A 115,343-nucleotide genomic window follows, 5' to 3' on the forward strand; every position below is an offset into this window, starting at 1 on the left:
GCAGTTGGATGATCTTCTGTTTCTGTTGAATCATCCGTAGATTTATCTTTTTTACATGCAGTTAAACTGATACTGCTTACGAGGATTGCTATTATAAAAAATGGTTTCATATCTAATTGAAAAAATAATTAAGTGAAATACTGAATGCGGTTTTTTGGTGGGAGTTTCCATCTCCTAAATTTTGGGCAATTGGAATGTGATAATTCCCCTGGATCACCCACGAATTGAATTGAACCGATGCTCCGATAATCCCTGTCAGGACGCGACCTTGAGTTGGAGAACTGGAAATCGCCTTTCGGTTCAGATAATCGACACCACTCCAGGAATACTGCGTTCCGGCATAGATTCCCCAAGTCCTGAATTTGTACTGTCCGAAAAGACTCGCACTGAATAGGGATCCTGGAATGTATTTGTACTTGTTTTCCCCGCGAAGAATGTATTGAGATGTCTGTAAAAGACTCCATCTCTTCTTTTGGAAAAAGAACGAATTCTGAAACACGGCATCAAACGTTCCGGTTCCGGGATAGAGATACAAGTCGACATCGTTCGGGTGAGTGAACTTTCCAACGGGACTTTTTACTCCGGCACCTACAATCCAACGAAACAGACGTGTTTGCAGACTGTCTTGTTTGTTAAACAGGAAAAAGTTAACCATCAAAGTCGGGTCGCCCAATCCATTTTTTTGTGACGTAGTATCGTCTGCAACGTGCTTGTTGAAACCGATTGGAAGGGAAAGCTGTAATTGCCATCTTTTCGAAAGACGCAATTGCCCCAACACATCCAATCGTTGAAAATAATCGGTACTGTGTTCGATGCCATTCCCAAATACTTTCGGGTGCTCACTTTTATACAGTCGGTATTGATAATTCAGCCCAATACTTGTTCGGTTGCCTTGTGCCAATGTTCCCAGGCCATGTGTGGAATTAAAAGCTCCACACCCGCATACATCGCAGGATAGCGCGGTATGGGATAGCACCAGACACACGAAAAAGAGGATTTCTTTTTTCATGATTCTGTATTAATAATTTCTAAATGTGTTACGTACCAAAATGAAATCCACTATTTTTTAGCACGCAGATCTGCAGATTTACGCAGAGCATGGTGAATTACAATACATGTCATTTCTATGGGTACTATGGATTATTGAAACCATTCTCGAAGAATGACTGTTTTACACTTCTTGAGATAGAATGGAACAATTAAGCGATTCATGAATAATATTCAAAAAATCTGCGTGATCTGCGCTATCTGCGTGAAATATTAAAAAGTGCTTTCTGAATCAGAATGAGATTCAATAAAGAGATTATCCGACAGCGGGTGGGTGGAAAGTGGAACTCGAAAATGAAGCAAGTTCTCTGTTTTGATAAAAGAAAAGTTCTGATTTTTCAACAGAACTAACTGAATGCTTTTCGAAAGCAGTAATTACCTGAGAATCCGAATTCCAGACATTTTCCTTCAACTTCAAAGGCATTTTTGGAACAGGTTGATTTTTCTTCTCTTCCTGCTCCAATTTTTTCAACTGTTTGGCCAAATAACATTTACCGTCACAATGAAGCATCGGTTTTTTCTTATTGACACAATATTTTGCTGCGAGTTCGACCTGATTCCTGTAAAACCAAACGTTCCATGAGAATGCCGCAATATCTTTCCAAAGCAAAGCTATTACGAAAACAATACTCAATATGCTCGCAGTCCGTTTCAAATGTTTATTAGTAAATGGAAGGGAATGCTGTCGGGTCTGCTTCGTTCATGATCGCATAAGCTGACTCAACAATATCATCAATACTTGGTTTGGAGAAATAATCCCCATCTGTTCCATAAGCAGGTCTGTGATCTTTTGCACTCAATGTGACAGGAGCAGAATCCAAATGAACATATCCGCCTTGTTTCACCAAGATCTGATCCAATAAGAATGCGGTAGCGCCTGAACTTACGTCTTCATCCACTATCATCAAACGGTTTGTTTTTTTCAATGATTCAGCCACCATTCCGTTAATATCGAATGGAAGCAATGTTTGTGCATCAATCAATTCAACTGAGATTCCCATTTCCGCCAAAGATTTCGCAGCCACTTCACACAAATTGAAAGTGGATCCGTAAGAAACAAGTGTCAGGTCCGTTCCTTCAGCTACGATCTCAGGAATTCCCAATGGAGTAGTGAAGCTTCCGATATTTGTCGGCAAAGCTTCTTTGATACGGTATCCGTTTAATGGTTCGATCACCAAAGCCGGCTCATCAGCTTGCATCAAGGTATTATAGAAACCGGCAGCCTTTGTCATATTTCTCGGAACGCAGACGTGAACTCCACGGATGGAATTGATAATCATTCCCATGGGTGATCCACTGTGCCAAATCCCTTCCAAACGATGTCCTCGAGTGGAAACGATCAACGGTGCTTTTTGTCCGCCTTTTGTTCTGTATTGCACAGTTGCCAAGTCATCCGACATGATCTGGATTCCATAAAGCAAATAATCCAGGTATTGAATTTCTGCAATCGGACGCAAACCACGCATCGCCATTCCAATTCCTTGTCCAATGATGGTGCATTCACGAATTCCGACATCTGAAACACGCAGGGTTCCGAATTGTTCCTGAAGTCCTTCCAGGGATTGGTTCACTCCTCCGATTTTTCCGGCATCTTCACCAAAGATCAATGCTTCCGGATAGTTTTCAAAGATTGCTTTGAAATTGTCTCGCAAGATGATTCTGCCATCTTCCATGTGTCCGCTTCCATCATAAGTTGGAGCAACGGCTGTCACCTTCAATGCACTATTTTCGGATTCTGAATGCAAATAACTGCTGTAACGGTCCGCATTATTTTCTGTTTCCTGTTTCAACCAGGCAATCAGAGCTGTTCTGGAAGCTGTATTTTCGTCACGAACCAAACGCAACACTTTTCGAACGGTGTTGAATACGTCCTTGCGGATCGGGTTCATTGTTTTTTGAAGTGCTTCGATTTCCCGTTTGATGAAGATACCATTCGTACTTTCATTTGCCAGATTTTCCAAAACGGCTACTGCACGATCCAAATCTTGTTTCAAATCTTGGGTGAACAGGCTCCAAGCCTCTTTCTTTTGCTCGTTTACAAAGTCTTTTGATTCTTTTGTGATTTGAGCCAATTCTTCTTCTGTAGCCAACTTTTGACCGTCTGCATCAAAGTTCAGGATCCATTCCTTGAATTTGTTGATACAATCAAAGTCATGTTCCCATTGCAAACGTGCAGCATCTTTGTAACGCTCATGCGATCCTGAAGTGGAATGTCCTTGCGGTTGATTCACTTCTTTTACGTGAACCAATACCGGAATATGCTTTGTTCGAGCTAATTCAACTGCTTTTTCGTAGGTTTCGCATAAGTGAGCATAATCCCAACCCTTTGTTTCGAAAATCTCATAACCCGGAGAATCAGCAGTGCGCTGCATTCCGCTTAAAGCTTGAGAAATACTTCCTTTAGTTGTCTGGTGTTCACGCGGAACGGAAATTCCATATCCGTCATCCCAAACAGACATCACCATAGGAACTTGTAAAACTCCTGCAGCATTGATGGTTTCCCAAAAAGGTCCTTCGGAAGTGGATGCATCACCGATTGTTCCGAATGCTACTTCATTTCCTCCGTTTGAGAATTTTTTGAATGCTTCCAGATCTTTCAATGTCGGATGCTCACGATATACTTTTGAAGCTTGTGCCAATCCTAACAAACGAGGCATTTGCCCGGCAGTAGGAGAGATGTCAGCTGATGAGTTTTTTTGTTGTGTCAGGTTTTTCCAGTTTCCATTCTCGTCCAAATTTCGTGTAGAGAAATGTCCACCCATTTGGCGACCGGCAGATTGTGGTTCGATTACTTCATCTGTATGACCAAATAAACCGGAGAAATATTCGCGAACGTTTAATTGGTCTATGGCCATCATTAGGGTTTGGTCGCGGTAATATCCCGATCTGAAATCACCGTCTCTGAATTGTTTTGCCAATGCAATTTGTGCCAATTCTTTTCCGTCTCCGAAAATACCAAACTTAGCTTTTCCAGTAAGAACTTCTTTTCGTCCTAAAAGTGAGGTTTCTCTTGAAATACTAGCCAAACGAAAGTCTTTCAATACCTCCGATTTGAATGTATTAAAGTCAACCGCGATCAATTCTTCTTGGGGTGTTTGTGATGCCATAGCTTTCCTTTAAAGTTGCACAAATATAATCAATCTTCGCCAAGTATAGAAGGGTTTGAAGAGGAAAACAAGCTTTTGTTTTACGGCATAGTTAAAGTACGCAAAGGAAGAATCAGGTTCAAAATTTACAACTTTGGCTCATTTGTGGTTCGATTTTTCAAAATTGCTTCAGATGTGATATCAAGATACTTGGAAATGAGATTTAATTCACATGGATGTTTTGTAAGCTCTTGCAAATAGATCAGAATTTGATCCGGTTGATATGAATCATTGGGAAGGAATTCATTAAACCTCAGAAGAAAGAAATCACAATAGAAACTCATTCGCGAGACCAAAAAACGCGAGAATTTACGAATTCGAGAATTCGCTAAATTACGAACAGATTTGTGTTTAATATGCTTGTTTTCAGTTTTTTAGTGTTTTTTAATTTGAAATTTTCGATAGAGCTACTTTACTCTAACTGATAACCAATCGAAAAGCAAAAGCGGTATCCAGTTTTACCTGAATACCACTTACTTTACTTATGTTGGGTTGGTATTGATTCAATTTCTTGAGCTATTCTTTCTCGTAAGCCCGAAAAGGTTCATTGGTGTACATCACCCCTTCATATTCTTGTCCGTCTACTAAGACTTCCTGATTATTGATGAAGAGTTTTTTTCCTCTTGGAACCTCAATGACCACTTCAACTTCCTGGTTGCGCAAACCATCTTTTGCAGGGAAACTGTAGTAAGGACTGATGAGTATTTTATTGTTTTCCACTTTAAGCTGATGTCTGACATGTACCGCTCTTTTTTGTGCGCTTGGCAAGTCGATACCGTGAGCTCTGAATTTTTGAGAGATGTGGAATAAAGTATCTCTGGATTCCTTGTACTGAATGTTTACTCCATGCTCCATGATTTGCCCGTTTCGGATGGAGATGAAATCAATCCCTCCGCTGCTTTCTATTTTAGCGTTGTTAATGATCAAGGGAAGCTCTTCCAGTTTTAGTTCTTCCGCTTCAACGGCGATACTTTGTATAGGAGATCTGGCATATACTTCATAATCTCTGGCGGAATTGATCGATCCGATGATTCCCAATACAATTCCAATGAAAATGATTGATGGAAGCAAGATAAAATTCCATTTGAAATACTTGTTCACTTTACCCAAAAGTAATCGTGCGCCAATGGCGATTGAAAGTAAAGGTCCTGCAAATCCTACTAAGAGAATTCCCATCCAAATCAATGAAAATGATTTATTCACCGGGGAAACGAGTTGAAGAAATTCATACAATGAGGCGAATTCCTGATCCCCCGTCATTGGTACCACATCAATTATTCCGCTTACGATCAATGAGAATATGATCAGCCAAATCAATGCTCCGGCTATGAAACCGACTCCAATGATCTTTCCGATGAACCGGAGAACATTTGTTGCCTGATTGGTCAGATGCTGATTGTTGGTTTTGAATTTGTTTGCAGCATTGATAGTGTCGTCTTTTAGACGGTTTGCTGTTTTTTCAAATTCTTCCTTTAGCGTGTCGATATTGACAGGTTTTCCTTTCATTTGTAAGCGCTCGGAAGGAGTTTTGGCACTGGGAACGATGATCCAAAGGATGATATATACCGGAACTCCGAATCCCATGAACCCAAAGATCACAAAAATGATACGGATGATTACCGGGTCAATGCTCAGGTAAGATGCCAATCCGGAAGCAAGACCACCTAGCATGGCGTTATCCATGTCACGGTACATACGTTTCTGACCGTTTGAATCCTGGGTATTTGTTTGGGTTTGTTTCGGTTGTTCCGCTTCTTCCGTGATTTCTTCCGGTTCACCCAAAGAAGAAATTGCTTTTTGAACGTCTGCAATGGTAACAACCTGACGTGTTTCTCCTAGATATTGAGTCAATAACTCTGCAAAGCGCATCTCGATATCTTCTACAATTTCAGTAATTCCCGATTCGTTTGCCAATGAAGTTTCTAATTTCTTCAGATAAGCTTGTAAGCGGTCGTAAGCATCTTCCTCGATGACAAACAGTTGACGACCTAAATGTATTGAAAGTGTTTTTTTCATGATCAGTTCTTTTTAGCAGTTAATGTTTCTACGGCGTGTTGAAGCTCGTTCCATGTGATTTGCAAAGCTTCTAATGTGTTTTTTCCTCCTTCCGTAATGGAGTAATATTTTCTGGGCGGACCAGAAGTGGATTCTTCCCAGCGATAGGTGAGGAGTTCGATATTCTTCAAGCGGGTTAAAAGTGGGTAAAGGGTTCCTTCAACCACGATTAGTTTTGCTTGTTTCAGTTGGTCCAGAATTTCGGAAGGATAAGCTTCCCTGCTATTCAGGATGCTGAGAATACAGAACTCAAGGATTCCTTTTCGCATTTGGGCCTGAGTATTTTCTACATTCATAACAAGTACTATTTATGACACAAATATATGTATAATTTAGTACTATGCAATACAAAGTACTATTTAAATTGAAAATAATTTCAATTTCTTGAATTAAATTATTGATTATGAGTGTTTTGTAAAATAAAATAAATTATTCTTTTTTTATTTCTTTAACAGTTGCTTGCTTTAAAATGAACTAATATTGCCTGGATGATTAAATACCTGTTTTGTTTTGGGTGGATTTTTGCGTTTGAGGTGAATGCACAAAATGCGGTATCTGTCCGTTTAGAGGATGTTGTTTGTCAATTGAAATCATACAGATCGCTAAAACATATATCCGATTCATTGGAAGATCGTATCCGGGTTTATGACGATTCTATAACTGATCTTATGCCACGTTGTACAATAAGTTGGGATAAAGAAAGATGTGATACCTGGAATTCTGAGTATTTGCGTATGACTAAAGAGCAGGAAAGATTAGTGGATAGTTATTTTCTAACTGGTGATTCCATGAATAATGAAGTGAGGAAAGAATTGAGAATTGTTTCAGGGTCATATTGTTTGCTTCATAAGATCGATTTGTTCTTTACCAGTGCTGAACCTCCGCTATTCGGAATACTGCCAAAGGATGTTTCGGAAGAGTTTGCAACCTATATCCTTTCATTGGAATAGTGTTATTGTTTAATGATTACGTTAGGGAGCGAACTTGAAAGAATTGTTCCGTTTCTTAATATACATCTAAAGTAAAAGTTGTATGTTCCCGGGTTGATTTGAAAATTTGGAATTAAGTAAGAAACTTTACGCAATGGTTCTTCAAAAGTGTCGAAACTGGAGTTGTAAATCAAACTACCATTTTCTTCAAGTAAATCAGGTTCAGAAACACTAAGGGAATAGATTTGTTGGTAGAATAGGGTGTTTAATGAGTTTCCGGGGTTTCTTCCTGCAACTATTTGGTCCGACCAAATTTTAATTGAATCTACCGGGTTCGAATTTATAACAGTTGTTTCAACAGGATCGTAGCCGACATCCGTTCTTTGGATGTCCCAATTTACTTCGAATAAAAAATGACTGGAAGAAATACTGTCTGTTGATACCATTGGTACTGCATATTCATTTTCGGTACTTGCAGCTTTGAATGATACGTTCTTTACACTAATCACTAAATCATCATTCTCCTGACAAGAACAAAAGGCAAGCAGAATGATGATCGAATAAATAATTCTCATAGGGATAAATGTAAAAAAAAATCCCGTCTCAGTTAAACCAAGACGGGATCCGTTATTTTAAAAGATGGGGATTACTCTCCGCCTTCCATTTTTTCTTTCAATGCAGCCAAAGCATCCAAGTCACCCAAAGTTGATTTCTCATTACTTGAGTTGTTTGCTTTAACAGCTTGAGATGTAGAAGAACCAGCTCCGCTTGTTGCACCTTTTTTACCAGCTGCAGGTTTTGCAGTAGTTTTCTCATCTGTTCCGTCTTCAAATGTACGAGTGTGAGAAACAACAATTTTCTTAGACTCTTTGTTGAATTCGATCACTTTGAAATCAAGTGTCTCTTCAACTTTTGCATTTGTTCCGTCTTCTTTACGTAAGTGTTTAGAAGGACAAATTCCTTCAACACCGTAAGGAAGTGCTACGATACCAGCTTTATCTTTTGTTTCGATAATCGTACCTTGGTGAACTGAACCTTCTCCGAAGATAGTTTCAAACACATCCCATGGATTTTCTTCCAATTGTTTGTGTCCTAAAGAAATACGACGGTTTTCACGATCGATTTCCAATACAACTACTTCCATTTCGTCACCTACCTTACAGAATTCAGATGGGTGCTTGATTTTCTTTTGCCAAGAAAGATCAGAAATGTGGATCAATCCGTCAACACCTTCTTCCAATTCTACGAATACACCGAAGTTAGTGAAGTTGCGAACTTTTGCATGGTGCTTAGTTCCAACAGCATATTTAGCTTCGATTGCAGACCATGGATCCGGCATCAATTGTTTAATACCTAGAGACATTTTACGCTCCTCACGATCCAAAGTCAAGATAACAGCCTCAACTGTATCACCAACTTGCATGAAGTCTTGAGCAGAACGTAAATGTTGAGACCAGCTCATTTCAGAAACGTGGATCAATCCTTCAACTCCTGCAGCGATTTCAACGAATGCACCGTAATCAGCTAAAACAACAACTTTACCGGAAACTTTATCACCAACTGCTAAGTTAGCATCTAAAGCATCCCATGGATGTGGTTGCAATTGTTTTAAACCTAAAGCGATACGTTTTTTATCGTCATCAAAGTCTAAGATTACTACGTTCAGTTTTTGGTCTAATTCAACGATTTCCTCCGGGTGGTTAACACGTCCCCAAGATAGATCTGTAATGTGAATTAATCCGTCTACTCCACCTAAGTCGATGAACACACCATAAGAAGTAATGTTTTTCACAGTACCTTCCAATACTTGTCCTTTCTCCAAGCCAGAGATGATTTGTTTCTTTTGTTCTTCCAATTCCGCTTCGATCAACGCTTTGTGAGAAACAACTACGTTTCTGAACTCCTGGTTAATCTTAACAACTTTGAATTCCATGTTTTTACCAACGTATACATCGTAATCACGGATAGGCTTAACATCGATTTGAGAACCTGGCAAGAATGCTTCAATTCCAAATACGTCTACGATCAAACCACCTTTCGTACGACATTTTACGAAACCAGTGATAACTTCACCTGTACGTAATACATCATTTACACGAATCCAAGCTTTGTGCATACGAGCTGTACGGTGAGAAATAACCAATTGGCCACTTTTGTCTTCCTGACACTCAACGAATACATCTACTACATCACCCGCTTTTAATTCAGCATTGTAACGAAATTCTGAAGCAGGAACAACCCCTTCAGATTTGTAACCAACATTAATGATTACTTCTTTTTTAGAGACTGCGATAACAGTTCCTTCAATAACTTCTTTCTCGTTAATTGAAGTTAGGGTTTTCTCATAAACGTCAGATAGTTCTGAACGTTGTGCTAAAGTGTACCCGTCTAACGCTAATGCGTCCCAATCAAAATCCGCAGATCCCTGCGCGTTAATTTGTTTTGCCATCTGGCTTTTTCTACTTGTATTTCAGGCTGTTTCGTATTTCCTGAAAGAAATGAATAATAAACTGCAAACGAAACTTCACAGTGTTTTCCAACGAAAACGGGTGCAAAGATACAACTATTACTTTTATTTACAAAGAGTTGCAGGAAGTATTTATAGAATTAAAATCAATCTTTTCTCTTAGATAAAAAGGGATTAATCGACTGGATATTAAATTGTTGGAATCCTAATGCTTGTATTTACCTTATTTTAGTGTGGTATGATGGAATTGGTTGCGCTAATGAAACACTTATTAAAGTACAAAATGAATAAGGGAAGTATTAAATGAAATTCCATATTTTAATTGTATTTCATTTCATTTTCGGTTTTTGAGTCCCATGGATTATTAACAAATTCATTAAATATTTAAAATATCGACCTCTCAAAATTAATGTTGAATTCCCAATTGTTAATTAATTAACTTTTAGCAATATTACATGTGAATATAAGTGTGAAATAAAATATTGAAATGTTAAAATTAACATGTAAGTATAATTTTATTAATTGATATATCACACAATTTAGATTAAGTAATTGATAATTAATGATTTATAATTTATTAACCTTTGTCAACTACTTTATAGATTGAATAATTATACCCAATTTTGCAAAAAATAATTGGAATCTTAATTGTTAATATTCGACTGCAGTGATAAAATGAAAGATGAAAGCCGGTAAATGTTCATGGCATAATTCTTACTAAATCATTGTAGCGTCAATAAAGTAACTAATACACACTGTGATGAAAACGAAAATTCTGCCAGCAAACCCGGATATGGGATGTATCCGGTATGCACTCTCTATCGTTCTCTTTTTGTCTGCATGTTTTGCATTTGGACAACCTGGAAAGACTGGAGCAGCAACAATTACTGCTCTCAATACTGTCGTAAATTGTTACAGCCCTGTTACCAATAACGTAACTGCGGGATCCAATTCTGTTATTATAGATAATTCCGGAGGAAATAACTGTAACTGGGAATGTGGTGATATGGTCATGATTTACCAAGCTCAAGGTGCGACTATTAATACTGGAAATGCAGATACTTATGGAGCTATTACTGCTTATAACAGCTCAGGTTTTTACGAATTCAACTATGTAACGTCTGCTGCAGGTAATACGGTAAATCTTCAAAATCCTTTAGTAAATAGCTATGCGACAGCAGGAAGAGTACAATTGGTGAAAGTGCCTTCGTATACGACTTTAACAGTGAATGCCGGTGCTTCCATTGTTCCTCTTATTTGGCAAGATGCAGGAGGCTTCAGAAAAGGCGGAATTGTAGCCATTCATAGTGTTGGTACTGTTACAGTAAATGGAATGATTCAGGCAACTTCTGCCGGATTCAGACCGGGTGCTACAGAACAGAATACGAGTGCTGCCGGAGGTGGTATTATGACTGCTTATGTCTCTGCCAACTCGAATGATGGAGCTGAAAAAGGCGAGAGTATTGCAGGTTTCGGAGCTGAATATCCTACAGGAGCATATAATCGCGGGGCACCAGCTAATGGCGGTGGTGGTGGAAATGGCCACAATGCCGGTGGTGGTGGTGGTGCAAATGGATCGAATGGAACTGCATGGAATGGTCAGGGTATCATGTGTACGGCTTGTCCGGGTACAAGTGCATGGTTGTTGGATCCATATGTAATCGCAAACGGAAATGTATTGACAACTTCATCCGGTGGCGGACGAGGTGGATATTCTTATGGCTCAAGCAATCAAAATGCATTGGTCGTTGCACCTAGTGACGCAAGCTGGGGAGGTGATCAACGTGATCCTAACGGCGGATATGGTGGAAGACCTTTGACAATAGCACCGCAAACTCGAATTTTCTTTGGTGGGGGTGGTGGAGCCGGTGACTCTAACAACGGTTCGAATGCTCCGGGAGGAAGCGGTGGTGGAATTGTTTATATCATTGCTCCGAATGTGACAGGGTCAGGAAGCATTCGTGCTGAAGGTGGAGCTGCTGTCAATCAAATAGCAAATAGTAATGGTTCTGCAAACGATGCTCCTGCCGGTGGTGGTGGTGGTGGAACTGTCATTATTAAAGGTGCGGTTGCTAATTCTCTGTTGTTGAATGCTGTTGGTGGAAAAGGAGGGGATCAAGGTCCTCTTGGATCTGAAAGTGAAGGTCCTGGCGGCGGCGGCGGCGGCGGTTATATTGCCATTACTTCCGGAGCACCGACTCAAAATATTGCTGGTGGAGTAAGTGGTACAACACTATCCACTTCATTGACTGAATTTGTTGAAAATGGTGCTACAAATGGTGGGACCGGTCAGACAGGGACAATACCAAATACATTTATAAACTACACGTTAACAGACATTACAGCAAACGTAAATACTCCTGTTTGTGTAGGTTCGGCATTAAATTTCACGACTGTTGTTTCAACACCGGGAGGAACTTATGCCTGGACTGGTCCGAATGGGTTTACTTCAACTGCTGCGAATCCTACAATTGCGGGTGCAGTTGTAGCTCATACAGGAACTTATCAGGTGATCTATACAACTCCGGGAGGATGTAAGGATACTGTTTTAATTGCCGCGGTGGTTAATCCAAATCCGGTAATCACTTTGGCAGGAACCAATTTATCCTGTGCAGCTCCTTGTAACGGAACGGTTACATTGAATTTCACCACGAATACTACAGCGCCTTATTCTTATGCATGGAGTAACGGAGCAACCACACCAAACCTTTCCGGATTGTGTGCTGGAAATTACTCTGTAACTGTAACGGATGCTAACACATGTATTGCAACAGCAAATACGACACTCACCGCTCCAACTCCTTTGGCAGCTGTGATCGTGAAAGCAAATGCTACATGTAACAACGTTTGTAACGGTACAATAACAGTCAATGCTTCAGGTGGTACGCCAATTTATCAGTATAGTTTAAACGGAGCGGCGAATCAGCCTTCCAATAATTACACAGCTTTGTGTGATGGTGCTTATTCGGTTTTAGTGACAGATGCTAATAGCTGTACGATTACCGTAAATACGACCATTACTGAACCGACACCACTTAACTTATCATTGGTTTCCACTGTTCCTGCAACATGTGGTACGAACAACGGAACATTAACGGTAAGTGCTTCAGGAGGTACAACTGCTTATACTTACACGGTAGGGGCAGTGAGTAATGCATCCGGTACATTTACAGGTTTGGCTCCGGGAGTTTACAATGTGATCGTAACCGATGCGAACGGTTGTACAAACAATCTATCTGTTACTATCAATTCAACAGTTAGTCCGACAGCTTCTATTTTAAGTCAGCAACCGGTCAGTTGTTTTGGCGGATTTAATGGGTCTGCGATTATTGGAATTACGGGAGGTACTTCTCCTTATACGTATTCATTATCACCCGGACCAACTAACCAAGCATCCAATTTGTTCAGTAATTTGTCTGCAGGATCCTATACTGCAACAGTAACGGATGCAAATGGTTGTATTGCAACGGTACCGGTTATAATTGTCCAACCTACTCAGCTTACTTACACAACTGTAATTACGAATGCATCTTGTAACGGTGTTTGCGACGGTCAAATTCAAATAACTCCTGCAGGAGGAACTGCACCGTATAGTTTTTCCCATGATAATGGACTGACGTTCACATTGGCGAATCCAATCACAAATCTATGTGCCGGTAACGTTGACGTGGTAGTAAAGGACTTCAAAGGATGTTTGACGAATTCAACGGTTGCAATTACGCAACCGACACCACTATCAGCTACATTTGTTGCTGTGAATCCGATTTGTAACGGTTCATGTGATGGTACGATCACAGTGACGCCTTCAGGTGGTACTCCTTCTTATTCTTATAGCCTCAATGGCGGTGCCACGCAAACATCGAATGTGATTTTGAATGTTTGTGCAGGAATTCAAGATGTGGAAATTGCAGATGCTAACGGCTGTGAATTTGAGATCAATCCGTCATTAGTGGATCCACCTGCAATTCAAATCGATACGATTTCAATGACGGAATCCAATTGTGGATTCAACAATGGGGAGTTGGTTGTGACTGCAACAGGTCCGAACCCTGGTTTTAACTATTCATTAAACGGAGGTCCATTGCAACCAAATGGCAATTTCCCGAATTTATTTGCGGGTGCTTACGATGTGGTTGCCGTAGATGATATCGGATGTCAGGAACATGTCTTTTTTGGTGTGAATGATGTGGAGATGGATGGTATTTTGATTACACAATCAGACCCATTGTGTTTCGGTTCGTCTGATGGGACAGTTGAAGTGACAAATGTGAATGGAGCATTGCCGATTACCTTTGAATTGGATAACTCAGGTATGACTCAATCAAGTGGGTTTTTCTCCGGATTGAATGAGGGAAGTCACATTGTGACGATATACGATGGTGGTTTCTGTGTCTTCACAATCCCATTAAACCTGAATCAACCGGATCCTATTACATTTGACCCGATTGTAACCAATGTTGCCTGTAATGGAGGTTCAACCGGAGAGATTGAATTTACAAACACTGCCGGTGGTACTGTTCCGTATATGTTCAGTATTGATGCCGGGAATAATTTCGTACCTGGAACTACGTTTACCAATTTACCGGTTGGAATCTATGATTTGATGGTCGTGGATGACCATGGTTGTATGGAGGTTGGTACTGCTGAAATTATTCAAACACTTCCAATTGAGATTTCCAATAATAAAATAGACTTGACTTGTTTCCAAAATAGTACCGGATTTATTCAGTTAGGTGCAACAGGAGGAAACGGAGGATTCCAGTATTCTATCGACAACGGAGCAACTTTTGTAGCTTCCAGCTCATTCGTTAGTTTGACAGCTCAGACTTACAATGTAGTAGTAATGGATCAGGAAGGCTGTCTTCAGGATACAACTATCACATTGATAGAGCCTGCACAATTGGTTGCAGGAGGAGTTGCAACGGATGTACTTTGTAACAATGCTTGTGATGGTACGATTGCAGCGAATGGAAACGGTGGAACACCAAATTATATGTTCAGTGTTGACGGTGGTATTACCTTCAACGTGAATGGAATGTTAACCGGTTTGTGTGCCGGAACGTATGACCTGATTGTAACAGATTTTAATAACTGCTCGGATACTACCAATTCAATCATCGGTTCACCTGCCGGAGTTGCCTTAACAGTTACGCTTACTCCATCCACTTGTGGAAATGCAAATGGACAGATTGATATGAGTTTGGCCGGAGGAACGATGCCTTACAGTTACAGTATCGATAACGGAACGACTTTCACACTGACTAATGTGTTTACAGGATTACTTGCTGATGATTATCCATTGGAAGCGGAAGATGCAAACGGATGTAGTGTTGATTCCATTGTGACTATTCTGGACATGGCTTCACCGGTAATCTCGGGAGTGTACATTACAGAGCCGTCCTGTCATAGCATTTGTGACGCAAGTGCGCATGTTACCGGAACAGGTGGAACAGGAGCTTTGACTTTTGAAATCAATGGGGTGACTCAATCGGACAGTATCTTTAACGGACTTTGTGCGGGAACATATAATGCAATTATTTCGGATGTGAATTCATGTACAGATACACTAAGTTTTACTATAGATCAACCAGATACATTAACTTTCACTTCAATCGGAACGAATCTGACTTGTTTCCAAAATAGCTCAGGTTCCATAGATGTTACGGTTCTTGGAGGTACAGCTCCGTACCAATATTCCTACGATAATGGAGGTACGTTCGGATCTGCAAATACTGCTCAAGTGTTAACGGCAGGGAATTACAATTTAGTTGTCCGTGATACGAATAACTGTATTGCTACCGGTACTCAGGCATTGACTCAACCGGGATTGTTAACAGCAACTTTGAATTTGACGAATCCAACTTGTTTTTCATCCTGTAACGGTTCTGTCGTTGCAAATGCTACCGGTGGAACACTCAATTACACCTACCATTGGAATGGTGTTGCAGGAGCTTCTGCTACAAACTCCAATCTATGTGATGGGACTTATACATTAGAAATTACGGATGCGAATAACTGTTCTTTCGATACAACTTATGTGATTACTGATCCGGCAGAGTTTGTGATTGATTCGGTTGGTCATACGAATGTGTCCTGTAATACATTCTGTGATGGTGATGCGACAATTTATGCACCGGGAGCTGTTTCTTACAGTTTTGACAATGGGGCTACATTCGGTCCTTCGAATACACAGGGAGCTTTGTGTGCACAAGCTTATCTAATACAAGCAACAAATGCTGCAGGTTGTGTAGCAGTTAGTTCTGTTCAGATCGATCAACCGCTTCCGGTTCAGTTATTCTCTACTGTGGATAGCTTGATGTGTACCGGAGATACGATTCCGCTTTATGCAGTTGCATTCGGAGGAACAGCACCGTACACGTACACCTGGAGCAATGGATTTGTCGGACAAATTCAGGATGTGATTCAATTGACACCCGGAACATATACGGTTTCTGTTGCAGATCAAAACGGTTGTACAACGGCAGCACCAAATGCGGTTAACCTGACCATGTTGCCAATTCTGGCATTCAATCTGACTGGTGATTCATCGATCTGTAGTGGAAACAATATCGTGCTGCAAGTGAATGTAACGAGTGGAGCGCCAACTTATTCTTATCAGTGGAGTACTTCTCCAAACGATACCTTGAATCAGGTGAGTGTGACACCAACAGCTCCAACGCTTTACAATGTCAGTGTTTCCGATATTTGTGTTACGGTTGATACGAATGTTTTGGTTGATTTCTACTTTGTTCCAACAGCTCAGTTTGTTACTGATGCCCAAAGTGGATGTAGTCCTTTGAATATTAACTTCTCCAATGACCTGGCAATCACAAATCTTCAGAATTGTACCTGGACTTTCTCTGATGGTCAGACATTCAATGGTTGTGGAAGTTTGAATGTGACATTTACAACACCCGGTTGTTATGACGTGGCATTTACAGCAAATACGACAGATGGTTGTCCGGTAACAGGAAACTTCTCTTCGGCTGTATGTGTTTACGATAATCCGGTCGCAAACTATACTTACTCTCCTCAATTGCCGAGCGAGTTGGACAATACGGTTCAATTTACAAACCTGTCTTATGGTGGAAGTACTTTTGATTGGACTTTCGGGACAACTTATGGAACTTCTACAAGTGAGGATCCATCACACACCTTCCATGGAGTTCGTGCGGATGAAACAGTGAATGTCTGTTTGATCGTCACTTCCGAATTCGGATGTTCGGATACGATTTGCAGACCGATCAAATTCTATGGAGACTTCCTGGTTTGGGTTCCGAATACCTTTACACCTGATGGTGATGAGTTCAATAATGAATTCAAACCGGTCTTCTCAAAAGATCGCCTGATTGAAAATTACAACCTGATGATCTACAATCGTTGGGGAGAGGTGATCTTCGAATCCCATGATCCGGAATTCGGATGGGATGGAACATACCATGGTGAATTCGTGAAGGATGGAACATATACTTGGACAATCGATGTGAAAGACGGGTTGAAAAACAAGAGTGAGAAATACATCGGACACGTGAATAAATTGCAATAAATTCAAAATTCAAAATTCAAAAATAGTTTAGTCTGAAGCCGCCTGTTTTCAAATATGAAGCAGGCGGTTTTTTGTTGGATGTATCCCTATAGCTATCGGGATCACACCCATTATCAAATGCAGTGCATTTTCTTCTGCCACGAATGCACAAATTTCAGCTCGGCTACCGCACTCGCTTTGGAGTATTGTAAAAGCATTATTCGCAGTTGTTACTGGCTAAGAGGCGACTCAAATATTTGCATTTGTGGTAAAATATTATACGATTGTATTTTAAAAAATGGTTTGGGTGCGAATAATACATATACCCCATAGCTATCGGGATGTGGAATTACGTTCGGTAAAAAATGATTCGAGTTATTTTTTTACTTTGGATAGAAAAGCCTTGTATTTCTCTGCTGCATGTTTCCCGGAAATGATAGCGCTATTCTGAGTTTCCAATCCTTCCGACCAGCCTCCGGATAAATAAAGCGATGGGAATTGATCTACCTCCCGGTGAAGAATTCCCAATTGTGTGACGAAGTCCGTTGTAATCAATGGATGCCAGAAACTGGTTACGTGGAGGAGTTTTCCTGATCTTTTCAATTGTTCGATTGCATCAGTGCTTGCCCAGCTTTTATAAATTCCATTCAGACGATCTGAAATCATAGAGAGATTCATTGTACTTGACACCAATTCATTGGAATCGGTTGTGATGATGTTCAGGAAAGAAGGCTTTTCAGTGTTTACAAAGCTGGAATCGCTATGTAAGGCGATTTTCACTTCGAAATAAGTGATATGCTTCAGGCTTTTACTCACTTCTGCCAAATTTGGTTCCGATTTGATGATTTTCGCTGTCTGGTCTGCATGGGTCGCGAAGATGACAAAGTCCACCAATTCGGTTTGTTCGACACCATTACTTGAATAGGTCACCAACCACTTTTCTTTTGACTGAACAACTCGAATTACAGGAGCACTGCATTTAATCGTGATTTGAGTCGGATCCATCTTTTCACCAATGCGTTGAATCAATGTTGCCATTCCGTCGGTCATTACCTTGAACTGATTGGAAGCTTTGGGTTTTCTGAAAGCGAAGAGCTTTACGATATCCACCGCAGAAGTTTTCTTGATTTCGGAAACCGTTGTTCCAAGCGATGCTGCCAGGAAAGGGTAGATGATCTCCTTTTTATAGGACTCTTCAAATTTTAATTGGTTTACCCAGGTTTCAACGGTAATTCCCCGCCACTTTTCGGGATGTTTATACATTTCGTAAGCTTCCTTGTTGAATCGTTTCAATTTCAGGAGTTTTCCCAATTTTTCTCCACGCAGTTTCATTCCCAGGGGCGAAACCAGAACGGGTTTTGGTTCTTTTTTCCGCTGGATCAACAGACTTGCATCCACAGTTTCACTTTCATACGGATTCGGACCAAGTGTCTTTTCCCAAAAAGCAATGTAATCATTCCAAGGTCCTTCTATGAAATATTGTGGTCCGATGTCAACCTTCACCAATTTCCCCTCTTTGTTTTTCACCACAACGGTCTGCGCATTTCCACCCAAACCGGCTTCTTTTTCAAATAGGATGATCTGTGCTTTGGGATCAAATTCCGAAATGAATTGCGCTCCGGAAACACCAGCCATTCCACCACCGATTATGGCAACTTTATTTTGGGAAAAGGAATGAATGGATTGAAAAACGAGTAGGAGAGTAAGCAGCAGTTTCAAAATTGAAGACATGTTAGCGATTTTATTAAGAGTGGCTAAGATAGATTATAATTACGAATGCCGAATGCCGAATGCCGAATGCCGAATGCCGAATGCCGAATTGGCGATTTGTGAATAATTGGATATTCTTTCTTGACTTAATTAATGAAATATTCTTAAAAGAAAAAAATCAGGGCTAAATTATTCGCTCATTGCGAATAGGCGGGTAAAAGTCCAATAGAAATTTAAGCGGATATTTGGACGAAATTCATTGAGGGTCTTTTGTGGAGAATAGACAAGATTCAGATTATCATCTGTTTTCCAGTAGGATTGTTTCTCGAAGCGGCGACAGGCTCCCAGATTGATATCCATTCCGAAATTATGGGTGAAATTTATATTTATTCCCAATGAAATCCCAACATCTTCAAAATTACCGTTTAAATGATAACGTTCGTTTTCTTTAAGTGGGTACTTATCTTCTGTGCGAATGGAATGTGCTCCAATTTTTGAATAAACATTGAAGTATAAACTGCTGTTATTCCATTTTTTGAATTGAATGAAGTGGTATTTGAATTCAATGGCAAGGTAATTTCTTCGATCTCGTTGGGCATACTCGTCATAATCACTTACATCACCATTTTTAGAAACCTCTCGTTCAGATTTGTTGCTGTAATGAACAGCATCTAAAACAACTGAAAAGCATTTGTGGAATCTGTATTCTGCTCCAAGAGAAATACCGCTATACCAATTATCTTCAATGACTACCATGGTCATGGCTTTACCTCGCAAATAGAATTTGGCGGGGGAATTATCTTGCGAATTTACGTTTGTGGTTACGAGTATAAGACCTAATAAAACGATATTCGATTTTTTTAGTAGCTTATTGATCCAATTGATTCGCTGTGGTAGTCCCATGCCGATCAGACCTTATTTATTTCCAGGATTGACTTCTTTCTGATCTTTGATCTTCCCAACTTTACATTTGAAACTGAAGGCTTTCATGTTTTGTTTCGCCTCTTTTTGCTCATAAACACTTCCTTCTTTCATGTTGGTGGTGTTAAAACGCCAGCTGGCAATCGGATCGTGAAATGCATCATCGGTATCCGTTAAGAAGATGGTCACTTCGTCATTTTCGGATACCAGGAATCGGAAGATACGCGGTTTTTCCGGAAAAGAAATGCTGTAATTATTTCCTTTGTGAATGTTTCCCACTTCCAGATCTCCCATTTTAATGGAGAAATCCAAATCGGGAGCATCGGTTCCGAATAATTCATGGTCCCAGGCCTGGCCGTTGTTGTCGAATGGTTTTACGATCAACGAATCCAACGAACACTCGAAAATTTTGGTGATTGGTTTCTCGAAGGTAAAAACTGCAGAACGGGTATTTTGTTTGTAAGTGGCATTGAATCCATCTTTTCCGGTTAAATCAGCAGAAATTGTCAGGCTTTGTTTTCCTTCCTTTAATTTCAATGCTGCATAAGGGATGAATAAGGGAGTGACTTCAGATCCGGATTGTGGATTACATCTCATTTTCAATTCCACGAAATCACTCTTTCCAAATGCAGCCTGGTAACCGAAAGCTTGTTTCACCTGAACACTATCCTGTAAAATGGCTAATGTGTAAGAGAATCGAGCCGTGCCTAATGCTTTTTCAAGCAAACTATCGCTGTCGTATTTTTTTCGGAGTACACCATAATCACAGGTTACCGAAATGCGAAGACCTTTTACTCCGTTTTCAACAAAGTCAGTTTGAACCTGTATGTCCCGGATAATATTGTCCTTATTCTGTGCGAATAGATTGCCAGAAAGAAATATTAGAAAGAATATAAGAAGATTAATGTGTTTCATGTTCAGCTTTTTATCAGTCGGATTCAAAGTTAGTAAAAGCCCAAACTTGAGCTAAGTGCAAAGCGATAAGAAATCATAAAATTCGAAATAGAAGATGAACTTACTGTACCACCAATAATTTATGAAAGACTTGTTTGTCCTGCTTGTACCCGGTAATCCAATACGTCCCTTTCTTCCAGGATGAAGTATTGAAGTCTGTTTTTGCTCCGGGATTCAGATGCTGATCTACGAATTTTCCCATGACGTCACTCACTACGATTCGATCTGAAGTGATAGCTGTTTCAACGCTTACAAAATGAGTCGCCGGATTCGGATAAAGCATCACATCTGCATTTTTATCCAATTCGTTCAATGCCAAATTCTGTCCTTTCAAACCAATCGCGTATTCTCCTTTTTGAACATTGGTAGCATTCAGGGTTCCGGTTTTATCCGTCACATTTCCAAGGTTCTTCGTGTAAGTAGGGTATTCGGTCCAATCTACCGAACGGTTCGGACGGTAAAGCAAGATGAGGCTGTCTTCGGTTCCTGTGATTAACAAATGATCGAGGTAAGCGTTTCCACCTGTAAGCTGACCGCTGTAACGAAACGTTGCATTGGTGTTGAATCCGGAATTCCAGATCCCGTCAATGCGCCAGTAGCGCTGTGGAGAGATCACATTCGCCAATTCCCAATGGATGATCGGATCCGGAGCCGCCCAATTGTGTTCAACAAGAACAAAAGCGGAATCGGTGATGCTTTGGATTTGCAAGGTCATATTGGAATGCAGCAGGCTTTTCGTTCCTGTTGTGGTAAATGTGGAATAGGTCGCAGTGACTGCATGTGAGATCAATTCGTCCTTGTTCAGATAACCTAATGAAGGAGGAAAAGGGACCGTTACGGTTACTGTATTATTCATTCCGGAAGAATGGATGGTTGTTTCAAAGGTGTTCCAGCTATCGTCACGTAGAGTCAAGGTTACCGGAATCTGATTGCTGTAATTGGTTCTTCCTACCAATTTTTGCTTCAAGTGAACGGTTACGTCATACAGTATTCCGTTTTGAACGACTGACAAAGAATCGATGGAAACATGTGGCCAACCTCCCTGGAAAATCCAATCCGCAAAGAAATTGTTCAGGTTGAATCCGGTAATAGCACTCAAATCGTCCCGGTATTCAATCGCATCGATATCCGAAAACTTGTTCTGCTCCAATAATTCAGACAAGCCATGAAAGAAAAGGGAATCTCCCAAATAACCTCTGAGTGTGTGAATGACATCGGCACCTTTCAGATACGTCGTATTACCATAAGTATGTTCTTGTGGAACTCCTGAAAGCGGCCAATAGCCACCGTCATCCATGTGACAAGTCTGCAATAAGCCCTTATGTTCATTTCTTACTGCGGATTCATAAGCAGCTCTATTGCTTAGATTCTCCTTAAAGACATATTCGCAATATGCGGCGCTTCCTTCATTGATCCACATGTCTTCTGCGGTTCTGCAGGTTACCAGGTTTCCCCACCAATGATGGGATAATTCGTGCGCCATGATGGATTGGTAAGACAGGCTTCCATCAGCAATCACTTGAGGATATGCAATGTTCATGGCATGTTCCATCGCACCGGCTGTCATCGGAACCAGGACATAGCCCACGCGATCCCAGTGGTAAGGTCCGAATTTATCTTCGAAAATATCAAATGCATTTTCCAGGTTCGCAAAGGAGTTTTTCATTGGTGTTGTATCCGACGCATGTGCAGCCAATTTAACCGGAACAGGATTGTTTTGATAATTAGTGAACGTATCACTGACAAAAACATAATTTGAAACTGCTACTGAAATCAGGTAGGAGGGAATGGTCTGGTATACCTTCCAATGATGTGTTTCCGATAAATCAGGATTAATGACGGTCGATTGAAAAACTCCACCGCAAGCAGCATCATGAGCCGGAAGTGTTGTCACGAACAGATCGTAAGTGGATCTTGTAATGAAATTATCAAAGCACGGAAACCAGGTTTTTCCATAATTGTGCGGAATGTCGTCCAGTGAAACGCCTACGTTGTAAGCATAAGCTGAATTGAAGTAAAATCCGCCGAAAGTCGGGTCCTGAACCGTTGTTCCATGATAGAACACTTCAATCGATGTGGAATCGCCGATATTGAAAGTTCCGCCCAGATTGACTTTGAAACCAAGTGGTGCGGCAGTGAATGAAAGTAAATTTCCATTCATATCGTGAACGCTGTCAACTGTAGGTCCCATCAAATCCAGTTTGATTTCAGAGATATTATTCACCAGAGGTTCTATGGAAATCTCCGTGTGTCCTTTCAAAATAAAGGTGCTGAAATCGCGTAAATCCAGGTGCACATTGTAATGTTCAATGGAAATACTGTCGCTTCGGGTATCGTATGGAAAAGAAGTTTGCGCGATTGCGGTGTTGAATAAACCTGCTATAAGGATCAATAAACGGAAGGAAAATCTTGCAGTAGAATGATTCATAGTTATCGAAATAGAATATAAAGATAGGAAATTACGAATTTACGCAATTGTATCCCACTAGCTATCAGATTTAAATTTTACACTTGTGAGAATGAGGATTCGGCAAATACGAATTGATTGTTTCCCATTGAACACTGAAGTTGGATCACTCATTCCAAAAAAAACATTAAAATCGGAGCATTTCTTCCTTAAAACGAGTGTTAAATCCTTAACCTTTTCGTACTCTATCCATGCTCTATCCATGCTCTATCCATGCTCTATCCATACAGTATCCGTACACTATTCCGCATGTAAGTGAAACCGAGGGTTTTATGAAATACAAAATTTTACGTTTGTGGGAAATAAAAATAAGGAATTACGGGTTTCGTTCCGATGATATCGGGATACAAATTCCACATTAAAGTTTTCATTCTCGATCTTTAATGCAGAGGAAGATAACACCTATCCAGAATTGTTATTGAAAAGAAAGCATGTACCGATTTAAAAAAAGGTGTTATTTTAGTGCCTCAAACTTAAACTGATTAACTATGAAAGTAAATGTTGAAAGACCATATACTTTAGCCGAATTAAAACCGCAATTGGAAGCTGAATTTCCTGAGTACCAGGTTAAATTCCGTGGACCGAAGATGTTGGTTATCTCTCAAGGAAAGATTGGAGGAGCGATTATTTTTGGTGAAAAACCGAAATTTGCCCGCATTCAGGAATCATTCCCGACCATGGGTGGACAAATGTTATTTGCTTTGTCATTAATCCTTTTAGGAGTGATGATTCCATTGATTGTTTTCATGACTTCCATGAAGCCAAAACAGGTGAAAGTACGTGATGCTGTTGCAAACTTCATCCGCAAGGAATACGGTACAGGAGCAATCCCAACTAAAAAAGATGAATTAGCTACAGCAGATTTGTTGGATGCTTAAGATCTGATGATCCTAATGAATAGGGAAGGATTCGCACTAGCGGATCCTTTTTTATTTTCGGAAAGACCCTAAAATAGCTTCATCTGCCCGCTGGTATCCGGGATGGCGAACAAATCGGTTCGAAGTCGTGGAAATGGAGCTGCAGGAAGAAAACGTTTTCTTGCCAGCTGCACTTGCCGTTGGATATTCAAGGCATAAATACCTTCTCCTTTCATACGTGTTCCGGGACGACTGTCATTTAGTTTTCCTCCGTGCAAATCCCGGATTTGGTTCAATACCTTTTCGGCACGATCGGGATAATTCTTCGTTACCCAATCCGTAAAAATTTCTCCGTTCGGTCCGTTGAGTCGCACAATTTGATGGTACATGCTCAAAGCGCCCCGTTTTGAGACCGCTTCAGCGATGGAAAAGATCTCATCGTCATTCAAAGCCGGGATAATGGGAGCCATCAGCACATTTACCGGGATTCCATGTTGGGAAAGCAGTTCAATGGCGGCCAATTTCTTGTGGCTGGTCACAGTTCGCGGTTCCAGTTTTCGGCGCAATTCTTCTTTTAGACTTGTTAAACTGATATTCACGGCTACCAGATCCAATTTTGCCAGTTCTTCCAGAATATCGATATCCCGCGTAATCAGTGCGTTTTTAGTGATGATCCCAACCGGATGCCGGTACTTCAGCATGATTTCCAGCAATCGGCGGGTGATTTGATATTCCTTTTCACAGGGTTGATAACAATCTGTATTTCCTGAAATGGAAATGGTCTGGACCTTCCAGGACTTTTTGTTCAGTGCTTCTTCCAGTAATTCAGGGGCATTCTTCTTGACCAGGATGACCCGTTCAAAATCCGTTCCCGCACTGTAGCCCCAATATTCATGTGTCGGTCGGGCATAACAATAGGTACAGCCATGTTCACATCCCTGGTATGGATTCAGGGAATAGTACATTCCGACATCCGAGCTGGTTAACTTGTTTACGATCGTTTTGGGATGGACATCGATGAATTTGGTTTTCAATTCGGGTTCTTCCGAAGGGTCGATATCGTCAAAATCATCTCCTTTTTCCTGCAAAAAGAAGCGATTATGCGGATTGATTTGGGCTCCGCGACCGTTTTTATAGGATGAATTATCAGACATGAAAGACGCTTCTAAATACGTCTGACAAAGATAATGATTACTTTTTAATAATTAAAGGATTAATTTATAATCAAACAGATTATTTGATTTGATTCCCTTTGGTATCGATATAGAATTCCTGGCCATTTAATTTCACTTTTGCCTTGCCATCAGAAAAACTTTCTGCGGTATCAAATTTACACGGGATGAATTCCTTCCCGTTCACATCAATAAATCCGAATTTTCCATCTCGGACCACCTTCCCCAAGTCATCACTCAGATAACTAACCTGAGTATATCCAAACTCGTTGACCGATTTGCCGGAGCTATTTACGAAGTGCCAAATTTCGTTCTCTGAGAAGCCAATCAATTCCTCTGAAAGAACAGCTACATTCTCGTATTTGGGTGGAAGGATTTCTTTAAGAGTCGGATTCAACAAACCGAATTTTGTTCCCATACTTGTCTGAATGTAATCGAAGCGGATCCATTTTAAGGATGAATATTTTGGTGGAACAAGCTCTTTGAACGTACTGTCCATGATTCCATAAAGACTGTTTCCCCAAACTTTATCGGCTGGATCATAACTAGCTATTTCTGCCAATCGGGTGAAAATATCAAACTCAATGTGGTATTTGTATTTAGGGACCACCACCACATTTCCCGACTGATCAACCAATCCCCATTTTTCTTCCAGTTCAATACCGGCAGTACCTTGTGAAAAATTTCGAACATGGTCGTATGTTGGCGGAACAATTTCTTTACCAGTCGGATCAATGAATCCGTACTTTTCCTTTAGTTCTATCATCGCATAGCCATTGACAAATTCAGCCATATAATCATATTTGGGCTTTACGAGCACATTGCCGGAATCATCACTGAGTCCGTATTTCCCGTTTTTGTAAAGGATTTTCTGTGACCAGATGGAAGAAGTGAAAAGGAGAGAAGTTAGAATTAGCAGTAGTATTCTCATGGGAATTGTTCAAGTAAAAATTAGCTTTATCAAAGCCGAAGTTAGTTTTTCTTTTGGTTGGATAACAGAATGGGCTTCTAAATTTCGGAGGAGGTTAGTGTTGGGAGTTTTGAAGGGGAGTTATACCAGAATTTGTGGGTTTGGACAGAGAAGAATATAGGACTAAAAAGGTAAGTCAAACTTCTAATAAATAATGGCAGCACTAATGTTTGCTAAATATCAAAAGCTTACACTTTTTCTTATTTTTGCTAGTAAGTCAAACATTTATCGGATCACTTACATGAGGAGTTTTGTTTTTTCTTTCTTGTTTCTTTCAGTGCTTTTGTCTCCGCTGGGTATTTTGGCAAAGCAAGAGCCAGCAGATTCATTGCGTTCGCTGATTGAGACTGTAAACGGGAAGCGAAAAGGAGAACTGAACCTGGAACTTGCTAACCTGCTTTTAGCAGAAAACCCGGATTCGAGTATTTATTATGGAAGTAAAGCACGCGAAATAGGGAGGGAAATAAATAATCCGGTATTGATTATTCGTTCGTATTCGGTCACCGGAGAAGCATATCAAAAACAAAACAAGCTGAAAGAAGCAATAGCTTCTTATCTGAAAGGACTGGAACTAGCTGAGAAATACAAAGAGAAATCGCTTGCTGGAACGATTTACAACGGAATAGGCATTTGTTATTTCTACCTGAATGATGTGAAGAAGGCGGAACGATACATGAAACGTGCGGCTAAGGCCAAGAAAGAGGCAAACGATTATCAGTATTATGCGCTGATTGCCATGAATCTGGCAGGATTACAGATCATGAACCAGTCGTTTGATAAATCGGTGCTTACGCTCAAGGAAGCAGAGAAAACGCTTTTGAAGAAGAAACAAGACCAATACCTTGCAGCGGTCTACAATTCCCTGGGAGCCGCATATCAAAGTGTTCAGCCAGATTCCTGTGTTTACTATTATGAACTTAGCCTGAACTATTCGACCAAACATAAAGACCTGCTGACGAAAATGAATGCCTACCAGAATTTGGGGGATTACTATTTCGGGCGAAAGGAATATTCCAAAGCAATTGATTGCATGAAGCAGGCAATCGCAACGAATGAAAAACGTCCGGAAGATTCCTATAAACCCGCATTGTACCAACGAATTAGCGCTTTGTATGATTCGATTGGAGATTTAAAGCATGCTTACAGCTATAAGAAATTGGAGACTGAAGCCCATCAGCGTGTTTTTTCAGTGGAGAAGCAAAAACAGATCGAAGAACTGGAAATTAAATACCAAAGTGAGAAGAAAGAGAAGGAAATCCAGCAAAATAAGCAGGAAATAGAGCGAAAAAACAATCAGCAGAATAGCGTTATTTTCCTTGCTGTTTCCTTGTTCCTTGTTGCTGGGTTTGTTACCTACCTAATCTTTCAGAGAAAACGAATCGAACGTCAATTTGAACAGGAAAAACTCAGACTGTTTGAAAACATTTTCCATGAAATAAGAACTCCACTTACACTGATTGATGGGCCTATCCAGATCCTGAAACAAGGTTCGGATGGCTCACAGCAGGAACAATTGGCATTGATGGAGCGGAATTCAAAGAAGTTGATTCATTTGGTCAATGAATTGTTGGACGCTTCAAAACTAGGGAAGGGAAGCTACCAACTTCATTATTCCAATGGAAGGATTGATGATTTTATCGCTAATTGCATTCTAGGTTTTTTGGGTGAGTCTGAAAGTAAAAATATTCGGATCATTCACTCGAAAAACGGTTCTGAAAAATATTATTCCTTTCCTTCCAATGCCTTGGAAAAAGTGCTCTCCAATCTGATTGGAAATGGATTGAAATATTGTCCTCCGAAATCTGAAATTCAGGTCTCGTCTCAAATAATCTCAACTACTTTGGTGATTCGGGTACAAGATAATGGTTCCGGAATTCCCAAAAAGGAGCAGAAAAAAGTGTTTCGCCGTTTTTTTAGAGGAAAACATGCAGATGCAAGTGGTACTGGAATTGGCTTGTCCCTTGTGAAAGAATTAGTAGACCTAGCTGGTGGAACGATTGATCTTCAAAGTAATTCCACAGGAACCACATTCTCGGTATCTCTTCCGATTCAAGAAGTAAATGAGGTAACCGATTTAATCCCTCAGAACGAGGGCAGTCCGATCCTTTTATTGGCTGAAGATGATCCGGATACTGCAGCTTTCACTATTTCTATTCTCAAGGAACACTTTCAAGTCATTCACGTTCAAAATGGTCAGAAAGCGATTGATTTTATACAAGAGAATTTACCTGATATGGTTCTTTCCGACATTATGATGCCCGAGAAAGATGGGATTGAATTGCTGCAGGAAATCAGATCGAACGAATTAACGAACCACCTGCCTGTTGTATTATTTTCTGCGAAAGCATCTCTGGAGAGTCGTCTGGAAGGATTGCTGCACGGAGCGGATGCCTATATTTCCAAACCATTTTCGCCTGAGGAATTGAAATTGACGATTCAGAATTTGTTTACCACTGTTCAACGAAATAAAGATGCTTACAAAGATTCCATTCATTCAGAAAAAACAGTTGAAGAACGGATCAAAAGCCCACATGCGTATGTCAACAAAGTAATTGACCACATCATTAATCATATCGATCATCCCGATTATTCCGTTAATGAACTTTCGAATGACATGGCTGTGAGTAGAAGTCAATTGCATCGGAAATTAGTTGCGTTAACAGGATTTTCTACAAGTAACTTTATCAGTATGATTCGACTTGAAAAAGCAAAGGATTTACTATTAAATAACGAAGGGAATATTACAGAAATTGCCTACAAATGTGGTTTCAATAGTCAGTCTTATTTCACCAAATCCTTTACTGAATATTTTGGGAAAACGCCAAGCCAGTTCATTAAAAAACACTGATTTATACGTCGATGCAACAATAGTACACAATCTGGCAACATGACTACATGTTCATTGGGGAGTGAGCAATTAAATTTGCAGAAATAATCAATTATTAAAATCAATAAAAACGTTATGGCAAAGTACCTGTTATTCTTTTTTGTTTCTTTTTGGCACCTTGTTTCTTATGCGAATGATGAGTGCGTAAATGCTGTTACTTTAACACCCAGTGCTGCATGCAACTATACTACCGGATCTTTTAGTGGTATGACCATTAGCAGTACAGCCCCTTCTTGCGGCGCATCTTCTATTCAGGATGTTTGGTACACATTTACCGCAACGGATTCCACGATGAGGATTTCACTTTCTTCCCAATCTGGCTTAAATCACGGTTTTCAGATTATTCAGGGAAGCTGCAATGGAACGGTGTTGCAGTGCGTTAATGCCAATACGACAGGTATCAGTGAATCTTATTTTAACAACGATTTCATTCCGGGACAAGTCTATTACGTCCGTGTTTTCAATGCTTCAGGAGCACTGAGTACTTTAACCTTCGGAATTTGTGTTCAAACATATCCCGTTCCAGCAAACGATGTGTGTTCGAATGCAGTTATCCTAACACCAAGTAGCACCTGCAATTATACAGCGGGCACATTTAGCGGAGCCATGATGAATGGGGGAGCTCCGGCTTGCGGGGCGAGTTCTCAGCAAGATTTGTGGTATCGTTTCACAGCAACGGATTCCACGATGCGGATTTTTCTTTCCTCAGAATCTGGCTTAAATCACGGTTTCCAGATTATTCAGGGAAGCTGTAACGGAACGGTGTTGCAGTGCGTTAATTCCAATGCCACTGGTATCAGTGAATCTTATTTTAACAACGATTTCATTCCGGGACAAGTCTATTACGTCCGTGTTTTCAATGCTTCAGGAGCACTGAGTACTTTAACCTTCGGAATTTGTGTTCAAACGTATCCCGTTCCAGCAAACGATGTGTGTTCGAATGCAGTTATCCTAACACCAAGTAGCACCTGCAATTATACAGCGGGCACATTTAGCGGAGCAATGATGAATGGGGGAGCTCCGGCTTGCGGGGCGAGTTCTCAACAAGATTTGTGGTATCGTTTCACAGCAACGGATTCCACGATGCGGATTTTTCTTTCCTCAGAATCTGGTTTAAATCACGGTTTCCAGATCATTCAGGGAAGCTGCAATGGAACGGTGTTGCAGTGCGTTAATTCCAATGCCACTGGTATCAGTGAATCTTATTTCAACAACGATTTCATTCCGGGACAAGTTTATTACGTACGTGTTTTCAATGCATCAGGAGCACTGAGTACGCTTAGTTTCGGAATTTGTGTTCAAACATATCCCGTTCCCGTAAATAATGTTTGCGCGGATGCGATTGAATTAACGCCAGCAAGTTCTTGCAGTTATACAACAGGCACATTCAGCGGAGCTATGATGAATGGAGGAACGCTATCTTGTGCTCCGAATGCTTCTCAGGATGTTTGGTATAAATTCACAGCTACTTCTAGTAATATGGGAATTCAATTAAGTTCTGTTAGCGGGTTGAATCATGGTTTTCAGGTGTTTGAAGGAAGTTGCAACGGAACGGAAGTCACTTGTATGAATAACTTTACTTCCAGTATAGGGGAATCAGCAAGTTTCACCACATTGACAGTTGGGAATACTTATTTTATTCGGGTGGTCAATACGGCTTCAGGTCTGAACACGAGTAATTTCGGAATTTGTTTAACAGGACCACCTCCAGCATCTTGTACTCCAGCGATTGCTATTAATACTTCAACGACCACGATTTGTCAAGGAGAAAGTGTGGTATTCAATGCAACACCAACTCATGGAGGCACTTCACCTTCTTTTCAGTGGAAAGTGAATGGGAGTAATGTCGGAACAAACAGTTCATCTTACACAACTACGACCTTGACAAACGGAAGCGTTGTTTCTTGTGTAATGGTCAGTAATGCATCTTGTGCTTCGCCAACAAGCGCCACAAGTAATTCGATTACAATGAATGTAACAGCTTCTGTAACTCCTACATTTACACCTGTTTCTGCCATTTGTTCCGGAGAGTCTTTTACACTTCCAGCGGTATCTAACAATGGTTTTAGTGGAACTTGGAGTCCGGCAATCAACAATACTGCCACTACCACCTATACGTTTATGCCAACTGGTGGACAATGTGTCTCAAATGCTACGATGACTGTTTCTGTGAATAATCCGGCAACACCTTCATTCACGCAGATTGCAGCCATTTGTTCGGGAGGATCTTTCACTTTGCCAGCAACTTCTAACAATGGAATCAATGGTTCGTGGAGTCCGGCAATTGACAATACACAAACAACTACTTATACTTTTACTCCGAATGCAGGACAATGTGCTTCTACAACCACGATGATGGTAACGGTAAACAGCACTTCCACCAATCCAACATTTACTCAAGTCCCAACAATTTGTTCAGGAGAATCATTCACTCTCCCAACGACTTCCAACAATGGAATTGTAGGTTCTTGGAGCCCTGCGCTTAACAATACTACTACGACGACTTACACTTTTACACCAAATGCCGGGCAGTGTGCCACTACCACAACGATGACTGTTACTGTGAATAGCACTTCGGTAACTCCGACATTTACCCCAGTTTCGGCCATTTGTTCGGGAGACTCATTTACACTGCCAACAACGTCGAATAATGGGTTCAACGGTTTGTGGAGTCCTGCCATTAACACTACTGCAACGACGACTTACACTTTTACCCCAAATGCAGGGCAATGTGCTTCCACGACAACGATGACAGTAACGGTGAATAACAGCATAACACCAAGCTTTACTCCAATTGTGGCAATTTGTTCAGGAGAGTCATTAACACTTCCAACAATGTCGAATAATGGAATCAGCGGAACTTGGAGCCCGGCTGTTAATAACACCGCAACAACAACGTATACATTTACACCAAGTTCCGGGCAATGTGTTGAAACGGTAACGATGACGGTTGTTGTCAATTCGGTGAATACTGCAACAACCATTCAGGGAATTATGATCACGGCATCTGCAACCGGGGCAACGTATCAATGGATTAATTGCGCGAATAATCAGCCAATAAACGGAGCAACGAATGCGTCATTTACTCCAACCGCAAACGGTTCTTACGCAGTCATCGTTACACAAAACGGGTGTTCTGATACTTCGAGCTGTGTTGCAATAACAACTGTTGGTATGGAAGCATTGGTTCAAAACGGTTGGAATATCTATCCAAATCCGGCAAGCGATCACTTGTTTGTAGAATCGAATGAAGCGACGGAAATAGTGATTAAAGATATCACCGGAAAAACCATGCAAGTTGAAAGTTTGAAATCGGGAAATAACCTGATTCACTTGACTTCATTGAGCCGAGGAGTTTACTTTATCCAATCCGCATCCGGAGCAACTGTGAAATTTGTGAAGGAATAAGGAATAATTTCTAATACGAAAAGCCTCTGGTCGAAAGATTGGGGGCTTTTTTGTGAATGAATCCGCTGTCCTCCAGGATTAAAAGGGAGAATGAGAGCAGTCCTATAAGGTAAAGGAATTGAGGTTCAATGAATAGTTTTTGTTACGTTACCTCTTCAATACCACACAAAAAAGCTGAAATGCAATAATCTTCAGAGGGTTTTCCTAAACCAACAAGACCACAACCGCAATGGTCATGGTCTCATGAAGAAAAAGCAAGAAAACCAATAACTTACTTAGGGGATCATTCGAAGTTCTTTGCCTGCAATGGCTTCCCAGGAATAAAACTGAAAGGTTTTGTTATCAGACATGGCCACAAATAATCCTTTTGGAAACTGTTTTCCAAAGGGAAGTGCACACACTTCGGATCCGTCACTTTCATTGGTAGAAACGCGAACGGTTTTCAAAAGCGGGTGATAGTGTGGTTTACCTGATGCGCCTTCACGCGGGAAGATATGAAAGGTGTTGTTTTGCTGATCTGAAACCAAAATGTAGCCTTCTTTATCGTTCAGGTTGTAGATCGAAATGCCCTCGTGATCTTCCTTGAAACCGGTTGTTGCAAACAAAGCCAGTTCCTTGTTTCCTTTTGAAGGATCGGCGTAGTATTTGCGAACACCTACCGTTTCATCGGAATAATAGACATAGCCTAATTGATCGTCAACGGCAATGGATTCGATTTCATTTTTACCCGAATACTTTCCGAATTTGCGAACCAAGGTAAAACTCAATTTCCCATTTTTCTCTTCCAGTAAGTATTGCCAAAGGTAGGAGCCGGTCGTTGGTCCGTTTTTGCGCCCCACGATCACGTAAATTTGTCCTTTTTTGTTTTTGTAGCACGAAATTCCCATCAAATCGCGGAATTCTTCTCCGGTTTCACCTTCAAATGCCGGAAAACCGCCATTGTCGATGGGCTGCATGTCGGGTAATGAGAATACACGCACGTTGTGAGTCAATCGCTCGGAAACGACCGCGATATCGATTTTCTTCCCGCCCAATTTCAAGCCGTATTCCACGTCGATGTTGTTGGGACGTTTTAAGCCGCGAACGGTGCGTTTTTGATCAATTTTCCCATTCAAATCATAGACATAAACGGCTCCGTCTTCATTTTTGTCTGTTCCCAGAATCAATGATTTGGAAGGATCGTTTGGATTGACCCAAATGGCAGGATCATCTGTGTCGTGAATGCTTGTATCGGTTACAACAAGCGGTTTCAATGGAATGGTATCATGAACCGGAAAGACCATTTTAGCCGTCTCTGTTTTTTTATCCTCGCCAGATGATGAACAAGCCGCCAATAGGGAAGTTAGTAGTGAAGTAGTTGTAAAAAGGAGGTGTTTCTTTGTTCTGTTAAAGATCATCTTGTAAGTGTTAACGTTAATTCATTTGTTTCTGAGTTGCCATCGCTTCCTGTAAGTGTCAATGTAAGCGTGTTTCCGATTCGTTCAAATGAACCTTCGTATTCCACTTCGGTGATAAAACCGTTGTCTTCTTCACGCTCCACAATAAAGTGCGCCGTTCCGCTCATTGCGTCGTCGGTTAATTCTTCCCATTCACCTTCCAGTTCAATTTCCAATTGGACCACTTCGGGAGTTCCACAGTCGTCAATGGTTTCTGTTTCTACCAAGGTAATCAGTAACTTGAATTCATCGAAGGCAAATTCGACCTCAATTTTGTCAATTTCAGCGGTCGTTAAACCGTTTAAATCGCTGTTGGCCATCGTGAACAAGTCGAGGATGTTACTCAATTCGGAAGCATTCGTGTGATCAGCTTCCCAGCCACCGAATACTTTTTCATCGTCGTACAAACGAAAAGTGGTTTCAAGATCTGTATTGATCACCAGGTTCTCTGTTGTGGTGCCAATGCCTATAAGCGCAAAGGTAAATCCGCGATCATTGGTATTTTCAATCGCATCGTCCATCATCGTTGGATCGAGTTCCAATTCTAGTTCAATGCTATTTACTTCAGCTGGAAAAAGCACAGAGCCTTTCCCTGTAGTTGGGTCAAAAGTAAACTGTAGATCAACGCCCAGATCTTCTGAAGTGGTGCAATCATCAACTTCGTAGAAGGCTGTTCCACCCAGAATGTAATCACTCCAATTGGCAAATCCTTCGGCATCTTTGAGTTCGAATTGAACTGTTACTGCACTTCCCAATACTTGAGGCTTTCCGGAAAGTTCGATGCCTTCCGGGTCAATGCCGTCTGTCAATTTAATTTCGAAGGATGCTTTATCGGTATCTTCGAGATCACCCGCATCTTCTTCATCTACGACTAATTGTTTTGGGAAATCAGCGGCATCTCTCACTGCTGTGTGTTCAAATTTCTGTTTGGAGCAAGCTGCAATCAATGCTACAGCTAATGCTATGAAAGAGATTTTAAATGGAATTATCAATTTTTGTTTCATAGTTCTTTGTATTTGATTTATTTCCAACCCGTTCTGGCGGATTAGTTATCGATCAGTCGGGGCTGATCCTCTTATCGAAGGTCAAATTTGAGTCCGGCACGCATCCAGAATCCGTAAAATTCGCGCTGAACGATTGTTTCTTTAGTACCCATGTAGGATTCAAACGGTTGGTTGGTAAGGTTCATGAACTCTGCGAATACACGGTATTTCTTTTTGATGGTGTAGCCAAGAGAGCAATCAAACTGCATGCGTTTTTGTACATACAAATCGTAATCTGCCGTAGAACCGACTTCGCTCAGGTATGAACCGTTGAAGTTTAATGCCGCGCGGACAAAGAATCCTTTTCGTTCGTACATCAAAGCTGCATTTCCCAAATGAGTTGTTTGACCCGGAAGGTTGATGTTTTCAAAACTTCCAGCTGCTGCATCCTCACTTCTGTTTTGAATCGAAGCCTGAGACGTTGTAAAGGTGTAATTCCCATAAACGCTGAAACCTTTCAGTTTTTTAGGTAAGAAATCGAGTGATTTTTGGAAAGCAAGTTCCACCCCGAACAGGTTTGCTGTATTTCCATTTTGCGCTTGTGTGATATCTACCAAAACAGAAGGATCATTTAGATAGGGCTGATTAAAATCGGTACGATTGTAGATAAATCCGTCCAATTGCTTGAAGAAAACACCTGCTGAAACAATTCCGACATCACCGAAGTATTTTTCGTACATCAGATCAGCGTTGATTGCTGAAACGGGCAACAAGTTTGCATTTCCGATAGAAACTTCTCCGTCTTCCAGATTCGCTTCTTGTGAAGGAATAATTTCATCAAAGTTCGGACGAGCATACGACCAGGTAAGTGCTCCGCGCAAGTTCGTGGTGCGATTCACCGCGTAACGTGCCTGCAATTGTGGAAGTACATAACCATAGTTTGTACTGCCTTTTACCGGAAGAATTGCGCGTAAATCGCCATTCGGAGCAATCACTACATCCGATGAATTGTAAGAAACAGCGGAGTATTCGTAACGCACACCACCAATCAAAGTGAGACGCTTGATCGTTTGACGGGTCATTAGGTAACCGGCATATACATTTTCTTTTGCTTCGTAAGATTCCAGTGCTTCATCAATCGCTTTGTCTTCGATTTGTAATTCGAATTGTGCTGGATTATTGTTGAAATAATCAACGAAAGTGGGCATGTTTACAGCTCTTGCCAATTCAAAACGACCTCCAAAGTAATTGTCATCCAGTAAACCACCTTCAAATGCATTCAAGGTAGGAACATTGCCCATTCCTTCGTAGATATTTTGTTCAATGTCGAACGATTTTTGCTTCAGTCGCACTTTTCCTCCGAATTTCAATTCTCCTTTACTGGTTCCAATGAAATAAGGTACCGTGATATTGATTTTTCCGGTGATGTTTTGGTCTTTGGCAAAAGTGTTTCCTGCTTCAAACTGATCGAATTGATACAAACTATTATCGAGATAGGTAGTAGAACTCAGAGCCGGAAAGTCTGTACCTCTGAAGTCCACAGATGAAGGAACAGCAGCAGCAAAATTCACCGCATAATCATAAGGAGTGTTTTGAAAGGAATAGGAGTAGGCAGCTTCGTAATCGACCCGCATTTTGGGGAATAGGTGTTTTCCTCCCAGATTGAACGAAGAAATGACTTGTTCTTCAAAACGATCTTTCAATTCGCGTTCCACCTCACCGTCTTCCGGGGCAAAAGCATACAATCTGCGCCATTCGCGATCCGTAAAACGATTATACATTCCTCTGAAATAGATTTCGTTGTTTCTATTGAAGCGGTAATCGAGAGTTGCACTGGCTGATGAACGCGTACGTGTAAGTTGGTAATCGCGTAATTCCAGCACATCATCTTCCGGTTCCTTTGTTCCGTTCAAATCGCGTTCCCAATTGTCCGACCCAAGGTCGTTGTGGTAATGTGTTAGGTTGAGCATCAATCCGAATTGTTCGCGTTTTCCGAAGCGTTTTCCCAGTTGCAAACTTCCCTGAATATTCGGTTTGTTCATCAAAGCATTGTAACCACCCGCAACGGAGGCACTGATTCGCCACAAACTATCGAGTGCTTTTCGGGTAATCAAATTAACCGATCCACCAATGGCATCACCGTCCATATCGGGCAATAAACTTTTGCTGATTTCCATAGAGGCTAGCTGATCTGCAGGGATTGCATCCAATGCAACATAACGCACACCGGCTTCCGGAGATGAAATTTGCTCCCCGTTGATACTCACATTGGTGAATTTCGGTGCCAATCCACGTACCAATACATAACGTCCTTCTCCCTGGTCACGTTCGATATTTACTCCAGGCACGCGTTGCAGGGCTTCTGCCACGTTCGGATCCGGAAAACGACCAATTTGCTCAGCAGATACTACATTCTTGATATTATCTGCTGATTTTTGTTGGTTAAGCGCCGTACTTTTCCCACCTACAATCACTTCATTGAGTTCATTGATTACTTTGAGGCGGATATTTTGCTCAATGGTTGCGCCATCCTGCAAGTTTTGCAGTAAAATAGTATCAGCTTGAAAGCCGGTGTATGAAAAAATCAGATGATAGGTTCCCGGTGATACAGTCACCTGATACCTCCCATCTAGTTCGGCAGCGACTCCGTTGCCTGTTTCCAAAACAGAGATCAATGTCCCGGATAATGGTTGCCTTGTTTCCTGATCGGTTACTTTTCCAACGATTAGCACCCGCTGGGAAAATCCGATAACCGGAAAGAGCAACATCATCAAAACAGCATAAAATTGTGTGTGTTTCATAAGTTGTTTTTTTTTCTGCAAAGGTTGGCTTATCCAATTGGCTTACTGATTGATTGGACAGTTACAAAAGAGCAACATGGTTTTTACTACCGTAAACAAGGCGTAAACATGAATCAAAATAGTGTTGTAACTTTTTGAAAATGAGTGTTTTAGTTTTTAATTTTTGGCTATTATCATTTTCTTAAGTGCAGGTTATCAATCTGTTGTCGCACTGTTAGAGCAATTCAATGAAGGAACCCAAGCTATCTGCTTCATCTAACTTCAGGCGTTTTTTCAGGCGATAACGGGCAATGCGTAAACTATCTACTGTAATGCCTAAAATGATGGCGATTTCTTTTGATTCCAGTTTGAGTTTAATGAGTGCACAAAGGCGTTGTTCTGTTCGAGAGATATCCGGAAGGTGCATTTTCAGTTTGTCATAAAAACTGGAATGAACTTGAGCGAAAAAGTGTTCAAAATTCGACCAGTCACGATCGCGGTGAAAGCTGAAATCAATTTGTCGGGATACTTCACGGAGTTGCTTGTTTTTCTCTGCACCTTCTGCTTTGATAGCCTTGAGGAGTGCTTGTTGCAATGCTTCAAGCAATCCGTTTTTTTCAATCAATTGAAGCGTATGACTGGAAAGTGATTGACTGCGCAGTTGCAGTTCCTGTTGTAGTTCGCGTTCGAGCAGGTATTGATTTTGTAAGTCGCTCGAAAGTTTGCTTTCACGAAGCCAGGCATTGTCCAATTCTACCTGCATCAATTTCTGTTTGGTTTCCAGAACTACTTCCTGTGCCTTTTGGTTCTTGCGTTCGTTTTTCAGGCGTACACGCTGTCTCCAAATGATGACGAATAGTAAAATGCAGATGATCAATGCTGTTTGGAGGTAAATCCATGCAGTAAGTTTCGCGTTGCGTTTGTTTTTGTCGAGTAGTTCTATTTTGCGGTCTTTTTGTTCCAATTCATAAAACGTACTTAACAAAGCGACTTGTTGAGCACCTTCGTCGGTATAAAGCATTTCTGTGATTTGGTAGGCTGAATCGAGGTATATTTTTGCTTTGCGAAACTCCTTTTCTTGATCATACAATTTCGACAAGTCGCGCAAAGCACTTCGTTCTTCATACTGGTTGTCGGATTTACGCGCTTCGTTCAAAGCTTGATGTGTAAATTGGATCGCTTGCTTGAAATCGCCCATTTTGCGGTAACAATCCCCAATATTATTGATGATGGTAATCTGTGCTTTGTTTCCCTTTTGGGAGTGATTTAGCGCATTAGCCAGGCGATAGTACTCCAAAGCTTTCGGATATACTTCCTTATCTTCATAAACACTTCCGATATTCTCGTAAATCTCAGCTAAAATGAGTGAGTCGTTGCTTTTTCGGCAATAGACTAGTGCGCGATTGTGTAATTGAAGAGCTAGTTCGGGTTTTTTCTCTTTTTCGCGCAGATGTCCAATGCGTGTGAGTGTAATCGCAATTCCTTTTGAATCGTTCAATTTCTGGTAAATAGCCATTGCTATTTGCTGTTCCTGCATGGCTTTTCCAGGCTGACGGGCAAAATAATAGGTTGTTCCCAAAGAAGAATGAACTTCTGCTATTGCTTTTTTATTTCCCAAACGACTATACCATTTTAGTGCTTCCTGCTGATATCGAATGCTTTGAGAAAACGCTCCGCTGATGTAAAACAATCGACCGAGTAAAAAATGACTATTTGCCATTCCTTCTATATTTCCACTTACGGAATAATGATGGATGGCCATTTTGGTCAAACTAAGTGATTTGCCGGGATGAGCATATTGTAGTGCTTCGGCTTTTGCTAGCAGCGAATCGGCATCAGAGTTGCTTATTGCCTGAACTTGCAGCACAGGAAACCAGCTAATAATTACTAAAAAGAGGTGTTTCACCACGCGAAATTAGCGATGAGTTATTAACGGAATGTTAGCATAAAATAACCAAAAACGTTAGTGGAATGAGAATGAGAATGAGAGTGAGAGTGAGAGTGCTTGCTGAAACCACCGATTTATTCTCAGCTATTCAACAGATCAGCAGCAATCTTTTCTCTCCGGGTTTTTCGGTTGGTGCCCGGTGAACACAAGATGGATGGAGTTGTTTGTCGATATTAATTCCTGAACTTATCTCTTAAAATAACCGCTGAATTTTTTAACGGTAACTTTTATCTATTCAAGGGTTTAAACCGGGTATTCTGCCCGATCGTAGAATCGAATAGTACGTCCTATCTTTATTGGTAGAACAACTGTTAGTATGAAAACGACAAAAACCTCGCTGCCTGGATTGGGATTTCTTTTAGGAATCTTATTTTCCTGTGCGGTTTCTACGGTTTCTGCACAAGTTTGTTCTGCCATTTGCAATTCTGGTTTTGATGGGATCCAATTATTGACTCCCAATACGATGGGTTTGTTCACTCAGAACAATGTTCCTTGCTGGAAAACAACGGCTACTGATTCAATTATTGAAATTTGGGGGACCGGGTTCAATGGCGTTAATTCTTATTCCGGAAACCAATTTGTAGAGTTGAACGGGACAATGCTATCAACCCTTTACCAGGATTTTATTGCTGCTCCGGGAAGTACGGCTACTATTTCCTTCGCGCACCGCGGCAGGGCAGGTACAGATGTGATGAGTCTTTCCATCGGACCGGTAGGAGGACCTTATACATTAGTAGGTACATTTTCTGCAGGAAATACAGCTTGGGTTTATCATTCGGTCAGCTATACCTTCCCAAATAATGCGAATACCAACTATTCGCTGCGTTTTAATTCTGTTTCTGCTGCCGGAGGTGATCCCGCTATTGGGAATTTCCTGGATGCTGTAACGGTAACACTTGCTCAACCTACAGTTTCAATTGATGTGACGGATGCAAGTTGTACAATGGGTGGTTCACTGACAGCACATGTCTCCGGTGGTGCTCCTTCTTATAGTTATAACTGGCAACCAAGTTTGGGTAATTCTCCTACACACACGAATGTGGCTGCAGGTACATACGATTTGATCGTGACAGATGCACATGGATGCACAGGAAGTGCAACAGCAACTATTTCAGGTGGATCCTCCTTTACAACTATCTCCGCATCGATTTGTGGAAATGAACCCTATTATTTCAATGGCACTCCATATACTCAAAGTGGGACGTATCAATTCGAGTATACGACAACAGGAGGTTGTGATTCAACCATTGTATTGGAATTGGAAGCACATCCGATTTACCGGGATTCGTTTTTTGTAAGTCCTTGTTCAGACGAACCGGTTACCTACAACGGGCAGGTTTATCCACCAATAGTTGGTGTGTATGATTTTACTTTCCAAAGTATTTACGGTTGTGACTCACTGGTACGAATGTATATCGGTCCGGCTCTTCAGGTTTATGCGGAAGAGGATACCATTTGTGCAGGCGACTCTGTTCAATTGCACATTTGGGGAGGAGATACCTATCAATGGTCTCCTGCAAATCTATTTGATGATCCTACCAGCGGGAATCCAATTGCCAGCGTCACGGAAACGACCGAATTGACGGTTTATATCACCACCATCAGTGACGATGGTTTAGAGATCTGTGGAGCGGCTATCGAACACATTACCATTACGGTCCTTGGTCATGAAACGGTTTATGCTTTGGGAGACACCTTGATTTGTATAGGGAATACGGTTCCGCTTTCAGGCATCGGAGCTGAAACGTATACCTGGAGTCCGGCGGCCTCGCTTGATGATTCACAAATTAGTCATCCATTGGCTTCACCCGGAGGAACAACCTGGTATCAAATGGAAGCGACTACTTCTAAGGGATGTGTCATCCGGGACAGTGTCCTGGTTCAGGTAGTCACCGATCTTCCAATTCCTTTCATGCCGGATTCAGTGAGCACATGCAGAGGTTCATCCATTGGTCTGTCTGTTTCCGGAGCAGATTCCTATGTCTGGTCACCTGCAGCAGGAATTTCACCTCTCAACGGAGCAACTGTGACACTCAATCCTTTGAACGACCTGACTTATTACTGTGATTTTTCAAATGTATGCGGGACGGTGCGGGACAGCGTCTATCTGGAAGTGAATATAGCTGATATTCAAGCGGGATCCGATACGGTTGTCTGTCCGAAAGAGATGGTAATACTGCATGCTTTCGGAGGTGTTTCCTATGAATGGTTTCCTTCCGTAGCAACTCTTTCAGGAAATCAGGTCATAGTGTATCCTGATCAAAATACGCTGTACTTTGCAGTGGGAACCGATTCCAACGGTTGTACGGATACAGCATGGACTGATGTACAGGTTTATCCTCAGCCATTCGTTCAGGTAACAGATGAACATGCAGTTTTAGGGGAAGATGTGCAGCTGAATGCCCATGCCGGAAATTCCACCGGGATTTTTACCTGGTATCCTGCAGAATATCTCAATTGTAACGTGTGTCAGGATCCGATTGCACATCCGGATAGGAATATGAGTTATGAAGTGACATTTATCGATTCCAATGGGTGTAAAGCGACAGATAAGATGACCATTTTTTATGATCCCCAAGTTTACGTGCCGAATGCTTTCATTCCGGATGGAAACAATCTGAACGACCAATTCAAGGCAGTTTGCAGCAACGTGGATGAATTTGAACTATTCATTTATGACCGTTGGGGAGAAGAAGTATTCAGAACTAATACAGTAGAGCAGGGGTGGGATGGAACCCATCAGTCAAAAGCTTGTGCGGAAGGTATCTACAACTGGACCATCCGATATGTCGGATCGGACAATACTATCAAAGTCCTGGTTGGACATGTGAATTTATTGCGGTAGGGTTTCAAAAAAACTCAGTCCCTTTTTAAAACCAACGATTTATTCTCAGCTATTCAACAGATCAGCAGCAATCTTTTTTCTCCGGGTTTTTCGGTTGGTGCGCGGTGAACACAAGGAGGGACCTGACTTTCAGGATGGTCAACTGCCAAACGCCATAAGTTGCCAAGCCCCAGGTTTATCAGACGTGCATCCGGTTCGGCTTGATAGTGCAGATCAAAGAAGTATTCAGTTAAGAATGATTCAAAACCGTCATCCGGTCCAGCATATAATTTTTTGAGTTCATCCCGGATTTCAGGAATCAAGACTTTCTGTGTAGCTTGTGAATTAGGCACTATTTCACTCGGTTCGCCAGAGTAAGTGCATAAATAGGTATCGGTTGGAATGGGGGAGCGGTCCACATGAAAGGAATAGACATCGGTTGGGAAAAACGAATCATCTCTGTCATAGGACTTGATCACGTTCAGGATCGGTGATGCGCCATGCGCTTCCAGTAACTTCAGGTCATTCAACAGGATTTCACGTGCAAGTTGCCCTTGTTCAGTAAGCTGAAGATTCAGAAGGTCTTCGGGTTCAATAACCGTTATATTTCCATCCGGTTCTATCTTTTCGACAATCTCAGAAAAATCTCCTGTCAGTGTACGATTCCAGCAAATAGCATTCATCATTCCTTGAAATGGAGTGGAAACCAGATCCTGAAAATTCGTAACCTGGTGGATTTGCTTTTCAGCGGAAGATATGTCTGTCATAAAGTGGATTAATGTTGTTCTGACGGGTACAAAAATTCAAACGAGTTCATAACCGCTTGATGCATCATGGTGGCGTGATTTTCTAGCGGTAAATAATCGAAAAATACCTTCACCTGTTTGCTCTTTGTTTGCTTCAGTTTATCTGCCAATAAATTCGCATCCACTTCCATTACCCTTGGAATTTTGGTTGGTGTCAATCCTTCTTTTCCAACAGCGATATAAATAGCTGTTTGCTGCGTAAAACTTTCTGCAAGGACTGTTGCGTTTAGGTCGAGCAAGGAGCCATTGTCCCACCACAAACTCGGACTGATAATGATGTATTTGTTGAAAAGTTCAGGTTTCTTCATCAGTATTTCCGTTGCAAGCAATCCGCCCAACGATTGTCCGATAATGGTTTTATTGGTATTGGTATGGTACTTCTTTTCAATGAATGGTTGTAATTCTTTCTCAATGAAGGAGATGAATTTATCGGAATGCCCGGCAGTTGGAGTTGGTATGGTTGCTTTGACGTCACTCGGGAATGTGAAATCCCTTCTCCTGTCGACATTTGCAATACCCACCACAATGGACTTCGGCAGCTGATTGATCCATTCGAAACTGAAGAACTGGACAAGCCCCACGATGTGAATAAAGTCTTCGTCTGCCGAACCATCGAGCAGGTAAATGACCGGATACTTTATGGAATCAGTTGGATTATAACCTTCCGGCAGATAAATGTTCACGATTCTTTTTTCAGCAAGTTCCTTTGATTGAATTTCTTCAATTACACCCAATACAAAGGGTTTTGTGGTTGTTTCCTTGACTTGATCCTTCTGTGCAAGCGTTATGACAGTGGAAAAAGCGAAGATCAGGAGTATCGCGCTCTTTTTCATTTCCGTTTGTTTCTTAGTTGATACAAATATCAGCTTTTCTTCTCTTGCAAGAGCAGCAATAAAAATGAAATCCATTAAAACGTCCAATTTCCGACAGACGAACCATCGGGCTGGAATAATCATTGCATGGAATCAGACCTTAGAACGAGTATTGAAGGCAGAAACAAAAAAGCGGACAGAAATGGAATCGGTTTGCGAAATCGAATGAAATCAAAGCGGTCTTCTAAATCATGAATAAAATTGCTGCAATAACTGCATTGTGTCAAAAACAAATATATTCCCACCTTCTGCAGATATAAAACAAAAAGGTTCTAATATATATTCCAGTGTTTTTTCTCAATCCAGACTTCATTAATCCTTTATTTTTGTACGAAAAGGAAGCGTGAATAATTTAAATCATTAATAACAAGTGATATGAAAAAAGTAATTGCAGTGATAATGGTATTTGGAAGTGTAGTATGCGCCAAAGCACAAACCATCGAATCGGGAAGCCATAGCACCGTTGGGTATATTAAAAGTGACGGAACTATTGAAAATAGTAGCCATTCTACGATGGGTTACATCAAAAGTGATGGTACAATAGAGAATAAAAGCCACAGTACGATCGGATACATTAAAAGTGATGGCACGATCGAAAATAGAAGTCATTCTACCGTGGGTTATGTGAAAAAAGACGGAACTGTTGAGAACAGCAGTCATTCGACTTTGGGGTATATCAAAGACAACGGCACCGTTGAAAATTCGAGCCACAGCACCATGGGATATGCCAGAGGGATTAAAAAAGAATGGGCTGCAGTAGCGTATTTTTTCTTTAAGTTTTAAGGACATTCAGATAATCTCTAAAAGCTAAAAAGAATGATAACAATCGGGTATTTAATAGGCGCTCCGATCGCAATCATATTACTGATAGTATTTTTAACGCTTTACATGAAATCAAAGCGGTTAAAAGAATTGATAATCAATGATGTGTCGAGATTAAAACAAGGTAAGGTGCAAAAAGTATTTTCTCTGAATTTTCCTCTCACGAAAGAGAAAAAACAGAACGTTTTAATTTACTTAAATTCCATCAGTGCAAAAACACTGGAAGGAACAAATAAGGAAATCATTTCATATGTTAATGCGAATAGTAAAGCATTACTGGGTGGGATTTTTAATCTTGAAGCAACTAAATTTCCAATTCGAATAATCGTATTTTTAAAAGAGAACCGAACAGAAATTCAGATGGATGATAATTATGGATTTCAAAAGTTCAAAGGAAATGCAAAAGATGTGTTTGAGCAAAAAAATAAAGAAGCATTTGAACACCATTTTTCAATCATTTCCCAATTAATCAATGACTAAACAGTTTATTGATAGTGATAAAAGCGCTGTTGTTACGGGAATAAAAAGGGGAAACAATTCCGAATTAAGACTCGTTTTTGTTCCCCATTCGCACTAAACCTGCCAACCGATTCAATTCCCGAAGACGCTGTTTGTTCAACTCCTTCGATTCTTGTTTCTTGCTTTTCTTTTGTCCCATTAATTTGGAATGGAGCTTTTTGTTCTCCGTGTTTTTCTGTTTCGCCACCCTGCAAAGTTAAAAGACATTTGGGAATAGAAGATCGAATCAATAGCACAATTGCTTTTGGTTGTTTATTCTCTGCTAAGAGTCACCATGCCATGAACCGTTTGAGGTGGTTGTGAGTGAAATTGATACGTTATCAAATAAAAATAAACGCCTTCAGAACAGTCAGTGCCGTTGTATTTGCCATCCCATTTGTCATTTTGACCGGAGGCTGTGTAGACCAGACCGCCCCATCGATTACAAATGAAATAGTTGAATTGGTCAAACATACAATTGGCTTTCAGAGAAAAATGATCGTTTATACCATCCGCGTTGGGTGTAAATATGTTGGGGATTTCTAATTCACACGCAAGGGGGTCCGGATTTTCACAATTGACTACCGTTATGGTGTCAAACAAGGTGTCAGTTCCGCAGGTAAGATTCACAATAGCTGTAACGAGGTAACTACCTGCCGCTGAAAAAGTATGATTGGAATTGATGGCATTTGAAGTGTTATCAGCGCCGCTACCCGGATCTCCGAAATTCCATTGAACAGTGGCGATGGTCGAATCAGATACAACAGTAAAAGAAATGTCTGTCTGAACGCACGAATCGCCTGAAGCACTGATCTCGCTCGTGCAGTTCGTACTGCAGTCGATGATTTCTATGTGTAAACTATCCACACACGTTATTTCCTGACTAGACAGAAGTCCGGGAGCGTAAGTCAGGGAAGTGACCACTCCAAGACTACCCTGACTATTCACGGTAGACAGTAATGCACCGGTATTTGGATCCAGCTCGTAAAGATTCGCGGAAGCATCACATCCCCATAATTTATTGGTCGTATAATCGTATGCCAATCCACGCAATCCACTCGTACAATTTCCAATCAAAGTGGCGTTTCCGGTTGTGGTATTGATGTCGTATAATTGTCCGTTAAACGAAACTCCGTACAATTTAGACGTGTTTGGATCGTAAGCCAGCCCGTTTATGCCGTTGCCTGCGATATAAAAAAGTATACTGTTATCGCCTAGCAGGTTCAAAGGGCCAATGTAGGTTCCCATCGGTGCGCCCGAGCTGAAATCGAAAACAAACAGGCCTTGTTGCTGGGAAGTGCCATAAGAAGTGCCGATGATGTAAAACAATTGATGGGTATTGTCGAAATCGCCTGCCCAATAATAATAGCCTAAATTACTGATCAATAACGTTACGGCATTTGTCATAACATCGATTTGATAGAGGTTGGCGGGCTCTACAATATTCGAGATTCCGAATAATAAATTGGTGCTGGATTGATAGCCAATTGCTGTCAAGTCGTTTCCTGAATTACTTTGAATGCCCTGAATGGCACCGTTGATCGGACTGATGTAGAAAATGGAATCTTCGTTGCCGTGATCGTAGGCCAGCAAAGAAGCATCTAGAGAGATGGGATTAGAATGATAGGTGAGGTGAAACTGCAAATTGACTTCACCGGCTGCTATTTCAGCTGCTGTGGGATAATAAAGCGGATTGGGAACAATGCTATTGGGTACATAGGTACCGTTTCCTCCCGTCCAATAGTTTAAAACAATGGAATCGACTCCTGGAGCGGCACCTTGCAATTGAATGGCAGTTCCTGCACAAATGGTTTGATCAACTCCGGCAGTAATGGAGGAATCACAGTCTGCTTGTGCGAATGCAGATCCTGCAAATGGTAAGATAGTCAAGAAGTGAAAAAGTGACTTGGTAATTTTATTTTTCATAGTGTGTTTCGGAAAATAGTTCTTATTAACTGTTTTTTCATCCTGTTGACGATCTATTTGTAAAAAGGTTGGCTACAAAAAATAAAAGATTTTGTTTACCCGACCCACAAAAGGTTCGGCGGCTTATTCGGATGGAAATGATTGCCAAGTGCTAGTGTGAGAATGGAGGGGTAAAAAGCAAAAAAGCATCCAACTTGCGCTGAATGCTTTTTTCTTTGGGGGGAAGGGCGGAATCGAACCGCTCTAAATTTCCGGAAACTGAATGAAATTGGTGCTTGCGAGAGATTTGGATTTATCCTCCTCCTCCAAAGGAGGAAGCTTAATTCGATCTTCGAACCGGGATTCCACTCCCGATAGCTATCGAGACAATTCTCACGCTCAATACTCAAAAAGAAGAGTCAGCCATGGCTGATGAAGACTGAGGCTCTGTCTAAAAAACAAAAAGTCGGGGTGAAAAATTTTTCACCCCGACTTTTTCTTTTTGTGGAGAATATCGGACTCGAACCGATCACCTCAACACTGCCAGCGTTGCGCTCTAGCCAGATGAGCTAATCCCCCAAAATAATGGTATGCTTAATTCCTTATTTCCTTCAAATATAATCAAACATTGGAGAATCAGTTATAATCAACGCCAGAACCCCGTATTCAAGGATCAATACATCAATGACATTTGAAGTAACTGAAAGGTTCCCGACAGCTGCTACAGGTGTACAATGCCTGACAGGGTGTTGCTCCGAACTGACTTACGACTTTGGTCTCTTTACTACCGCAATGAGGACAAACAACTGGTGCATTTTGCGCAACCGGTGGGGAAATCCCTGTTTTCAGTAATTTGGTTTTGGTTTCTTCCGAGAGCCAATCGGTGGACCATACGGGATAAAGTTGCATTTCAATCGCCACATCAGGATAACCACTTGCAGTCAGTTGTTCGCGAATCAAATCCACGAACAACTGTTTAGCCGGACAACCGGTATAAGTTGGTGTAATAATGACTTTCAACTGCCCATTCACTTCTTCAACCCTGCGCACAACACCCAGTTCCACGAGATTGATTGTAGGAATTTCGGGATCAGGAACCTGCCGCAACAATTCCAAAATGTGCTCTGTTGTCGAAGAACTTACCATGTGGCATCCGGATAAGCGCGTGGCAAAAATTGCATTTCGCTGAGTAAGTGACCTAAATATTCTGTGTGGAATCCTTCCCGGCTGTCAAGTAAATGCGTCGACTTCAACTCAGGTTCTTGAATGCCTGCAGTGCGCAATGTCTCGCTGACCTCCGTTTTCCACTCCAGGATCAGTCCTTCGGTATCCGGAATGTATTTCAAATCGACCGCATCGAAAGCAAACAATTCGGGAACAAAACGAAACAACCTGTCAATGGCAAACTGCAAACGATGATTGCTTTCTTCAGTGCCAATCCCCAAGCGAAGCATCCAGTCTTTCGATCGTTCAAGGCTGTAGCGAATTTCCTTCAAAACTTTTTCAGAAAGTCCGGCAAGTTTGCTGTTTTCACTTTGAAATAAGCGGGTAAATACGCTTTTCACATATACGTCATGCAGGTATTGTCGTGCAATAACCCAGGCAAAATCGGTATTCGGCTGTTCCACCAGCTTGTAACAGAAAAATTCCCTTTCATTTCTGCGGTAAGCGTAATCATCGGCGGTTAGTTCTTTTCCTTCTGTTTCCGCCAGGAGTTTGTAGAGTTCTTCTGCACGACCGAGTAGATCCAAAGCTGAATTCGACAGGGCAATGTCTTCTTCCAGAAAAGGTCCACGACTGCACATTTCACAGAGACGTTGTGCAAGGACTAATTCCGAATCTGCCAAGCGAACAAGTAGCCGGGCAAAATCTGTATTGATTGAAATGACCATCATTTTTTTCTGATTAGATGTTTTTTACTTCCGGTGGAATCTGATAGAATGTCGGATGCCGGTATATTTTGTCTTCTTGCGGATCGAAATAAGCGTCAGCATCTTCCATTGGCACAGACACAATACTTGACGACGGAACTACCCACAATTCACGACCTTCCCCTCGTCGGCAGTAGGCATCGCGTGCATTCTGTACGGCCATTTTTTTATCATATCCGTGTACGCTTCCGGCATGCTTAAATGCAACTCCCGGTTTTTTCTGGATAAATACTTCCCAGATGTTATCTCCAGTTTCCATAATTTGAATTGAGTTAAATTGAACTATTTACAGTTTCTGTTTTTTGGGCATAAGCTACAGCTGCTTCTCGGACCCATTTATTTTCCTGATGGACAAGTCGGTGATGATCAAGTCGGTCGGTATTACACGGACCATAACCGTTGATCACATCGTGGAATTCATTCCAATCCAGCGGACTGTGTTCGTAACTACCCGTTGTTTCGTTCAGGCGGCAATTTGGATCGGGAACAGTGAGTCCCAGAAATTCAACCTGTGGTACTGTTTTATCAATGAATTTCTGGCGCAAGTAGTCGTTGGATTCTCGTTTGATCTTCCATTTCATCGCATTTCCGGTATGAGCGGAATCCGTGTCATGCGGTCCAAACATCATGAGGGCAGGGAACCAAAAACGATTCACGGCATCCTGCGCCATTTCACGTTGTTCTTTTGTTCCACGCGCCATGTGTATCATGATTTCGTATCCTTGCCGTTGATGGAAACTTTCTTCCATACAAATTCGCACCATTCCGCGTGAATAAGGTCCGTAAGAAGTTCTCTGCAAGGATACCTGATTTACGATTGCAGCTCCGTCGACCAGCCAGCCAATAGCACCAATGTCGGCCCAATTAAGCGTAGGGTAATTAAATACACTGGAATAGCGTGCCTTTCCTTCGTGAAGTTGTGTAATCAATTCTTCACGTGATACATTGAGCGTTTCGGCAACACTGTAGAGGTACAAACCATGTCCACCTTCATCCTGAATTTTCGCAAGCAAGACTTGTTTGGAACGCAGGGAAGGTGCTCTTAACAGCCAGTTCCCTTCGGGTTGCATACCAATCACTTCGGAGTGGGCATGCTGTGAAACCTGACGTATCAGATGTTTTCGGTATTCATCAGGCATCCAATCGTGCGGTTCTATTTTCAGGTCTCGTTCTATCAATGCGTTAAATGCCGCTTCGTGTTTTTCCATAGTGCATAGTATTGGAACCGGTTCAGCCAGGTCGACTTTACCGATTCAAATTGAATGCATCAAGAGTAGTATCTTCTCCCGGAGAAAAAAATGATAGTTGTCAAATAAAAAACTGATTTAGGTCAAATATTGAATGGGGAAGGCTGCAACTTGGTGTGAGTTTGAGGGGAGAGGGGGAAAAGAAAAAAGCATCCAACTTGCGCTGAATGCTTTTGCTTCTTTTGGAGAAGAGCGAACGGAAATGGAACCACTAACAGTTAAAGGATTTGCTATATGGGGATTTTTAACACAAACATTAAAGTCCTGATCGCCAACCCCTAATTGGTTGTTCGCTTTTTTATCTAAGTGCGTCTAACTTTGTCTTCCAACTATCCCTTATTGTGATAAATTGATTTTGATATGATTGTAGTAAATTTACATAAGACCTAATTCCGTCCGTTGGATTTCCCTTTAAAGCATTTGTTAGGTCATCAAAATCTTCAACTAATTTTGTGAACGCATTTCTTTTTTCTGAAAATACCGGCTCATTATTGATTATTTCAGTAATTATTTCCATTGCAAGTTGATTAACTGCTAAAGCCTCCTCAACCCACATCCCTGTCAAACTAACATCATTATTTAGAAAGAAATCACCTGTTAAAATTCCGTCCATACATGGTGGAAATGGATAGGGTACACCTTGACAGAAATACTTAAATTTATCTGTAGTAGCATAATTATACCACTGTGGATCTAAATGAATGTAATAAGATGTTGGGGTTTTCTGGAGTTCAAGCCATTGTTGTTGCGTAAGCAATAGATCATTTAATGAGGGGTCTATTACCATTGGTATTGCTTGTCCATTTTCCTCTACAAAAACTAAAATGGCAACATGATAACGCCAACTAACAGTCGGGCTTAAACCTGCGTTACTATTTACAGTTGGCTTTTGATGTTTGTTGAATAGCGAAATCATTGAAGGATCAAAATTCCAAATTTTGTAATGCTTAACGTTTTTACCTTTTAAAAGAAGAGAAACGGCATGTACCCTTTTTTCGCACCCTGCATACGAATACCGCCATTCTATACCAAGATCATTTTTGACATAATTAAATGCATTTTCTGCTTGTTCTATAGAAAGTAAATCATTATCACTATATTGAGTGAAAGTTGGTAAACTTCCAAATCCTTGATTGAAGGATATTTTGAATTGTGTTATTTCTTTCATTTTGATCAGTTTTTCAGCTTAAACGTTTTTGTTGTTAGACTCTTTTTCTGCTTCTTCAAGTAATTTAGCAAAGTATAATCTTGTCCATAAGTACGCAAACAGAAACCCACAAATTACAAAGAATGTCAGTATAGACTCTGCAGCTACTTCTCCTGAAGACTTAGTTATACCGTTTAGTGGTTCTCCCGCATACTCTCCAAATTCTCGTAAATATCTGGGAATGGATGTAAGTTGTGTAAGACCTACACCTACAATTATTTTAGTAAGCCAATCGCTAACTTCAACTAAATTGTCATTTCCAATGTATTTATTGGGAGCACTTGATAATTCTTGGTTATTAATTACCCTTTTTGGAATACCAAAAACAAAACCAATCAACCCCCCAAATGTCAAAGCAGAGCCAGCAATTAAAATTCCAGTACTAAAACTGGCGATGACATAATTCAAATTTCCCTTTTTAAAGGAAATATTATTTGAATACTGCAAAACGTTATCCTTGTAATAATTATCAAAGGTCCAAAACTGCCTTAATGAGTAAACAAGGACAGAAGTTAACCCAATAATAAGCAAAACAACTACAAATTTGAATGCTTGATTATTTCTAATTGTGCTTTTGTTTTCAGACGTATTACTTGTTTCCATTTTGTCAGATTTTAAAGATTTTTGTAACCAATAAGCCATTCATCTGCCTTATCTTTTTCGTTCTTTCCTGGTGTTCGTTGCTCAGCAGCATGTCCCGGTATAACCATGGCAGGGTCATTAAAAACAGCCGAATAAACTGCTCTAACAGAACTTTGATCAACTTCGGGTGCTCTACCTGCGTTTAGCAATGAAATCGCTTCAATTAATTTCATTCCTTTTGCGATTCTCCAAAGAGCATATCTTATACCTGGGGTTTCATTTAGCAACTTTTCTCCATTTATATTAACGGAAGCACTAACTAATACGGGTGATAATTCGGCTCTTTTTGTTTCTACATAGCTTAGTATAGCACCTTCCCATACTTTGAGTTCACCAAATTTTTCTACATCAAGTGTTACTGGAACAGCCAAACTTACAGGGACATTTGGACCAAGAGGCATTCCAACTCTTAGGATTTGTATTTGGATGTTTAATCCATCCGTTTGTGCTTTTGCAGCGAGTGTACCTAAACCCACATTTAGATCTGCTTTAAAACCTGTAATTTTTATACCAACCCTAAAACCAACGGCAAAAGTCCATGAATTTATTTCAGGAATTGTTCCATCTATTTCTTTCAAAAACCAATAGTCCTGAAGAAGAACTTTTACATCTGTACTGCCGCTTGTCGTGCCATAACCAAATCCAATGTCAACAGATGATTCAACTGAAACAAATTTCGTTTCAACTTTTAAGACTTGTCCTATTTCACTTGGGTTTGGGGCGTTAGGTATAATAATGTTGTTAAGCCCTGTTAATGCTTTGATGTAAGCTCTTGCTTCACCTACATTGTCGTGGGGAAAAATGATTCTTGCCATAATTATGTTGTGTTTGTTTGTTTACTCTTTTATGTATTCGCATGATCGCCAAAAAATGACTATTCAGTTGATAACTATTAACTCCTTGCAACCAATAATTACAATCGGTTTTCACACTAAAATTTAACTTATAAAGAATAGAGTTTCAGCGAATAGTCTCTCATCACGTTAGCATTTCAATGACAATAAAAAACATTGATTTTCAATTAAGTAAATCTTCTGAAACAAATTTACAAACGAAACTTTCAGAAATAAAGGGTGTTTTCACGGTATTTGAACCGGGACTTTTCCCATTGGAACCTTCAGTTGAAAAATGTTTGGATATCGACACGTTCGAGCAAACCGGAATCGAACCGCTTTAGGCTTCAGGAAACTGAATGAAATCCGAACTTGCGGAAGATCTGAGATTGCTACCCACCTTAATCCTCCCTTCCGCCGCGGCGGAGAGGAGACAGAATTGAAGCTTCGAACCGGGATTCCGCACTCTTCCCTCACTTTACGCTCTCGCGCTACAAAAAAGAAAAAGTCCGGAAAGTGTGAGAGCGAGTATTGAGAGACAAAAAGAAAAAAGTGAACTACTACCGTAATCTGCTTTCTGTCGAATTTCTAATTACTTATTTCCTGCAAACCATCCAGGATTTTTTGGAATTCATACAAGAATGGTTTTTGGAAACCATGACCCCAATAGGCGAAATGATTGGTTTTTTTGGTAGTAAATTTCTTCGGAAATGGTTCCCAATTGGGCGGGGGTGATTTTTGAATCGGCATCAATTCTCTTAATTCGAAACAGGAGTCGTTCTTATCATCATAAAGAAAAAAGTGCAACATCACTTGTTTTAGTTTTATCTGACCTTTTCGGGTATCATGCCATTGCCAGTAACATTCGTATCTCAAAGGCAGGGATATTTCGTGTCGGTCTTTTGCTCCTTCTATTGAAACGACAATCCGGTTCATTTTCTTTTGAAGGGTTAATTGCGCTTTGTTTTTGGAGAGCTTCCATATTCCCAATGGCAATAGTAGTGCAGCCGCAATACAAATAACAAGTATGGTTGGAGCTGGCTTAGGATATTCACCGATTCCAATAATTATCAGTGCCAGAGTAAGTCCGGTAAGACCAAGACCGATGAAAATATGATTCAGCCAATTGTAATTGTGCAAAGGAGAGATAAAACGTTGGAGATAAACGGACCCTTTTAAAGATTCTTGTGCAAACGCCGCATCAGAAATGACTCTGCCAAATTCGGAGAGCTGGAATTTAGCCATCTGTTCTTCTCTGGACAAGGCTTCTTCCACTCTTTGTTCGGCTGCTATTTCGGCTGCGTCCACCATTAGTTTTCGTTCCGTAAGAACCAACACCATTGCTTCGATTGCTTCCGGAGTGTATTTGGAACGGTCTTTATAAACGGCCAATAGCGCTTCATCCGAATAAGCATTCATGACCTTGTAGAATTGATTTTCCATGATGTCTGTTAGTTCTCTTTGTTCATTTGCAGTTATGAGCGATAAGATCCGCTACATTTTCACTTCCTAATTCAAGAGCTTCATCGTATTTTTCCTGTTTGGATTCAATCAACGCTTTATTGTAATAAGCAGCATAATAAGTTGAATCAAGTTCAATACTTTTAGTGATCTCAGAAAGAGTTCCTTTCAAATCGTTTTTTTTGATTTTTTTTAATGAACCGTTTAACAACCCAACTGCCAGGTCATGAGTACTTTGACTAAATGAATTGAGAGTTATTGAGGTTATTAACAGGATCAGTACAGATTTTATCATCACAAAGAAAATTAGGTTTTGAATGAATATAGACAGGGTCGAATTTTACAAATTTATAGCTAATTAAAAGCAGCGTTCATTGATTAAGCAATGCCCGCGAATTTAGGAATAAAACTTTGTTGTTTTATTTTGCGCTAAAAATTCCAACCCAATTTGTCAGCAAGAAAAGTGGATATTGTTGGATAAAGAAGAGAATCAAAAAAGAAACCTGCTGTTTAATAGATTGTTTTCAAAGCAAACGATAGGTATCTATAAAAACCTGAAGAACATTCCTCCAAAACAAAATGGAATTGAACAGCTATGAATTTGGGGGAAACTGAATGAAATTGGTCCTTGCGGAAGATTTGAGATTGCCATCCTCCTCGATCCTCCCTTCCGCCGCGGCGGAGAGGAGACTTAAATCGTGCTTCGAACCGGGACTCCCGATAGCTATCGGATAGCTACAACCCAGTGTGAGTGTGGTTCCGATAGCTATCGGAAGTGAGGGGAGAGGGACAAAAAGAAAAAGCATCACTCTCGTAATGCTTTTTCTTTTTGTGGAGGTAACTAAACAGAAATCGAACCAGAAAACGATTTGATATTTCTATAAATAATTGATTATTATAATTAAAGATCTATCATTAACGGTCAAGTATAAGCGTAGTGCGGGATTTCGATGCGATTCACTTTCCGCTCGCACCAAACTTAATTGAAAGCCAGAATACTCAATTTAGTGAATCAACCCGCATTACGCTTATACAATGTTACCTGCTTTTATTTTTTTTCTGGGTTTTCATCAGGCTATAATTGCAAGCTCTATTTTCTTTAGATTCAATTCTATGCTCGGAAAGTAATTGAACAATAATTTCTCTTGTTTCATTTTCGTTAAGACCAAATTTTTCTCCAAGGTCAATTTCATTTAGCTGACCATCATTTTCAATTAAAGCGTTGTAATACCTATCTTTATTTTCCATAACTCAATTGTTTTTTTACAGCTATCATCATATGTGGACTAAATGGTAAAAGATAACTGTCGTTTTCTGTGACTTGTATAAGTTCTAATAATGCTTTCTGTTTTTTGTCATTCAGCATATTGGCAAAGTAATCTTTGTCCAACCAAGCCATACCTTCAACTGCGTAAGTATTAAGATGGGTTAACTCTTGATTTAAAAACTCTTCTTTCAGCTGTTCAGGTTTATGATAATACGCCTCAGCTAAAAGCCAAGGAAAATCATCTGGTGGATTATGAATTCCCGTTGTTAATTCCTCCTTGCACATTTCAAAAAATGGTCTTTTGTGAATTAGACCATTTAGAAGACCTACCAAAGTTGATGCAGTATAGTTAATTGCAAAACCCAAAATAATTCCGTTATTTTTTAGGACTCTTTTTGCTTCGCAAATGGTTAAATCTCTGTCTTCTTTTTTTTGAAGATGGTAAAGAGGTCCGTGTAAAATTATAAGGTCTGCAAAATTATTAGGGAATTCCAATTTTCGTGATTCGCCCAAGTGAACAGAAAACTTATTTTTCAATTTATTAGTCCTGTTTTGAGCCAATTTAATATGTTTGACAACTGGTTCTATCAAATGAACCTGATGCCCTTTTTTGGCAAGCCATTCAGAATATTTTCCCGTTCCACCACCAATATCAATTATTGTTGAAGATGAAGAAGGAATATATTTTTCTATGAGCGATTTAATTCTTTCAAATTCAAATACTCCCATTCCTTTATCAAGTCTGGTTTCTTCTGACGCTTTATTGTAAAACACTTCGATGTTTCTGCTTATTAACTGTTTACTATTCATTTTTAATCACTGAATTATCATCACGATCTGAAATGCAGAGCACTTTTCACCGTGATAAAGCAATCAATTTACAATCAATTTACAATCAATTGCTATTGTTTAAAATTTGATGAAATAACTGGATATGATTATCTGTGCATTAAAAAATCGGATGATTTCTATGCGTTAATTACTCGTTTTGTCGAGTTTATCCTTTTGAGAAGGACACAGATAATATGTTATTTTAGTAAAACAGACTGCAAAGATAGAAATTCTTGATTAATTCTATTCGGGAACGTAGTTCATTCTATAACATTTTATAATGTCGGATGAAAGCCCCAATGATCATAGTGAATAATGTATAATTATTCCAATACTACCAAAAAACTGAAATACAACACCTTTCGAGCAAACCGGAATCGAACCGCTATGAATTGGATGAAACTGAGTGAAATTGGTCCTTGCGGAAGATTTGGGTTTCGCCATCCTCCTCGGTCCTTCCCGAAAAGGTCGGGACAGGCTCTTCAAAGGAGGAAGTTTTGATCATTCTTCGAACCACGATCCAACACTCTTCTCTCACTCTGCAAAAAGGAAAAAGCCCGGAAAGAGTGAGTACAGAGTGACAAAAAGAAAAAAGCGAACTACTACCGTAATTCGCTTTTTTCTTTTTGTGGAGTCGGAGGGGTTCGAACCCTCGTCCAAACAATGGTTCCGAATGTCTTCTACATGCTTATTTTTTGATTGGTTTTCGAGTCGAATTCGGACAAAAACACCCAAGATCCAACCTTAGCTTCTGAGATCTCACACCTTGCGCGAAGCTCGCTCAGTGCCAGATTTTCTAAAATGATTCCCCTTGGCCTGCTGATCGAAAATCAGAATCGTGCAGAGGAGAAACTTGTCCGTGTACTAAACTTCCACTGGATTAAGCCTTATTTACCTAGTAAATTAAGCAGCAAGTGCGTATGACGTATTGTCAATTATGGTTCACAGCAAGATATTTAAGAGCTTCACTGCAACGCTCTGCATGCTTCCCACCGAAATCTCGATCGCTGTCAAATCCAATGTCGACCCCAGTTGTAACTTTACAAAGGTACTAAAAAAACGAACCTTTGTCACATAAACTATCCACCAAGAGTGGATTTTAAGTTTTTTTGTTTGATTTTTCTCTAAATGGCTGTTCTTCCCTTAAAACAAGTAGTTGAATCGTTTAAACTCTTCCGGGGTAAATTCAACTACTCCAAAAATATAAACCACTTGATTTGCAGTTTTACCGTTTTCCAATTTTCCGGAGATTTTTACTCCGATATGAACGGTTTGTGAGTATTTGTCTCCGGGTTGATGTAAATCATTATTCATCTTCAGATACATCGGTTTTTCGGCGTTTTTCACACGCACTACTAGCGGTTGGTTACGCTGAGAACCGTCAACTTCCTCCAGTGCAAAGTGTATTGAAACAATTGATAAGTTTACCGATATTGTCTGATTACCGACAAAAGCCTCGTAAAATTGATTTTTTATATGAGAATCCGGATGTAGAATGCCTCCTTCTTCCATCGCAATCTTACCAGGCCAACCGGACATTTCCCTATAGGGCAAATCCAATTGTTTCAAAACAAGCTGCATACCTGCATCCATGGTTATTTCAGCATCTGTAGTAACGGAAACGGTTGCGTTGGATGGGATGGATGTTGTCCGTACAATATAGTAATTATCGCGCTGCCCGGTTTGTGGTGGCGAAATCATAGCTTTCGTTGCTTTTATTTCATGTTGACGAACACTTTTATGATAAGAGCATCCGAAACATAGAATGAGGGATGATAGGGTGCTTAAGAAAATTAATTTGACCATAGGTATCACTTTGAGTACTACTTAAAAACAGAGACGTAAAAAAGGGATATCTATGTGATATCCCTCTAGTTTATTTTCTATTTTTCGTCATCTTCGTCTTCTTCATCATCTTCCCATTCGTCCTCGTCCTCATAATCTTCATCCTCCTCGTCCTCATCACTGTTTACCAGGTATTTGCGGTAATCTTCCTCTTCGTCCTCGTCTTCTCCGTTTCTTCCGAACAAGTCCAATTCTTCATCGGATAAATCATCGTCGTTCAAAAATTGGTTGTCTTTACCACTCTTGCGGTAAGCTTCCATTTTGGGTTTCTTCGGAGCATCTTTACTTACGCTAACTGAACGCGGATCTTTTTCTTTTTTACGTTCAACTTTTGCAGGAATGATCTCATCCGGATCGAAAGCAGGTTTACTGATACGACTGTCATCCGGTTTTTTATAATCCGGTTTTGAATCACTTACGGAGCCTCTGTCTTCTCTCGGTCTGAAAGCAGGTCTATCACCAGAACGATTGGCATCGCCCGATGGTTTTCCTCCTGAAGCGCGATCATCTGCTTTCTTAACGGCGATATTTCGCCCATTGATTGCAAAATCATCTAAGGCTTCAATCGCATTATCAGCTTCTGATTCATCAGCCATTTCGACAAAAGCAAAACCTCGTGGTTTGCCCGTCTCGCGGTCTTTTGCAATGGTGACACGGTTTACACGACCGTGCTCTTCAAAAAGGGATTTCAACTGTTCTTCTGTTGTGTTGAAATCGAGTTTTGCCACAAAAATACTTGTCATCGGTATTTAAATATTCTCTTTTGTTGTCCCTTGTGGGACATTTGTTTCGAACGAAGATATATAAATTTTCAAATCCACAAAACTTTGAAAGAGATTTCTATCAAACCAATTAGTTATTGGTAGCTCCCAAGGTTTTACTGAATGAAGTTTTAGGAAACAATTACTTGTTTTTCAAAAGGTCTCGGATCTCCATCAAAAGCTTCTCCTCATTGGATGGTTCAGCCGGTGGAGCAGGGGCTTCATCTTCCTTTTTTTTGCGTAAGGTCATTGCTTTGTTCATTCCTTTAACTATAATGAAAATGCAGAATGCAACTACAACGAAGTTGATAATGGCAGCAATAAATTTCCCTAATGCAATTCCACCTGGAGTCCATAGTTCAACTCCACCAACACCGACAGCTCTTAAAGCAGGGTTTAGAATCAGTGGAGTGATGATATCGTTTACCAAAGATGTGACAATGGTACTGAATGCTGCTCCTAAAATGATTGCGACGGCTAAATCTACCACGTTTCCGCGCATGATGAATGCCTTGAATTCCTTTAACATAGTTCTTAGTTTGAAGTGATTTCAAATATAGTATTTATCTTATTCTGTACAAGAATAATCGGAATGCTTTTGAATCTCTATTTATGTTTAACCGCAAAGGGCGCTAAGAACGCCAAGATGAACTTATCTTTCTTTGCGCTCTCTGCTTCTTTGCGGTTTATAATTAAGAAGCAAAGGTGCCTTATGATTGAAAAGGAATGCGTTGTTGAATAGACCGTGAAAGCGTGATTTCGTCTGCATACTGGATTTCCGAACCTACTGCAATTCCTCGTGAAAGCGTAGTTATCTGAACATTGGAGGCGTGTACTTTCTTGTAAAGGAAAAAGTTCGTGGTATCTCCCTCCATCGTAGGACTTAAAGCCAGGATGATCTCGTCAACGGATCCGGAAGTGCATTTATCGACCAAAGGCTGAATGAACAAATCATTTGGACCGATTCCATCCATGGGCGAAATGATTCCTCCCAGAACATGGTAAATTCCCTGATAGGTTCCGGTACTTTCGATAGCCATGACATCGCGGATATCTTCCACTACACAAACCAGTCGGTGATTGCGTTTTTCATTGGAGCAAATGGAGCAAATGGGAGTGTCTGAAATGTTTCCGCAGGAAGAACAGCTTTGAACGTGTGTTTTCAATTGCTGAAGCACATCTCCGAAACGTTCCAATTCTTCCGGATTCCGCTTCAGTAGATTCAACACCAGGCGCAGAGCGGTTCTTTTGCCAATGCCAGGCAAGGAACTGAATTGCTCCACTGCTTCTTCCACATATTTTGATGGGATATTCATCGCCTCAAAAGTACGAATTTCAGGTCGTTTCTGGGTGTTTAAGACAATTTCCCGCAATTTTTAGGATTTCATTAATCAGAGTTCTTGTCTTTTCTAGCTTGAAGCAGTACTTTCGCAGTGTGGAATTAATAGAATTTGATTTTTTAGGTTTACACCTTCAAGAGCCGATGGCACTCCTTTTCAATTGGATCATTGCAAGTTTTTGTTTTTATGCGTTTAATCGATTAGGGAAATTTAAGAATGAAGCCAATTTCTACTGGCGATTGTTTTATCTGACTTTTGGAATCTCGACCGTCTTCGGTGGTTTGGGACATTTGTTCTTTCAATACGCAGGTTTTCCCGGGAAATATCCGTGTTGGATCATGGGCTGTATTGCGAATGCTTTTGCAGCAATGGGAATGTTGCATCTGACAGGTGTTTCGAGACCAAAAAAGATCGCCTTCCAGGTAATTTGGATCAAGTGTGTAGTACTTTGCTGTGCTTCGATTCTTACCAATAAGTTTATTTTCGTTGCATTGGATGCAATTGTGACGTACATTGGCTACACAGGGGTTTACGCATATATCCTGATGAAACGCTCTGAAAAAGTGGCATTTTTAAAGAATATGATCATTGCCGTGTTGATTTTGACTCCATCTGCCTTTATCTTTGGTTTCAAAATAAACATTCACCAATGGTTGAATAAAGACGACCTCAGTCATATTTTAATGATTGTTACGATTTATTATTTTTATCGTGGGTTAAAAGAGTGGGGAAAACAAAATGCCCCGCAAGTGGAACATGTCTAAGAACGAAGTAAATATTAAGAATAAACGTGCCCGGTTTGAATTTCAATTAGATGAAGTTTTTACCGCAGGAATGGTATTGTCCGGTACAGAGATCAAAAGTATCCGTAACGGGAAAGCGAGTATCCTGGAAGCGTATTGTATTGTAGATAATGGCCAGGTCTTTATCCGCAACATGCATGTTTCGCCTTATGAGAATGGATCGTTCTACAATCATACTGCACGTTCCGACCGAAAATTGCTGCTTAACAAGAAGGAGATCAAGAAGCTGGAAAAATGGGTGAAGACGAAAGGAAATACCATTGTGCCCTTAAAATTGTTCTTATCCGAAAAAGGCTGGTTGAAGCTCGAATTGGCTACCGGTGTCGGTAAAAAGCTGCACGATAAGCGTCACGACCTGAAAGAGAAGGACGACAAGCGTGATATGGCGCGCGCGATGAAGCGATAAGCCTACAAAAATCCGAGAGTTAATAAATGAATGATCCGTTCATGCGTGAACAGGATGTACGAAGTAACGATTCCGACTCCCCAAAAAGAAAGGTGGTATAGAAACACGAAATAGAGTGTTTTTCGTCGTCGCAAATAGGGGTAAAGCGGAATCAGGAAAAGCAGGATCAGCAAAATGCGAATGCTCCCCACATGAAAATCGAAGACGGTCCGATAGCGCACATAGTCATCGGAAGTGATCATTTTCACAGGAGTGTGCAGGAACCAGGTTGTTTCCAAAATAACCTCCGGATAAGCGCTTTTCCAGGCATAAGCATTGTTCTGAACAAAATACTTTCCATTGTTTTCCAGTTCAATCCGTGTGATATTGCTCTTGATAATTCCGTTGTTGAGCGACTTGGAAGAACCGATCAGCACATCCTTTTCATAGTGAACAGGCAGGAAATATTCGATCGACATAGCCAAAGCCAGCATCAGTGAAAAGCGCATGATGGTCTTGTAGATACTCCAGCGCATCCCGGTTGTCAGGGAAAGGAAGTACTGGTTGTTATCTTTCTCCTGCCGCTTTTTTTGCTGTTCGAAGCGCATTTTCGCCACACGCATACGTTCCAGGTGCTCTTCTTCAGATTCTTTCCTGGATTTTCTGGAAGTTCTTGAATTGGTTTCCTCTTTATAATCCGGATTTAAGATGATCTCAACGGCTTTTGTCAATCGGATAAAGGCTTCATGAGCCAAGGGATCGGGATTTACATCCGGATGAAGGCGCAGGGCCATTTTCTTGTACTGCTTTCGGATATCCGCTTCGCTTGAGTCGGAAGGAAGTCCTAATAAACGAAAGCATTCGGCTCGGGTCATTGCAAAAGCGCTTTTAAAGTTTCTTTTCTGCGAATCTTTCCATTTCCGGTTTTCAGGATGGAAGCAATCACTTGTTGTTTGGGTGCTGCATATTTACCGAACTTTTCCCGGATAAGCGCTTGAATTTGCTTGAATTTCTCTTCCGGAAGTGCTTTTTCAACAACCAGGACACAGGCTTCTCCCAAAGTTTCGTGTGGAATTCCGCCAATAATGAAAGGTGTTTCCATCCATTCATCAAGTGTCTGCTCCAATTTCTCCGGATGGATTTTGATTCCACCGCTGTTAATCACAAAATCAGCTCTTCCGATCCAATTGAACTGTTTTGAATCGATGAGGTTGACCAGATCGCTTGTCTGCATGCGCTCAATTCCCAGTTTGGAATCCGAAATGACCAAACCGTCTTGGAAAACTTCCAATTCCACGCCTTCCAGTGCTTCATAAACCGGATTTCCCATTTCACGCAACGCAATGTGTGAAACAGTTTCCGTCATTCCAAAGCCAATGAAAACTGCTGGCTTAACAGAACTGAGTAGTTGTTCCAGTTGTGAGGAAAGTCCCATTCCTCCGAGTAAGATATAATCGAATCGGTTCAAATTCTCCGGTGTTTCTTCCAGAATGCGTTTTATCTGATAAGGAACCAATGAAATGAAGGAATAATGCGATCCGGAAGCCAATTTCATGATCGGATTTGAGCTTGGCTCTCTAATTTCAATGGAATAATTGCCAACCAGTGCGCGAATGATCATCATCTTTCCGCCAATGGTATGGGGTGATAATGGCAGTAGAACCCGCGAATTTTCATCCAGGTTAAAAAAAGAGTTACTGCGTTTTGCAGAAGCTTCCAATTGCTCTCTAGTAAGTGTGATCGATTTCGGACTTCCGGTTGAACCACTTGTATTTACAAGGTAAACCGGAGATCGTTGGTTCCATAATTCAATGATTGCCTGAATTTCCTGTTGTGTTTCTGCCGAACAATCGGTATAAGTTACTTCAAAAGCCATTTTTTGAATTCAAAATTAAAAATGCAATCCCGATAGCTATCGGGAGCAAAAGTGTGCCTTCGACTCCGCTACGCTTATGCTGAAGCTTTAGCGCAAGCATTCAGTCACCTTTTGTAGATCAATTTAGCAGACTGAGCGTAGTCGAAGTCTGAAAAGTTGGAACAAAAATTGAGCGTTTATGCTAATTCGCAATTTGCTATTCGGCATTCGCAATTTTATTTGCTAAATTTAAGCAAAGATTATGACTCGTAAAAACACAAGTATGAAATTTGGTGCATTGCTTTTAATAGGACTTTCGTTGGTTGTTTCTTCTTTCAGTTTGTTGGAAAACCATTCGGAAGTGAAAGAATCGATTATGGACAGGAAGTCGGGAATCAAGTTCTCTAAAATGACTTTTCAGGATGCCATCCGTCAGGCAAAAGCTTCAGGGAAGTTGATTTTTATCGATGTGCACACGAGCTGGTGCGGACCGTGCAAGGAAATGGCAAAGACCACCTTTACGGATACGGAAGTAGGGAAGGTCTTCAATCAAAAATTCATTAACCTGAAAATCGATGCGGAAGAAGATGCGGATGGACCGATGATCTCAAAAGCATATACCGTTTCTGCTTACCCGACATTACTTTTTGTCAACAGTGAAGGAAAGTTGGTTCGGAAGCTGGTAGGTAAACAAAGCAAAGAGAAATTGTTGGCTGCCGTGGCGTCAATGAAATAGAAAATAAAAATCTGTGGGGACGCGACGCATCGCGTCCCCGTCATTTTATTTTCATCTTCAAACAATACCCCTTGTTTGTTGTTGCATACAAGGTCTTTTTCTCCAGCAGCAAAGCACAAAAATTCCCCTTCATCAGAAATTTCCAGTTTTTTCCACCATCCACTGAATAATCAATTCCGGTTGTTCCGCAAGAGAAGAGGATCTTCTTGTTTCCTGTAACGCAGGAGCGATAGCCACTTGGAAGGGTTTCGGAAACAGTCCAGTTTCTACCTCCATCCGTTGTAAAACAGGCATTTTGGATTGATTCACTACTTTTTCGATAATCTCCGCCAACAATAGCGCCATTCATCGGGTTCCAAAAGAAGAGGGAGAATGGACCACAACCTTCGCCTTTTTTCATGGGAAGTTTGTTTGTCAAGGTACTTTTCGACCACAGGTCCAGGTAATGAAAACGAGCGGAAGTATCACCTCCTGAAACAAAGAAATAGGTATCCGGATTCAAATATTGGGCACAGGTTCCACTTGCAGCATAACAACCTTCATTTGCTTCATTTTCAACTTTTTGATCCAGTTCAGTGAAAGTGATTGATTCGGGTTGTTTGTTTTGTAAAAAGAACTTGCCATTCACTGGATCGCCCAGAATGATGAGATGACTTTTGAAAATCGAAATATCGTCCAGAAAAATTCCGTTTTCAGTAAAAATTGGATGGATGGATTCCATAGTTCCTTTGTAAACCATGCCGATGTCTCCGGAAACGATAGCGTAAAGAGTGTCTTGATCAATTGAAATATCCCGGAACTCTCCGCCTTTGGTGGGAGGGATGATCACTTTGCTGCTTTTTTCGGTTTCATTCACCGCAATGACTCCGGTTTTTGAAGTCCCGAATAAAAGGAAGTCTTTTTTGTAGCGGACCACGATGCGGGAATAAGAACTATCTGCCGAAAAACGGATGGTATCAATGGAGGTCACTTTTTGTGAAATCCCAATATTACTTAGGAGTATGAGACCTAAAGAGCATATTAAATTTTTCACGCTGTTCATCTTTTAGTTTCGGGATATTGTCTGGAACTGTCCTTTTCCAACGTTTGTGAGACCATAACCAAGGTCCTGGTTCTTCTAAGATACGCTTTTCAAGCAGATGTGCATGTGTTTCAGTGATTTCACCCCAGGGCAATGTTCTTGGTTCAGCTGTCAGGAGCTGCAGTTCCACTTCGTAATAACCACGTTTTATTTTCTTCGGCAGGTAGAAAACAACTGCCTGGTCGTAGGTGTTGGCCAATTGTTCAGCGCCGAAAATAATTCCGGTGGTCTGATTCAAAAAGGTCATCCAGTAGCTTTTTAGTGAGTCTGCCGGACTTTGATCGCTTAATACCAGTGTAGCAGTTGGAATTCCTCTTTCCACATAGGAATTGAAGGTTTCCTTTACAATTTTTGCGTGAATGACCTTCATTCCAAAACGCGAACGGAGTGTATTGATTTTATCATCCCAATATCCACTGGTCAGCGGCATTCCGATTCCGATCGCCTTATGTGGAAAATAAAGATCCTGACCTGTAATCATCCATTCCCAGTTCATATAATGTGCGGAAACCAGCAGAACACTTTTCTGAAGTTCATACAATTCCTCCATGAGTTCCGGATTCTTGATGACGAATCGTTTTTGAAGCTCTTTCTCTGAAATGCCCAGGTTTTTGACACCTTCCAGCAGCATATCGGCAAAATGGCGGTAAAACGAGCGCTTGATCTTTCGTTGTTCCCGTTTGCTTAAATGCGGAAATGAACGAGCAATGTTCCCTTCAATCACTTTTCTTCGATAAGGGAAAACAGTGATCAATAGAAGGAAAAACAGATCGGAAAAACGATAGGTTATCCAAAGAGGAAGCTTGGAAAGCGGGAGTACAAACAAATAATAAGCAACTCGACTCATTTCTTGAATTTATTTGGCCAAAGCGTTTGTAACTGTTTATTGATTTCCTGTTCACGTGCACTGCTTCCTGCATGGAAAAAGGTGCGGTCTTTCAAAGAATCCGGAAGGTATTGCTGTGAAACAAAGTTTCCAGGGAAATCATGTGCATATTGGTATTCTGCGCCATAACCCAAATCTTTCATCAATTTGGTCGGGGCATTTCTCAAATGAAGCGGAACAGGAGTGTTCGGATCTTGCTTGACCGTTGCAATCGCTTCGTCAATAGCCAAATAAGCTGCATTTCCTTTGGGGGAAGTAGCCAGGTAAATGGCACATTGCGACAGGATAATACGAGCTTCCGGCCAGCCGATGACTTGAATTGCCTGGAAGGTATTGTTTGCCATGATCAATGCGGTTGGATTTGCCAGACCGATGTCTTCAGCTGCAGAAATCAATAGTCTTCGGGCAATGAACTTTGGATCTTCACCACCTTCGATCATACGCGCCAACCAGTAAACGGCTGCATCCGGGTCACTTCCACGAATGGATTTGATAAAGGCAGAAATGATATCGTAATGCTGTTCCCCGTCCTTATCGTAGCGTACGCGCTGTTGCGCAAGCTGATTGACCAATTCATCCGTGATGACTGCTGTTTCACTTGGTGAGAAGGTATTCACGGTCATTTCCAACAAATTCAGCATTTTGCGTGCATCACCTCCGGCAACCGCAATCAATGATTTGTATTCTTTTAATTCTATTTTTCGTTTGGAAAGAAGGACATCTTGCTTGATTGCACGGTTGATCAGTTCCAGCAGATCTTCCAGAGTGTGACCTTCAAGCGTATAAACCTGGCAACGAGAAAGCAATGCTGAAATAACCTCGAATGAAGGATTTTCAGTTGTGGCACCGATCAGGGTGATTGTTCCTTTTTCTACGGCACCAAGCAATGAATCCTGTTGTGATTTTGAAAACCGGTGAATCTCATCGATGAACAAAACTGCTCCATTGGATTGGAACATTCCCTGACTTTCCGCTTTCTGAATGATTTCCCGAACGTCCTTGACACCTGAAGAAATAGCTGAAAGAGTATAAAAAGGGCGGTTCAGCTGTTTTGCAAGTAAATTTGCCAAGGTGGTTTTTCCAACTCCCGGAGGTCCCCAAAAGATAATGGAAGGAAGGATTTTGGATTGGATCGCTTTCTTCAAAGCTCCGTTTTCCTCCAGCAAATGCCTTTGTCCGATGTATTCTGACAATTCATTTGGACGCATACGTTCTGCTAGCGGAGCACTCATCTTATTTTCAGTGTTTAATAGTTCCAAGAGTTCACACTTCGACTTCGCTCGGTGTCTTTCTTTGAATCCTCATTTTATTTAGTAGGAAAAAGGTGACTGAGCGGAGTCGAAGGCATCTTTTTAAACTTTCCTCAAAAATAAGATTTTTATCCCTTAGTTGTCTGCAGGATTTACCGGATAATCAGCCATCAGTTTGTATTTTCCTCCCAATTGTGAAATCAGTTCGCGCCATAAATCGTCGTCAAATGCATTGAAAACGTTGATGTTCTTGGGTGCTTTCATAACAATCCAGCTCAATTCATCGATTTCCTTTTGCAATTGCCCTTTGCTCCAACCCGTATATCCAATGAAAAAACGGAGGTTGGCAGGAGTCATCTCGTCGTTGGAGATGCGTTTCTTGATTTCCGGATAATCTCCACCCAGATAGAGGTTCTCACCAATTTGAGTACATCCGCTTATCTCTTTGTTCTGATGCATGTAGAAGAGCTGGTTGCGCTCTACAGGACCTCCGAATCCGACGGGGATTTTTGCTTCCGGAAAATCGGTTACAACAGAATTGATTTCGATTTCGAGCGTGTTATTGAGAATTAATCCGAAGCTTCCATCTTCATTGTGTTCACATAGAAGAATGACCACACGGGAAAAATTGCTATCCATCAGAAAAGGTTCTGAAAGAAGTAAATCACCTTTTGTCGGACTTGGTTGCTTGTTAATTTGTAAAGGAATCAAATTAGTTTGTTTTGTTTGAACGTAAAGTACAAACAATTTTTTAGTTGAAAAACGAAATTCGAACCGATTTTTAATGGTTAGTTAAGAACAATAGGTGGTTTACGGATATTGATGTTTGCATTTTGCAAAATGGATGCATTTCCTTTGATACCAACGGTGAAGCTTTTGTTTGTTCCGATTGGAGTCCAGTTGAAAACCACATTCCAGCAGTGAATATTCCGATACAAGTTGATGTTGAAGTTGCTAATTGCTTTTTGCTCAATATCATACATCATGCGGGCGCCGACTTTCCAATTCGGAGTCAGGTTCACATCTCCGCTCAAGGTAACGGTATTGGTAGGCAAGTAACGTTTGTTTCTGTAAGTAGCTGTATCTCCATTCAAATTGAGTGAAAAGATGTGATCGACGGTTAGTTTCCACGGAATTTCAAAATAAACCATCTGGTTCGGGTTGAGAATCCATTGCTGATACTCCGGGTTCCAGACATTCGACATCGTATTTGAGATCTTTTGCAGGCGGTCACGACTCTTTTTGGTAGTAAGAACTAAAGAAGTTGCAAATGAAGCCGATTTGATCCGACCGATTCCCTGATTGGTTTTCAAAGCGTATTCCCTTTTAATCCTTCCAAGGCTGTCCCATCCATACCAGCTGTGATTAGCAGTGATCGTCAGGTTGATAAACTCATTGGGATTGATGACCATGCGCATGTTCAGGTCTCCCCAATTCATGGAATCCTTGAAGATGTCGTAATCCGTACTCAAAAAGAAATTGTCGATCAAGCGCGTTTTCTTGAATCCGGTAATGGTGTCTTTTTCGCTTTTTTGCTTGATCTCAAAGGTATTGTTCAAACCGAATACGATCCTTCCGGAAGATTGTGTCTGGAATTCGGAATAGAGACTTCGCTCAAACTTGCTGTAGCGAACCTCGGTAGCCACATTGTTGATTGTATCCGTATAACTTTGGATTCCCTGTTGAATAGTCGGAGCATAATTGAAGGAAACGGTCGGTGTCATCACATGACGAAGCAATGTTTTCCGTTTACCAACGAAACGGTAATACGAATACAAGTTACTCGTTAAAGAAACACTCGAACTGAATGAGTGACTGAATCCGCCGGTTCCGATTGTGTCGATATGCACGACATCTGCCAAGTCACTAGTGTCGACCGCTGTTTTTACAATGGATTGGAAGTTGTAAATCTGTTTGTATGTTGCAGAAGGGGTAATCCGAACGGTATTTTTAAGGATGCTGAAAGTAGCCTGGACATTGAAATTTTGGGTGATTCCATTTCTGAAATTCTGTCCGATACTATCGAAGTTCCCGTTTTTCAAATAGCGGTCCTTGAAGGAAGAACGGTTCTGGATTTCATTGGCATAACTGAAACCGACTACTTTATTGACCCGCTTGAACGGGAAAATCCGGTTGGTTGTCTGGAAGTTGAAAATAGGGGATGTCAGATCGATGATCTTGGTAGCAGAGTTTTGTCTCAAACTTAATTTCAAATCTGCTGAAATAGGCAATGACCCGAAACGCTTTCCTAGTTTGATGTCAGAGTTCAAAGTGTTGTTGAAATACTGCGGATTATTTTGTTGGTTCAGGGTTTGTTTATTGGTCGAGTTGGAATTGTAATTCACATTTGCCGTAAATGACCAATTCGGGTTCAATTTCGGGTCCTGATTGTGTGTCCAACGGATGGTTGTTGTACTGAAAACAGTGGAATCCGGGTAACCGTATCGGAAACGCGTATATCCCAAATCGAAGTTTCCGTTGTACTTGTATTTGGTTGCGTATTCAGAATAATTCCGGAAACCGAAACTTCCGCGTGTGAATCCGGTGACATAGGCAATCGTTTGGAAACGTTCCGAGATAGGAATGTAGTATCCCAAATCCTGCAATCCCATTCCATAAGCTGAAATAATGGAATATTGCGGCATGATAAATCCACTTTGACGATCTTTCTTCTTTTTTAAAGGAATCATGGCGAATGGAAGTCCGAGTGGGGTTGGAACTCCCATTACCCATAAATTGATCGGACCCGAAACAATTCGTTTATCCGGAATCATTACCGCCTTTGAAAGTCCGAAATGGTAATGCGGTTCTTCCAGATTACAGGTCGTGAATTTTCCATGGATGAAATGGACATCCTCATTCGGTTGCCTTTTCGCTTTCTCCATTGTCAGGTAATAATCGTCCTGTTTGATTGCAGCTTCCTGGATATATCCCTTCTTTGTCTCGAAGTTGTATCGGATCGATGCGGCCTTCAGGGTATCGCCGTTGTCAACAAAGAGCGGTTTCCCGACTTTTCTCCCAAGTGAATCCAATACGAAAGTGGCGAGCACTTCATTTTTATTGAGATCAATAAGTAAATATTCGGCAGACATATCCACACCTTCGTAATTCAGTTTGGCTTCACCATAGAGATGAACCTGTTTCTTTTTCAGGTCAGAATAAATGGAATCCCGCGCTGAATAGGTAATAATGGACTTGAAATCGGTATCGTTGATGTAGACTTTGCGTTTCCGATAGCCATCGGAATTGGTGCTGTCTTCTTTTCCTTTTTGACCAAAGGCGAAGGAGGTGGAAACACAAATGAGCAAGTAGAAACAGGTTCTAATTGCCGCAGAAAGAATAAGGAAGAAGCCTTTTTTTGTTTCCAATACTTGTATTAAAACGGTTGCAACGCCTGTGCTTTAGCTTTAGCGAAGGCACAAAGCTACGAAATTACCATGGTTTTGATGAATCTTAAAACACGATAATGCGCAACATACTATTTAGTTTAAATTCTCATACATGAAAATACAAATGACACTAAGCGTGAAAATATGTATTTTTTCTCCCACTAATTTCGCAGATTGCGCTGATTATTTAGGCTTCCCATTGGAAGCCTGCTTAGATCACCAGTGACTGAAATCTGCGCTATCCGCGTTATCTGCGGAAATACCTGAATTTTCATCAGGAAGAACGCGATTATACAAAAGTCGTGCTAGAAATGGCGCTTTTCGGATTTTAATTGCTTTTTCAACATTCTACTATAGATAAGTTTCTAAAATGGTCTGATGATTGCTTGATAAAGGGAGTTACTTTTATTCAGGAATCGATATATACAACATGAACCGATTAGAAAACAGTTTAAAATGGGTGAGATGGGTAGCAATGGCTATTCCGTTTGTGATGCTTTTTGGGTTTCAATTAAAAAAACAACCTACTGCAAGTAAACAATCCGGAACGATCAGGACAATTGTGATCGATGCAGGTCATGGGGGAAAAGACCCGGGCTGCCACGGTTCATCTGCTCATGAGAAGAATGTCTGTTTGGCAATGGCTTTGGAGTTGGGAAGGAAGATTAAGGAAGGTTATCCGGAAATAAAAGTGGTTTTTACTCGGGATAAGGATGTTTTTGTGGAATTGGACGACCGTGCTAAGATTGCAAACAAGGCAAATGCAGACCTTTTCATATGTATCCATGCGAATTCGGCTTCTGCAACTGCTTATGGAACGGAAACGTATGTTCTCGGACTTCACAAGACAGACGCACAGGCAAAAATTGCAGATCGGGAAAATAGCACCATCTACCTGGAGGCGGATAAAGGAGAAAAATACAAGGATTTCGATATGTCTCCGGACGCGATCATTGCCCGACAATTGCAATTATCGGTGTTCCTGGATCAATCGATCCTTTTTGCGGACAAACTGCAGAATGAATTCAAATCAATTGGTCGTTTTGACCGTGGCGTGAAACAAGCAGGATTTCTGGTACTGTACAAAACTACGATGCCGAGTGTATTGATAGAAACGGGATTTTTGACGAATCGAGACGAAGAGAAGTTTTTGGCAGATTCATCCGGACAGAAAAAAATGGCTGGGGCTATGTTTATCGCCTTTGAAAAATACAAGGCAGAGCTGGAAGGAGTGGATTACAAAACCAGAGGTAACCAGGAAGTAGCGGATAACCCACCTGTTGAAAAAAAGGAGTTGAAAGATAAGGTAGTTTTCAGAGTGCAGATTGAGACATCCGAATCAAAAATTGCTGCAAATTCAAGTCGCTTTAAAAAACATGAAGTATTTGAATACCAACAAGATAGGTTGTATAAGTATACGGTTGGCGAATTCGTGGATGACTTTAATGCCGCGAATACCTATAAAAACGAACTAAGGCAAAAAGAATTTCCCAATGCTTTTGTTGTTGCTTTTCAAAATGGAGAGCGTATTAGTTTGGAAAAAGCTATTAAATTAGCAGAAAAATAAAAGTTTTGAAAATCAAAAAAGAAATTAAAGCAGGTCTGATTGCCATTGCAGCTATTGGTTTGCTTGTAACGGGTATTAATTTTTTGAAAGGCTATTCATTTTTTGGAGGAGACGCTCAATACACGGCTTATTTCCCCAATGCCGGTGGAGTTAGTGCATCAACTTCTGTATTCGTAAATGGGGTGATCGTAGGGAAGGTTATTTCCGTGGACTATAATCCTGGCGGGGATTCCACTTCGAAGGTGCGCATGAAATTTACGATCAACGATAATGATCTGAAGATTCCGAAATCTTCCATATTGGAAACAGGTTCTGTGGATTTATTGAATAAAGGTTTGCTATTGTTCATGGGGGATGATCTTTCACAAGGTTATTACACAGAAAAGGACGCTATTCACGGTCGTGTGCAATTGGATATGTTCGGACAACTGAAGTCTTATGCAAATCCGGTGTTGCAGAAAGTTTCTGCGCTTGTTGTAAATGTGGATAAGACCATTACATCTTTGAAAGGTTTCTGGGATACCACTGCGACTTCTGAAATCAGGGAATCTTTGGTTTCATTGAAACTGACATTTAAAAAGTTTGGAAATATTGCAGATGATGTGGAAGGATTGGTTGCTACTGAAAAAGTGAAACTGAGCCGTATCATGAGTAATGTGGAATCGATTACCGGAAACTTGAAAGCTTCCAATGATAAAATTTCCAAGATCGTTGGTAACTTCGATAAGGTTTCCGAAGATTTGGTTTCAGCTGATTTCAAAAAAGTGATCAACAATGCAAATGCGACGATTGAGAAGTTGAACGCAACCTTTACTTCCATTGAAGCTGGGAATGGAACATTGGGTAAATTGTTGAAAGACGAGAAATTATATAACGAATTGGTTGAGACCAATAAGAGCCTGCAAAACCTGGTTCAGGATCTGGAGAAACATCCGGAAAGATATATCCATTTCTCCGTATTCGGTGCTAAAACAAAAGGAGTTCCGATTACTACAGGTGAAGAGAAAAAATTACGTAACTTGTTAGATTCAATCCCGGATTAATAAAAACAGTTTATGATCGCTGCAATTATTTTTAGTGTACTTCTGATTGGTGGATTTGGATGGTTCGGATGGAACATCCTGAAAATTCGTTCAAATATTCTTCTTGGGAGAGAGGTGAATCGAAAAGACAAACCGGGTGAACGTTGGAAAACAATGGCCTTGGTTGCACTTGGTCAGAAAAAAATGTTCGCCAGACCAATTCCGGCTTTGCTGCATTTGGGAATCTATGTTGCTTTTGTCATTACACAGGTCGAGTTGATCGAGATCATTTATGATGGGATTACAGGTTCGCACCGTGCTTTCATGTCTTCTTTAGGAGGGTTGTATACATTGGCGGTTTCCATCATTGAAATTCTTTCCGTTGCGGCATTGATTGCAACAATAGCCTTCCTTTCCAGAAGAAATATCTTGAAACTGGCTCGTTTCAGAAAACCTGAAATGAAAGGTTTTCCCACATTTGATGCTAACATGATCCTTTTCATGGAGCTTATCCTGGTATTCTGCATTTTCACAATGAACGGAGCGGATGAGGCTTTGTATTTGAAAGGAGCATCTCATGCTTCTCACGAGGCTGGTTCATTCGGTTTTGCCATTTCTTCCTGGGTTGGTCCACACATTTTTGGTGGATTCAGTGTAGAAACATTGCACATTCTGGAGCGAGTAGGATGGTGGGGACACTGGTTCATGGTACTTGCTTTCCTGAACTACTTACCTTATTCAAAACATTTCCACATTTTATTGGCGTTTCCGAATACCTATTATTCCAATCTGGAGAAAAAAGGGAAGTTCACCAATATGGAAGCTGTCACCAACGAGGTGAAATTGATGTTGGATCCAACTGCTGATCCTTATGCTGCACCGGTTGCTGCTGAAGGAACTCCTCAGCGTTTTGGAGCGAAGGATATTACCGATCTGACTTGGAAGAATCTGATGGATGCTTACACATGTACCGAGTGTGGTCGTTGTACATCATCTTGTCCGGCAAATATCACCGGTAAAAAACTTTCTCCTAGAAAGATCATGATGGATACACGTGATCGCATGGTGGAACTGGCAGATGGCAAACGCAAGAACGGAAAAGACTACGAAGATGGAAAATCATTATTAGGAGATTACATCACGGAAGAAGAAGTTTGGGCATGTACCTCTTGTAATGCCTGCGTTCAGGAATGTCCTGTAAACATTGATCCATTGGCTATCATTGTTGACCTGAGAAGGTATTTGGTGATGGAGGAATCCAAAATGCCAACCGAATTGACAGGAATGCTAACAAATATCGAAAATAACGGAGCCCCATGGCAATTTTCTCCGGCTGATAGAGGAAATTGGATTCATGAGGAATAAATTCGTAATTCGATAAATGATGAAAAAAGAAGGGCAGTTAATTGAGAAGATAGAAAACGGAGCTCATATTTCTCCTGTTTTACCTGAACATATCAAGAATTATTTGATTGATATCGATGGAACCATTTGTGATGACATTCCAAATGAAGAACCGGAAAGAATGGAGTTTGCCGCAGTTTATCCGGATGCACTGGAAACGGTAAATCACTGGTTTGACGAAGGTCATATCATTACTTTTTTCACTTCCAGATTGGAAGAACATCGACAAGTGACTGAAAAATGGTTGGAAAAACAGGGTTTTAAATATCATGGAATGATGATGGGAAAACCGAGAGGAGGGAACTATCATTGGATTGATAACCATATTGTTCGAGCAACCAGGTTTGAAGGAAAGTTTACTAATTTGATTGAAGTTCAGGCGAATATTCAAGTTTTTGAAAAATAAATTATGAGCACGATACATGTACCAACAATGGCCGAAATGATGGCACAGGGACAAACCCCGGATATCCTGTTTTGGGTTGGTTGTTCGGGTAGTTTTGATGATAGAGCTAAAAAAATTACCAAGGCATTGGTTCGCATTTTGAATGAATGCAAGGTGAACTTCGCCGTATTGGGCGCAGAAGAATCATGTACCGGTGATCCGGCAAAACGCGCGGGAAATGAATTCACTTTCCAGATGCAGGCCATGATGAATATCCAGGTTTTGGATGGATATGAAGTGAAGAAAATTGTTACCGCTTGCCCGCATTGTTTCAATACATTGAAGAATGAATACCCGGAATTGGGTGGAAAATATGAAGTCATTCACCATACACAATTGATCCAGGAGCTAATCAACTCCGGAAAATTGAAGTTGAAAGAAGGTGGTGTCTTCAAAGGAAAGAAAATCACTTTCCACGACCCGTGTTACCTTGGCAGGGCAAATGATGTGTATGAAGCTCCACGCATGCTGATTGAAAAATTGGACGCGGAATTGGTGGAAATGAAACGTTGCAAAACAAACGGATTATGTTGTGGTGCCGGTGGTGCTCAAATGTTCAAGGAAGCTGAAAAAGGAAATAAGGAAGTCAATGTGGAGCGCACGGAGGATGCATTGGAAACTCAGGCTACCATTATTGCTACCGGTTGTCCTTTCTGTAATACGATGATGACGGATGGGGTGAAGAACTTCAACAAGGAAAATGAGATCCAGGTATTGGATGTTGCTGAATTGATTGCAAACGCAGCTGAATTATGATTCCTTTTGACACATTGGATGACCAGGCAAAGGTTTGGTCTTATCAGGCAGATCGCTTGTTGACAGAAACCGAAGTGCAATGGATCACTGAACAATTGAATCCGTTTTTGGAAGAATGGGCAGCTCATGGAACCAAGTTGAAAGCTTATGGAGAAGTGATGAACAATGCGCATTTGATTCTTGCAGTTGATGAAAGTGCACACAATGCATCCGGTTGTTCAATCGATACTTCTGTTCGTTTTATCAAGTCATTGGAGAAAGAATTAAACGTTTCTTTTTTCAATCGTTTAAAAATGCTAACCCTTTCTGACGGGAAATTTGTTTATGTGAATTATGCCGATTTGGCAAGCCTTCCGGATGAAACAATTGTTTTCAATAACACCATCAGTTCGGTAAGTGAGTTTAAAAACAGCTGGAAATCACCGCTGAAAAATTTCATAATTCACCAATAAGGTTAAGAACCAAACAAGCTGATTTTAATCATTTTTCAAACCTGTTTTTTGTCCAAACTTTACAGAAAATTGCTGTATGGAATGGAAGCGAAAATCGGAATCTGAGATTAAACAACGTGTGTTTGATGCGTTAAAGACGAATGTCAACTACCGCAACGAATCAATCCTGGGGATTCCCGGAACTCACTTGGATTCGAAAGTATTCTCGGAAGAGATCAGTTTTGTCCGGGAAGCACCTTACCTTTCCACACTGGTTCAAAATCCAAATCACATCGGTTGTCATACTTTGGGAGATTCGGAGTCCTACTTTGAAGGAACACACGATCTGGAACGTGAAGTGATTCGCATTTGTTCTGAAAACATATTATGCGCAGCTCCCGATTCGATTGATGGTTATGTTGCAACGGGTGGAACAGAAGCCAACCTGCAGGCCATTTGGATCTATCGGAACTATTTCATTCAGGAGTATCAGGCATCTTTGCCGGAAATTGTAATTGTTTGCAGTGAAGACAGTCATTACAGCATGCAAAAAGCCGGAAATATCTTCCAGATCAACTGTATTTTGTTGCCCGTTGAAAAGGAAACCCGCAAAATCAATCAGTTTGCAGCAGAGCAAATTCTAGCTGCTCTGAAAGAAAACGGAGTGAAGTATATAGTGGTTGTGAGCAATATGATGACAACCATGTTCGGTTCGATCGATGATGTGGATTTGTACGCAGAGTTGATGAACAAAGAGGGATTCGAGTTCCGGATCCATGTAGATGCAGCTTATGGCGGGTTTTATGCTCCGATAATAAACGAATCCAATCCGATTAATTTCCAGCATCCGAAAATCAATTCGTTCACAATGGATGCACATAAAATGTTACAAGCTCCTTATGGAACCGGAGTTTTTCTGATCCGCAAGGATTGGATGAAGTATGCACAAACAGATGCCGCATCTTATGTTACCGGAGCAGATTGCACGATTTCCGGAAGTCGGTCTGGGGCTAATGCGATTGCGATCTGGTTGATTTTCGCCGCTTATGGGAAGCATGAATGGTTTGAAAAGTGTTCCACTTTGGAACGTCGAACAACGTGGTTGGCAAAAGAACTCGACAAACGTGGAATCCGTTATTTCCGTTCACCCTTATCGAATATCATCACGATGGACGCCCATCAGATCACTCCGGCTTTAGCACTTCAGTTCGGATTGGTTCCAAATGATTACAAGGATCCGTTGTGGTTCAAGATTGTGGTGATGGAACACGTGAGCATTGAAAAATTAGAAGGATTTCTCGCTGAGTTGGATGGACAGGTGGTGTTAAATTGAGGGAATTGTTTACTAAGTCAGGTGAGTCTAAATCTTTGCGTTCTCTGCTTCTCTGCGGTTTATAAATCCAGCCTTATTCTAGTCGCAAAAGATTGAATATTAAAACTTTCGGGAAGTTATAGCTTGAAATTTGGTACGTTATATATTTTAAAGGTACTTTTTAGCACTACCTCATTAAAGTACATAAATCCATTAAATTGATGCCTTCTTTTTCTCTTCAGCTTCTCGCTGCTCTTTTTTCTTGGTGACATTCAATCGGATTCCGCCAACCAATCTGAGGTTGTAATAGGTTTGTTTGTAGCTGAAATCATTGAATGCGATGGATTTGTTGTCAAAGTCCGTGACGAACATGATGAAATACCGTGGTTTATTGATTCCACCGATTATTTTGATGTCTACACGTGGCGCAAGCCCCAAAAAGCTTCGGGTGGTGCCTTCAAAAGTGTACAATTTGGATTGAAGAACCAATCCCAAGCCGCCCATGATCCCAATCTGGAACATCCGCCATCTTCTGACATAGGCATATCCGGGAACTGCCCCGACATCAAAAGAAGCGATCACGCTCGATGAAGTCTTACTTTCAGCGGTGTCCTGCAATTCGATAGGAAGAATGGGTTGTGCGGAAGAAATTCCGTAGTAGTTGGTTGTGTATTTCAGATAAAATGTTCTGACGTCTCTTTTATAAGAAGCTGTTTTTCCTTTGAAGGCAGACATTTTGAAGTCATTCTTGAAAAATTGCCAGGCATTGATTGAAAAACTGGCAGCAATGATATCTTCCCGAATCAGATTCGGTTCATCCGCGCTGATTGTATCATTCCATTCATGCGCATTTTTCATCGCATATCCTTGATAGAGGTGCCAATCCACATCGAAATACATGTTTTTGAAGCTGAAGTCGAATCCCAAATCGTAGTACTTTGTTTTCCCGAACTTATTTTTGGAGCGAACAGAGTTGGGTAGTGTGACCCCGAAACGCAAGGAAAGCCATTTGTAAGAGAATCCGAAACCTAGAACAGGATTGAAATTATTCCGGAATTTGACATTTTTTATTTCTTGACTGAATGGATAGGAAATGGACATTGGGGCAGTGCTCCATCCAAAATCCGAATACAATACCAGTCTTGTCCGGTATTTCTGATAGGGTAGTGAGTCCACATCCAAATTCTGACCATAAGTCGAAGATGTAAAAACACTTAAAAAAAATATGAGAATAGCTATTCTACTCATTAATCCCTTGTATCTCACACAAAAATGCAAATTCTTTTGCAACTTCAAGTCTTTCGGTAGATCTTCCCGATCCGCCTCCATGTCCGGCGCTCATCGTACAATCAAATAAGATCGGAGCGTTACCGGTATTGTTTTTTCGCAATTTCGCCACCCATTTTAGCGGTTCCCAATACTGTACCTGTGAATCATGGTATCCTGTCGTAATCAACATGGCTGGGTAATCCATCTGCTTCACGTGATCGTAAGGAGAATAACTGAGCATATACCAATAAGCATCTTCTTCATTCGGATTTCCCCATTCCTCATATTCCCCAACTGTAAGAGGAATACTTTCATCCAACATGGTGGAAACAACGTCTACGAATGGAACTTGTGCAATCACACCTTTAAACAGGTAAGGAGCCAGATTGGTTACAGAACCCATCAATAAACCACCGGCACTTCCGCCTTGGGCATAAATGGAATTCGGATCGCAATAACCTTTCATTGCCATCCATTCGGCAGCATTGATAAAGTCGGTAAAGGTATTTCGTTTGTGATTCAATTTTCCGTCTTGATACCACTTCTCTCCCAGGAATTTTCCTCCGCGGATGTGCGCGATTGCAAACACGAAGCCTCTATCCAATAAACTCAGACGTGTTGCAGAAAAAGTAGCAGGAATCGTAACACCGTAACTTCCATAACCATAAAGTAGCAATGGAGCTTTCTTCAGGTCAATTCCTTTTTTATAGACAATGGAGATCGGAATTTTCTGACCGTCATTCGCGGTAGCCCAAATCCGTGTTGAAACATAATTTTCAGAACGGAAATTTGGATCAATCAAGGTTTTCTGAAAAAATAATTGGGTCGTTTTACTTTCGATGTTGTATTTGTAGATCGAACTGGGACTCGTTAAGGAAGTGTAATGGTAATTGACCACTTTTGATTCGTAGTTCTCGTTAAAACTTAAGCCTAGTTCGTAAACCTCTTCGGGCATGGAGATACTGGAGAAATTGGTAGCTTGTAAACTTCCGACGGAAATCTCCGTTCTTCCCATTTTTCGCGATTGAACGACCAGAAAACTTTTGAAAACTTCCATTTCGTCCAAATAAACGTCGTTGTTGTGAGCAATTAGTACTTCACAACTTTCTACAGAGTTGGGGATGGATTTGGAAAACACCAACTTCCTGTTCGGGCTGTTTTTATTGGTGAGGATGTAAAATCCCGTTTCGTGATGCGTGATTTCGTATAAATGATCCTTTTCTCTTTTCAAGAAACAAACTGCTTTTTCCGCCGGTTTGTCAGCTCCGATTAACCATGTTTCCGAGCTGGTGCTGCTCACGGAATGAATCAGGATAAATTGCTTGTCGAGTGTTTTGGTGATGTAAACCGCAAACCGTTCATCTTTCTCTTCGAAAATCAGTTCGTCCTTGGTGTTACTGGTTCCCAAAACATGTCGGTAGATCTGAAACTCGCGCAAAGTGGTCGGATCTTTCTTGACATAAAAAACCGTCTGATTGTCATTGGCCCAAAGGATGCTTCCATCGGTATTGGGAATCTGTTCTTTCAGGACTTTTCCTGATTTGTTTTCGCGAAATGAAATAGCATAATTGCGTCGACCGATCTTGTCTTGTGAAAAAGCCACGAGTTCATTGTTCGGGGAAATGGAAAAATCACCCAATGAATAATATTCATGACCTAAGGCAAGCGCATTCTCATCAAAGAATACGGTTTCCTTTTGATTTTCGATCAGGATGAGTTCCCGGTAATCTTTGTCCTTTATCTGACGCCATTGATAGGTTTTTCCCTGGATTTCAAATGGTGCACTCGTTTCTTCCGGATTAATACGACCATCAAATTCTTTCAGGAAGGTATTTATCAATCCTTCTTTTTGATCAAAGAACCGCTTCGAGTAGTTGTTTTCTTCCGCAATGTAATCCAAAACCGGTTTTGAATCGCGCTCATTCATCCAGAAGTAGGGATCGATTCGAACGTGATTGTGTTTAATCAATTCTTTTGGGATTTCTTTGGCTACTGGAATAGTTGATGCGTTTTGTGAATTCACGATAAATGGAGTAAATGAGAACAATGAAAATAATCTGAGAAAATTCTTCATACTACAAATTTAAAAGAAGTCTTTTAAGATTGTGGGTCGGTTTCGGGAGAATAACTTGAGTTCGGGATAATAATTTTGTCAGATCGCTATTTGAATAGTTAGATACGAGTCTTGAATTTGAAGTAATAGCGGGTCTATTACAAGAATTCAAGAGGAAGTAGATTACTGTTTAAAAGCGAAATTTTTAGAATACTATTCTGAAAAAAACTCGTTTACTGCGTTGAATTTTCTTAAGATAGCCTGCTATCTTAAGAAAAATTCGCCTTGTAACCGTGTCTTTTTGAGAATTCTGACGGCATTATTATCCCGAACTCAAGTTAGTTATTAACTTTGTTTTCATGAAAAAAGCATATAAGTTTCTTCTGAATAAATTACCAAGACCTCTTTTAATACGTTTAAGCTACGTATTTAAGCTTTTTGCACCTTTGATCTATAAGGGAAATAAAGTGGAGTGTCCGGTATGTGAACGGAAATTTAGAAAGTTTTTATCTTACGGATCCGAGGTCTCTCATCGTGAGAATGTTCTTTGTCCGTATGATCTTACTTTGGAAAGACATCGCCTGATGTGGCTTTATCTGAAAAGAGAAAGCAATTTCTTTTCTGCAGATAATTTGAAAGTGCTTCATATTGCTCCGGAACAATGTTTCCATAAAAAATTCAAGAATCAAAAAAACTTGACTTACCTGACAGGTGATTTGGTTTCCCCCATTGCAGATATGCATTTTGATTTGCACCAGATTCCTTTGGAAGACAATCGTTTTGATGTGGTTTTCTGTAATCACGTAATGGAACATGTCGATGACGCGCTGAAATGCATGAAGGAATTATACCGTGTAATGGCTCCCGGAGCTTGGGGAATCATGCAAGTGCCTCAGGATACGAATCGGGAAGTGACCTATGAAGATTGGAGCATTACCTCTCCTGAAGACCGGGAAAAGCACTTTTGGCAAAAGGATCATGTGCGTCTATTCGGAATGGATTATCCGGATTGGTTGAGAAAAGCAGGGTTTGAAGTGGAGATTGCATTTGCAAAGAATCCGATATCAGATGAGGAAATCGAACGTTTCAGACTTTCCAAACACGAAATCCTTTACATCGTGCATAAAAAATAGTGGAATTGATTGAAATCAATTAAATTAGATTTCAATGAGTTATGATTTTCAATAAAGGGAATGTTTTATTTCTGTTTCTATTCATTTTGATAGGAACGATGTGTACCGTTAAGGAGCAGTATACCTTGGTTTTAGGCAAGATTCCTTTTCCCAAGGACAATCCGGATTCTCCTGAAAAAAGGGCATTTGGCAAACTGCTTTTCTTCGATAAACGACTTTCAAAGAATAATGAAGTGTCCTGTGCAAGCTGTCATCAACCTTCAAAAGCCTTCACAGATGGATTACCCAAGAGTCGGGGAGTTCGCGGAAGTATTGCCATGCGAAATGCACCAAGTCTGCTGAATAGTGCTTATTTCAGTAGTTACATGTATGACGGGGAAGTGAAGACCCTGGAGCAGCAAGTACTTGTTCCCATTCAGGATCACCGGGAAATGGGAAGTTCCATGAAAGAGGTCCTTCAAAAACTTTCAAAAGATTCGAATTACAAGCGTTTGGCAAAGCAGATTTTCCAAAGGGAATTGGATGCCTATGTAGTCACACGTGCACTCAGTACCTATGAACGCTCATTGATAAGTCAGAATAGCAGATTTGATCAATATAGGGCAGGGGCAAAGAGCATTCTGAATGCTGACGAGATTGCCGGATGGAAACTTTTTTCGGAAAAGCTGTATTGTACCAAGTGTCACTCAGGCGCAAATTTCACGAATTATCAAGTGGTGAGTAACGGACTTTATTCCGATTATGGAATAGATCAGGGGAGATACCGAATAAATGGATTGGAGAAAGAGAAAGGTGCATTCAAGGTTCCGAGTTTGCGGAATGTCTCATTAACCGCTCCATATATGCATGACGGAAGTATTCAGACCCTGCGGGAGGTCATTTCACACTATTCAAAAGGTGGCTCCCGATTTCCCAATAAATCTTCCATTATCAAGCCTTTTAAGTTAAATAACTTAGAAATCAATCAGTTGGAGCTCTTTTTAAAGACCCTTGTTGATACATCCACCGTGAACTAATTTTAAATTCTACTTAATTGATAGGATTAATTGGCTTGTTCGTCGAAAAACTGTTAAAAAACCGGTTGATAATTCAATATTTGATAATAAATTGAAAAATATCCCGTTATATTAGTTATACCCAATGCAAAAAATTATGCAAACCCAAAATCCAAATATACCATGGCAATTAATGTCTATTTCCACCAGTCACCGGAACTACTCCAGGAGGAGCAAGTATGGGTGATGCAAGCAAAGGCAGATCCGGCAAGATTTGAACCTTTGTACCGCAAGTATTATGATGCAATACTTCGTTATCTGAAACAACGGATGGAAGACCCAGAGCAAGCGCATGATGTTGCTTCTCAGGTTTTTATCAAGGCGATTAAGAACTTATCGAAGTATGAAGACCGCGGAGTACCATTCGGCTCTTGGCTATATCGAATAGCTAAAAGTGAATTGTACCAGAGTTATCGGGAGATGCAATCAAAGAGAACCGTTTCAATGGAGAATGTTCAGATTCCAACTTTTGATACCTTATTCTTTGATAATCAAGAATTGGAGCACAATCAGTCTTTACTTTTGGCAGCAATGCAAAAGCTGAAAGAAGAGCAATTGAAGTTAATTGAAATGCGATTTTTCGAACAATTAAGTTTTAAGGAAATCGGAGAATCAATTGGTATTACTGAAAACAATGCGAAAGTGAAAACGTTTAGAGCATTGGAGAAACTAAGAGAATATTTCTTAGGAAGGTATGCCGCTTAAAAAATAGAAGGGTCTTTCACTTGTTGGAAGACCCTTTTTTTGACTCTACGAATCCCCATTCCTTTTAACACTTATCTTTCAAACCCTTCAGATTCGCCAGAGACATCTAATTCCGGGAGTAAGAGAGGAGGTAAACAAACGGATGTTTTCTTTTATTTGAATCGGGTGCTGAAGCGAAACATTACCTGTAAATCTCTTTCCAAGGTCAACAGATGAAGGTCGGAGAAGCTAAGGGTGTATTTCTTAGGAAGATATAGTGCCTGAAATAGAAAGTTCTTTCACATTTTGAAGCACATTTTTCTATTTAATTGTTCTTTTTGTGAAAAATTCATTCAATAAAACTGGTTACTTGTTCATTAACAATACCCATTTAAAAAAAAGCACCAAAATTTTTAGGTAGCTATTATTTAAAAACCTTAATTTAGCGTCGTGGAATCTACTACAACATAAATTTTTAGAATGAAGTATACAACTCTAACTATTTTATCTATAGTTTCAACGATTTCTCTTGCGCAAAGTTCAAATTTCAATACACAGCGAAATTGGGCGATGAACAAGAAAGAAATTTCAATCGGTCTAGGAGCTACCAGTTTTTTAGGAGACTTGGGAGGCGCGAACCAAATTGGTACCGATTATAGTTTGAAAGACATCGATTTTAATTCAACCCATATCGGAGGTTCTGCCTCTTTCAGATATCGCTTTCATCCTTATTACGCGACTTCAACCATGGTTAATCTTGGTTTTCTGCGTGGTAATGATGCATTGACATCAGAGCAATTCCGGAATATGCGAAATTTGAATTTCCGTTCATTCTTTGTCATGCTTAGCCAACGATTTGAAATTATTGTTTTGGCAAATGAGAAAATCGGACGCAGATACAATATTCCTGGGCTGAAAGGATTTACAGATCACAATGAGCAATTGTATCTGATTGCCGGTATTGGTGCAATGTATTATAACCCAAAGGCTTCTTACCAAGGTAGCTGGGTAGGTTTACGTGATTTGCATACAGAAGGACAAGGTCTTCCGGGAGGTCCGGAAAATTACAAGCGCATTACTGCAACAGTTCCATTGGGAGTTGGATTCAGAATGGGAATCAACCGCATGTGGAGAATTGGTATGGAAGCGACTTATGTGAAAACATTCTCAGATTATATTGATGATGTTCACGGAGTTTATTACGATCCTGCAATTATCGGGGCATCGTATGGAGCTCAGGCAGCCGCATTGTCAAATCCTTCAAATACACCATCAGCATTTAATCCAGGTAGCCAACGAGGTGACAAACAAAAGGATGCATTCCTTTATGTCAATATCATGGTGACAAGAAATATTACGTACAAAGCTGGAACCAGAAGTGGACCAATGAAGTTTGGAAAACGTCATTACAAAGCGAAGTTCTAATAAGAGATTTAAAATTCTTTTTAACAAAACGAGGTTGTCTATTGACAACCTCGTTTTGTGTTTCTACCTTTGGTACAAATTGATAGAATGTACCCTTTACTGAGATGGTTTCTCTTTAAGTTTGACCCCGAAAAAGTTCATTATTTTACCTTTAGACTACTTGGCTTTTGGCTTAAAGTACCTTTTGTAAAGCCCATTTGGAAATCCATCTACTGTATCCATAATCCTCTGTTAGAAACAACTGTTGCGGGAATCAAATTCCCCAATCCGGTTGGATTGGCTGCAGGATTTGATAAGAATGCTCTTCGTATTAACGAGCTTGCTGCATGTGGTTTCGGCTTTGTTGAAATTGGAACGGTAACACCTGTTGGTCAGGAGGGGAATCCAAAACCACGCTTATTCCGCTTGTTGGAAGATCAAGCGATTATCAATCGTATGGGATTCAATAATGATGGAGCAGAGGTGATCGTTGAACGGTTAAAGAAACTGAATCCCGATTGTATCATTGGAGGGAACATTGGAAAGAACAAAGTGACACCGAATGAGGACGCTACTTCCGATTATATGAAGTGTTATCATGCATTGGAACCATACGTTGATTATTTCGTGGTGAACGTATCTTCACCCAATACTCCGAATTTACGCGAGCTCCAGGATAAGGAACCACTGACGAACCTGCTTCAGACTTTGATGGATGAACGAAAAAAGATAAGTTCCGCAAAACCTATTTTTTTAAAGATAGCTCCCGATCTGACTGACTCTCAATTGGATGACATTGTAGATATTGTAAATGAAACAAAAATTGCAGGAGTTATTGCTACAAATACAACAATTGAACGAGGAAATTTAGTAACTTCAAGTGCGAAAATTGAATCAATCGGTGCAGGAGGGGTTTCAGGAAAGCCATTAACACTACGATCTACAGAAGTAATAAGCTACTTATTCCAAAAATCGAATGGTGCATTTCCAATCATAGGTGTCGGCGGAATTTATTCAGCAGCCGATGCAATTGAGAAATTAACAGCAGGGGCTAGTTTGGTTCAGATTTATTCGGGATTTATTTACGAAGGACCCGCTTTAGTAAAGCGAATCAATAAAGCGGTTCTAAAAGAAAGAAAGAAAATTGCACATGGATAATCGCGTTTTTATTACTGAGTGTCCAAGAGATGCCATGCAGGGAATCAAGGAATGGATTGAAACTTCGGATAAGATCAATTATTTGAATCATTTATTGAAATGTGGCTTTGACACTTTGGATTTTGGAAGTTTTGTTTCGCCGAAAGCAACTCCTCAAATGCGGGATACTGCTACTGTTCTGGAAGGGTTGGATGACAGTGAAACCAAATTGTTGGCAGTTATTCCAAACGAAAGAGGAGCAGAAGATGCGGCTAAGTTTGAACGGATTCACTTTTTAGCCTATCCCTTTAGTATTTCGGAAACATTTCAGTTGAGAAATACCAATGCTACGATTGAAGAATCTTTGAGAAGGGTAGAAGCAATTGCTAATATCTGTCACAAAGAAAATAAGGAATTGATGCTTTACTTATCCATGGGGTTTGGAAACCCTTATGGAGATGCGTGGTCTCCGGATCTGATTGGAACCTGGGCAGATCGATTAACACAGTTGTTTGAGGTTTCTCGTCTGTCTTTAGCAGACACGATTGGAATTGCGACACCGGAATTGGTGAAGAGTGTGTTTACAACGATCTCCTCAGAATTTGAAAATACTCAAATCAGCGCACACTTGCATACCATACCTGAAAATGCTATGAAATTGACAGAAGCTGCTTATGATGGAGGGTGTCGTTATTTTGAAGGAGCTATCAAAGGTTATGGAGGTTGTCCGATGGCAAAAGATGAATTGACCGGAAATATGCCGACAGAACAAATGCTTGACTGGTTCAAGGAAAAGGGAGTCGATACAGGAGTGAACATGACTCGTTTTTCCGAGGCATTTGTAACTTCATCCACAATCTTTCATTAATTAGTAAAGTTCTCATGAAATCAAAATTCTTAATTGTTCTTCCTATTATCTTCCTTTTCCTGGCATCTTGCGATGATGAGGCAGACGATATCACTATTGAGCCAAGACATTCATCCGGTAAGGAGAAAGTTGTCGATCAGACAATCAGTACCAACTTCAATGAGAATGTATTCAAGTCCAAAGTGGAAGGGGAATTATTGAAGGAATTGCATATTTGTGATCCGAAGGCAACTTCTGATGATGATCCCGAACATCCGACTTGCAGTCCCAATTTCTTTCGGTTTTTTAAGCTGAATGATCAGACTCCGTTGAAAGATGGATTTAAATTATTGATTAAATCGGGGGTGAATGGCTTTCCATTGAGAAGGTTGTTGATCTTTGAAAGAGAGAATGATGTGCTGGTGAAATTGAATGGCTTTAATGGAAATTTAATTGAAGAAAGAAAATCTTCAACCGGTTACAATGATCTGTTGATTCGCTTTCCGGATAATATCAATGGAAATATCACGTATTACAATTGCTTGTTCAGATGGAAAGATGGAAAGTATAATTATGTGAATTGTGAGGTGATCGATGAGGATGTTCCTAGAAAGATAAGAGCTGAATTCATTGATTCCATGGGAGTGGAGATCAAGAAGATCCTTGATCAGAATGATATGATTTTTTAATGCAGAATGCAAAATTCAAAAGGTGACTGAGCGCCTGTCTGCCGAACAGGCAGGGAATCGAAGTCAACTTTTTCAATTTTCAATTAATGAGACTCAGTATATTTCTACTTCTGCTTTTAATTCTAAGTGCTTGCGGTAATACGAGTATTGAGCCGATCGACCATTATATTTTACTTCATGACAATTCTTCAAAAGTCTGGTTGGTTGATAAGCAATTGGACGGAGATAAGGATTTTACACCACTTCGAATCGAATACAAGGAAATCATTGTTTTTCACGAATCACGGAATGCTTATTTCCATCGACTGAAAACCTTGGGGACAAAGCATGGAGTCAAAAAAACATTCTGGCTGGATGCCTCAAAAAAAGAATTGGGTTTTTCTGGAGGTAAAAGAGATGTGGTTTTTGAGATAGTCAAACTGTCAAGAAAGAAAATCATTCTGAAGCCCAAAAACAACTCCTCCAAGTATACAATTGTTTTGATTCCTTTTCCTGAATATTAGCTCTGAGTGCTTGATGTGTCAATTTGAGTTACTGGTTTAACCTTGCCTTTCAGGACATTATTTCTATATTTGCCTGTAACTCAACCGTATGAAAAAAAGAGTATATTTTCAATTTTTATTCCTTAGTTTGTTTGTCATTTCTTGCGGTTCCAATGAGGAATGCACCGATTGTCAGATAGAAACAAATGTAGATACTGTTGCAAAGGCAGATGATTTATCAACTGTTTTGAAAGATACGGCAACTGAAAAGAAAGCCATTTCAGTGGAATTGAAGGAAAATCACGAGAAAATTGTAAAGAAGTACGGGGAGCAATGGGATTTTTGTACCTGTGTAGTTGCGAATGATTCAATTAATGATGCTTTCGAGAAAGGAGGAATGACTCCGAAACAAGAAGAAAAATTAATGGCTCGCTGGGAATATGTAGACAATAAATGCAAGGAAATGTTGACAACTCCCAATACCACTCCGGAGGAGCGTGCAAGGCACGATAAGAAGGTAATGAAATGCCTGAAACAAAACGGATTGAAGAAATAACCTGTAATGATACAAAAACACGTAGGGGCGAAAAATTTTTCGCCCCTACGTGTTTTGTCAAATATTTTTAGGCTTCTTATTGCAATCTAATTGCATTTAGATTACATTTGCTCCATGAGTAAATCAATGGTGCGGATTCTTTCTTCCCTTTTGTTGGTTGGTTTTTTGGGATTTTTAGTTCCAATAAACAACTGGCATGCCTATGCTCATAAACACAAAACAAGCCATTCAGGTAGTCGTACAGACGGCTTGACCTTTAAACAAGGGGTAGAGAAATGTGCTTTTTGTGATCTTCAACTTCCGCTTCTTTTTCATGAAGAAACCAGTGCGGAATTCAGTTGTAATGCCTCATTTGATTTTCTATTCATAGATCATATCTGTTTCGAATTACCGGTAAAAGAAACGCATTTATCGCTTCGCGGTCCTCCTTTGAATGTTGATTTGTTCTAAATCGGCACGTTGATGCTGAACACTTTCGAGTTTAGTTAACATCATTCATTTTTCATGAAAGTTTATTTATTGGGAGCATTTATTTGCTGCTCCATACTGGCATATTCACAGAATTGCCCTTATAAAATCATTGGTCAGGTGAGGGATATGCACACGAACCAGATTATTGCCGATGCGCGCGTTTCTATTCAGACGAAGGTCATACAGACTGATTCACTTGGCTTCTTTCACTTTGAGGATTTATGTCCGGGAAATCTAACCTTGCACTGTGTTCCTCATTTTGGCTGTGAACCAATGGATCTTGAAATACAGGTTCCGTATAATGATCTGATCACTTTTAAAGTGGAAACCCATCAGGTTGAGTTAGATGAACTACTCATTGAAGCATATCATTTTCCAAGAGAGTCGCAAGAGAAAATGACATTGAAAACGAATGATATCAGCCAGATAAAAGGAAATACCTTGGGAGAACAATTGATTCGCTTTCCGGGAGTGACCAGCTTGAATACGGGATCTTCAATTGTAAAGCCGGTCATCAACGGGATGCACAGTAACCGTTTGGTGGTTGTTAATAATGGGATTCGACAAGAAGGACAACAGTGGGGAAGTGAACATGCTCCGGAGATAGATCCCAATTTAGCGGGTAATCTGACTGTGATTCAAGGTGCCTCAGGTTTGCAATATGGAACAGATGCAATCGGTGGAGTCATTTTGGTTTCCCCGGATGAATTGCGTTATCAAAAGAATACTGCAGGTTGGATCAAGCTGAATGGGAATAGCAATGGACGTGGAGGAGGAGTTTCCGGTCTGATTGCCGGATCATTCACCAAATCTAAAAAGTGGGCGTATCGTGTACATGGAACAGGAAGAATCAATGGAACTCAAAAAGCACCGGATTATTGGATAAAGAATACGGCTTCCAATGAATATAGCTACAGTGCTGCTCTCGGTTATAAAGGAGAAAAGTTTGAAATGGATGTGTTTTATACGAAGTATTCAACCAACCTTGGAATTTTCACCGGCTCACATATTGGAAACTTATCCGACCTGAATGCTGCTTTTGCTGCTTCAACCCCAAAAGATACCGGTTCATTTACCTATCAATTGGAGAATCCGAAACAATTGGTGCAGCATGATCTGAGTAAGATCCATTTGGCATATAACTGGAACAAGAAAATCAAAACGAGTTTGGTTTACGGCTATCAATTCAATCTGAGACAAGAATACGATTTACATAAAGCATACAATGACAGTATTGCAGCATTGAATCTGCCTGCATTCGAGTTGAATCTCTGGACCAATTCACTGGAGCTGAAAACGGAGATTAAACATTCCAATCGTTTCAAAAGTATTTTTGGTGTTTCCGGTTTGGAGCAAAGCAATGCCTATTCCGGAAGGTTCTTCATTCCAAACTTTAAGAAACTGCAGTTTGGAGGCTATTATCTAGGAACTTACGAAAATGAAAAGTGGTTGTTCGATTTTGGTGTTCGCTACGATTATTCGAAATTGCAAGTGTTTATATATGATGATAATATCCTGACAAAACCAATCAGACAATTTCAAAATCCAAGTGCTTCTGCAGGTGTGTCACGACTTTTGGGACATCATTGGATCGTGCGCCTGAACCTCGGAACTGCTTGGCGACCAGCTTCCATTAATGAGTTGTATAGCAATGGATTACATCATGGTGCAGCTTCCATAGAAATTGGGGATGCACAGTTGAAGAAGGAAATTGTCTATAATTCACAATTGGGCGTTCAGTATAAATCCCATATCGCAAAAGTGGATTTATCTGTTTTCTACAATTATTTTGATGGTTATATCAATTTGCAGCCATCACTTCCGCCCATGTTAACAATTATCGGAGCATTTCCGGTGTTCCGTTATGTGCAATCCAATGTTCAGATTACCGGATTGAATGGAAGAGTGGAGATTCCGATAGGAAAGTATGTCTCATACCAATTTCAAGGGAATTTCCTTTTCGGAACGGATTTGAGAAGTAATCAGTACTTGTATGGTATGCCATCCAACCGGATCAGCCAACGTGTAAGGTTTTCAACCGCAAGAAGCGGTACCAGGCTGAATTGCTTTGTTGAATTGGAATTGTTGGATGTCTTCAAGCAAAAAAGGTATGTGCCAAATTCAGATTATGTGAGTCCGCCAAAAGGTTACGATCTATTGAGTGCACAAGCCGGAATCAGCAAGAAAATGAATAGCGGAGAGAGTTTGCAAGTGGTTCTTGCGTGCTCCAATTTGACCAATTTAAGTTATCGGGATTACATGAATCGATTCCGATATTTTACAGATGAATTAGGACGAAATTGGACCATTAAAGTCCTGGTTCCATTTTCAATTACAAAAAAAGAACAAAAATTATAACTAATAAAAAGAGGAGTATCCGTTTAACAAGACAGAAAGTTGAGGGAACAAATGTTGTACAAATAAAAAAAAGATGATATGAAAAAAACAATGATGATTTTGAGCATACTAAGTTTAGCACTGGTAGCTTGTAAAAAAGAAAAGAAGAATACAGTTTCAAACCCAACAAATCCGAATGAAGAAGAGTTAATTACAACGTTTAAGATCGTATTTACAGATGTGAATGGAGTACTGCCGAATGTTGAAGCGCAATTTGTAGATACGGATGGACCAGGGGGAAATAACCCTAGTGCGTTTGATACGATTCGTTTGGTTGCAAATGCAACTTACAATGCATCAATTACTTTGCTAAATGAAAGTGTAAGTCCTGCCGAGGATATTACAGTGGAAGTTGAAGAAGAAGGAGTGGATCATTTATTTTGCTTTGATTTGACAAGCGGTTTGAATGCGGTGATTACGCGAACAGATCTGGATGCGAATAACTTACCTATTGGAATCACAAGTCAGTGGGTACTTGGGAATGCTTCCACCGGAACTTCAACTATTCGCTTGAGACATCAACCCGGAGTGAAAAATGGTCAGTGCGATCCGGGAGAAACGGATATCGAATTGAATTTCCATACGGTGATTCAGTAAATCCACATTTTATTTAACCGCAAAGAATGGAAGGGCGCAAAGAATTAATCACCATTTAAACTTTGCGTTCTTTGCTTCTTCGCGGTTAATATTAAAAAAGGCCTTCTCTTTTTGAGAAAGCCTTTCATTTTAAGGATTTTAATTTGATTAATAATAAATCAAACGTTGAACTTTTGTAATGTGTTTCGCCAAGCGGATCACTTGTTTCGTATATCCGAACTCATTGTCATACCAAGTGTATAAAACTACATTCTTCCCATCCAAAGAAACGATGGTTGCATGAGAATCATATACCGAACAACACGTATTTCCGATGATGTCACTTGATACCAATTCAGGATCATAAGAGTAGAAAATCTGGTTTACCAAGTCTCCTTCCAAAGAAGCGCTTCTAACTACGTTATTTACATCCTCGATTGTAGTTCCTTTTTTCAATTCCAAAGAAAGGATTGCCAATGAACCGTTTGGAGTAGGTACACGAACCGCATTTGCAGTCAGTTTATCTTTCAGGTCAGGAATCACTTTCGTTACAGCTGCACCAGCACCAGTTGATGTGATTACCATGTTAATAGCAGCAGAACGACCTCTACGGGATGATTTGTGCATGTTATCCAACAAGTTTTGGTCATTCGTATACGCATGAACTGTTTCGATATGTCCTTTTACAATTCCAAACGCATCGTTCACCACTTTTAAGATAGGGGAGATTGCATTTGTTGTACAAGAAGCAGCGGAGTAAATCGTTTCGTTCTCTACATCCAATGTTCCCTGGTTGATACCGTAAACAACATTTGGAATTTCTTTTCCAGGAGCAGTCAAAAGCACTTTGGAAACCCCTTTTGATACCATGTGCTTGGATAAAGCTTCACGGTTGGTATAAACACCCGTGTTGTCAATAACCAATGCGTTGGTGATTCCATATTTTGTATAATCCACTTCTTCCGGAGCAGAAGCATCGATCATATGAACAATTTGTCCGTTGATGATTAAAGTTTTGTTTTCCAAATCTTCCACAACACTTCCTCTGAAAGCACCGTGAACAGAATCAGAGCGCAATAACGCGGCACGTTTAACGATGTCTTTATCCGTTGCACCACGCGTAACGATTGCACGTAAACGCAATTGTTGACCTTTACCAGCTTGTTTAATCAACTCACGTGCAGCCAAACGACCAATACGACCAAAACCGTAAAGAACAACGTCTCTAGGCTCAACAGAACCTGAAGTGCTTGAGAAGTTACCCAATTTAGCAGAAAGGAACGATGCTTTTGAATCAAATGAAGTTCCTTCAGCAATCCACTCACTGGACAACTTACCGATATCAATCTTAGCAGGAGCCAGATCCATTTTCAACAACTCTTCAGCCAAAGCAGCTGTTGTTTCAATATCGATAGGTTTCTTTACTACATTTTTTGCATATTCATGCAAGTTTAGAATTTCAGAAATAGTAATGTCTGTAAGGTGATTACGGAACAAAACCAATTCAATTCCCTTGTCGTAAAGTAACTCACCAACGTGACTTGACAATTTGACTGCAGCGCGTTCTTTCTGAACGTGCTTGTTTAATTCTTTTTCATAGCCTAATGCAGCTTCCATCTAACGGGTGTATTTATTTATGTTTATTATTTTCAACGAGATAGCATTTGTATAAAGCAAAAAAGACCGCCCGCGTTAGCAGACAGTCTTTTTTTGTTATCCTAAATATGCTTTCAATAACTTATTTCGAGAGGTGTGTCGAAGACGTCTTATTGCCTTCTCCTTGATCTGTCGAACACGCTCGCGTGTCAGATTGAATTTGGCACCGATCTCTTCCAAAGTTAAACCATGATTCATTCCGATTCCGAAGAATAAACGGATGATCTCACGTTCTTTGTCTGTTAAAGTGCTTAATGAGCGCTCAATCTCTCTTTGAAGAGACTCGGCCATCAATGCATGGTCAGCTTTCGGTGAATCCATGTTGGCCATAACATCCATCAATGTACCACCGTCTTCAGAAGAAGAAAGAGGAGCATCCATAGATACGTGACGTCCGGAAACATTTAAGCTTTCTTTGATTTTATCCTCTGGAACTTCCAAAGCCTCTGCTAATTCTTCTGCTGAAGGAGGTCTTTCGAATTCTTGTTCCAATCTTGAAAATGCCTTGTTGATCTTGTTTAATGAACCAACCTGGTTTAATGGTAGACGAACAATACGTGCTTGTTCAGCCAATGCTTGCAGGATAGATTGACGAATCCACCATACAGCATAAGAAATGAATTTAAATCCACGTGTCTCATCAAATTTCTGTGCAGCTTTGATCAAACCTAAATTCCCTTCATTGATTAGATCGGGTAATGTCAATCCTTGATTTTGATACTGTTTTGCTACAGACACGACGAAACGTAAATTTGCACGAGTTAACTTCTCTAATGCTCTTTGATCGCCTTGTTTGATTTTACGCGCCAATTCTACTTCTTCTTCGGCGGTGATTAGCTCTTCTTTACCAATGTCTTGAAGATACTTGTCTAATGACTGGCTCTCACGATTGGTAATCGATTTTGTAATCTTAAGTTGTCTCATGTAATGAACTCCGTTGTTTATAACGATTAATGAAAATCTGGCTGCAAAGTTACGACGAAATACAAGTGATTTCCAAATAAAAAAGGCAGATTTTTGGGAGATTTTCACCTCTCAAAAACCATGCCTTAACAATTTTTTCATATTCCCTCCCGAATTCAGAGACTTTCGTGCCGAAAGTTAAATAGTTTCAAAGAGTTAAAAAAGTTAAAATGGATTTGCATCACGACTTTTTGAACCTTTTAAACCTTGTCACTTTTTGAACTGTTTCGGTTACAGACCGAAACCTACGTATTCTTTCTTTCCGCTTTCTGAAACAATCTCCAAAAGGATTCCTCCTTTGGTAGAGTTCAATAATCGGGTGAGTTGCTCCACCGACTCAATTTGAGTCTGATTGATCTTGGTAACGATATCTCCTTCAGTCAGTCCGCTTGATTTCAACTTTCCGGGCTCCAGTGTTTTTACTTTCACTCCAAAGCTGATATTCAACTCTTTCTTTTCTTTTGCGGTCAACTCGGCAAATGTTCCACCTAAAGCTGTGGTTTTGCTCATCTCTTCTTTCGATTTCAAGGCAGTTTCACCATCAGCTGAACGCAATAGGATTTCTTTGATTACTTCTGTTCCATCTTCCGTACGTAAAGTCAGGTTCACTTTGTCGCCAGGTCTGCGTTTTCCGATTTCCTCCTGTAATGAAGCAACAGAATTCACTTCTCTTGAACCTACTTTCAGGATCACCCAGTTTTTCTTCACTCCGGCTTTGTCTGCTCCGCCATCCTCTGTAACAGAAGAAACAAAAACTCCTCTCGTTGAAGGAAGGTTGTTTTTCACTTTGATTTCCTGGTTGATATCTGCGATCTGAACTCCTAAATAGGCTCTTTGAACAATTCCGAAGTCGATGATGTCACGCATTACTTTATTTACCAGGTTTACCGGTACTGCAAAACTGTAACCCGAATAAGAACCCGTCTGGGATGCAATTGCTGTATTGATACCTACCAGTTCTCCTTTTGTATTTACCAAAGCTCCTCCGGAATTTCCGGGATTGACAGCAGCATCCGTTTGGATGAATGATTCGATCGGCACATTTGTATTACTTGTTCGGTCGGATAATAAGTTGATGTTTCTAGCTTTCGCACTTACAATTCCGGCAGTAACGGTCGATGTTAAGTTGAATGGATTACCAACTGCCAACACCCATTCTCCGACACGCAAATCGTCACTATTACCGATTCCGATTGGCTTCAATCCGGGAGCATCGATTTTCAATACCGCAATATCTGTTGATGGATCGGTTCCAATTACCGTAGCGGTATACTTGGAGTTGTCATTCAGGATGACTTCGATTTCCGATGCGTCCTGAATCACATGGTTATTGGTAACGATATATCCTTCGCTTGAAACAATCACACCGGAACCTGATCCGCTTCCGTATTGTTTGAATTCACGACCACCCGTTCCAGGTCCGTAAAAGAATTCATAGAAGGGGTCTCGTTGGACTTGTGTCCGCACCACCTTCGTAGTTACGTGAACGACCGAGTTGATCGTGTTTTCAGAAGCTTCAACAAAAGAAACGGCTTCAGGAGGCATTCCATTGTACGAAACGGTTTTTGCAATTCGATTCCCATCAATTACCTGCTCAGATAAAGGAGCTTCGTAATTGTGGGATAATAGGAAACCGAATGCGAACGGAATCATTCCACCGGCAATTCCTAGTCCTAGGTATTTCAATGAGTTGTTCATGATATTAAATTAGTTTACGCTAAATTTCTACGCAATTATAACAGTATTCGTTTGATGATTGTTACTTTTGTGCTGTTAAAGATTGTTAAGCTAAATATGCTTGTAACTCAATCATAGCAAAGGATATATGAATTTACATTTTGTAAAATATCAAGGGACGGGTAACGATTTCATTCTGATTGACAATCGTTCGGGAGAGTGGGACAGTTTGTCCATTTCAACGATTCAGAAATTATGTGACCGAAGGTTTGGAGTAGGAGCTGATGGTCTGATTAAGATCAATTCACTTCCGGGAACTGATTTTGAAGTGGATTACTATAATTCGGATGGATCCAAAAGTTTTTGTGGAAACGGGGCGCGTTGTTCTGTTGCTTTTGCACACGACTTGGGAATTACAGCGAATGCTGTTTCATTCATGGCAATTGATGGAATGCACGAAGCTGTCAAAAAAGACGGGTTGGTTTTCCTGAAAATGAATGATGTGTCCGGAATTGATACTACTCAGAAGGAGTTTGTCTTGAATACAGGTTCTCCGCATTTCGTCCATTTCACAGAAAATGTGGCTGATTTTGATATTGTTGCCTATGGAAAACAGATTCGTTATTCCGATAAATACAAGGAGGAAGGGATCAATGTCAATGCGATCCATCAGCTAGAGGAACATGCGTTTGAGATCAAGACTTATGAACGTGGTGTGGAAGACGAGACCTTGAGTTGTGGAACCGGGGTTACAGCCGCAGCTCTTGCTTTAGGAGAAAAAAACAAGGTGACAGGTAATTTTGAATACCAGGTTAAATCACAGGGTGGAGAGCTTTCGGTGAAGTTTACAAGAGCCGAATCAAAATTCACCAATATCTGGTTGATTGGTCCGGCTGTGGCGGTTTTTAAAGGAGAAGTGAATGTCTAAATTTGACTTTGAATCGATTCACCGAGAACTTCCTGAACAATTGCTTCAAAAAACGGTTATCTGGATTTGGAATGCAGATAAGATTCCTCCGCATATCGGGATTTCAATCGGGAAAGATTATTACAGTCTGACGTATCGTAAATCAGAACACTTATTAACAGCTTCCATGCTTAAAAAGGCGAAAAGATCTGCTATTCCTTTGGTTTTGGTGGAAATTCCGATGGAAGTGATTCAAACCGATACAGCAAGCACTTTCGCGAAATATGATCGGGCAGTAAATGGAATTACGTGTTTACAGCCAATAAGAGAAGTAATGGGATTGGAAGGAAAAGTGAGTCAGTTGGCAAATTTGCTTTCTTACCTGGAATCTGAGAATCTCATTCTTCAAGTGAATGGATTGAATTTACCGGAAAACTATACAGGGATTCCTGATTATTCGATGGAAGAGATATTGGAGCGAATTAAATCTTTGAATGGAGGTTAAATAATTACGAATTGCGAATGATTTTTCTTAAAGATACTTCACATTTGCGAGAATTTTTCAGACATGACATCACGATAAAAACACCTCCGTAAGTGGCGTAAGTCCGGGCAAAATGTGCAGTCTAAAAAGTAGCAATTATAAGGTGTCCAATCAGGATTACTCCTCCCAAAATTCCATACCAAATAGGCTTCTCATCTTTGATTGAAAGCAAATTCAGTTTTCTTCCTGAAAAGATTAATACATTTGGTTTGTCGGAAATTATTTCAATTGAAAACGAATATATATGCAAGGATCAGCTTCTTCATTTCATAAACGAATCACATTGGCTGGTTCGTTAATTGCTATAGGTATTGTATTTGGGGATATAGGTACGTCTCCTTTATATACTTTAAATGCCGTCTTCCATCATCGGACAATTTCGGCGGATATTGCTTTGGGAAGTTTGAGTTGTATTTTTTGGACTTTGTTCTTTCAGACAACTCTTAAATATGTAATAATTACTTTACAAGCAGATAATAACGGAGAAGGAGGGATCTTATCCCTTTTTGCACTGATTAAAAGATATTGGGGAAAATGGTTGATTTTTCCTGCAATGGCTGGCGGTGCTTTCCTTATTGCGGATGGAATCATTACTCCACCAATCTCAGTTGCATCAGCGATTGAGGGGGTTAAAAATGTTGTTCCAGGCTTCAATACTGTTCCAATCATTATTGCAATTTTGATTGGATTATTTGTTTTTCAGCAATTCGGAACAGATAAAATTGGGAAAATTTTCGGACCGGCAATGGTCATCTGGTTTGGTTTCATTGCTGTTATTGGCGTTATTGCGCTTAGTGAAAACCCTTCGGTATTAAAAGCTCTAAACCCTTATTATGCATACAATATGCTTGTCAATGAATCTTCCGGATTCTGGTTGCTTGGAAGTATTTTCTTATGTACAACGGGAGCCGAAGCTCTTTACAGTGACATGGGACATTGTGGGAGAAATAATATTCGGATTAGTTGGATATTTATTAAAATCTCATTGGTACTTTGCTATGCAGGCCAAACTGCTTGGCTAATGAATCATACAGGAGAAACCATTGGAACTGTCAGTCCATTCTATCATATCGTTCCTCCTGAAATTTTTTGGCTTGCACTCATTATAGCAACAGCAGCAACAATCATTGCTTCACAGGCACTTATTAGCGGTTGTTTTACACTCATCAACGAAGCCATTCGACTGGACATCTGGCCAAGACATGTTGTTCAATTTCCAAGTAATGTCCGGGGACAATTATACATTCCATTCATTAACTGGTTTTTATTGGCTGGATGTATCGGTATGGTTTTGTATTTCAAAGAAAGCACTAAAATGGAGGCGGCTTTCGGTCTCAGCGTAACTTTGACAATGATTATGAGCACCCTGCTAATCAACTTTTATTTACGGGCGAAACGTGTACCTTTGATTTGGGTAATTTTAATTACTAGCCTCTTTCTTTGTATTGAGTTTAGCTTCCTCATTGCCAACATTCAAAAAATTGCAGATGGTGGTTGGATTACCCTTCTTATTGGTTTTTCACTATTTATGGTAATGTATATCTGGTGGAAAGGGAAAAAGACGAAAGCTGCTATTACTCCTTTGGTTTCTCTTGAAAAGCATGTTCCGATTCTAAAGCGTCTGAGCACGGACGAAACCATTCCAAAATTTGCAAATAATTTGGTGTTTCTTACTTCTTCGCCAACTTTGCGAAAAGTAGAGCAAAATATTATCGATTCGATTCTACATTCAGGAACACCTAAGCGAGCTGATGTTTACTGGTTCGTTCACGTAAATGTCCTCAATGAACCATATGGTTTGAATTATCAGGTCGATACGCTCGTAAAAGATGATGTGTATTTCATCGAGTTCAACTTAGGGTTTCGTGAGGAACCTCGAGTCGATTATTATTTCAGGCAAGTTGCGACGGAACTGATTCAAAATAACGAGGTAACAAGTGCTGAAGGCAGCGAATTCCAATACAATCAATCGCTTATTGGTGATTTTAAATTTGTAATACTCGATAGCTTTTTGTCATTTGACAACAAAATGCCGTTCTGGAAAAACTTCATCATGAAAAGTTATTACAATCTCAAGCGTTTGAGTGTGAAAGAAGAAGTGAATTTTGGACTTGACAAAAGTCATTTGCTAATTGAAAAATACCCCTTGGTTGTTGTTCCGTATCAAGGTTCCATATTGACAAGAAAGCAAGCTCACAATAAGAATGTTCACTAGATCAATCCTATTGAATATAGGGAATTACTCTATTGCCTTGCCAAAGAAATGGCTAATTAAGTACTGCTTTAACAAGAACGGGGAAATGATCCGAATATCCTCTGAGATATTTTGTTCCTGGATAAGTTCTGAATGGAACTTTATCTCCCTTGAATTCGTAATTCAGCATTCGCAATTCGCAATTACTCTTAGTAACTTGTTGAAAGAATTCAATTTCCTTCGCTTCAAACAATCAGTTTTTCGGTTACATTTGAACGCTTTTAAAGCAATTAAAAGGAATAAGTCATGAGTTTAACTGGTAAGTCTGTTTTCTTGCGTGCTGTTGAAAAGGAGGACGCTACCAAGTTGATGCTTTGGGAAAATAATCCGAAACATTGGAAGATTACGGGGACAGAAGTGCCATTTTCATTTTCTTCCATTCTGGAATATATTGATCAGGCTCAGCATATTCGGACTCATGGACAGCTGAGAATGATGATTTGCCTGGTAGGTACTAGAGAACCCGTTGGAGCAATTGACCTGTATCAGGTGGATTTTAAACATCTTCGTGCTGCGGTGGGTATTTTAATTGCGGATGAAGACAATAAGAATCACGGATTTGCTTTTGAAGCATTGGTGCTTCTGGAAAAATATGCCTCTCAGATTTTAGCCTTACACAACCTGCATTGTTCGATTCATAGTGACAATCTGGCAAGTGTCGGACTATTTGAAAAAGCCGGATTTGAGCGAGTGGGAGTGCGAAAGGAATGGTACCTTGAAAGAGGTGTTTGGTTGGATGAAATATTATATCAGAAATGTCTGGAAAGAAAAGAAACAAAAAAGTAGTTTTTGCAGCAGTAGCTGTCATGTTGATCGGTGTTGCGCTGGTCTTTGGGTGGACGCCCTTGATGATTTACATGAAGAAAACGTCAAATGACAAAGAAGCTCGTGTAATTATTGATAATCGTCAATCATTGGAACAAATTGCTGCTGATTTAGAGAAGGCAGGTGTCATTAAAGATGCTGATGCTTTTTTGTCCATGGCAAACTACAAGAAACTCACCGTGGAAAACATTGAGCCTGGAATGTATGCATTTCCGGCTGGTACTTCTTACAGGGATTTACTGAATTCACTAAAGAGCGGAAGCTTTGAAGTGGAAGTTGTAGTAACGTTTAATAACTGCAAAACCATTCATGATTTGTGTACAAAAGTATCTGCTTGTATAGCGGTTGATAGCACTGAATTGGAGGATTACATCACAGACTCTGAAACGTTGAATAAATACGGGTTTACGATTGAGCAGATTCCAGCCTTATTCATGCCGAATTCCTATAGAATGTATTACGATACCAGTAAGGAGGATTTCTTGGCTCGTATGGCGAAAGAATTCAAAAACTTCTGGACTCCGGCACGTATGGCTCAGTTGAAAGAAGTTGGACTAACGTCTCCTTCTCAAGCCGTAACTTTAGCTTCCATCGTTTATGGGGAGCAATCCAAGAACGCTTCTGAATGGCCAATCATTGCACGCCTTTACTTGAATCGTCTGAATACCGGTATGAGGTTGCAATCCGATCCTACCTTCAAATTCTGTTGGGGAGATCAATTGGAAGGAGTGCAGCGCCTGACTTACGAACATCGAAATAAGGACTGTCCTTACAATACGTATTTACATAACGGATTGCCTCCGGGACCAATTTCCATGCCTCCTACAGGAGTGGTGGAAGCAGTCTTGAATCCGGACAACAACGATTATTTATACATGTGTGCCCAGCCGAATTACGATGGATTGCACAATTTTGCGAAAGATTATGCTGATCATGCAAAATTTGCAACTGAATTTCAAAATTGGTTGGCTTCAGAAATCGCTAATAACTAGTTATGGAACGTAGGTCTTTTGTGAAATTAGGTGCTATTGGATTGGCGGCATCAATTGTGAAGCCGGGTTTTGCAAGTGAAGATTCAGTAGCAAATCCCGTTCTCTCCGATTACAAAGGAGGGGCTAAAATGATTTCAACCTGGAGTCACGGATTGGAAGCAAACCGTGCAGGCTGGGAAAAACTCAAATCCGGAGGAACATCTCTGGATGCAGTGGAAGCAGGTGCCAGACAAACCGAAAGTGACGTAAAGAACAGAAGTGTTGGAATTGGTGGAATGCCGGATCGTGAAGGGCATGTGACTTTGGATGCATGTATCATGGATTGGGAATCGAATTGTGGTTCTGTCGGCTACCTGGAAGGAATTGCGCACCCGATCTCAGTTGCTAAACACATCATGCAAAATACACCGCATGTGATGATTGTAGGTGCCGGTGCAAAGCAATATGCATTGAAACATGGGTTTGAAACAATCAAGACTCCGCTTCCTGAAGTGAAAAAGGAATGGGAGAAATGGAAGAAAGAACAAGCGGCTATTGCCAAGAAACCGGCGATTAATCACGAAAATCACGATACCATTGGATTGCTTGCAATAGATGAGGCAGGAAGAATCAGTGGAGCTTGTACCACTTCCGGTTGGGCTTACAAACTACCGGGTCGCTTAGGAGATTCTCCTATCATTGGTTCCGGTTTATTTGTGGATCAAGAAGTAGGAGGAGCAGTTGCTACCGGTTTAGGAGAATCCATCATTCGGATTGCAGGTTCACACACGGTTGTTGAACTCATGAGACAAGGTAAAAGCCCTGAACAGGCATGTAAAGAAACAGTTGAAAGATTGATACGTAAACACAAGGATATGACCGGTTTACAATGCGCATTTATTGCCATTAATACCAAAGGGGAAGTAGGAGGTTTTTCTGTTTACAACGGATTTAATTATGCATTGAAAACAACAACTCAAGACGAACTGATTGATACTCCTTTTGATAGAAAATGGTAAGAATTGGATTTTTCGTCGTGCTCATTTTTTTGGTGACTAATGTAATGGGGCAAATCAATTTATCCTGGAAAGTCCAACATCCGGTATCCAAAGCTTGGTTTCCATTTGGTGAAAAAGGATCTGTTCAGGAAGCATTGATTGCTGCAAATCAACTTCCGGATCCATTCGTTGGGATGAACGAAAATAAATTCGCCTGGATTGAAAATTACCAATGGACACTTGAATCCGAATTTATTCTGACTGAATCGGAAATCAATCAATTCGTAGAACTGGATTTTCCCAGTGTAGATACCTATGCTTCCGTTTTTTTGAATGGGAAGTTTGTCGGTGAAACCAATAATGCCTTTGTTCGCTATCGCTTTGATGTAAAAGACAAGATTGTTCTTGGGAAAAATAAGCTAAAAGTGGTTTTCACTCCTCCAATCATGTATCAAAAACCACGTATGGCGAAAGTAGGAGTTACGCTTCCTGCTCCAAATGACGTGGGAACTACCAAGGTTGCGCCACATTGCAGAAAGCCCCAGTACCAGTTTGGTTGGGATTGGTCTTTAAGAATTCTTACCATGGGATTTTGGGAATCTGCTAAGGTGGATGTTTTCTCCGATAATAAAGTTCTCGCTAATTATTCCAATACACTGGAATTAACTAACGAACAGGCGATTTCTGAATTTACCTTGGTTTTGGCAAAAGAAAGCGAAGGATCCTTTACCTGGAAGAGTAAATTGTTTGGAGAACAGGCATTGAAAAGTGTAAACAAGCAATTGAAACGTACCGAAACGCTTTTAAATCCGAAATTGTGGTGGCCCAGAGGGCAGGGAGAAGCCCATTTATATGAAGATCACTGGGTTTTACAAAATGAAAACGGGGATGTCATTTTTGAAAAAGATGTCCGGTTCGGAGTGAAAAAAGTCGAATTGGTTCAGGAAAAAGACCAATGGGGAATTTCGTTTCAGCTCAAAGTGAATAACAGACCCATTTTCTGCAAAGGGGCGGATTATATTCCGGATGATATTTTCCCGGCCCGAATAACGGATGAAAAATTAAAGAACTCCGTTAAGACCATGTTAGATTGTAATTTCAACATGGTGCGCATTTGGGGAGGTGGCTTTTATCCGCGAGAATCGTTTTTAGAAGCTTGTGATGAAGGTGGATTGATGGTTTGGGAGGATTTTATGTTTGCCTGTGCAATGTATCCCGGAACAGACGAATTTTTGGCAAATGTGAGAACGGAATTGGAACAACAGATTCCGCGATTGGCTTCGCATGCTTCGTTAACCTTGTTCAATGGAAATAATGAAGTGGATGTAGCCTGGAAAAACTGGGGTTTTCAAAAAGATTACAATCTATCGAAGAAAGATGAGGTTTTAATCAATTCCTATTATCAGAAACTCTTCAAAGAATTGATTCCTCAAACGATAAGGGCATTCACCAAAATACCTTACGAACACACTTCTCCTTTGAGTAATTGGGGAAATGACGCGTTCTACAATGATGGAACCCAGCATTATTGGGGAGTCTGGCATGGAACAGACCCGATTGAGGATTTTGGACGGAAATCAGGACGATTCAATGCTGAATACGGTTTTCAATCTTTTCCGGAATTGGCAACCTTATCTTCCTTCAGCAAACCGGCAGACTGGAAATTGGATAGTCCCTTGATGAAAATGCGTCAGAAAAGTTATGTCGGGAATAATATGATTGCGAAACACTCCAATCTGCTTTATGGTAAAACAGCCGATTTTCAAAGATTCGTTTACTTTTCCCAACTGACACAGGCAAAAGCAGTGGGAATTGCAGTTGTGGCACACAGGACAACCTTTCCGAGATGTGCTGGAACACTTTATTGGCAATTCAATGATTGCTGGCCAGCCCCAACATGGAGCAGTGTCGATTATTACGGTCGGTGGAAAGCCCTGCAGTACGAAGTGAAGAATGATTTCAAGGATGTGACCATTGCAGCCCGTATTGATACACTGGGAAAAGAGAAGTATGTGCTGATTTCTGATATTCCAACCGGATTTTTATGTGAAATTGAAGCAAGGATTTATGATTTTCAGGGAAAAGTACTGGATACCTTAATGTGCAAACAAGCAATCGCTTATCCGCATAGTGTGGAGCTTTTTCCGCAAGAGTTGAAGGCATATAAGAAAAGTGATTTTGCAATTCAATTTAATTGGAAGGATGAAACAGGGAAATCGTGTGAACGATTGTTTATTCATGAACAGTTTCCCGGCAAACCAACTAGTGGGGTGGAGCCCAGGGTTGTGATCGAATCGTTGGATATTTTGACAGGAAAAGGAGTCTTAAGGATTGAAAACGAAACAATTTTGCAGGATTTCTGGTTTGCTTCCAAAGAGGGAAAAGTACTGATGGAACAAAATTTTGTACATTTTCTACCAGGAAAATACCGCATAGAATTTGAGTTTGAGGGAAATGTAACCAAGGAGAATTGTTATTGGTTTTATCATTGATTCAAACTAATGTGAAAATTTAACGAGATAAATTTTGTAAATAATACCACGGTAATTAATTTTGTAGCATGGAAATAGGTCAAGTCATCCAATCGAAATTCAAAAATTCTAAGCATAAAGCTGTGGTAAATCTTCGTTATACCTCGAATTATCTGGGTAATATTCAAAACAATTACATGGCAAAATTCGATTTGTCCTTGCCTCAATTCAATATTCTGAGAATTCTCCGTGGAGCCAAAGATGCAATCAGTGTCAATTCGGTGAAAGAGCGAATGGTGGAGAAGTCACCAAATACCACGCGATTGATGGACAAACTCATTGACAAAGGATTGATGGAGCGTGTTCGTTGCGAATCCGATCGCCGGGTTGTCTATGTTTCAATTACAGAAGCCGGATTGAATATTCTGAAGCAAATCGATGATGATCAACAATCTGATCTTGATTTCACAGGTAATCTTACGGAAGAAGAAGCAGAGGTTTTGAGTAATTTACTTGATAAACTTCGCGGTTGATTCTCACGTAATTTTAACCGCAAAGGCGCAGTGTACGCAAAGTAGCGTATATATCTTTGCGCTCTTTTATTCTTTGCGGTAAAAAAAATAGCTGGTATCTTAATATGTTTTTGGGAAGATAGCCAATAGAATTACCGTATTTTTGTCCTTCATTTGCACCCATTTTATGCGCTTTACGCTTTTTACATTCTTTCTTTTAGCTAGCTTTTTTACATTTTCCCAAACAGTCAATGGAACAGGGTCGATAGATGGACGGGTCCTGGATTCCGTTTCGAAAACTCCATTGGAGTATACCATGGTTCGGGTTTATAATTCAACTGATTCAACACTTGTCAGTGGAATTTATACGGACGAAAACGGATCTTTTGTTTTAGAGGAAGTTAAATACGGCAAGTATTATATCTCTATTTCCAATCCGGATTATAAGACGAAAACCATTCCGAATATTTCCTTGTCAGCAAACAAATCCTTGCGTAAATTGGGGAATATCGCCCTGGTCAGTATCAATACGCAATTGGATGAAGTAGTTATCCAACAAGAGAAAAATCCGCTGCAATTAGGACTTGATAAGAAAATCTATAACGTTGGAGACGATATCGCGACTTCCGGTGGGAGTGTGACAGACGTTTTGAACAATATTCCTTCGGTTGAAATTGATCAGGACGGTGCAATTTCTTTACGAGGCGATGGAAATGTAACAGTTCTAATTGATGGGAAACCAAGCAATATGTCGGGAGGAAACGGAAAAAGTGTTCTCGAAGGAATCCCTGCAAGCAGTATTGAGCGAATTGAGATTGTTACAAATCCTTCCGCAAAATATGATCCGGACGGAACCTCCGGAATCATCAATATCGTGTTGAAGAAAAATGTAAAACGCGGAATCAACGGGAATATCGCAGCTACTGCAGGAACAGGAAATTTATATACGGGATCTTTGGGACTCAATTTGAGAAATACCCGATTCAATCTCTACGGAAACTATGCTTATTCTTATCGGGACGGTTACCGGAACAATTTTTCAGACCTGAATCAGATCAATGGCGATACAACTGTCAGTCTGAATCAGATGAGATATGGTGGAGACCTGAATGTGACACATACAGCCAAGATTGGAATGGATGTCTATTTGAAGGACCGGAATACACTCTCCTGGAGCATTGCAGGAAATGCAGGAAATCGCAAGCGGGTCGGAAATCAGATCAATACGCGTTATACTAATTTCGGTGATACTACGGGAGTTTGGACACGGAATTCTAGCGACCCGAATACCTCTCAAAACATTGATTTTTCCCTGGGATACAAATGGGATTTCAAGGACGATAAAGGTTCTTTGGATGCAAATGCTTATCAATCGCTTTCTCAAGGCTCAGATGAAGGGTTTTACTTGCAATCGTACGATTTTCCTGCCGGTATACCTTCAACAGATCAGCATCTTTACAGTCGGGAAGCGAATGATTTTACGACGCTCTCGTTGGATTTTATCCGCTTGCTGAAACATCAAATCAGAACGGAAAGCGGACTGAAAATGATTCAAAGGAATATGAGTTTGCGTTCTTCCTCGGAATCGATGGATGCTTCCGGAAATTATGTTCCGGATACGATTTCAAACTACAATTACAAGTATTTGGAGAGCATCTATTCCGCTTATGGGATCGTTGGTGGTCAGTTAAAGAAGTTCAGGTACCAGGCTGGAGTTCGTTTGGAGTACAGTATTCAAAATCCGAACCTGATTTCAAAGAGTCAGAGTTTTAAAAACGAATACCTCAATTTATTCCCTTCCGCAACGATTCGGTATGAAGTGAAAAAAGGAACGGAATTATCCTTGGGATACAGCAGAAGGATCAACCGTCCGAATTCAGGAAATCTGAACCCGTTCACGTCCTACGCTGATCCGTACAATTTGCGCAGTGGAAATCCGGCATTGAGACCCGAATACATCCATTCAATCGATTTGGGAGTGGATTACAATTCAAAGAAATTCATTTTGGCTTTTGCTTTATATCAGCGCTATACGAGTCATGTGATCCAGCGGGTGAAAGTCTTTTATGAAAATGGCACCTCGAACGGGACATTTGCGAATATCGACAATTCAGTGAGCTCCGGTGGTGAAGTGGTGGTGCAAATCAAACCTTTTCCGATTTGGAGAAACATGCTTTCATTCAATGGAAACTACATCACTTACAAAGATGATAATCCAAGCGCTAATTGGAATAGAGAAGGTTTTGTGTTTGGTATGAAATTCAGTTCCACTTTGGACCTGATGAAGAAAACGCTGACACTTCAGATCAACGGAAGATACAGTGCGCCGTCTATCACTGCTCAAGGAAAGATGAATCCGAGAGGTTCTATCGACTTTTCTGCAGACAAATCATTGTGGGATGGTAAATGGGGAATAGGATTGCGGGTGACGGATATCTTCAATACGCAAGGGTTTAACTTTGTGGTGGATCAGCCAACAGTATCTCAATCTTCTCAGTTCAAATGGGAAACAAGAAGAATTATTGTCAGCATCCGCTATCGCTTCGGGAAAACTGACTTAAAAGAGGAGAAACGCTCCAACGAAAACGGCGGAGGCGGAGGATTTGATTTTTAAGCTTTTTTAATCACGATCGGTAGTACCGGATAGTGGATTCCCAAGTGGATCAAAGCTTTGTCAAAACTCTTTGTGCTACTCTGTTTTTTTGCTTTTATCATTTTTGTTTTCATGATACTCATTTTGATAAACTTAAACAATTAATATGCCAATGTAATCGCTCATTTACTAAAACGTTTGAATCACTGATTTTAGTGTATGAGATAATAATTGATTAAAAAACGGGTTAGAATACCTATTGGATTTTCCATAGAAGGCGAAAAATGAACCATTTAAATAAAATTATGAGAATATTTAGTTTGCTTGTTGGGAATATCCTTAAAAGAACCGTACTTTTGTAACCCCTTTTTTTAACAAATGATCGACGAAGAGCTGTTTCAAGCAAAGAAATTATATCCATTTCAGGAGAAGACTGTAAATGCAATCATAGATGAACTGGATAAGAATGGTTCCGATTACAATCTACTATTCCAACTTCCTACCGGAGGTGGGAAAACCGTTATCTTTTCTGAAGTGGCAAAGAGTTATATTGAACGCTACCAAAAAAAGGTATTGATCCTGACTCACCGCATCGAATTATCCGTTCAGACATCCAAACAACTGAATGCAATCGGTATTTCCAATAAAGTTATTTCCAGTGATGTAAAGAATTTGATTGATGAAGAACATCATCCATGCTACATTGCAATGGTGGAGACCTTGAACAATCGTTTGCAGGAAGATGAGAACTTTGTGGATGGAGTAGGACTGGTAATTGTCGATGAGGCGCATTACAACAGTTTCAGAAAGATTTTCCAATACTATTCAGGAGCAAATATCTTAGGGGTTACCGCAACACCTTTGAGCTCGAATAAGGCTTTGCCTTTGAATGATCATTACAATAAGTTATTGGTTGGTGAAAGTATCGCGTCCTTGATTCAGGGCGGGTATTTGTCGGATGCAGAAACATTCACGTATGATGTGAACCTTCACGGTTTGAAAATTGGTACGAATGGTGACTTTACCGTAAGTTCCTCCGAAACTGTTTACGGAAACTACTTCATGCAGGAGAAACTCCTGTTTGCATACGAAGAAGTTGCTGTTGGCGATAAGACTTTGATATTCAATTCCGGAATCGAAACCTCCCTGCGTGTGGAGGAAACGTTCAAGAAAAGAGGGTATAAGATCCGTCATTTGGATTCCACTTTTTCAGATAAGGACCGGAAAGATGTCTTGCATTGGTTCAAAACTACCAAAGATGCCATCTTGACATCTGTAGGGATTTTAACTACCGGTTTTGATGAACCGACGGTTGAAACGATTATCTTAAATCGTGCGACACGTTCATTGACTTTGTATCATCAGATGATTGGTCGTGGATCACGTCGTTTGCCGAATAAGTCAAATTTTAAGCTGATTGACTTAGGTAACAATGTTCGTCGCTTCGGTTTATGGCAAGATTATATCAATTGGCAGGATGCATTCAGATTTCCGGACAGGTTCCTGGAATCGCGTTTGAGTGAAGATGATGACTTGGAATTTGAAGTTGAATTCGAATTTCCTCGCCACATGGAGCAGCTTGTTGATACCAACTTTTTGGAAGAATTCAGCATTCGTGATGTGTATTACGAATGCATCGATAAAGGAGAGAAAGGGAAACTGGCAGTTGATTTATCCTTGAGTAATCACTGTGAGGGAATCGTACGAAAAACAAAAGACCTGGATGACGCGATCATGATCGTTGACTCACTTCAGGATCATATAGAACACCGATTGAAGTTGTACACCAAGTGTATTGCCAAGAGTACTCCGAATTATTTCAAGTACCTGATGGAAACCTATAATCGTCAGTTACGCCAGGAAATCCGCATGAAATTTGACGAGATCGAGGCGGAAGCAGAGAGTAATTAAAAAGTAAGGGCGGAATCCCGTACGTACGGGACCGCCCTTACTTTTTAATAGCTGATCAGGATCTCCGTTGTATCAAAAGGAACTGTAGTCACGCTCAAAGTCCCGTTATTGGTTGTTCCTTGTACATCATAGAATATCTGATACGTGGTGTTTCCATTGTTAATACAATAAAAACTGGATTCTGTAATGTTATCCAATTGGATTTCACCCGTTGCGCAGCATTCGGTGCATCCGTTTTTTCCTGCCGTTTTATAGTATTTGATGATTTTGGTGCCATCACTTACAAAATGAAGTCTAGCCCAGGATTTTGCATAAACGTTATAATTGAAGGTGTTGTCATCTTCCAAAGACAAATTGTCCAATGTAGTGGTGGTACTCTCACTGAAGTAATTGTCCTTGCTTACGGTGATTGTAACGTTTTGGATCTTTTCCCTGTCCAGCTCATACGAATAGTTCCCGCTTGCATCCGTTGTCAAAGCCACTTTTTCAACTGCCGTTGGATTGGATGTTGTTGAAATGGCTATGGAAACCTTTGCTCCGGAAAGTGGAGCATTGAATGACGAATCATGAATAGTTCCCTTAATGGTGTATTTTAAATCTTTCTTTTTACAAGCGAAGCTGACAATGAGAAGGATGGTTCCAAAAAACAGGAAAATTTTCTTCATAATTAATTTTTTTAACAGAAATACAAATAAAACATTAATATCTAAACGGAGTTTCAACAAGTTGGATTGTTAACAACCTTTTTATTCCTTCAGAAATCAACTACTTTTTTACTCCGGGTTATGTCTTGTAACCCTGATTAATAAGGAGCTTTTGAGGGTTGTTAACTTAAATCTTTTGATAAAAAAATATTCACTTTTTTTAACAATCATGCTGAATCTACAAATAAAGATATTATTTTCGCCGTGTAACTCAAAAATTTATAATTATGTCAGAAAATTTAGACGCAACAACAATGAAGCCGGAAGGTAAAGGTGCTGCAGTAGGTGGATTTATTTTATCATTAGTTGGAATCGTTGTTCCATTTAATGTAATTGCAGTGCTTATGGGGTCTGCTGTTATGGCTTACATCGGTCTTGTACTATGTTTGGCTTCAGTAATCCTTTGTGCAATGGCAATGGGTAAATTGAAAAAAACTGGAGGTAAGCGCGGATTGGCTATCGCTGGTTTGGTGATTGGTCTTGTTGCTACTGTATGGTCAGCAATGGCTGTTATGAGCATCGGTGAAGCTATCGACGCACGTAACAAAGGTGTTAGCGAATTCCAAAAAGAATTGCGTAATATGTAATTCATATTTAAACAATATGTTTGAATCCCCGGTAGTTTTTGCCGGGGATTTTTTATTTTAGTCAAAACCGAATCAGCAATGGAGAACTGGCAAACAGAAGAATCAGTAGATAGTTTAGGAGTACAGTTGAAAAGTAAAAGATCCATTTTACTCACGGTTGTCTGTATTCTTACTTGGATAGGGTGTGGTTTTCCATTGGTGTTGGCAGCGCTTTCTCTTTTCAATTCGGATCTGTCCAAAGCTTTTGTTGATGTAAGCAGGTATTCCGGGGTTTGGTATTTTTTAGAGTGGTTCGGCTTTCCGATACTTTGCGCGCTTGGCGCGGTTTTCATGTTCCAATTAAAGCGCTGGGGATTCTGGATTTATTGTTTGGGTCAGATTCCACCGGTCGTTTTTTCCATCTACACAACCATTGGATTAACTAAAAGTTTGGGATCGGGTGTTTTCTTTGGATTATTATGGAATTGCTTCTCCATCGCTTTCGTGATCCTTTACGCTACTGAAATGAATAAATTGTCACGGAAACCGATTTCAACTGATTTTTAATTTCTATTTTAGCGACCTTAATAATTTAAACCTATTTTACTTATGGCTGGTGTGTTTGCCCTCCTTTTCCTTTTGTACCTGCTCTTTATTGGAGGGGTTATCACGGCGAGTGTGTTTTATGTTAAAAACCTGATGGATCTATTGAAGCAGGTTGATCCTAAAAACCGATTGGTTCATCCGGGGTTTGTCTGGATGTTGTTTATTCCTTTTTACGGAGCGGTGATTTATCCATTTATGTTATATCCCAGAATAGCCGAAAGCTTGAAAAAAGAGTTTGATGACCGCAACAGTCCGCAACCGGGAGATTATGGAAAATCACTTGGAATTGTCCTTCCGATTTTAATTTGCTGCTTTATCATTCCGGTTTTGAATATTTTGGCAATATTGGGCTTCCTGGTTATCGGGATCATTTTTTGGGTTAAAATGGCTCAATATAAAACAATGTTGAAAAGACTACCGAAGTCGGATGGAGTTCGGATTTCAAGTAACACCGATTTATTGGATTAACTAAACAACAAACAAAAAAACAATTATGGATACACTAGATCAAAATATTGAATTGGATAGCGAAAAGCTAAAGATCACGAATTCAATCAAACAAAATTTACTTACCACAGCAAAATGGGCTAGGTTCTTAGCGATTGTAGGCTTCATTTTCACCGGATTTTTGGGGATAGCATCTCTAATCATTTTGGTTACAGCAATGACAACCGGATTTGGTCCGCTTATCCTGATGGGATTTGTTTACCTTGTGTTAACAGTTGTGATGCTCTTTCCCGGGCTCTACCTGATTCGTTTTGCAGGAGCAACTGAAAAAGGATTGAATTCAAATAAACAAAGCGAATTTGATTACGGGATTGAGAATTTGAAATCCCTGTTCAAGTTCATGGGAATATATACGATTGTGTTGATCGGAGTTTACATTTTGTTTTTCCTGGCTGCAGGATTGACAGGAGTTGGAAGATTATTCTGATTTTTAAATAAAAGAGATGAAGGGAACTTGTTTTAAGTTCCCTTTTTTCATTTAACGGCGCTTATTTTTAGCCATTTTTCACCTAGAATGTTATCTTTGTTTTCCTTAAAAATTCAATATGTCTGACGATAAGAAAATCATATTTTCCATGGTTGGAGTTTCCAAAGTGACTCCTCAAGGAAAGCAAATCATTAAAAATATTTACCTCTCGTTTTTTTACGGTGCGAAGATTGGGATCATCGGTTTGAATGGTTCCGGAAAATCCACTGTTATGAAGATTATTGCAGGTTTGGATAAATCATATCAGGGTGATGTGGTTTTTTCACCGGGTTACACCGTTGGATATTTGCCGCAAGAGCCTGAATTGGATTTGAAAAAGACCGTGAAGGAGGTCGTGATGGAAGGTGCGCAGGAAATCGTGGATATTTTAAAGGAATACGAAGAGATCAATGCTTCCTTCATGGATGAAGATGTGTTGAATGATCCGGATAAAATGGACAAGCTGATTGCACGTCAGGGAGTTGTACAGGATAAGATCGATGCAGTTGATGCATGGGAACTGGATAACAAATTGGAGCGTGCAATGGATGCATTGCGCTGTCCGCCGGATGATCAGTTGATTGAAACCCTTTCCGGAGGTGAGAAACGCCGTGTAGCTTTATGTCGTCTCTTGTTGCAAAACCCGGATATCTTGTTGTTGGATGAGCCTACCAATCACTTGGATGCAGAATCGATTGACTGGTTGGAGCAACATTTGCAACAATATCAGGGAACTGTGATTGCTGTAACTCACGACCGTTACTTCCTGGATAATGTGGCCGGCTGGATCTTGGAACTGGATCGTGGAGAAGGGATTCCTTGGAAAGGGAATTATTCTTCCTGGTTGGAGCAAAAAGGTGCCCGATTGAAAGACGAAGAGAAAACGGAATCGAAGCGCCAAAAGATGTTGGCTCGAGAGCTGGAATGGGTGCGTATGAATCCGAAAGGTCGTCATGCGAAAAACAAAGCGCGTATCCAGAATTACGATAAGATGATGTCCGAAGAAATGAAGGACAAAGAAGTGAATCTGGAGATTCCGATTCCGAATGGTCCTCGTTTAGGAAATAATGTGATCAATGCAGAGCATGTGATGAAGGCTTTCGGGGACAAATTGTTATACGATGATTTGAATTTCCAATTACCTCCGGCTGGAATTGTTGGAATCATTGGTCCGAATGGTGCAGGTAAGACAACCATTTTCAAAATGATCATGGATGAATTGGCTCCGGATAAAGGAACTTTCGCTATTGGTGAGACAGTGAAAATCGGTTATGTAGATCAGACCCACAAAGATATTTCACCCGAAAAAACCGTTTTTGAAGTGATTGGTGGTGGAAATGAATTCATTGAAATTGGAAATCAAAAATTCAATGCACGCGCTTA

96 protein-coding genes, 1 tRNA gene and 1 other RNA gene (2 of these 98 running past the window's edge) are annotated in these 115,343 nt (G+C 40.4%); 45 read left to right on the plus strand and 53 right to left on the minus strand.

Features of this window, described 5'->3' with window-relative positions; translation table 11 throughout:
- The 6 genes from AAG807_RS04100 to AAG807_RS04125 all read right to left on the minus strand — a co-directional run.
- Positions 1 to 110 carry the 5' end (the start) of a hypothetical protein gene (locus AAG807_RS04100; protein ID WP_341901049.1) on the minus strand. 295 nt of this gene lie to the left of the window's left edge, so only the first 110 of its 405 coding nucleotides appear in the window; it begins with the start codon at positions 108 to 110; its stop codon lies off the left edge, out of view.
- A gap of 2 nt (positions 111 to 112) precedes the next feature.
- Positions 113 to 1,009, minus strand: a complete 897-nt coding sequence (locus AAG807_RS04105) for a hypothetical protein (protein ID WP_341901051.1) — start codon at positions 1,007 to 1,009, stop codon at positions 113 to 115.
- A gap of 294 nt (positions 1,010 to 1,303) precedes the next feature.
- Positions 1,304 to 1,681 (minus strand): hypothetical protein, encoded by a 378-nt coding sequence (locus tag AAG807_RS04110; RefSeq protein WP_341901053.1) that lies wholly within the window; start codon positions 1,679 to 1,681, stop codon positions 1,304 to 1,306.
- Positions 1,682 to 1,709: 28 nt separating this feature from the next.
- Positions 1,710 to 4,154 (minus strand): thiamine pyrophosphate-dependent enzyme, encoded by a 2,445-nt coding sequence (locus AAG807_RS04115; protein ID WP_341901055.1) that lies wholly within the window; start codon positions 4,152 to 4,154, stop codon positions 1,710 to 1,712.
- Between the two features lie 555 nt (positions 4,155 to 4,709).
- Complete coding sequence (locus AAG807_RS04120) at positions 4,710 to 6,209, minus strand: PspC domain-containing protein (RefSeq protein ID WP_341901057.1); 1,500 nt, start codon at positions 6,207 to 6,209, stop codon at positions 4,710 to 4,712.
- 2 nt (positions 6,210 to 6,211) lie between these two features.
- Positions 6,212 to 6,544: a PadR family transcriptional regulator gene (locus AAG807_RS04125; RefSeq protein WP_341901058.1), complete on the minus strand. Its 333-nt coding sequence runs from the start codon at positions 6,542 to 6,544 to the stop codon at positions 6,212 to 6,214.
- A gap of 192 nt (positions 6,545 to 6,736) precedes the next feature.
- Between AAG807_RS04125 and AAG807_RS04130 the strand changes: the two genes are divergently transcribed.
- On the plus strand, positions 6,737 to 7,198 hold the full coding sequence (locus tag AAG807_RS04130) for a hypothetical protein (protein ID WP_341901060.1): 462 nt from the start codon (positions 6,737 to 6,739) through the stop codon (positions 7,196 to 7,198).
- Between the two features lie 2 nt (positions 7,199 to 7,200).
- Here the strand turns inward: AAG807_RS04130 and AAG807_RS04135 are convergent, their stop codons facing one another.
- The gene (locus AAG807_RS04135) at positions 7,201 to 7,752 is read right to left on the minus strand and encodes a hypothetical protein (RefSeq protein WP_341901061.1); all 552 of its coding nucleotides are present in this window, start codon (positions 7,750 to 7,752) and stop codon (positions 7,201 to 7,203) included.
- Between the two features lie 71 nt (positions 7,753 to 7,823).
- Entirely contained in the window at positions 7,824 to 9,626 is a 1,803-nt protein-coding gene (gene rpsA, locus AAG807_RS04140; protein WP_341901062.1) for a 30S ribosomal protein S1, read from the minus strand.
- Between the two features lie 778 nt (positions 9,627 to 10,404).
- Here rpsA and AAG807_RS04145 point away from each other — a divergent pair.
- The gene (locus AAG807_RS04145) at positions 10,405 to 17,190 is read left to right on the plus strand and encodes a gliding motility-associated C-terminal domain-containing protein (protein ID WP_341901063.1); all 6,786 of its coding nucleotides are present in this window, start codon (positions 10,405 to 10,407) and stop codon (positions 17,188 to 17,190) included.
- Positions 17,191 to 17,544: 354 nt separating this feature from the next.
- Here the strand turns inward: AAG807_RS04145 and AAG807_RS04150 are convergent, their stop codons facing one another.
- From AAG807_RS04150 to AAG807_RS04165, 4 genes are all read right to left on the minus strand, one after another.
- Positions 17,545 to 18,900: an NAD(P)-binding protein gene (locus AAG807_RS04150; RefSeq protein WP_341901065.1), complete on the minus strand. Its 1,356-nt coding sequence runs from the start codon at positions 18,898 to 18,900 to the stop codon at positions 17,545 to 17,547.
- Positions 18,901 to 19,068: 168 nt separating this feature from the next.
- Complete coding sequence (locus AAG807_RS04155; RefSeq protein WP_341901066.1) at positions 19,069 to 19,782, minus strand: hypothetical protein; 714 nt, start codon at positions 19,780 to 19,782, stop codon at positions 19,069 to 19,071.
- A gap of 12 nt (positions 19,783 to 19,794) precedes the next feature.
- Entirely contained in the window at positions 19,795 to 20,715 is a 921-nt protein-coding gene (locus tag AAG807_RS04160) for a hypothetical protein (protein WP_341901068.1), read from the minus strand.
- 100 nt (positions 20,716 to 20,815) lie between these two features.
- Positions 20,816 to 23,182 (minus strand): M1 family aminopeptidase, encoded by a 2,367-nt coding sequence (locus AAG807_RS04165; protein ID WP_341901070.1) that lies wholly within the window; start codon positions 23,180 to 23,182, stop codon positions 20,816 to 20,818.
- Positions 23,183 to 23,709: 527 nt separating this feature from the next.
- Between AAG807_RS04165 and AAG807_RS04170 the strand changes: the two genes are divergently transcribed.
- Entirely contained in the window at positions 23,710 to 24,099 is a 390-nt protein-coding gene (locus AAG807_RS04170; RefSeq protein WP_341901072.1) for a hypothetical protein, read from the plus strand.
- Between the two features lie 68 nt (positions 24,100 to 24,167).
- On the opposite strand, the gene AAG807_RS04175 is transcribed toward AAG807_RS04170, so the two are convergent.
- Positions 24,168 to 25,232 (minus strand): PA0069 family radical SAM protein, encoded by a 1,065-nt coding sequence (locus AAG807_RS04175; RefSeq protein ID WP_341901074.1) that lies wholly within the window; start codon positions 25,230 to 25,232, stop codon positions 24,168 to 24,170.
- A 79-nt stretch (positions 25,233 to 25,311) separates the two neighbouring features.
- Entirely contained in the window at positions 25,312 to 26,181 is an 870-nt protein-coding gene (locus tag AAG807_RS04180) for a WG repeat-containing protein (RefSeq protein WP_341901075.1), read from the minus strand.
- 280 nt (positions 26,182 to 26,461) lie between these two features.
- Here AAG807_RS04180 and AAG807_RS04185 point away from each other — a divergent pair, with 280 nt between their 5' ends.
- Positions 26,462 to 29,068 carry an ATP-binding protein gene (locus AAG807_RS04185; protein ID WP_341901077.1) on the plus strand — a complete coding sequence of 869 codons (2,607 nt, stop codon included), beginning with the start codon at positions 26,462 to 26,464 and terminating at the stop codon, positions 29,066 to 29,068.
- Positions 29,069 to 29,182: 114 nt separating this feature from the next.
- Positions 29,183 to 32,515: a T9SS type A sorting domain-containing protein gene (locus AAG807_RS04190; protein WP_341901079.1), complete on the plus strand. Its 3,333-nt coding sequence runs from the start codon at positions 29,183 to 29,185 to the stop codon at positions 32,513 to 32,515.
- A gap of 275 nt (positions 32,516 to 32,790) precedes the next feature.
- On the opposite strand, the gene AAG807_RS04195 is transcribed toward AAG807_RS04190, so the two are convergent.
- The 4 genes from AAG807_RS04195 to AAG807_RS04210 all read right to left on the minus strand — a co-directional run bounded on the left by AAG807_RS04195 (position 32,791) and on the right by AAG807_RS04210 (position 39,620).
- Complete coding sequence (locus AAG807_RS04195) at positions 32,791 to 33,912, minus strand: phytase (protein WP_341901081.1); 1,122 nt, start codon at positions 33,910 to 33,912, stop codon at positions 32,791 to 32,793.
- Positions 33,909 to 34,955, minus strand: coding sequence for a hypothetical protein (locus AAG807_RS04200; protein ID WP_341901083.1), 1,047 nt, complete (start codon positions 34,953 to 34,955; stop codon positions 33,909 to 33,911). Before AAG807_RS04200 ends, AAG807_RS04195 begins: the two co-directional genes overlap by 4 nt.
- Positions 34,956 to 35,026: 71 nt before the next feature.
- The gene (locus AAG807_RS04205; protein WP_341901085.1) at positions 35,027 to 37,735 is read right to left on the minus strand and encodes a TonB-dependent receptor; all 2,709 of its coding nucleotides are present in this window, start codon (positions 37,733 to 37,735) and stop codon (positions 35,027 to 35,029) included.
- 214 nt (positions 37,736 to 37,949) lie between these two features.
- The gene (locus tag AAG807_RS04210; RefSeq protein WP_341901089.1) at positions 37,950 to 39,620 is read right to left on the minus strand and encodes a tetratricopeptide repeat protein; all 1,671 of its coding nucleotides are present in this window, start codon (positions 39,618 to 39,620) and stop codon (positions 37,950 to 37,952) included.
- Between the two features lie 358 nt (positions 39,621 to 39,978).
- On the opposite strand from AAG807_RS04210, the gene AAG807_RS04215 reads away from it, so the two are divergent.
- Positions 39,979 to 42,507 (plus strand): gliding motility-associated C-terminal domain-containing protein, encoded by a 2,529-nt coding sequence (locus tag AAG807_RS04215; protein WP_341901091.1) that lies wholly within the window; start codon positions 39,979 to 39,981, stop codon positions 42,505 to 42,507.
- A 53-nt stretch (positions 42,508 to 42,560) separates the two neighbouring features.
- Here AAG807_RS04215 and AAG807_RS04220 read toward each other — a convergent pair whose 3' ends face one another.
- Together AAG807_RS04220 and AAG807_RS04225 are read right to left on the minus strand one after the other, a co-directional pair.
- Complete coding sequence (locus AAG807_RS04220; RefSeq protein WP_341901092.1) at positions 42,561 to 43,253, minus strand: hypothetical protein; 693 nt, start codon at positions 43,251 to 43,253, stop codon at positions 42,561 to 42,563.
- 8 nt (positions 43,254 to 43,261) lie between these two features.
- Positions 43,262 to 44,125: an alpha/beta hydrolase-fold protein gene (locus tag AAG807_RS04225; RefSeq protein ID WP_341901093.1), complete on the minus strand. Its 864-nt coding sequence runs from the start codon at positions 44,123 to 44,125 to the stop codon at positions 43,262 to 43,264.
- Positions 44,126 to 44,563: 438 nt separating this feature from the next.
- On the opposite strand from AAG807_RS04225, the gene AAG807_RS04230 reads away from it, so the two are divergent.
- Together AAG807_RS04230 and AAG807_RS04235 are read left to right on the plus strand one after the other, a co-directional pair.
- Positions 44,564 to 44,947: a 5-fold beta-flower protein gene (locus AAG807_RS04230; RefSeq protein ID WP_341901094.1), complete on the plus strand. Its 384-nt coding sequence runs from the start codon at positions 44,564 to 44,566 to the stop codon at positions 44,945 to 44,947.
- Positions 44,948 to 45,115: 168 nt separating this feature from the next.
- Positions 45,116 to 45,466: a hypothetical protein gene (locus tag AAG807_RS04235; RefSeq protein WP_341901095.1), complete on the plus strand. Its 351-nt coding sequence runs from the start codon at positions 45,116 to 45,118 to the stop codon at positions 45,464 to 45,466.
- A gap of 64 nt (positions 45,467 to 45,530) precedes the next feature.
- Here AAG807_RS04235 and AAG807_RS04240 read toward each other — a convergent pair whose 3' ends face one another.
- The 19 genes from AAG807_RS04240 to recR all read right to left on the minus strand — a co-directional run bounded on the left by AAG807_RS04240 (position 45,531) and on the right by recR (position 60,730).
- Positions 45,531 to 45,692, minus strand: a complete 162-nt coding sequence (locus AAG807_RS04240) for a hypothetical protein (protein WP_341901097.1) — start codon at positions 45,690 to 45,692, stop codon at positions 45,531 to 45,533.
- A gap of 65 nt (positions 45,693 to 45,757) precedes the next feature.
- Complete coding sequence (locus tag AAG807_RS04245; RefSeq protein ID WP_341901099.1) at positions 45,758 to 47,410, minus strand: gliding motility-associated C-terminal domain-containing protein; 1,653 nt, start codon at positions 47,408 to 47,410, stop codon at positions 45,758 to 45,760.
- A 484-nt stretch (positions 47,411 to 47,894) separates the two neighbouring features.
- A tRNA-Ala gene (locus AAG807_RS04250) sits at positions 47,895 to 47,968 on the minus strand.
- A 102-nt stretch (positions 47,969 to 48,070) separates the two neighbouring features.
- Positions 48,071 to 48,535, minus strand: coding sequence for a 1,2-phenylacetyl-CoA epoxidase subunit PaaD (gene paaD / locus AAG807_RS04255; protein ID WP_341901100.1), 465 nt, complete (start codon positions 48,533 to 48,535; stop codon positions 48,071 to 48,073).
- On the minus strand, positions 48,529 to 49,284 hold the full coding sequence (gene paaC / locus AAG807_RS04260) for a 1,2-phenylacetyl-CoA epoxidase subunit PaaC (RefSeq protein WP_341901102.1): 756 nt from the start codon (positions 49,282 to 49,284) through the stop codon (positions 48,529 to 48,531). The genes paaD and paaC overlap by 7 nt, the downstream gene beginning before the upstream one ends.
- A 10-nt stretch (positions 49,285 to 49,294) precedes the next feature.
- Positions 49,295 to 49,579: a 1,2-phenylacetyl-CoA epoxidase subunit PaaB gene (gene paaB / locus AAG807_RS04265; RefSeq protein ID WP_341901104.1), complete on the minus strand. Its 285-nt coding sequence runs from the start codon at positions 49,577 to 49,579 to the stop codon at positions 49,295 to 49,297.
- 13 nt (positions 49,580 to 49,592) lie between these two features.
- The gene (gene paaA, locus AAG807_RS04270; RefSeq protein WP_341901106.1) at positions 49,593 to 50,528 is read right to left on the minus strand and encodes a 1,2-phenylacetyl-CoA epoxidase subunit PaaA; all 936 of its coding nucleotides are present in this window, start codon (positions 50,526 to 50,528) and stop codon (positions 49,593 to 49,595) included.
- Between the two features lie 337 nt (positions 50,529 to 50,865).
- Positions 50,866 to 51,735: a protein-glutamine glutaminase family protein gene (locus tag AAG807_RS04275; RefSeq protein WP_341901107.1), complete on the minus strand. Its 870-nt coding sequence runs from the start codon at positions 51,733 to 51,735 to the stop codon at positions 50,866 to 50,868.
- An 18-nt stretch (positions 51,736 to 51,753) separates the two neighbouring features.
- Positions 51,754 to 52,416 carry a hypothetical protein gene (locus AAG807_RS04280; protein WP_341901110.1) on the minus strand — a complete coding sequence of 221 codons (663 nt, stop codon included), beginning with the start codon at positions 52,414 to 52,416 and terminating at the stop codon, positions 51,754 to 51,756.
- Positions 52,389 to 53,231 carry a hypothetical protein gene (locus AAG807_RS04285; RefSeq protein WP_341901112.1) on the minus strand — a complete coding sequence of 281 codons (843 nt, stop codon included), beginning with the start codon at positions 53,229 to 53,231 and terminating at the stop codon, positions 52,389 to 52,391. The genes AAG807_RS04280 and AAG807_RS04285 overlap by 28 nt, the downstream gene beginning before the upstream one ends.
- Positions 53,232 to 53,837: 606 nt before the next feature.
- On the minus strand, positions 53,838 to 54,692 hold the full coding sequence (locus AAG807_RS04290; protein ID WP_341901114.1) for a hypothetical protein: 855 nt from the start codon (positions 54,690 to 54,692) through the stop codon (positions 53,838 to 53,840).
- 22 nt (positions 54,693 to 54,714) lie between these two features.
- Complete coding sequence (locus tag AAG807_RS04295) at positions 54,715 to 55,005, minus strand: tetratricopeptide repeat protein (protein WP_341901116.1); 291 nt, start codon at positions 55,003 to 55,005, stop codon at positions 54,715 to 54,717.
- A gap of 743 nt (positions 55,006 to 55,748) precedes the next feature.
- Positions 55,749 to 55,958, minus strand: a complete 210-nt coding sequence (locus AAG807_RS04300) for a hypothetical protein (RefSeq protein ID WP_341901118.1) — start codon at positions 55,956 to 55,958, stop codon at positions 55,749 to 55,751.
- Positions 55,948 to 56,787 (minus strand): class I SAM-dependent methyltransferase, encoded by an 840-nt coding sequence (locus AAG807_RS04305; RefSeq protein ID WP_341901120.1) that lies wholly within the window; start codon positions 56,785 to 56,787, stop codon positions 55,948 to 55,950. The genes AAG807_RS04300 and AAG807_RS04305 overlap by 11 nt, the downstream gene beginning before the upstream one ends.
- 647 nt (positions 56,788 to 57,434) lie before the next feature.
- Positions 57,435 to 57,838, minus strand: a transfer-messenger RNA (tmRNA) gene (ssrA, locus tag AAG807_RS04310).
- Between the two features lie 113 nt (positions 57,839 to 57,951).
- Positions 57,952 to 58,614, minus strand: a complete 663-nt coding sequence (locus tag AAG807_RS04315; RefSeq protein WP_341901122.1) for a hypothetical protein — start codon at positions 58,612 to 58,614, stop codon at positions 57,952 to 57,954.
- A gap of 77 nt (positions 58,615 to 58,691) precedes the next feature.
- Positions 58,692 to 59,396 carry a hypothetical protein gene (locus AAG807_RS04320; RefSeq protein ID WP_341901124.1) on the minus strand — a complete coding sequence of 235 codons (705 nt, stop codon included), beginning with the start codon at positions 59,394 to 59,396 and terminating at the stop codon, positions 58,692 to 58,694.
- Positions 59,397 to 59,556: 160 nt separating this feature from the next.
- Positions 59,557 to 59,943, minus strand: a complete 387-nt coding sequence (mscL, locus tag AAG807_RS04325; protein ID WP_341901126.1) for a large conductance mechanosensitive channel protein MscL — start codon at positions 59,941 to 59,943, stop codon at positions 59,557 to 59,559.
- A gap of 181 nt (positions 59,944 to 60,124) precedes the next feature.
- Positions 60,125 to 60,730 (minus strand): recombination mediator RecR, encoded by a 606-nt coding sequence (gene recR / locus AAG807_RS04330; RefSeq protein WP_341901546.1) that lies wholly within the window; start codon positions 60,728 to 60,730, stop codon positions 60,125 to 60,127.
- Between the two features lie 119 nt (positions 60,731 to 60,849).
- Between recR and AAG807_RS04335 the strand changes: the two genes are divergently transcribed.
- Complete coding sequence (locus AAG807_RS04335; RefSeq protein ID WP_341901127.1) at positions 60,850 to 61,518, plus strand: hypothetical protein; 669 nt, start codon at positions 60,850 to 60,852, stop codon at positions 61,516 to 61,518.
- Positions 61,511 to 61,963 (plus strand): SsrA-binding protein SmpB, encoded by a 453-nt coding sequence (gene smpB / locus AAG807_RS04340; RefSeq protein WP_294858381.1) that lies wholly within the window; start codon positions 61,511 to 61,513, stop codon positions 61,961 to 61,963. The genes AAG807_RS04335 and smpB overlap by 8 nt, the downstream gene beginning before the upstream one ends.
- 2 nt (positions 61,964 to 61,965) lie before the next feature.
- Here the strand turns inward: smpB and AAG807_RS04345 are convergent, their stop codons facing one another.
- Positions 61,966 to 62,817, minus strand: coding sequence for a J domain-containing protein (locus AAG807_RS04345; RefSeq protein ID WP_341901131.1), 852 nt, complete (start codon positions 62,815 to 62,817; stop codon positions 61,966 to 61,968).
- On the minus strand, positions 62,814 to 63,818 hold the full coding sequence (locus tag AAG807_RS04350) for an AMP-binding protein (protein ID WP_341901132.1): 1,005 nt from the start codon (positions 63,816 to 63,818) through the stop codon (positions 62,814 to 62,816). The genes AAG807_RS04345 and AAG807_RS04350 overlap by 4 nt, the downstream gene beginning before the upstream one ends.
- A gap of 262 nt (positions 63,819 to 64,080) precedes the next feature.
- Between AAG807_RS04350 and AAG807_RS04355 the strand changes: the two genes are divergently transcribed.
- The gene (locus tag AAG807_RS04355; protein WP_341901134.1) at positions 64,081 to 64,533 is read left to right on the plus strand and encodes a thioredoxin family protein; all 453 of its coding nucleotides are present in this window, start codon (positions 64,081 to 64,083) and stop codon (positions 64,531 to 64,533) included.
- A gap of 40 nt (positions 64,534 to 64,573) precedes the next feature.
- Here the strand turns inward: AAG807_RS04355 and AAG807_RS04360 are convergent, their stop codons facing one another.
- The 5 genes from AAG807_RS04360 to AAG807_RS04380 form a co-directional block, all read right to left on the minus strand.
- Positions 64,574 to 65,566: a hypothetical protein gene (locus AAG807_RS04360; RefSeq protein WP_341901136.1), complete on the minus strand. Its 993-nt coding sequence runs from the start codon at positions 65,564 to 65,566 to the stop codon at positions 64,574 to 64,576.
- A complete protein-coding gene (locus tag AAG807_RS04365) occupies positions 65,523 to 66,461 on the minus strand; it encodes a lysophospholipid acyltransferase family protein (RefSeq protein WP_341901138.1) in 939 nt (312 codons plus the stop codon). The genes AAG807_RS04360 and AAG807_RS04365 overlap by 44 nt, the downstream gene beginning before the upstream one ends.
- On the minus strand, positions 66,458 to 67,732 hold the full coding sequence (locus AAG807_RS04370) for a replication-associated recombination protein A (RefSeq protein ID WP_341901140.1): 1,275 nt from the start codon (positions 67,730 to 67,732) through the stop codon (positions 66,458 to 66,460). Before AAG807_RS04370 ends, AAG807_RS04365 begins: the two co-directional genes overlap by 4 nt.
- 153 nt (positions 67,733 to 67,885) lie before the next feature.
- Positions 67,886 to 68,461, minus strand: coding sequence for a YqgE/AlgH family protein (locus AAG807_RS04375; RefSeq protein WP_341901141.1), 576 nt, complete (start codon positions 68,459 to 68,461; stop codon positions 67,886 to 67,888).
- A gap of 77 nt (positions 68,462 to 68,538) precedes the next feature.
- Positions 68,539 to 71,118: a putative LPS assembly protein LptD gene (locus AAG807_RS04380; protein WP_341901142.1), complete on the minus strand. Its 2,580-nt coding sequence runs from the start codon at positions 71,116 to 71,118 to the stop codon at positions 68,539 to 68,541.
- Between the two features lie 451 nt (positions 71,119 to 71,569).
- Between AAG807_RS04380 and AAG807_RS04385 the strand changes: the two genes are divergently transcribed.
- The 7 genes from AAG807_RS04385 (at position 71,570) to AAG807_RS04415 (ending at position 78,097) form a co-directional block, all read left to right on the plus strand.
- Entirely contained in the window at positions 71,570 to 72,706 is a 1,137-nt protein-coding gene (locus tag AAG807_RS04385; protein WP_341901145.1) for an N-acetylmuramoyl-L-alanine amidase, read from the plus strand.
- A 5-nt stretch (positions 72,707 to 72,711) separates the two neighbouring features.
- Complete coding sequence (locus AAG807_RS04390; protein ID WP_341901147.1) at positions 72,712 to 73,749, plus strand: MlaD family protein; 1,038 nt, start codon at positions 72,712 to 72,714, stop codon at positions 73,747 to 73,749.
- A 12-nt stretch (positions 73,750 to 73,761) separates the two neighbouring features.
- Positions 73,762 to 75,093, plus strand: coding sequence for a (Fe-S)-binding protein (locus AAG807_RS04395; RefSeq protein WP_341901149.1), 1,332 nt, complete (start codon positions 73,762 to 73,764; stop codon positions 75,091 to 75,093).
- A 19-nt stretch (positions 75,094 to 75,112) separates the two neighbouring features.
- On the plus strand, positions 75,113 to 75,538 hold the full coding sequence (locus AAG807_RS04400) for a phosphoheptose isomerase (protein ID WP_341901547.1): 426 nt from the start codon (positions 75,113 to 75,115) through the stop codon (positions 75,536 to 75,538).
- Positions 75,539 to 76,333: a (Fe-S)-binding protein gene (locus AAG807_RS04405; RefSeq protein WP_341901548.1), complete on the plus strand. Its 795-nt coding sequence runs from the start codon at positions 75,539 to 75,541 to the stop codon at positions 76,331 to 76,333. It abuts the gene before it with no gap.
- Entirely contained in the window at positions 76,330 to 76,785 is a 456-nt protein-coding gene (locus tag AAG807_RS04410; RefSeq protein ID WP_341901151.1) for an ABC transporter ATPase, read from the plus strand. The genes AAG807_RS04405 and AAG807_RS04410 overlap by 4 nt, the downstream gene beginning before the upstream one ends.
- A gap of 76 nt (positions 76,786 to 76,861) precedes the next feature.
- On the plus strand, positions 76,862 to 78,097 hold the full coding sequence (locus AAG807_RS04415) for a pyridoxal-dependent decarboxylase (protein WP_341901153.1): 1,236 nt from the start codon (positions 76,862 to 76,864) through the stop codon (positions 78,095 to 78,097).
- A gap of 192 nt (positions 78,098 to 78,289) precedes the next feature.
- Here AAG807_RS04415 and AAG807_RS04420 read toward each other — a convergent pair whose 3' ends face one another.
- A complete protein-coding gene (locus tag AAG807_RS04420; protein WP_341901154.1) occupies positions 78,290 to 79,324 on the minus strand; it encodes a DUF4421 family protein in 1,035 nt (344 codons plus the stop codon).
- Positions 79,317 to 81,419: a S9 family peptidase gene (locus AAG807_RS04425; protein ID WP_341901156.1), complete on the minus strand. Its 2,103-nt coding sequence runs from the start codon at positions 81,417 to 81,419 to the stop codon at positions 79,317 to 79,319. Before AAG807_RS04425 ends, AAG807_RS04420 begins: the two co-directional genes overlap by 8 nt.
- 338 nt (positions 81,420 to 81,757) lie before the next feature.
- On the opposite strand from AAG807_RS04425, the gene AAG807_RS04430 reads away from it, so the two are divergent.
- The 12 genes from AAG807_RS04430 (at position 81,758) to AAG807_RS04485 (ending at position 92,850) form a co-directional block, all read left to right on the plus strand.
- Positions 81,758 to 82,531, plus strand: coding sequence for a methyltransferase domain-containing protein (locus tag AAG807_RS04430; RefSeq protein ID WP_341901157.1), 774 nt, complete (start codon positions 81,758 to 81,760; stop codon positions 82,529 to 82,531).
- A gap of 41 nt (positions 82,532 to 82,572) precedes the next feature.
- Entirely contained in the window at positions 82,573 to 83,547 is a 975-nt protein-coding gene (locus tag AAG807_RS04435) for a cytochrome c peroxidase (protein ID WP_341901158.1), read from the plus strand.
- A gap of 162 nt (positions 83,548 to 83,709) precedes the next feature.
- A complete protein-coding gene (locus tag AAG807_RS04440) occupies positions 83,710 to 84,291 on the plus strand; it encodes a sigma-70 family RNA polymerase sigma factor (RefSeq protein WP_341901159.1) in 582 nt (193 codons plus the stop codon).
- Positions 84,292 to 84,750: 459 nt separating this feature from the next.
- Positions 84,751 to 85,695, plus strand: coding sequence for a hypothetical protein (locus AAG807_RS04445; protein ID WP_341901160.1), 945 nt, complete (start codon positions 84,751 to 84,753; stop codon positions 85,693 to 85,695).
- An 87-nt stretch (positions 85,696 to 85,782) separates the two neighbouring features.
- Entirely contained in the window at positions 85,783 to 86,832 is a 1,050-nt protein-coding gene (locus tag AAG807_RS04450) for a quinone-dependent dihydroorotate dehydrogenase (RefSeq protein ID WP_341901161.1), read from the plus strand.
- The gene (locus tag AAG807_RS04455; RefSeq protein ID WP_341901163.1) at positions 86,825 to 87,679 is read left to right on the plus strand and encodes a hydroxymethylglutaryl-CoA lyase; all 855 of its coding nucleotides are present in this window, start codon (positions 86,825 to 86,827) and stop codon (positions 87,677 to 87,679) included. The genes AAG807_RS04450 and AAG807_RS04455 overlap by 8 nt, the downstream gene beginning before the upstream one ends.
- 14 nt (positions 87,680 to 87,693) lie before the next feature.
- Positions 87,694 to 88,347: a hypothetical protein gene (locus AAG807_RS04460; protein ID WP_341901165.1), complete on the plus strand. Its 654-nt coding sequence runs from the start codon at positions 87,694 to 87,696 to the stop codon at positions 88,345 to 88,347.
- 86 nt (positions 88,348 to 88,433) lie between these two features.
- The gene (locus AAG807_RS04465; RefSeq protein WP_341901166.1) at positions 88,434 to 88,850 is read left to right on the plus strand and encodes a hypothetical protein; all 417 of its coding nucleotides are present in this window, start codon (positions 88,434 to 88,436) and stop codon (positions 88,848 to 88,850) included.
- An 88-nt stretch (positions 88,851 to 88,938) separates the two neighbouring features.
- The gene (locus tag AAG807_RS04470; protein ID WP_341901167.1) at positions 88,939 to 89,385 is read left to right on the plus strand and encodes a hypothetical protein; all 447 of its coding nucleotides are present in this window, start codon (positions 88,939 to 88,941) and stop codon (positions 89,383 to 89,385) included.
- 114 nt (positions 89,386 to 89,499) lie between these two features.
- Positions 89,500 to 89,835: a hypothetical protein gene (locus tag AAG807_RS04475; RefSeq protein WP_341901168.1), complete on the plus strand. Its 336-nt coding sequence runs from the start codon at positions 89,500 to 89,502 to the stop codon at positions 89,833 to 89,835.
- A 54-nt stretch (positions 89,836 to 89,889) separates the two neighbouring features.
- On the plus strand, positions 89,890 to 92,214 hold the full coding sequence (locus AAG807_RS04480; protein ID WP_341901170.1) for a TonB-dependent receptor: 2,325 nt from the start codon (positions 89,890 to 89,892) through the stop codon (positions 92,212 to 92,214).
- 78 nt (positions 92,215 to 92,292) lie between these two features.
- On the plus strand, positions 92,293 to 92,850 hold the full coding sequence (locus tag AAG807_RS04485; protein WP_341901172.1) for a type 1 periplasmic binding fold superfamily protein: 558 nt from the start codon (positions 92,293 to 92,295) through the stop codon (positions 92,848 to 92,850).
- A 147-nt stretch (positions 92,851 to 92,997) separates the two neighbouring features.
- Here AAG807_RS04485 and AAG807_RS04490 read toward each other — a convergent pair whose 3' ends face one another.
- The 3 genes from AAG807_RS04490 to AAG807_RS04500 all read right to left on the minus strand — a co-directional run bounded on the left by AAG807_RS04490 (position 92,998) and on the right by AAG807_RS04500 (position 97,146).
- Positions 92,998 to 94,446, minus strand: a complete 1,449-nt coding sequence (locus AAG807_RS04490; RefSeq protein WP_341901174.1) for a glyceraldehyde-3-phosphate dehydrogenase — start codon at positions 94,444 to 94,446, stop codon at positions 92,998 to 93,000.
- A gap of 96 nt (positions 94,447 to 94,542) precedes the next feature.
- Entirely contained in the window at positions 94,543 to 95,409 is an 867-nt protein-coding gene (locus AAG807_RS04495) for an RNA polymerase sigma factor RpoD/SigA (protein WP_341901175.1), read from the minus strand.
- A 270-nt stretch (positions 95,410 to 95,679) separates the two neighbouring features.
- Entirely contained in the window at positions 95,680 to 97,146 is a 1,467-nt protein-coding gene (locus AAG807_RS04500) for a trypsin-like peptidase domain-containing protein (RefSeq protein ID WP_341901176.1), read from the minus strand.
- A gap of 127 nt (positions 97,147 to 97,273) precedes the next feature.
- Between AAG807_RS04500 and dapF the strand changes: the two genes are divergently transcribed.
- The 3 genes from dapF to AAG807_RS04515 all read left to right on the plus strand — a co-directional run bounded on the left by dapF (position 97,274) and on the right by AAG807_RS04515 (position 100,791).
- Entirely contained in the window at positions 97,274 to 98,053 is a 780-nt protein-coding gene (gene dapF, locus AAG807_RS04505; RefSeq protein ID WP_341901178.1) for a diaminopimelate epimerase, read from the plus strand.
- On the plus strand, positions 98,046 to 98,537 hold the full coding sequence (locus AAG807_RS04510) for a hypothetical protein (protein ID WP_341901180.1): 492 nt from the start codon (positions 98,046 to 98,048) through the stop codon (positions 98,535 to 98,537). Before dapF ends, AAG807_RS04510 begins: the two co-directional genes overlap by 8 nt.
- A 283-nt stretch (positions 98,538 to 98,820) precedes the next feature.
- Positions 98,821 to 100,791 (plus strand): KUP/HAK/KT family potassium transporter, encoded by a 1,971-nt coding sequence (locus tag AAG807_RS04515; RefSeq protein ID WP_341901182.1) that lies wholly within the window; start codon positions 98,821 to 98,823, stop codon positions 100,789 to 100,791.
- A 52-nt stretch (positions 100,792 to 100,843) separates the two neighbouring features.
- Here the strand turns inward: AAG807_RS04515 and AAG807_RS04520 are convergent, their stop codons facing one another.
- Positions 100,844 to 100,960: a hypothetical protein gene (locus AAG807_RS04520; RefSeq protein WP_341901184.1), complete on the minus strand. Its 117-nt coding sequence runs from the start codon at positions 100,958 to 100,960 to the stop codon at positions 100,844 to 100,846.
- Positions 100,961 to 101,076: 116 nt separating this feature from the next.
- On the opposite strand from AAG807_RS04520, the gene AAG807_RS04525 reads away from it, so the two are divergent.
- The 7 genes from AAG807_RS04525 to AAG807_RS04555 all read left to right on the plus strand — a co-directional run bounded on the left by AAG807_RS04525 (position 101,077) and on the right by AAG807_RS04555 (position 111,111).
- Positions 101,077 to 101,616 carry a GNAT family protein gene (locus tag AAG807_RS04525; RefSeq protein WP_341901185.1) on the plus strand — a complete coding sequence of 180 codons (540 nt, stop codon included), beginning with the start codon at positions 101,077 to 101,079 and terminating at the stop codon, positions 101,614 to 101,616.
- Entirely contained in the window at positions 101,586 to 102,647 is a 1,062-nt protein-coding gene (gene mltG / locus AAG807_RS04530; protein ID WP_341901187.1) for an endolytic transglycosylase MltG, read from the plus strand. The genes AAG807_RS04525 and mltG overlap by 31 nt, the downstream gene beginning before the upstream one ends.
- 2 nt (positions 102,648 to 102,649) lie before the next feature.
- Positions 102,650 to 103,645 carry a N(4)-(beta-N-acetylglucosaminyl)-L-asparaginase gene (locus AAG807_RS04535; RefSeq protein ID WP_341901189.1) on the plus strand — a complete coding sequence of 332 codons (996 nt, stop codon included), beginning with the start codon at positions 102,650 to 102,652 and terminating at the stop codon, positions 103,643 to 103,645.
- Positions 103,639 to 106,116 (plus strand): hypothetical protein, encoded by a 2,478-nt coding sequence (locus tag AAG807_RS04540; protein WP_341901191.1) that lies wholly within the window; start codon positions 103,639 to 103,641, stop codon positions 106,114 to 106,116. The genes AAG807_RS04535 and AAG807_RS04540 overlap by 7 nt, the downstream gene beginning before the upstream one ends.
- 68 nt (positions 106,117 to 106,184) lie before the next feature.
- Positions 106,185 to 106,628: a MarR family transcriptional regulator gene (locus AAG807_RS04545; protein WP_341901193.1), complete on the plus strand. Its 444-nt coding sequence runs from the start codon at positions 106,185 to 106,187 to the stop codon at positions 106,626 to 106,628.
- A gap of 166 nt (positions 106,629 to 106,794) precedes the next feature.
- Positions 106,795 to 109,221 (plus strand): TonB dependent receptor, encoded by a 2,427-nt coding sequence (locus tag AAG807_RS04550; RefSeq protein WP_341901194.1) that lies wholly within the window; start codon positions 106,795 to 106,797, stop codon positions 109,219 to 109,221.
- 357 nt (positions 109,222 to 109,578) lie between these two features.
- Complete coding sequence (locus tag AAG807_RS04555) at positions 109,579 to 111,111, plus strand: DEAD/DEAH box helicase family protein (protein WP_341901196.1); 1,533 nt, start codon at positions 109,579 to 109,581, stop codon at positions 111,109 to 111,111.
- A gap of 44 nt (positions 111,112 to 111,155) precedes the next feature.
- Here the strand turns inward: AAG807_RS04555 and AAG807_RS04560 are convergent, their stop codons facing one another.
- Positions 111,156 to 111,776 carry a carboxypeptidase-like regulatory domain-containing protein gene (locus AAG807_RS04560; RefSeq protein ID WP_341901199.1) on the minus strand — a complete coding sequence of 207 codons (621 nt, stop codon included), beginning with the start codon at positions 111,774 to 111,776 and terminating at the stop codon, positions 111,156 to 111,158.
- 266 nt (positions 111,777 to 112,042) lie between these two features.
- Here AAG807_RS04560 and AAG807_RS04565 point away from each other — a divergent pair, with 266 nt between their 5' ends.
- The 5 genes from AAG807_RS04565 to ettA form a co-directional block, all read left to right on the plus strand.
- The gene (locus AAG807_RS04565) at positions 112,043 to 112,402 is read left to right on the plus strand and encodes a hypothetical protein (protein ID WP_341901200.1); all 360 of its coding nucleotides are present in this window, start codon (positions 112,043 to 112,045) and stop codon (positions 112,400 to 112,402) included.
- Positions 112,403 to 112,480: 78 nt separating this feature from the next.
- Positions 112,481 to 112,948, plus strand: coding sequence for a hypothetical protein (locus AAG807_RS04570; protein ID WP_341901202.1), 468 nt, complete (start codon positions 112,481 to 112,483; stop codon positions 112,946 to 112,948).
- A 42-nt stretch (positions 112,949 to 112,990) separates the two neighbouring features.
- Complete coding sequence (locus AAG807_RS04575) at positions 112,991 to 113,455, plus strand: hypothetical protein (RefSeq protein WP_341901204.1); 465 nt, start codon at positions 112,991 to 112,993, stop codon at positions 113,453 to 113,455.
- 25 nt (positions 113,456 to 113,480) lie between these two features.
- Complete coding sequence (locus AAG807_RS04580; RefSeq protein WP_341901205.1) at positions 113,481 to 113,921, plus strand: DUF5362 family protein; 441 nt, start codon at positions 113,481 to 113,483, stop codon at positions 113,919 to 113,921.
- A 118-nt stretch (positions 113,922 to 114,039) separates the two neighbouring features.
- Positions 114,040 to 115,343, plus strand: partial view of an energy-dependent translational throttle protein EttA gene (gene ettA / locus AAG807_RS04585; RefSeq protein WP_341901206.1) — the 5' portion only. Its footprint extends 379 nt past the window's final position; the window shows 1,304 of its 1,683 coding nt (coding positions 1–1,304); it begins with the start codon at positions 114,040 to 114,042; its stop codon lies beyond the right edge, outside the window.

The organism is Fluviicola taffensis DSM 16823, from assembly GCF_943372375.1.
Taxonomy (GTDB): domain Bacteria; phylum Bacteroidota; class Bacteroidia; order Flavobacteriales_D; family Crocinitomicaceae; genus Fluviicola; species Fluviicola taffensis_A.

What these genes read in the sequence shown, in the direction of transcription:
- AAG807_RS04215 (WP_341901091.1), top strand. Translation starts at nt 39,979, where the DNA reads ATGAAAACGACAAAAACCTCGCTGCCTGGATTGGGATTTCTTTTAGGA.
- AAG807_RS04195 (WP_341901081.1), bottom strand. Translation starts at nt 33,912, where the DNA reads ATGATCTTTAACAGAACAAAGAAACACCTCCTTTTTACAACTACTTCA.
- AAG807_RS04545 (WP_341901193.1), top strand. Translation starts at nt 106,185, where the DNA reads ATGGAAATAGGTCAAGTCATCCAATCGAAATTCAAAAATTCTAAGCAT.
- paaD (WP_341901100.1), bottom strand. Translation starts at nt 48,535, where the DNA reads ATGGTAAGTTCTTCGACAACAGAGCACATTTTGGAATTGTTGCGGCAG.
- AAG807_RS04275 (WP_341901107.1), bottom strand. Translation starts at nt 51,735, where the DNA reads ATGAAAGAAATAACACAATTCAAAATATCCTTCAATCAAGGATTTGGA.
- AAG807_RS04115 (WP_341901055.1), bottom strand. Translation starts at nt 4,154, where the DNA reads ATGGCATCACAAACACCCCAAGAAGAATTGATCGCGGTTGACTTTAAT.
- AAG807_RS04155 (WP_341901066.1), bottom strand. Translation starts at nt 19,782, where the DNA reads ATGGGACTACCACAGCGAATCAATTGGATCAATAAGCTACTAAAAAAA.
- AAG807_RS04225 (WP_341901093.1), bottom strand. Translation starts at nt 44,125, where the DNA reads ATGAAAAAGAGCGCGATACTCCTGATCTTCGCTTTTTCCACTGTCATA.
- AAG807_RS04425 (WP_341901156.1), bottom strand. Translation starts at nt 81,419, where the DNA reads ATGAAGAATTTTCTCAGATTATTTTCATTGTTCTCATTTACTCCATTT.
- AAG807_RS04365 (WP_341901138.1), bottom strand. Translation starts at nt 66,461, where the DNA reads ATGAGTCGAGTTGCTTATTATTTGTTTGTACTCCCGCTTTCCAAGCTT.
- AAG807_RS04370 (WP_341901140.1), bottom strand. Translation starts at nt 67,732, where the DNA reads ATGAGTGCTCCGCTAGCAGAACGTATGCGTCCAAATGAATTGTCAGAA.
- AAG807_RS04345 (WP_341901131.1), bottom strand. Translation starts at nt 62,817, where the DNA reads ATGACCCGAGCCGAATGCTTTCGTTTATTAGGACTTCCTTCCGACTCA.
- AAG807_RS04400 (WP_341901547.1), top strand. Translation starts at nt 75,113, where the DNA reads ATGAAAAAAGAAGGGCAGTTAATTGAGAAGATAGAAAACGGAGCTCAT.
- AAG807_RS04525 (WP_341901185.1), top strand. Translation starts at nt 101,077, where the DNA reads ATGAGTTTAACTGGTAAGTCTGTTTTCTTGCGTGCTGTTGAAAAGGAG.
- AAG807_RS04150 (WP_341901065.1), bottom strand. Translation starts at nt 18,900, where the DNA reads ATGTCTTCAATTTTGAAACTGCTGCTTACTCTCCTACTCGTTTTTCAA.
- AAG807_RS04435 (WP_341901158.1), top strand. Translation starts at nt 82,573, where the DNA reads ATGATTTTCAATAAAGGGAATGTTTTATTTCTGTTTCTATTCATTTTG.
- AAG807_RS04190 (WP_341901079.1), top strand. Translation starts at nt 29,183, where the DNA reads ATGGCAAAGTACCTGTTATTCTTTTTTGTTTCTTTTTGGCACCTTGTT.
- recR (WP_341901546.1), bottom strand. Translation starts at nt 60,730, where the DNA reads ATGAATATCCCATCAAAATATGTGGAAGAAGCAGTGGAGCAATTCAGT.
- AAG807_RS04280 (WP_341901110.1), bottom strand. Translation starts at nt 52,416, where the DNA reads ATGGCTTATTGGTTACAAAAATCTTTAAAATCTGACAAAATGGAAACA.
- AAG807_RS04465 (WP_341901166.1), top strand. Translation starts at nt 88,434, where the DNA reads ATGAGACTCAGTATATTTCTACTTCTGCTTTTAATTCTAAGTGCTTGC.
- AAG807_RS04170 (WP_341901072.1), top strand. Translation starts at nt 23,710, where the DNA reads ATGAAAGTAAATGTTGAAAGACCATATACTTTAGCCGAATTAAAACCG.
- AAG807_RS04560 (WP_341901199.1), bottom strand. Translation starts at nt 111,776, where the DNA reads ATGAAGAAAATTTTCCTGTTTTTTGGAACCATCCTTCTCATTGTCAGC.
- AAG807_RS04565 (WP_341901200.1), top strand. Translation starts at nt 112,043, where the DNA reads ATGTCAGAAAATTTAGACGCAACAACAATGAAGCCGGAAGGTAAAGGT.
- AAG807_RS04455 (WP_341901163.1), top strand. Translation starts at nt 86,825, where the DNA reads ATGGATAATCGCGTTTTTATTACTGAGTGTCCAAGAGATGCCATGCAG.
- AAG807_RS04580 (WP_341901205.1), top strand. Translation starts at nt 113,481, where the DNA reads ATGGATACACTAGATCAAAATATTGAATTGGATAGCGAAAAGCTAAAG.
- AAG807_RS04300 (WP_341901118.1), bottom strand. Translation starts at nt 55,958, where the DNA reads ATGGAAAATAAAGATAGGTATTACAACGCTTTAATTGAAAATGATGGT.
- AAG807_RS04520 (WP_341901184.1), bottom strand. Translation starts at nt 100,960, where the DNA reads ATGCTGAATTACGAATTCAAGGGAGATAAAGTTCCATTCAGAACTTAT.
- AAG807_RS04160 (WP_341901068.1), bottom strand. Translation starts at nt 20,715, where the DNA reads ATGAAACACATTAATCTTCTTATATTCTTTCTAATATTTCTTTCTGGC.
- AAG807_RS04245 (WP_341901099.1), bottom strand. Translation starts at nt 47,410, where the DNA reads ATGAAAAATAAAATTACCAAGTCACTTTTTCACTTCTTGACTATCTTA.
- AAG807_RS04285 (WP_341901112.1), bottom strand. Translation starts at nt 53,231, where the DNA reads ATGGCAAGAATCATTTTTCCCCACGACAATGTAGGTGAAGCAAGAGCT.
- AAG807_RS04410 (WP_341901151.1), top strand. Translation starts at nt 76,330, where the DNA reads ATGATTCCTTTTGACACATTGGATGACCAGGCAAAGGTTTGGTCTTAT.
- AAG807_RS04185 (WP_341901077.1), top strand. Translation starts at nt 26,462, where the DNA reads ATGAGGAGTTTTGTTTTTTCTTTCTTGTTTCTTTCAGTGCTTTTGTCT.
- AAG807_RS04230 (WP_341901094.1), top strand. Translation starts at nt 44,564, where the DNA reads ATGGTATTTGGAAGTGTAGTATGCGCCAAAGCACAAACCATCGAATCG.
- AAG807_RS04320 (WP_341901124.1), bottom strand. Translation starts at nt 59,396, where the DNA reads ATGACAAGTATTTTTGTGGCAAAACTCGATTTCAACACAACAGAAGAA.
- AAG807_RS04145 (WP_341901063.1), top strand. Translation starts at nt 10,405, where the DNA reads ATGAAAACGAAAATTCTGCCAGCAAACCCGGATATGGGATGTATCCGG.
- AAG807_RS04430 (WP_341901157.1), top strand. Translation starts at nt 81,758, where the DNA reads ATGAAAAAAGCATATAAGTTTCTTCTGAATAAATTACCAAGACCTCTT.
- AAG807_RS04120 (WP_341901057.1), bottom strand. Translation starts at nt 6,209, where the DNA reads ATGAAAAAAACACTTTCAATACATTTAGGTCGTCAACTGTTTGTCATC.
- paaC (WP_341901102.1), bottom strand. Translation starts at nt 49,284, where the DNA reads ATGATGGTCATTTCAATCAATACAGATTTTGCCCGGCTACTTGTTCGC.
- AAG807_RS04165 (WP_341901070.1), bottom strand. Translation starts at nt 23,182, where the DNA reads ATGAATCATTCTACTGCAAGATTTTCCTTCCGTTTATTGATCCTTATA.
- AAG807_RS04490 (WP_341901174.1), bottom strand. Translation starts at nt 94,446, where the DNA reads ATGGAAGCTGCATTAGGCTATGAAAAAGAATTAAACAAGCACGTTCAG.
- AAG807_RS04130 (WP_341901060.1), top strand. Translation starts at nt 6,737, where the DNA reads ATGATTAAATACCTGTTTTGTTTTGGGTGGATTTTTGCGTTTGAGGTG.
- AAG807_RS04540 (WP_341901191.1), top strand. Translation starts at nt 103,639, where the DNA reads ATGGTAAGAATTGGATTTTTCGTCGTGCTCATTTTTTTGGTGACTAAT.
- AAG807_RS04205 (WP_341901085.1), bottom strand. Translation starts at nt 37,735, where the DNA reads ATGAAACACACACAATTTTATGCTGTTTTGATGATGTTGCTCTTTCCG.
- AAG807_RS04385 (WP_341901145.1), top strand. Translation starts at nt 71,570, where the DNA reads ATGAACCGATTAGAAAACAGTTTAAAATGGGTGAGATGGGTAGCAATG.
- smpB (WP_294858381.1), top strand. Translation starts at nt 61,511, where the DNA reads ATGTCTAAGAACGAAGTAAATATTAAGAATAAACGTGCCCGGTTTGAA.
- AAG807_RS04135 (WP_341901061.1), bottom strand. Translation starts at nt 7,752, where the DNA reads ATGAGAATTATTTATTCGATCATCATTCTGCTTGCCTTTTGTTCTTGT.
- AAG807_RS04570 (WP_341901202.1), top strand. Translation starts at nt 112,481, where the DNA reads ATGGAGAACTGGCAAACAGAAGAATCAGTAGATAGTTTAGGAGTACAG.
- mltG (WP_341901187.1), top strand. Translation starts at nt 101,586, where the DNA reads ATGTCTGGAAAGAAAAGAAACAAAAAAGTAGTTTTTGCAGCAGTAGCT.
- AAG807_RS04445 (WP_341901160.1), top strand. Translation starts at nt 84,751, where the DNA reads ATGAAGTATACAACTCTAACTATTTTATCTATAGTTTCAACGATTTCT.
- AAG807_RS04450 (WP_341901161.1), top strand. Translation starts at nt 85,783, where the DNA reads ATGTACCCTTTACTGAGATGGTTTCTCTTTAAGTTTGACCCCGAAAAA.
- AAG807_RS04500 (WP_341901176.1), bottom strand. Translation starts at nt 97,146, where the DNA reads ATGAACAACTCATTGAAATACCTAGGACTAGGAATTGCCGGTGGAATG.
- AAG807_RS04510 (WP_341901180.1), top strand. Translation starts at nt 98,046, where the DNA reads ATGTCTAAATTTGACTTTGAATCGATTCACCGAGAACTTCCTGAACAA.
- AAG807_RS04305 (WP_341901120.1), bottom strand. Translation starts at nt 56,787, where the DNA reads ATGAATAGTAAACAGTTAATAAGCAGAAACATCGAAGTGTTTTACAAT.
- AAG807_RS04220 (WP_341901092.1), bottom strand. Translation starts at nt 43,253, where the DNA reads ATGACAGACATATCTTCCGCTGAAAAGCAAATCCACCAGGTTACGAAT.
- AAG807_RS04180 (WP_341901075.1), bottom strand. Translation starts at nt 26,181, where the DNA reads ATGAGAATACTACTGCTAATTCTAACTTCTCTCCTTTTCACTTCTTCC.
- AAG807_RS04350 (WP_341901132.1), bottom strand. Translation starts at nt 63,818, where the DNA reads ATGGCTTTTGAAGTAACTTATACCGATTGTTCGGCAGAAACACAACAG.
- AAG807_RS04495 (WP_341901175.1), bottom strand. Translation starts at nt 95,409, where the DNA reads ATGAGACAACTTAAGATTACAAAATCGATTACCAATCGTGAGAGCCAG.
- AAG807_RS04575 (WP_341901204.1), top strand. Translation starts at nt 112,991, where the DNA reads ATGGCTGGTGTGTTTGCCCTCCTTTTCCTTTTGTACCTGCTCTTTATT.
- AAG807_RS04415 (WP_341901153.1), top strand. Translation starts at nt 76,862, where the DNA reads ATGGAATGGAAGCGAAAATCGGAATCTGAGATTAAACAACGTGTGTTT.
- AAG807_RS04420 (WP_341901154.1), bottom strand. Translation starts at nt 79,324, where the DNA reads ATGAGTAGAATAGCTATTCTCATATTTTTTTTAAGTGTTTTTACATCT.
- AAG807_RS04290 (WP_341901114.1), bottom strand. Translation starts at nt 54,692, where the DNA reads ATGGAAAATCAATTCTACAAGGTCATGAATGCTTATTCGGATGAAGCG.
- AAG807_RS04295 (WP_341901116.1), bottom strand. Translation starts at nt 55,005, where the DNA reads ATGATAAAATCTGTACTGATCCTGTTAATAACCTCAATAACTCTCAAT.
- AAG807_RS04200 (WP_341901083.1), bottom strand. Translation starts at nt 34,955, where the DNA reads ATGAAACAAAAATTGATAATTCCATTTAAAATCTCTTTCATAGCATTA.
- AAG807_RS04515 (WP_341901182.1), top strand. Translation starts at nt 98,821, where the DNA reads ATGCAAGGATCAGCTTCTTCATTTCATAAACGAATCACATTGGCTGGT.
- AAG807_RS04440 (WP_341901159.1), top strand. Translation starts at nt 83,710, where the DNA reads ATGGCAATTAATGTCTATTTCCACCAGTCACCGGAACTACTCCAGGAG.
- AAG807_RS04105 (WP_341901051.1), bottom strand. Translation starts at nt 1,009, where the DNA reads ATGAAAAAAGAAATCCTCTTTTTCGTGTGTCTGGTGCTATCCCATACC.
- AAG807_RS04395 (WP_341901149.1), top strand. Translation starts at nt 73,762, where the DNA reads ATGATCGCTGCAATTATTTTTAGTGTACTTCTGATTGGTGGATTTGGA.
- AAG807_RS04470 (WP_341901167.1), top strand. Translation starts at nt 88,939, where the DNA reads ATGAAAAAAAGAGTATATTTTCAATTTTTATTCCTTAGTTTGTTTGTC.
- AAG807_RS04460 (WP_341901165.1), top strand. Translation starts at nt 87,694, where the DNA reads ATGAAATCAAAATTCTTAATTGTTCTTCCTATTATCTTCCTTTTCCTG.
- AAG807_RS04555 (WP_341901196.1), top strand. Translation starts at nt 109,579, where the DNA reads ATGATCGACGAAGAGCTGTTTCAAGCAAAGAAATTATATCCATTTCAG.
- AAG807_RS04535 (WP_341901189.1), top strand. Translation starts at nt 102,650, where the DNA reads ATGGAACGTAGGTCTTTTGTGAAATTAGGTGCTATTGGATTGGCGGCA.
- AAG807_RS04550 (WP_341901194.1), top strand. Translation starts at nt 106,795, where the DNA reads ATGCGCTTTACGCTTTTTACATTCTTTCTTTTAGCTAGCTTTTTTACA.
- AAG807_RS04175 (WP_341901074.1), bottom strand. Translation starts at nt 25,232, where the DNA reads ATGTCTGATAATTCATCCTATAAAAACGGTCGCGGAGCCCAAATCAAT.
- AAG807_RS04485 (WP_341901172.1), top strand. Translation starts at nt 92,293, where the DNA reads ATGAAAAAAACAATGATGATTTTGAGCATACTAAGTTTAGCACTGGTA.
- AAG807_RS04125 (WP_341901058.1), bottom strand. Translation starts at nt 6,544, where the DNA reads ATGAATGTAGAAAATACTCAGGCCCAAATGCGAAAAGGAATCCTTGAG.
- paaA (WP_341901106.1), bottom strand. Translation starts at nt 50,528, where the DNA reads ATGGAAAAACACGAAGCGGCATTTAACGCATTGATAGAACGAGACCTG.
- dapF (WP_341901178.1), top strand. Translation starts at nt 97,274, where the DNA reads ATGAATTTACATTTTGTAAAATATCAAGGGACGGGTAACGATTTCATT.
- paaB (WP_341901104.1), bottom strand. Translation starts at nt 49,579, where the DNA reads ATGGAAACTGGAGATAACATCTGGGAAGTATTTATCCAGAAAAAACCG.
- rpsA (WP_341901062.1), bottom strand. Translation starts at nt 9,626, where the DNA reads ATGGCAAAACAAATTAACGCGCAGGGATCTGCGGATTTTGATTGGGAC.
- AAG807_RS04315 (WP_341901122.1), bottom strand. Translation starts at nt 58,614, where the DNA reads ATGGTCAAATTAATTTTCTTAAGCACCCTATCATCCCTCATTCTATGT.
- mscL (WP_341901126.1), bottom strand. Translation starts at nt 59,943, where the DNA reads ATGTTAAAGGAATTCAAGGCATTCATCATGCGCGGAAACGTGGTAGAT.
- AAG807_RS04480 (WP_341901170.1), top strand. Translation starts at nt 89,890, where the DNA reads ATGAAAGTTTATTTATTGGGAGCATTTATTTGCTGCTCCATACTGGCA.
- AAG807_RS04355 (WP_341901134.1), top strand. Translation starts at nt 64,081, where the DNA reads ATGAAATTTGGTGCATTGCTTTTAATAGGACTTTCGTTGGTTGTTTCT.
- AAG807_RS04475 (WP_341901168.1), top strand. Translation starts at nt 89,500, where the DNA reads ATGAGTAAATCAATGGTGCGGATTCTTTCTTCCCTTTTGTTGGTTGGT.